General features: G+C 72.5%; 105 protein-coding genes and 2 tRNA genes (1 of these 107 running past the window's edge). 60 read left to right on the forward strand and 47 right to left on the reverse strand.

What is annotated here, in order from left to right; genetic code table 11:
• On the reverse strand, nt 1–1316 hold a 1316-nt coding region (locus AB0L33_RS11805), incomplete at its 3' end, for a coagulation factor 5/8 type domain-containing protein (RefSeq protein WP_365680162.1).
• A gap of 298 nt (nt 1317–1614) precedes the next feature.
• Between AB0L33_RS11805 and AB0L33_RS11810 the strand changes: the two genes are divergently transcribed.
• The gene (locus AB0L33_RS11810) at nt 1615–2247 is read left to right on the forward strand and encodes a class I SAM-dependent methyltransferase (protein ID WP_365680165.1); all 633 of its coding nucleotides are present in this window, start codon (nt 1615–1617) and stop codon (nt 2245–2247) included.
• Between the two features lie 58 nt (nt 2248–2305).
• Here the strand turns inward: AB0L33_RS11810 and AB0L33_RS11815 are convergent, their stop codons facing one another.
• On the reverse strand, nt 2306–2848 hold the full coding sequence (locus AB0L33_RS11815; protein WP_365680168.1) for a TetR family transcriptional regulator: 543 nt from the start codon (nt 2846–2848) through the stop codon (nt 2306–2308).
• Between the two features lie 19 nt (nt 2849–2867).
• Nucleotides 2868–3446, reverse strand: a complete 579-nt coding sequence (locus AB0L33_RS11820; protein ID WP_365680170.1) for a sugar O-acetyltransferase — start codon at nt 3444–3446, stop codon at nt 2868–2870.
• 53 nt (nt 3447–3499) lie between these two features.
• Here AB0L33_RS11820 and AB0L33_RS11825 point away from each other — a divergent pair, with 53 nt between their 5' ends.
• Nucleotides 3500–4777, forward strand: coding sequence for an MFS transporter (locus AB0L33_RS11825; RefSeq protein WP_365680795.1), 1278 nt, complete (start codon nt 3500–3502; stop codon nt 4775–4777).
• On the opposite strand, the gene thrS is transcribed toward AB0L33_RS11825, so the two are convergent.
• The 5 genes from thrS to AB0L33_RS11850 all read right to left on the reverse strand — a co-directional run bounded on the left by thrS (nt 4774) and on the right by AB0L33_RS11850 (nt 9747).
• Complete coding sequence (gene thrS, locus AB0L33_RS11830; protein ID WP_365680797.1) at nt 4774–6096, reverse strand: threonine--tRNA ligase; 1323 nt, start codon at nt 6094–6096, stop codon at nt 4774–4776. The two genes, AB0L33_RS11825 and thrS, sit on opposite strands and share 4 nt — an antisense overlap.
• A gap of 124 nt (nt 6097–6220) precedes the next feature.
• Nucleotides 6221–6925 carry a class F sortase gene (locus AB0L33_RS11835; protein ID WP_365680172.1) on the reverse strand — a complete coding sequence of 235 codons (705 nt, stop codon included), beginning with the start codon at nt 6923–6925 and terminating at the stop codon, nt 6221–6223.
• Between the two features lie 120 nt (nt 6926–7045).
• Nucleotides 7046–7675, reverse strand: coding sequence for a hypothetical protein (locus AB0L33_RS11840; RefSeq protein ID WP_365680174.1), 630 nt, complete (start codon nt 7673–7675; stop codon nt 7046–7048).
• A 230-nt stretch (nt 7676–7905) separates the two neighbouring features.
• A complete protein-coding gene (locus AB0L33_RS11845; RefSeq protein WP_365680176.1) occupies nt 7906–8745 on the reverse strand; it encodes a transglutaminase-like domain-containing protein in 840 nt (279 codons plus the stop codon).
• Nucleotides 8746–8748: 3 nt separating this feature from the next.
• Nucleotides 8749–9747, reverse strand: coding sequence for a GNAT family N-acetyltransferase (locus AB0L33_RS11850; protein WP_365680177.1), 999 nt, complete (start codon nt 9745–9747; stop codon nt 8749–8751).
• Between the two features lie 117 nt (nt 9748–9864).
• On the opposite strand from AB0L33_RS11850, the gene fdxA reads away from it, so the two are divergent.
• A complete protein-coding gene (fdxA, locus tag AB0L33_RS11855; protein WP_018105475.1) occupies nt 9865–10185 on the forward strand; it encodes a ferredoxin in 321 nt (106 codons plus the stop codon).
• 118 nt (nt 10186–10303) lie between these two features.
• Complete coding sequence (locus tag AB0L33_RS11860; RefSeq protein ID WP_365680180.1) at nt 10304–11398, forward strand: bifunctional succinyldiaminopimelate transaminase/glutamate-prephenate aminotransferase; 1095 nt, start codon at nt 10304–10306, stop codon at nt 11396–11398.
• 65 nt (nt 11399–11463) lie between these two features.
• Here the strand turns inward: AB0L33_RS11860 and AB0L33_RS11865 are convergent, their stop codons facing one another.
• Entirely contained in the window at nt 11464–11862 is a 399-nt protein-coding gene (locus tag AB0L33_RS11865) for an ATP-binding protein (protein WP_365680182.1), read from the reverse strand.
• 315 nt (nt 11863–12177) lie between these two features.
• Nucleotides 12178–13041 (reverse strand): hypothetical protein, encoded by an 864-nt coding sequence (locus tag AB0L33_RS11870; RefSeq protein ID WP_365680799.1) that lies wholly within the window; start codon nt 13039–13041, stop codon nt 12178–12180.
• 137 nt (nt 13042–13178) lie between these two features.
• Between AB0L33_RS11870 and dapE the strand changes: the two genes are divergently transcribed.
• A complete protein-coding gene (gene dapE, locus AB0L33_RS11875; protein WP_365680184.1) occupies nt 13179–14258 on the forward strand; it encodes a succinyl-diaminopimelate desuccinylase in 1080 nt (359 codons plus the stop codon).
• 108 nt (nt 14259–14366) lie between these two features.
• Nucleotides 14367–15152, forward strand: a complete 786-nt coding sequence (locus tag AB0L33_RS11880; RefSeq protein ID WP_365680186.1) for a TIGR00730 family Rossman fold protein — start codon at nt 14367–14369, stop codon at nt 15150–15152.
• A 184-nt stretch (nt 15153–15336) separates the two neighbouring features.
• Here AB0L33_RS11880 and folP read toward each other — a convergent pair whose 3' ends face one another.
• Entirely contained in the window at nt 15337–16197 is an 861-nt protein-coding gene (gene folP, locus AB0L33_RS11885; RefSeq protein ID WP_365680801.1) for a dihydropteroate synthase, read from the reverse strand.
• 131 nt (nt 16198–16328) lie between these two features.
• Between folP and AB0L33_RS11890 the strand changes: the two genes are divergently transcribed.
• Both AB0L33_RS11890 and AB0L33_RS11895 read left to right on the forward strand, forming a co-directional pair.
• Nucleotides 16329–16754, forward strand: a complete 426-nt coding sequence (locus tag AB0L33_RS11890) for a DivIVA domain-containing protein (RefSeq protein ID WP_365680188.1) — start codon at nt 16329–16331, stop codon at nt 16752–16754.
• Nucleotides 16751–17338 carry a DNA-3-methyladenine glycosylase I gene (locus AB0L33_RS11895; RefSeq protein ID WP_365680190.1) on the forward strand — a complete coding sequence of 196 codons (588 nt, stop codon included), beginning with the start codon at nt 16751–16753 and terminating at the stop codon, nt 17336–17338. Before AB0L33_RS11890 ends, AB0L33_RS11895 begins: the two co-directional genes overlap by 4 nt.
• A gap of 3 nt (nt 17339–17341) precedes the next feature.
• Here AB0L33_RS11895 and AB0L33_RS11900 read toward each other — a convergent pair whose 3' ends face one another.
• Nucleotides 17342–18154, reverse strand: coding sequence for an enoyl-CoA hydratase-related protein (locus tag AB0L33_RS11900; RefSeq protein ID WP_365680192.1), 813 nt, complete (start codon nt 18152–18154; stop codon nt 17342–17344).
• Nucleotides 18155–18467: 313 nt separating this feature from the next.
• Here AB0L33_RS11900 and AB0L33_RS11905 point away from each other — a divergent pair, with 313 nt between their 5' ends.
• Nucleotides 18468–18635, forward strand: coding sequence for a DUF3117 domain-containing protein (locus AB0L33_RS11905; protein WP_018105485.1), 168 nt, complete (start codon nt 18468–18470; stop codon nt 18633–18635).
• A 106-nt stretch (nt 18636–18741) separates the two neighbouring features.
• On the opposite strand, the gene AB0L33_RS11910 is transcribed toward AB0L33_RS11905, so the two are convergent.
• Nucleotides 18742–19407 (reverse strand): O-methyltransferase, encoded by a 666-nt coding sequence (locus tag AB0L33_RS11910; RefSeq protein ID WP_018105486.1) that lies wholly within the window; start codon nt 19405–19407, stop codon nt 18742–18744.
• Between the two features lie 177 nt (nt 19408–19584).
• On the opposite strand from AB0L33_RS11910, the gene sigE reads away from it, so the two are divergent.
• The 5 genes from sigE to AB0L33_RS11935 all read left to right on the forward strand — a co-directional run bounded on the left by sigE (nt 19585) and on the right by AB0L33_RS11935 (nt 24481).
• Nucleotides 19585–20352 carry an RNA polymerase sigma factor SigE gene (sigE, locus tag AB0L33_RS11915; RefSeq protein WP_185993001.1) on the forward strand — a complete coding sequence of 256 codons (768 nt, stop codon included), beginning with the start codon at nt 19585–19587 and terminating at the stop codon, nt 20350–20352.
• Nucleotides 20349–21332, forward strand: a complete 984-nt coding sequence (locus AB0L33_RS11920; protein WP_365680195.1) for a zf-HC2 domain-containing protein — start codon at nt 20349–20351, stop codon at nt 21330–21332. Before sigE ends, AB0L33_RS11920 begins: the two co-directional genes overlap by 4 nt.
• Nucleotides 21333–21455: 123 nt before the next feature.
• Nucleotides 21456–23132 (forward strand): trypsin-like peptidase domain-containing protein, encoded by a 1677-nt coding sequence (locus tag AB0L33_RS11925; protein ID WP_365680197.1) that lies wholly within the window; start codon nt 21456–21458, stop codon nt 23130–23132.
• Nucleotides 23133–23231: 99 nt separating this feature from the next.
• Nucleotides 23232–23708 carry a sec-independent translocase gene (locus AB0L33_RS11930; protein ID WP_365680199.1) on the forward strand — a complete coding sequence of 159 codons (477 nt, stop codon included), beginning with the start codon at nt 23232–23234 and terminating at the stop codon, nt 23706–23708.
• 116 nt (nt 23709–23824) lie between these two features.
• A complete protein-coding gene (locus tag AB0L33_RS11935) occupies nt 23825–24481 on the forward strand; it encodes a hypothetical protein (RefSeq protein ID WP_365680201.1) in 657 nt (218 codons plus the stop codon).
• Nucleotides 24482–24545: 64 nt separating this feature from the next.
• On the opposite strand, the gene AB0L33_RS11940 is transcribed toward AB0L33_RS11935, so the two are convergent.
• The 3 genes from AB0L33_RS11940 to AB0L33_RS11950 are packed head-to-tail and all read right to left on the reverse strand — an operon-like array spanning nt 24546 to nt 27542.
• The gene (locus tag AB0L33_RS11940) at nt 24546–25679 is read right to left on the reverse strand and encodes an Mrp/NBP35 family ATP-binding protein (RefSeq protein WP_365680203.1); all 1134 of its coding nucleotides are present in this window, start codon (nt 25677–25679) and stop codon (nt 24546–24548) included.
• A gap of 44 nt (nt 25680–25723) precedes the next feature.
• Nucleotides 25724–26278 carry a DUF1003 domain-containing protein gene (locus AB0L33_RS11945; RefSeq protein WP_365680206.1) on the reverse strand — a complete coding sequence of 185 codons (555 nt, stop codon included), beginning with the start codon at nt 26276–26278 and terminating at the stop codon, nt 25724–25726.
• Nucleotides 26268–27542, reverse strand: coding sequence for a CBS domain-containing protein (locus AB0L33_RS11950; RefSeq protein WP_365680208.1), 1275 nt, complete (start codon nt 27540–27542; stop codon nt 26268–26270). The genes AB0L33_RS11945 and AB0L33_RS11950 overlap by 11 nt, the downstream gene beginning before the upstream one ends.
• Nucleotides 27543–27745: 203 nt before the next feature.
• On the opposite strand from AB0L33_RS11950, the gene AB0L33_RS11955 reads away from it, so the two are divergent.
• The gene (locus tag AB0L33_RS11955) at nt 27746–28516 is read left to right on the forward strand and encodes a hypothetical protein (RefSeq protein ID WP_365680211.1); all 771 of its coding nucleotides are present in this window, start codon (nt 27746–27748) and stop codon (nt 28514–28516) included.
• Nucleotides 28517–28532: 16 nt separating this feature from the next.
• Here the strand turns inward: AB0L33_RS11955 and AB0L33_RS11960 are convergent, their stop codons facing one another.
• Nucleotides 28533–29048, reverse strand: a complete 516-nt coding sequence (locus AB0L33_RS11960; RefSeq protein WP_365680213.1) for a hypothetical protein — start codon at nt 29046–29048, stop codon at nt 28533–28535.
• A 24-nt stretch (nt 29049–29072) separates the two neighbouring features.
• Complete coding sequence (locus tag AB0L33_RS11965; RefSeq protein WP_365680215.1) at nt 29073–30194, reverse strand: magnesium and cobalt transport protein CorA; 1122 nt, start codon at nt 30192–30194, stop codon at nt 29073–29075.
• 403 nt (nt 30195–30597) lie between these two features.
• Here AB0L33_RS11965 and AB0L33_RS11970 point away from each other — a divergent pair, with 403 nt between their 5' ends.
• Complete coding sequence (locus tag AB0L33_RS11970; RefSeq protein ID WP_365680217.1) at nt 30598–31182, forward strand: suppressor of fused domain protein; 585 nt, start codon at nt 30598–30600, stop codon at nt 31180–31182.
• A gap of 5 nt (nt 31183–31187) precedes the next feature.
• Here the strand turns inward: AB0L33_RS11970 and AB0L33_RS11975 are convergent, their stop codons facing one another.
• The gene (locus AB0L33_RS11975; RefSeq protein ID WP_365680219.1) at nt 31188–32435 is read right to left on the reverse strand and encodes an MFS transporter; all 1248 of its coding nucleotides are present in this window, start codon (nt 32433–32435) and stop codon (nt 31188–31190) included.
• Between the two features lie 205 nt (nt 32436–32640).
• On the opposite strand from AB0L33_RS11975, the gene AB0L33_RS11980 reads away from it, so the two are divergent.
• The 3 genes from AB0L33_RS11980 (at nt 32641) to AB0L33_RS11990 (ending at nt 34977) form a co-directional block, all read left to right on the forward strand.
• The gene (locus tag AB0L33_RS11980; RefSeq protein WP_365680221.1) at nt 32641–33285 is read left to right on the forward strand and encodes a DUF6758 family protein; all 645 of its coding nucleotides are present in this window, start codon (nt 32641–32643) and stop codon (nt 33283–33285) included.
• Between the two features lie 89 nt (nt 33286–33374).
• Nucleotides 33375–34241: a PHP domain-containing protein gene (locus AB0L33_RS11985; protein WP_365680223.1), complete on the forward strand. Its 867-nt coding sequence runs from the start codon at nt 33375–33377 to the stop codon at nt 34239–34241.
• Nucleotides 34242–34371: 130 nt separating this feature from the next.
• Nucleotides 34372–34977 carry a MarC family protein gene (locus AB0L33_RS11990; RefSeq protein WP_365680225.1) on the forward strand — a complete coding sequence of 202 codons (606 nt, stop codon included), beginning with the start codon at nt 34372–34374 and terminating at the stop codon, nt 34975–34977.
• A gap of 90 nt (nt 34978–35067) precedes the next feature.
• Here the strand turns inward: AB0L33_RS11990 and AB0L33_RS11995 are convergent, their stop codons facing one another.
• Nucleotides 35068–35220, reverse strand: a complete 153-nt coding sequence (locus AB0L33_RS11995; RefSeq protein WP_018105503.1) for a hypothetical protein — start codon at nt 35218–35220, stop codon at nt 35068–35070.
• 209 nt (nt 35221–35429) lie between these two features.
• Between AB0L33_RS11995 and AB0L33_RS12000 the strand changes: the two genes are divergently transcribed.
• A complete protein-coding gene (locus tag AB0L33_RS12000; RefSeq protein ID WP_365680227.1) occupies nt 35430–36317 on the forward strand; it encodes an NYN domain-containing protein in 888 nt (295 codons plus the stop codon).
• Nucleotides 36318–36354: 37 nt separating this feature from the next.
• On the opposite strand, the gene AB0L33_RS12005 is transcribed toward AB0L33_RS12000, so the two are convergent.
• Together AB0L33_RS12005 and AB0L33_RS12010 are read right to left on the reverse strand one after the other, a co-directional pair.
• Nucleotides 36355–37200 (reverse strand): alpha/beta fold hydrolase, encoded by an 846-nt coding sequence (locus tag AB0L33_RS12005; RefSeq protein WP_365680229.1) that lies wholly within the window; start codon nt 37198–37200, stop codon nt 36355–36357.
• Nucleotides 37201–37294: 94 nt separating this feature from the next.
• Nucleotides 37295–39196, reverse strand: a complete 1902-nt coding sequence (locus AB0L33_RS12010) for a DEAD/DEAH box helicase (protein ID WP_365680803.1) — start codon at nt 39194–39196, stop codon at nt 37295–37297.
• Between the two features lie 471 nt (nt 39197–39667).
• Between AB0L33_RS12010 and AB0L33_RS12015 the strand changes: the two genes are divergently transcribed.
• Nucleotides 39668–40402 carry a ferritin-like fold-containing protein gene (locus tag AB0L33_RS12015; RefSeq protein WP_365680231.1) on the forward strand — a complete coding sequence of 245 codons (735 nt, stop codon included), beginning with the start codon at nt 39668–39670 and terminating at the stop codon, nt 40400–40402.
• Nucleotides 40403–40428: 26 nt separating this feature from the next.
• Here the strand turns inward: AB0L33_RS12015 and AB0L33_RS12020 are convergent, their stop codons facing one another.
• From AB0L33_RS12020 to AB0L33_RS12035, 4 genes are all read right to left on the reverse strand, one after another.
• Nucleotides 40429–40698, reverse strand: coding sequence for a hypothetical protein (locus AB0L33_RS12020; RefSeq protein WP_365680233.1), 270 nt, complete (start codon nt 40696–40698; stop codon nt 40429–40431).
• A gap of 182 nt (nt 40699–40880) precedes the next feature.
• Nucleotides 40881–41108, reverse strand: a complete 228-nt coding sequence (locus tag AB0L33_RS12025; protein ID WP_185993000.1) for a DUF3107 domain-containing protein — start codon at nt 41106–41108, stop codon at nt 40881–40883.
• Between the two features lie 128 nt (nt 41109–41236).
• Complete coding sequence (locus AB0L33_RS12030; protein ID WP_030915445.1) at nt 41237–41878, reverse strand: TetR/AcrR family transcriptional regulator; 642 nt, start codon at nt 41876–41878, stop codon at nt 41237–41239.
• 168 nt (nt 41879–42046) lie between these two features.
• Entirely contained in the window at nt 42047–42262 is a 216-nt protein-coding gene (locus AB0L33_RS12035; protein WP_073964092.1) for a hypothetical protein, read from the reverse strand.
• Between the two features lie 110 nt (nt 42263–42372).
• Here AB0L33_RS12035 and AB0L33_RS12040 point away from each other — a divergent pair, with 110 nt between their 5' ends.
• From AB0L33_RS12040 to moeZ, 7 genes are all read left to right on the forward strand, one after another.
• Nucleotides 42373–43338 (forward strand): alpha/beta hydrolase, encoded by a 966-nt coding sequence (locus AB0L33_RS12040; protein ID WP_365680236.1) that lies wholly within the window; start codon nt 42373–42375, stop codon nt 43336–43338.
• Nucleotides 43323–44651 carry a DUF3152 domain-containing protein gene (locus AB0L33_RS12045; protein ID WP_365680238.1) on the forward strand — a complete coding sequence of 443 codons (1329 nt, stop codon included), beginning with the start codon at nt 43323–43325 and terminating at the stop codon, nt 44649–44651. The genes AB0L33_RS12040 and AB0L33_RS12045 overlap by 16 nt, the downstream gene beginning before the upstream one ends.
• A 180-nt stretch (nt 44652–44831) precedes the next feature.
• Nucleotides 44832–46577: a glycosyltransferase gene (locus tag AB0L33_RS12050; RefSeq protein WP_365680240.1), complete on the forward strand. Its 1746-nt coding sequence runs from the start codon at nt 44832–44834 to the stop codon at nt 46575–46577.
• A 52-nt stretch (nt 46578–46629) separates the two neighbouring features.
• Nucleotides 46630–47832 carry a hypothetical protein gene (locus AB0L33_RS12055; RefSeq protein WP_365680242.1) on the forward strand — a complete coding sequence of 401 codons (1203 nt, stop codon included), beginning with the start codon at nt 46630–46632 and terminating at the stop codon, nt 47830–47832.
• A gap of 159 nt (nt 47833–47991) precedes the next feature.
• On the forward strand, nt 47992–48957 hold the full coding sequence (locus AB0L33_RS12060; protein ID WP_365680244.1) for an NAD-dependent epimerase/dehydratase family protein: 966 nt from the start codon (nt 47992–47994) through the stop codon (nt 48955–48957).
• Complete coding sequence (locus AB0L33_RS12065; protein ID WP_365680246.1) at nt 48945–49781, forward strand: spherulation-specific family 4 protein; 837 nt, start codon at nt 48945–48947, stop codon at nt 49779–49781. The genes AB0L33_RS12060 and AB0L33_RS12065 overlap by 13 nt, the downstream gene beginning before the upstream one ends.
• Before the next feature lie 85 nt (nt 49782–49866).
• Nucleotides 49867–51045 carry an adenylyltransferase/sulfurtransferase MoeZ gene (gene moeZ, locus AB0L33_RS12070; protein WP_365680248.1) on the forward strand — a complete coding sequence of 393 codons (1179 nt, stop codon included), beginning with the start codon at nt 49867–49869 and terminating at the stop codon, nt 51043–51045.
• Nucleotides 51046–51107: 62 nt separating this feature from the next.
• Here moeZ and AB0L33_RS12075 read toward each other — a convergent pair whose 3' ends face one another.
• From AB0L33_RS12075 to AB0L33_RS12085, 3 genes are all read right to left on the reverse strand, one after another.
• Nucleotides 51108–52625 (reverse strand): alpha/beta hydrolase, encoded by a 1518-nt coding sequence (locus tag AB0L33_RS12075; protein WP_365680250.1) that lies wholly within the window; start codon nt 52623–52625, stop codon nt 51108–51110.
• A 71-nt stretch (nt 52626–52696) separates the two neighbouring features.
• Entirely contained in the window at nt 52697–54298 is a 1602-nt protein-coding gene (locus AB0L33_RS12080) for an alpha/beta hydrolase (RefSeq protein WP_365680252.1), read from the reverse strand.
• A gap of 95 nt (nt 54299–54393) precedes the next feature.
• Nucleotides 54394–57111 (reverse strand): lysylphosphatidylglycerol synthase domain-containing protein, encoded by a 2718-nt coding sequence (locus tag AB0L33_RS12085; protein WP_365680254.1) that lies wholly within the window; start codon nt 57109–57111, stop codon nt 54394–54396.
• Nucleotides 57112–57332: 221 nt separating this feature from the next.
• Here AB0L33_RS12085 and AB0L33_RS12090 point away from each other — a divergent pair, with 221 nt between their 5' ends.
• Both AB0L33_RS12090 and AB0L33_RS12095 read left to right on the forward strand, forming a co-directional pair.
• Nucleotides 57333–57701, forward strand: a complete 369-nt coding sequence (locus AB0L33_RS12090; protein ID WP_365680255.1) for an MGMT family protein — start codon at nt 57333–57335, stop codon at nt 57699–57701.
• Nucleotides 57702–57965: 264 nt separating this feature from the next.
• The gene (locus AB0L33_RS12095; RefSeq protein ID WP_365680258.1) at nt 57966–61292 is read left to right on the forward strand and encodes an ATP-dependent DNA helicase; all 3327 of its coding nucleotides are present in this window, start codon (nt 57966–57968) and stop codon (nt 61290–61292) included.
• Here AB0L33_RS12095 and AB0L33_RS12100 read toward each other — a convergent pair whose 3' ends face one another.
• The gene (locus tag AB0L33_RS12100; RefSeq protein WP_365680260.1) at nt 61293–62198 is read right to left on the reverse strand and encodes an SAM-dependent methyltransferase; all 906 of its coding nucleotides are present in this window, start codon (nt 62196–62198) and stop codon (nt 61293–61295) included. It lies immediately after the preceding gene.
• 142 nt (nt 62199–62340) lie between these two features.
• On the opposite strand from AB0L33_RS12100, the gene AB0L33_RS12105 reads away from it, so the two are divergent.
• Genes AB0L33_RS12105 through nudC form a run of 3 tightly spaced genes read left to right on the forward strand, consistent with a single transcriptional unit; the run spans nt 62341 to nt 68001 of the window.
• Nucleotides 62341–65604: an ATP-dependent DNA helicase gene (locus AB0L33_RS12105; protein ID WP_365680262.1), complete on the forward strand. Its 3264-nt coding sequence runs from the start codon at nt 62341–62343 to the stop codon at nt 65602–65604.
• Nucleotides 65605–65614: 10 nt separating this feature from the next.
• Nucleotides 65615–67009: a dipeptidase gene (locus AB0L33_RS12110; protein WP_365680264.1), complete on the forward strand. Its 1395-nt coding sequence runs from the start codon at nt 65615–65617 to the stop codon at nt 67007–67009.
• Nucleotides 67010–67053: 44 nt separating this feature from the next.
• On the forward strand, nt 67054–68001 hold the full coding sequence (gene nudC / locus AB0L33_RS12115) for an NAD(+) diphosphatase (protein WP_365680266.1): 948 nt from the start codon (nt 67054–67056) through the stop codon (nt 67999–68001).
• Between the two features lie 65 nt (nt 68002–68066).
• Here the strand turns inward: nudC and AB0L33_RS12120 are convergent, their stop codons facing one another.
• A complete protein-coding gene (locus AB0L33_RS12120; RefSeq protein WP_365680268.1) occupies nt 68067–68324 on the reverse strand; it encodes a glutaredoxin domain-containing protein in 258 nt (85 codons plus the stop codon).
• Between the two features lie 269 nt (nt 68325–68593).
• On the opposite strand from AB0L33_RS12120, the gene AB0L33_RS12125 reads away from it, so the two are divergent.
• From AB0L33_RS12125 to AB0L33_RS12140, 4 genes are all read left to right on the forward strand, one after another.
• Nucleotides 68594–70834, forward strand: a complete 2241-nt coding sequence (locus tag AB0L33_RS12125; protein ID WP_365680270.1) for an ATP-dependent DNA helicase UvrD2 — start codon at nt 68594–68596, stop codon at nt 70832–70834.
• Nucleotides 70835–70999: 165 nt separating this feature from the next.
• Complete coding sequence (locus AB0L33_RS12130) at nt 71000–71338, forward strand: hypothetical protein (protein WP_365680272.1); 339 nt, start codon at nt 71000–71002, stop codon at nt 71336–71338.
• A gap of 173 nt (nt 71339–71511) precedes the next feature.
• The gene (locus tag AB0L33_RS12135; RefSeq protein WP_018105532.1) at nt 71512–71880 is read left to right on the forward strand and encodes a WhiB family transcriptional regulator; all 369 of its coding nucleotides are present in this window, start codon (nt 71512–71514) and stop codon (nt 71878–71880) included.
• A gap of 29 nt (nt 71881–71909) precedes the next feature.
• Nucleotides 71910–72239, forward strand: coding sequence for a hypothetical protein (locus AB0L33_RS12140; protein ID WP_365680805.1), 330 nt, complete (start codon nt 71910–71912; stop codon nt 72237–72239).
• Between the two features lie 203 nt (nt 72240–72442).
• Here AB0L33_RS12140 and AB0L33_RS12145 read toward each other — a convergent pair whose 3' ends face one another.
• Both AB0L33_RS12145 and AB0L33_RS12150 read right to left on the reverse strand, forming a co-directional pair.
• The gene (locus AB0L33_RS12145) at nt 72443–73942 is read right to left on the reverse strand and encodes an AarF/ABC1/UbiB kinase family protein (protein WP_365680274.1); all 1500 of its coding nucleotides are present in this window, start codon (nt 73940–73942) and stop codon (nt 72443–72445) included.
• A gap of 41 nt (nt 73943–73983) precedes the next feature.
• Complete coding sequence (locus tag AB0L33_RS12150; protein WP_365680277.1) at nt 73984–75132, reverse strand: ThiF family adenylyltransferase; 1149 nt, start codon at nt 75130–75132, stop codon at nt 73984–73986.
• A gap of 210 nt (nt 75133–75342) precedes the next feature.
• Here AB0L33_RS12150 and AB0L33_RS12155 point away from each other — a divergent pair, with 210 nt between their 5' ends.
• The 4 genes from AB0L33_RS12155 to AB0L33_RS12170 all read left to right on the forward strand — a co-directional run bounded on the left by AB0L33_RS12155 (nt 75343) and on the right by AB0L33_RS12170 (nt 79207).
• Nucleotides 75343–75963, forward strand: coding sequence for a M48 family metallopeptidase (locus AB0L33_RS12155; protein WP_365680279.1), 621 nt, complete (start codon nt 75343–75345; stop codon nt 75961–75963).
• A 131-nt stretch (nt 75964–76094) separates the two neighbouring features.
• Nucleotides 76095–77741: a TerD family protein gene (locus AB0L33_RS12160; protein WP_365680281.1), complete on the forward strand. Its 1647-nt coding sequence runs from the start codon at nt 76095–76097 to the stop codon at nt 77739–77741.
• An 11-nt stretch (nt 77742–77752) separates the two neighbouring features.
• Nucleotides 77753–78433: an AIM24 family protein gene (locus AB0L33_RS12165; RefSeq protein ID WP_164402472.1), complete on the forward strand. Its 681-nt coding sequence runs from the start codon at nt 77753–77755 to the stop codon at nt 78431–78433.
• 18 nt (nt 78434–78451) lie between these two features.
• A complete protein-coding gene (locus AB0L33_RS12170; RefSeq protein ID WP_365680283.1) occupies nt 78452–79207 on the forward strand; it encodes an AIM24 family protein in 756 nt (251 codons plus the stop codon).
• 69 nt (nt 79208–79276) lie between these two features.
• Here the strand turns inward: AB0L33_RS12170 and AB0L33_RS12175 are convergent, their stop codons facing one another.
• Both AB0L33_RS12175 and AB0L33_RS12180 read right to left on the reverse strand, forming a co-directional pair.
• Nucleotides 79277–79825: an NUDIX hydrolase gene (locus AB0L33_RS12175; protein ID WP_365680285.1), complete on the reverse strand. Its 549-nt coding sequence runs from the start codon at nt 79823–79825 to the stop codon at nt 79277–79279.
• Entirely contained in the window at nt 79822–81270 is a 1449-nt protein-coding gene (locus AB0L33_RS12180; protein ID WP_365680286.1) for a zinc-dependent metalloprotease, read from the reverse strand. Before AB0L33_RS12180 ends, AB0L33_RS12175 begins: the two co-directional genes overlap by 4 nt.
• A gap of 189 nt (nt 81271–81459) precedes the next feature.
• Between AB0L33_RS12180 and AB0L33_RS12185 the strand changes: the two genes are divergently transcribed.
• The 4 genes from AB0L33_RS12185 (at nt 81460) to AB0L33_RS12200 (ending at nt 84651) form a co-directional block, all read left to right on the forward strand.
• On the forward strand, nt 81460–82602 hold the full coding sequence (locus AB0L33_RS12185; protein ID WP_365680289.1) for an SDR family oxidoreductase: 1143 nt from the start codon (nt 81460–81462) through the stop codon (nt 82600–82602).
• A gap of 89 nt (nt 82603–82691) precedes the next feature.
• The gene (locus AB0L33_RS12190) at nt 82692–83153 is read left to right on the forward strand and encodes a molybdenum cofactor biosynthesis protein MoaE (RefSeq protein WP_365680291.1); all 462 of its coding nucleotides are present in this window, start codon (nt 82692–82694) and stop codon (nt 83151–83153) included.
• Between the two features lie 127 nt (nt 83154–83280).
• Nucleotides 83281–83469, forward strand: a complete 189-nt coding sequence (locus AB0L33_RS12195) for a hypothetical protein (RefSeq protein WP_365680293.1) — start codon at nt 83281–83283, stop codon at nt 83467–83469.
• A gap of 93 nt (nt 83470–83562) precedes the next feature.
• The gene (locus AB0L33_RS12200) at nt 83563–84651 is read left to right on the forward strand and encodes a PDZ domain-containing protein (protein WP_365680295.1); all 1089 of its coding nucleotides are present in this window, start codon (nt 83563–83565) and stop codon (nt 84649–84651) included.
• Nucleotides 84652–84678: 27 nt separating this feature from the next.
• Here the strand turns inward: AB0L33_RS12200 and AB0L33_RS12205 are convergent, their stop codons facing one another.
• On the reverse strand, nt 84679–85239 hold the full coding sequence (locus AB0L33_RS12205) for a PPA1309 family protein (RefSeq protein WP_365680296.1): 561 nt from the start codon (nt 85237–85239) through the stop codon (nt 84679–84681).
• 137 nt (nt 85240–85376) lie between these two features.
• Here AB0L33_RS12205 and AB0L33_RS12210 point away from each other — a divergent pair, with 137 nt between their 5' ends.
• The 4 genes from AB0L33_RS12210 (at nt 85377) to AB0L33_RS12225 (ending at nt 90938) form a co-directional block, all read left to right on the forward strand.
• Nucleotides 85377–88352 carry a UPF0182 family protein gene (locus AB0L33_RS12210; RefSeq protein ID WP_365680807.1) on the forward strand — a complete coding sequence of 992 codons (2976 nt, stop codon included), beginning with the start codon at nt 85377–85379 and terminating at the stop codon, nt 88350–88352.
• Nucleotides 88353–88404: 52 nt separating this feature from the next.
• Nucleotides 88405–88478 (forward strand) — tRNA-Met (locus AB0L33_RS12215).
• 214 nt (nt 88479–88692) lie between these two features.
• Nucleotides 88693–90774 (forward strand): sel1 repeat family protein, encoded by a 2082-nt coding sequence (locus AB0L33_RS12220; protein ID WP_365680298.1) that lies wholly within the window; start codon nt 88693–88695, stop codon nt 90772–90774.
• Nucleotides 90775–90864: 90 nt separating this feature from the next.
• Nucleotides 90865–90938 (forward strand) — tRNA-Met (locus AB0L33_RS12225).
• Nucleotides 90939–91036: 98 nt separating this feature from the next.
• On the opposite strand, the gene AB0L33_RS12230 is transcribed toward AB0L33_RS12225, so the two are convergent.
• On the reverse strand, nt 91037–91456 hold the full coding sequence (locus AB0L33_RS12230; protein ID WP_026171852.1) for a Fur family transcriptional regulator: 420 nt from the start codon (nt 91454–91456) through the stop codon (nt 91037–91039).
• A gap of 174 nt (nt 91457–91630) precedes the next feature.
• Between AB0L33_RS12230 and AB0L33_RS12235 the strand changes: the two genes are divergently transcribed.
• Nucleotides 91631–93082: a catalase gene (locus tag AB0L33_RS12235; protein ID WP_365680299.1), complete on the forward strand. Its 1452-nt coding sequence runs from the start codon at nt 91631–91633 to the stop codon at nt 93080–93082.
• Between the two features lie 78 nt (nt 93083–93160).
• On the opposite strand, the gene AB0L33_RS12240 is transcribed toward AB0L33_RS12235, so the two are convergent.
• From AB0L33_RS12240 to AB0L33_RS12265, 6 genes are all read right to left on the reverse strand, one after another.
• Nucleotides 93161–93562, reverse strand: coding sequence for a CBS domain-containing protein (locus AB0L33_RS12240; RefSeq protein ID WP_365680301.1), 402 nt, complete (start codon nt 93560–93562; stop codon nt 93161–93163).
• Between the two features lie 186 nt (nt 93563–93748).
• Nucleotides 93749–94549, reverse strand: coding sequence for a histidinol-phosphatase (gene hisN, locus AB0L33_RS12245; RefSeq protein WP_365680304.1), 801 nt, complete (start codon nt 94547–94549; stop codon nt 93749–93751).
• 53 nt (nt 94550–94602) lie between these two features.
• Nucleotides 94603–94926 (reverse strand): multidrug efflux SMR transporter, encoded by a 324-nt coding sequence (locus AB0L33_RS12250; protein ID WP_164398555.1) that lies wholly within the window; start codon nt 94924–94926, stop codon nt 94603–94605.
• Nucleotides 94927–95036: 110 nt separating this feature from the next.
• Nucleotides 95037–96053 (reverse strand): ribosome small subunit-dependent GTPase A, encoded by a 1017-nt coding sequence (gene rsgA / locus AB0L33_RS12255; RefSeq protein ID WP_365680306.1) that lies wholly within the window; start codon nt 96051–96053, stop codon nt 95037–95039.
• A gap of 3 nt (nt 96054–96056) precedes the next feature.
• Nucleotides 96057–97406, reverse strand: coding sequence for a 3-phosphoshikimate 1-carboxyvinyltransferase (gene aroA, locus AB0L33_RS12260; protein WP_365680308.1), 1350 nt, complete (start codon nt 97404–97406; stop codon nt 96057–96059).
• Nucleotides 97407–97453: 47 nt separating this feature from the next.
• Nucleotides 97454–98167, reverse strand: a complete 714-nt coding sequence (locus AB0L33_RS12265) for a M50 family metallopeptidase (protein WP_018105556.1) — start codon at nt 98165–98167, stop codon at nt 97454–97456.
• A 65-nt stretch (nt 98168–98232) separates the two neighbouring features.
• On the opposite strand from AB0L33_RS12265, the gene AB0L33_RS12270 reads away from it, so the two are divergent.
• The 9 genes from AB0L33_RS12270 (at nt 98233) to AB0L33_RS12310 (ending at nt 106457) form a co-directional block, all read left to right on the forward strand.
• A complete protein-coding gene (locus AB0L33_RS12270; protein ID WP_365680310.1) occupies nt 98233–99048 on the forward strand; it encodes an SOS response-associated peptidase in 816 nt (271 codons plus the stop codon).
• A 55-nt stretch (nt 99049–99103) separates the two neighbouring features.
• On the forward strand, nt 99104–99763 hold the full coding sequence (locus tag AB0L33_RS12275; protein ID WP_365680312.1) for an alpha/beta family hydrolase: 660 nt from the start codon (nt 99104–99106) through the stop codon (nt 99761–99763).
• 276 nt (nt 99764–100039) lie between these two features.
• Nucleotides 100040–100696 carry a sigma-70 family RNA polymerase sigma factor gene (locus tag AB0L33_RS12280; RefSeq protein ID WP_018105559.1) on the forward strand — a complete coding sequence of 219 codons (657 nt, stop codon included), beginning with the start codon at nt 100040–100042 and terminating at the stop codon, nt 100694–100696.
• On the forward strand, nt 100693–101013 hold the full coding sequence (gene rsrA / locus AB0L33_RS12285) for a mycothiol system anti-sigma-R factor (RefSeq protein ID WP_164401170.1): 321 nt from the start codon (nt 100693–100695) through the stop codon (nt 101011–101013). The genes AB0L33_RS12280 and rsrA overlap by 4 nt, the downstream gene beginning before the upstream one ends.
• A gap of 109 nt (nt 101014–101122) precedes the next feature.
• On the forward strand, nt 101123–102529 hold the full coding sequence (locus tag AB0L33_RS12290; protein ID WP_365680314.1) for an HD-GYP domain-containing protein: 1407 nt from the start codon (nt 101123–101125) through the stop codon (nt 102527–102529).
• On the forward strand, nt 102526–103800 hold the full coding sequence (locus AB0L33_RS12295) for an HD domain-containing protein (protein WP_365680316.1): 1275 nt from the start codon (nt 102526–102528) through the stop codon (nt 103798–103800). The genes AB0L33_RS12290 and AB0L33_RS12295 overlap by 4 nt, the downstream gene beginning before the upstream one ends.
• A 91-nt stretch (nt 103801–103891) precedes the next feature.
• A complete protein-coding gene (locus AB0L33_RS12300; RefSeq protein WP_147970808.1) occupies nt 103892–104884 on the forward strand; it encodes a hypothetical protein in 993 nt (330 codons plus the stop codon).
• Between the two features lie 59 nt (nt 104885–104943).
• Nucleotides 104944–105582, forward strand: a complete 639-nt coding sequence (gene def, locus AB0L33_RS12305) for a peptide deformylase (RefSeq protein WP_365680318.1) — start codon at nt 104944–104946, stop codon at nt 105580–105582.
• Nucleotides 105583–105725: 143 nt separating this feature from the next.
• Nucleotides 105726–106457, forward strand: coding sequence for a D-Ala-D-Ala carboxypeptidase family metallohydrolase (locus AB0L33_RS12310; protein WP_365680320.1), 732 nt, complete (start codon nt 105726–105728; stop codon nt 106455–106457).
• A gap of 47 nt (nt 106458–106504) precedes the next feature.
• On the opposite strand, the gene AB0L33_RS12315 is transcribed toward AB0L33_RS12310, so the two are convergent.
• Nucleotides 106505–108415, reverse strand: coding sequence for a family 20 glycosylhydrolase (locus tag AB0L33_RS12315; protein ID WP_365680322.1), 1911 nt, complete (start codon nt 108413–108415; stop codon nt 106505–106507).
• An 88-nt stretch (nt 108416–108503) separates the two neighbouring features.
• Nucleotides 108504–109478, reverse strand: a complete 975-nt coding sequence (locus tag AB0L33_RS12320; RefSeq protein WP_365680324.1) for a helix-turn-helix domain-containing protein — start codon at nt 109476–109478, stop codon at nt 108504–108506.
• Nucleotides 109479–109559: 81 nt separating this feature from the next.
• On the opposite strand from AB0L33_RS12320, the gene AB0L33_RS12325 reads away from it, so the two are divergent.
• On the forward strand, nt 109560–109772 hold the full coding sequence (locus AB0L33_RS12325; RefSeq protein WP_365680326.1) for a hypothetical protein: 213 nt from the start codon (nt 109560–109562) through the stop codon (nt 109770–109772).
• 11 nt (nt 109773–109783) lie between these two features.
• Here AB0L33_RS12325 and AB0L33_RS12330 read toward each other — a convergent pair whose 3' ends face one another.
• Together AB0L33_RS12330 and AB0L33_RS12335 are read right to left on the reverse strand one after the other, a co-directional pair.
• A complete protein-coding gene (locus AB0L33_RS12330; protein ID WP_365680328.1) occupies nt 109784–110803 on the reverse strand; it encodes a ribonucleotide-diphosphate reductase subunit beta in 1020 nt (339 codons plus the stop codon).
• Nucleotides 110803–113069 carry the 3' portion of a ribonucleoside-diphosphate reductase subunit alpha gene (locus tag AB0L33_RS12335; protein WP_365680330.1) on the reverse strand. 130 nt of this gene lie beyond the right edge of the window, so the window shows 2267 of its 2397 coding nt (coding positions 131–2397); the start codon falls outside the window, past its right edge; the stop codon is at nt 110803–110805. Before AB0L33_RS12335 ends, AB0L33_RS12330 begins: the two co-directional genes overlap by 1 nt.

A 113069-nucleotide genomic window follows, 5' to 3' on the forward strand; every position in this document is an offset into this window, starting at 1 on the left:
ATGATCGTGTCGTTGCTGTTGATCACCATGCCCGTGGTCGCCTTGCCGGCGCCCGCGCCGCCGACCCGGACGAACACGTCCTGGACGCTGGTCGGATTGTCCGCGTGGCTCGCGGACGCGCCCTCGGGGCCGACCTCGACCAGCGTGTCGCTGTTGGTGGTGCCCGCGTCGACGAGCAGTCCGGCCAGCTTCACGCCGTCCACGTCACCGACCTTGAGGGCGGTGACCCCGTTGTCCGGGACGATCGTCGCCAGGCCGAGGCCCAGCACCACGGTGTTGGCGCGGTCGATGTCGATCGGCCGGTCGACGTGGTAGATCCCGGGCGTGAACAGCAGGTGCAGCCCCTGGTCCACCGCCGCATTGATCGTCTCCGCGCTCGCGCCCGGCTTCACCACGTAGAACTGGTCGAGCGGGATGGACTCGCCCTGCGGGGTGCCGTTGCCCCAGGAGACGCCGCGCGCGTTGGTGCGCTTGGCCGGGACGAACACCTTGTAGGCGTCGCCGTCCAGGTAGAGGAACGGCTTCTCGCGGGAGACCGGGGTGTTGTCGAGGGTGGTGTAGGGAGGGTTGGGGAAGCTCTGTGCCGGGGCGCCCTCGACGCCGGAGAACGTCATGTTCCAGACGCCGTTGCCCCAGCTGCCGATGGAGCTGTCGCGGGTGTACCACTGCTGCTGCGAGTACGGACCGACCTGGCCGTCGATCTTGCTGTCGGCGATGTACCCGCCGCTCGCCCAGCCGTAGCCGTTCGGGGCGAGGTTGAGGCCGCCCTTGACGTGCATCCGGCGGAACGGCGCGGCCTGGGACACGGCCCAGCGGTCGGTGCCGTTCACCGGGTTCAGCGCCAGGTTCTCCGCCGAACGCCAGAAGTTCTGCGTGGCGTTGCCGTTGAACCAGCCCGCGTCCACGGTGACATCACCGTTGAACGTGGTGTCATCGGGGTTCAGGCCGAGACCGGCGATCGACGTGTAGAAACCGATCTGCGCGTTGATGTTGTTGTACGTGCCCGGCTTGAACAACAGCGCGTAACGGCCGTCACCGAACTGCGCCGACTCCTGCTTCTTGAACACCTCGTCGACCTTGGCCTGGATGTCCGGTGTCGACGGGTCGAACACCATGACGTTCGGACCGAGGTCGCCACCGCCCTCGACGGCCTGCGCGTCCTGCCCGAAGGCGGTCTGCGCCGTGGGGACGGCCATGAGCAGCGACACGGCGAACGCGGCGAACCCGAAGGCCCTGCCCCGGCGCCTGCGGCGGGAGGGTGCGGTGGAGGTGGGTGTGGGGGGTGTGGTGGGGGCTTCCGTGGGGGGAAGGTGCATGGACGTACGTCTCCTGGGTGTTGGTGCGGGTGACGCGACGAACGAACCGGCGGAATGCTCAGAGAGCGCTCTCCGGTGGGTGTTGATGGTTCCGCTGTTACCAGGGACACGTCAAGAGGTGTGCGTCGGAAGCCTTGGCCGGACCCGGCCGTGCGCAACAAATAATGTCTGTGGCACGGCAATTGACCCGCTCTGTGGCCAGTTCGACGTGCTCCTGCGTTCAGGAGCTGACGGTGACCGCCCCCGAGCGCGGGGTACCCGGCCCCGGCCGGCGCCACCACCCCTTAGGGTCGTACGGATGACCGAACTCGACGCGACCCGCGCCTATTACGACACCGTCGCCGAGGACTACGCCGCCCGCGTCCCCGGCCTCTTCACCGAGGACATCCCGGGGCGCGCGCTGATCGGCGCGTTCGCGGAGGAGGTTCGCGCGGACGGCGGACTCCCCGTCGCCGATCTCGGCTGCGGTCCGGGCCATGTGACGGCCCATCTGGCCGGCCTCGGGCTGGACGTCCACGGTGTCGACGTGTCGCCGCGCATGGTGGACATCGCCCGGCGCCGCCACCCGGAGCTGCGCTTCGAGACCGGAGCGATGGACGCGCTCGCGCTGCCGGACGGCGGCCTCGGCGGGATCGTCGCCTGGTGGTCCATCCTGCACACGCCGCCGGACCGGCTCCCGGCCCTCTTCGCGGAGTTCCGCCGCGTCCTGATCCCCGGTGGCCGGCTGCTCCTGGGGTTCCACGCCGGGAACGGGGAGCCCTACACCTCGGAGAAGCGGGCCGGTGGATGCGCGTACGCCATCCACCTGCTGTCCGCCGACGGGGTTGTCGGACAACTGGAGGAGGCCGGGTTCGCCCTCACCGCCCGGCTGACCACCCCCGGCGCGAGGTGGCCCCAGGTCTGCCTGCTCGCCCGGGCGGCCGGCGCGTGAGAGGTGACCTGGCCGGCACCTTGGTCAGGTGGGGTGCCGGCCAGGGGCTGTGGGCCCGTCAGGCGCGCGTGATGCGGGCGATGGCCTCGACGGTCAGGGCGCGGTCGTGCGGTTCGGTCTCCAGCGCGCGATGGATGGAAAGGCCCTCGATCAGCGCGTCGAGCTGACGGGCCGTCGCCGGGTCGAAGTGCCACTCCAGGGCGACCCGGCTGCGGCGCATCCACTCACGGGTCAGCTCGCGGTAGGCGGGCTTGCGGGCGGCGAGGGTGTACAGCTCGTGCGTGAGGACCAGTTCGCGCTGATTGCCGCCGGACAGATGGTGGACCAGATCGGCGACCGCCTCGCGCGCCTCGTCCCGTGTGGTGGCGGCGCCCAGGCGCTCCTCGAAGACGGCGACGATGCCGCTGGAGAACCGCGTGAACGCCTCCCGCAGCAGCTCGTCCATGCCGGCGAAGTGGTACGTCATCGAGCCGAGCGGCACCCCGGCCCGGGCGGCGACCTTGCGGTGCGAGGTCCCGGCGACCCCCTCGGCCGCGATCAGGTCGAGCGCCGCGGTGATGATGCGCTCCCGCCGCTCGGGGTCGTTCTGTCCGGTCGCCACCTGGGTCCCTGTCTCTCGTCTAGATCGAACGGATCACCCGGGCCGGATTGCCCACGGCGACCACGTTGGCGGGGACGTCCTTGGTGACGACGGCTCCCGCGCCGATGACGCTGTTGTCCCCGATGGTCACCCCGGCCAGCACGATCGCCCCGCCGCCGAGCCAGACATTGTCGCCGATCGTGATGGGCCGCGCCGCCTCCAGCTTGTCGCGGCGGGGCTCCGGCTCCACCGGATGCGTCGGCGTGAGCAACTGGACGTTCGGCCCGATCTGGCAGTCGCGGCCGATGGTGATCGGCGCGACGTCCAGCGCGGTCAGGTTGTAGTTGATGAACGTGTCCTCGCCGACCGTGATGTACGAGCCGTAGTCCACGTACAGCGGCGGCCGGATGTGCGCCCCCGCGCCGAGCCCGCCGAGGAGTTCGGCGACGACCGGCTGCGCGGCGTCCGGGTCCTCGGCGTAGGCGGCGAGATAGCGGGCGGCCAGCCGCACGGCCCGCTTCTGGGCCTCGACGATCTGCGGGTCGTCCGCGATGTACAGGTCTCCGGCGAGCATCCGCTCGTGGTTCGTACGCGGATCGCCCGCGAAGTAGTCCGTCATGGGTACGAGCGTACACTCCAGGCGTACGATCGTACGCTCGTGGCGTCCGGGAAATTTCCGGCCGCCGCTCTCCCACCGTCACCTCCTCCCACCGTCTGACGAGGCCCCGCTGTATGGATGCCGCCACACGCCGCTGGCGTGCCGCACTCTTCCTCTTCATGCTCGCCGCCGGCACCGGCATGGCCTCCTGGGTCGCGCGCACCCCCGCCGTCCGGGACGGGCTCGACGTGTCCACCGGCGCGATGGGTCTGGTGCTGTTCGGGCTGTCCACCGGTTCGATGGCCGGTGTGATGGCGTCCGGGCCGCTGGTGCGGCGCCACGGGGGCCGGACGACGATCCTCGGCGGGGTCACCCTGATCGTCGCCGGGCTGCTGGTCGTCGCGGCCGGGACCGCCCTCTCGCTCGCCGCCGTGGTCTTCGCGGGACTGGCCCTGTTCGGCGGCGGGATGGGGATGAGCGAGGTGGCGTTCAACATCGAGGGCGCCGCAGTCGAGAGCGCCATCGGGCGGCCCGTCCTGCCGGTGCTGCACGGCTGCTTCAGCCTGGGGACCGTCGTCGGGGCCCTCCTCGGCATGGCGCTGACGGCGGCCGCGTTCCCCGTCGGCCAGCATCTGACGCTCGTCGCGGGGCTGATAGCCGCGGCCGGTACGCGGGCGGTCCTCGCCATTCCGCCCGGCACCGGCAAGGACGACGCTCCCGCCGCCGGCTCCGGGCAGGGCGGCCTGCGCGGACAGCTGCACGTCTGGCGCGACCGGCAGCTCGTCCTCATCGGCGTGATCGTGCTGGCGATGGCCTTCGCGGAGGGCGCCGCCAACGACTGGCTGCCGCTGCTCATGGTCGACGGGTACGACGTGAGCCCCACGGCTGGCTCGCTGACCTTTCTGGTCTTCGCCGCCTCCATGACCCTGGGCCGGCTCGCCGGCGGCCCCTTCCTGGAGCGCTTCGGCCGGGCGCTGGTCGTCCGGATCAGCGGCCTGACCGCCGCGCTGGGCCTGGCGGTCGTCATCGTCGCCCCGAGCCCCCTGATGGCGGGCGTCGCCACGGTGCTCTGGGGGCTCGGCGCCTCGCTCGGCTTCCCGGTCACGGTGTCCGCCGCGGGCGACCACCCGACGGACGCCGCCGCACGGGTGGCCGCCGTCTCCACGGCGGGCTACGGCGCCTTCCTGGTCGGCCCGCCCGCCCTCGGCTTCCTCGCCGACCACATCGGCCTGCGCCTCACGATGACCGTGGTGCTCGCGCTGGTCGCCGTGGCGGCCCTGCTGGCCGGGGCGCTGGGGCCGGGCCCGGAGGACGACAGGCCGAGGGTGGAGGCGGCGCCGGACGCGGCCTAGAGGTCCGCCTCCTCGTCCCACAGCGCGGTGCTGTGCGCGGCGGTCAGCGCGGCGATCCGGGACAGCGCCTCCCCGGCCGGCAGGGGATCGAGCCGCCGGCCGTCGCGCAGGCGGAGTGCGACGAGCCCTTCGGCCGCCTCCGCCGCGCCGATCACCACCTGGTACGGCACCAGCCTGGCCTCGCGGACGCGGGCGCCCAGGCTGCCGCGCTCCCGGCCGCTGATCTCCGCCCGCAGCCCCAGCTCCGCGCACCGCCCGGCCAGCGCCTCCGCCGCCGGGAGTTCGGCGTCGGACACCGGAAGGACCGCCAGCTGCTTCGGGGCGAGCCAGGCCGGGAAGGCGCCGCCGTGCTGCTCGATGAGATGGGCCACGGCCCGCTCGACGCTGCCGATGACGGAGCGGTGCACCATGACCGGGCGGTGCTTCGCCCCGTCGGCCCCGATGTAGTGGAGGTCGAAGCGCTCCGGCTGGTGGAAGTCGACCTGGACGGTGGACAGGGTGAACTCGCGGCCCGCCGCGTCCTCGACCTGCACGTCGATCTTCGGCCCGTAGAACGCGGCCTCGCCCTCCGCCGCCTCGTAGGGCAGCCCCGACGCCTCCAGCACCTCGGTCAGCAGCGCGGTCGCGCGCCGCCACAGCTCCGGGGCGGCGACGTACTTGCCGCCGGGCCCGGGCAGCGAGAGCCGGAAGCGGGCCGCGCGGACGCCCAGTGCCTCGTACACCCGGAGGATCATGTCGAGCGCCCCGCGCGCCTCGTCGGCGACCTGCTCGACGGTGCAGAAGATGTGCGCGTCGTTCAGCTGGATGGAGCGCACCCGGGTCAGCCCGCCGAGGACCCCGGACAGCTCCGCGCGGTACATCCCGCCCAGCTCCGCCATCCGCAGCGGCAGTTCGCGGTAGCTGTGCGCCCGGGACCGGTAGATCACCGCGTGGTGCGGGCACAGGCTCGGCCGCAGCACCAGGCGCTGTCCCTCGCCCAGGTCCATCGGCGGGAACATGTCGTCGCTGTAGTGCGCCCAGTGCCCCGAGCGTTCGTACAGCTCCTGTTTGCCGAGCACCGGCGAGTACACATGGCGGTAGCCCGCCCGCCGCTCGGCGTCCCGGATGTACTCCTCCAGGGTGTGCCGCAGCTCCGCCCCGTCCGGCAGCCAGTAGGGGAGTCCCGCGCCGATCAGCGGATCGGTGTCGAACAGTTCGAGCTCGCGGCCGAGTTTGCGGTGGTCGTGCATGGCGGTCTCCTCGCGTGGGAAGAGGCGAGCGACCCCATGCGAAAGCCCCGGGGCACTCGCCCCGGGGCTTGTCGGCTGGTCAGCAGTCAGCGCGCCGGGACACTCTCCGGCGTCGTCGTGTTCATGGCGGCACGCTGCATGGTTCCGACGTTAGCAGCGGCCCGCGCCCGCCCGCATCCGGTTTCCGCGCCCGTTGGCGGGGGAAGGCCGCCGCTCATCCCTCCTTGACCGAGTCGAGGTGCGCGAAGACCACGACGTTGTCCTCGTAGTCCTTGGCCTTCCGGTCGTAGTTGCCGCCGCAGGTGATCAGCCGCAGCTGCGCGTCCGGGGTGTCGGCGTACACCTTGTCGTCCGGGAAGTCCGCCTTGCTGAACGTCTCCACGGTGTCGACGGAGAACGTGGCCACCGTGCCGTCGGCGCGGGTGATGTCGACGGTCGCCCCGGGTTTCAGGAAGCGCAGCTGGAGGAAGACGGCCGGACCGGTCGTCGTGTCCACGTGGCCCGCCACGATCGACGCCCCCTTCTCGCCGGGCGTCGCACCGTCCTTGAACCAGCCGACCAGGTTCTTGTCGTTCGGCGGCGGCGCGTCGAGCCGCCCCGAGGGGCCGATGGAGAGCGGGGTGAACGGCGCGTCCACCGCGATCGCCGGAATGCGCAGCCGCGTCGGCACCGAGCGCGGCAGCGAGGGCGAATCGCTCGGGTCCGCCTTCGCCGATGCCGCGGCCGACGGGGACGCGGCGGAAGCGGCGGCCGGGGGCGGGGCGGGTGCCTTGTCGTCGGCCGGCGAACCGAGGGAGTGATAGATCAGGGTCATGCCGAGACCGGCCGTCGCGAGGGGCCAGAACAGGGCCCGGCCGAGCGAGCCGGCGCGGGACGCGGCCCCGGGGGAGGGGGTTTCGGTGGTCTGCGGGGCGGCCATGGAGAACGTGCCTTTCGTCCGTACGGGGGCGGTACGAGTGGGGAGGACCGGGAAACGCGGGCGCCGCGGCCGCCGGCCCCGGAGGGACGGCGACCGCGACGACAGAGGCCCGCGGGCCGGTCAGGCCATCGCACCGCCGGACGCCTGACGGCGGCGGAGCCGGTAGGCGGCCACGCCGGCGCCACCGAGCAGCAGCAGCGAACCGGCGGCCAGACCGCTGCCGGTCATCGCCATCGCGCCGCCACCGGTGTGCATGCCGCCGCTCGGCTTCTCCTCGTCCTTGTACTTGCCGCCCTCGTCGCCGGGCTGCCACTCCGTGACGGTCTGCGCGAGGGCGCCGCCGCCGGTGTGGACGCCGCCGTGGGGCTTGTCCTCGTCGTCCTTGCTGTACTTGCCGCCTTCGTCGCCGGGCTGCCACTCCTTGGCGAGGGTGTTGGCGAGGGCGCCGCCGCCGGTGTGGACGCCCCCGTGGGGCTTGTCCTCGTCGTCCTTGCTGTACTTGCCGCCCTCGTCGCCCGGCTGCCACTCCTTCGTGACGGTCTTCGACAGCGCGCCGCCGCCGGTGTGGACGCCGCCGTGCGGCTTGTCCTTCTTCCACTCGCCGTCGGAGTTGTCGTGCTCGTGGTCGGAGGCGGACGAGCCGCCCTGGTGCTGGTCGGCGGCGAAGGTCATCGCGTAGGCCGAGGGAGCGGTGATGGTGAGGACCGCCGTGACGGCGGCCGAAGCGAACAGCGTGCGGGCAGAGCGCATCTGTACACATTTCCTTTCGTCGCCCCTGCGAGGAGTGACGGCGTGTCGACTCCTGGTGACGCAGCGGCTACGTGATCCACCGTCAGTCCGAACCCGGGAGCGCGCCATCGGAGAGCGCCGCATTGGGGCTACGGCATGGGCCCATCGAGTGGTGAAGAACGGATAATCACCCGTTGGACGGCATGCCGTGCCCCCTGAGGTTTGGGCGCCGTGCCGCGCCTCCCGCTCCGTCAGTTCAGGAGCGCCCGCGCCGCCCGCGCACTGTTGCGCACCGCCTCCGCCACGGCCGGCTCCACGTCCTCGACGACCCGCGCGTACTCCTCCATCTCGGCCGCCCCGCGCAGGAACTCGCCCGCGCGCACCAGCAGCTGGGCGTGCTCGTAGCGCAGCCTGGCCGGGTGCGACGGCAGCAGCAGCGACAGCTCGGCCGCCCACAGCGCCACGGCCGTCTGCTCCGGGCGGGCCGCGGCCCAGGCCCGGATGTTGTTCAGCACGCGCAGCACGACCTCCAGCGGCCGTGCGGGCTCCAGCGACGACGGCTCCCACCGCTCCCCGGTCGCGCTCGTCACCATCAGCTCCGCGTCCTGGTCCGACAGCGGCCGCCCCCCGGCGAACGGATCGGCGAGGACCCGCTCGGCCGGGTCGCCGAAGCCGACCACGAAATGACCCGGCAGAGCCACGCCGTACACCGGCGCGCCCGCCCGCCGGGCGACCTCGATCCACACCACCGACAGCAGGATCGGCAGCCCGCGCCGCCGCCGCAGCACCTCGTGCAGCAGGGACGACTCCAGCCGCTGGTAGTCCGCCGCCGACCCCTCGAACCCGTATCGCTCACCGAGCAGTTCGGCCAGCGCCGACGCCCAGGCATGGGCGCCGCGCAGCCCGTACGGGAGCTGCCCGGCGAGCCGGTCCAGCTCGATCTGGGCCTCGTCGATGCCGTGCGCGTCCAGCGCCGGATCCGCCTCCGCCGCCACCAGCAGGCACAGCAGCGCCAGGTCGGGCCGCTCGGCCCGGGCCTCCTCCGCGAACCTGCGGCGCAGCTCCTCGCGGTCGTTCCTCTCGTCCGCCACCGGTCACACCGGCCGGAAGTGGTGGTAGCGGTGGTGCGTCGCGAAGCCCATCCCGTCGTACAGCGCGCGGGCGCCCTCGTTGTCCGCCTCCACCTGGAGCCAGGCGGCGGACGCGCCCTCGTCCATCGCCTGCCGGGCCAGCGCGGTCATCACGGCGGTCGCCAGGCCCCGGCGGCGGTGCTCGGGGGCCACCTCGACGGCCATGAAGCCGGCCCACCGCCCGTCCACCACGCACCGCCCGATCGCGGCGGGCGCCCCGCCGTCCTCGCCGGGCACGGTCGCGAACCACACCGAGGGGCCGCTGTGCAGCACCGCGGTCACCTCCGGCCCCGGCGTCCCGACGCGCTGGTAGCGGGCGAGCCACCCGGCACCGGCCGTACGGTCCAGCCGGACCCGGGACACCTCGGCCGGCAGGTCACCGACCGGGGCGAGCGCCGCGATCCGCACCTCCGCCGTCACCTCGCGCCGCCAGCCGTGCTCCTCCAGCGCCGCGCACAGCTCCTCCTGCGCGCCCTCGGCGCCGGTCGCGGTCTGTACGTACGCGGGCAGCCCCCGCTGCGTGTACCACGCGCGGACGCGGCCGAGCGCCGCGTCGAGCGGCATGCCCGGATCGCCGAGCGGCAGCGCCGAGTTGGCGCGGCGGGTGAATCCGGCAGAGGCACGCAGCAGCCAGTCGCCCAGCGGTTCGCTCTCCACGGGCTGCCAGGCGCGCGCGGTCGCCCGGGCGAGTTCGTCGAAGGAGGCGGCCGGGCCGCGCCGCCGGGCCGGGGCGGAGGGAACGACCTTTCCCGCCACGAGAGAGGACTCCGCGATGCGCACCGACACGCCGCTCTTGGGTGTGATGCACAGCACACCGTCGTTCCATGATGTGAGAACGCCGACCGTGTCGGTGAATTCCGACCCGTTCGGGCCGTCTCCGCTCAGACGCCGGACTGATACCCGTTTGCCCACGTCAGCTGGTGCAATTCGGACCTCCAGCCGTCCGCCGATGGTGAATTCCACAGCTCTGTCCGCCCCTCCTGTTCGGATCGTGCCCGCGAACGGAGATACTAGGTGCGGGCATCGACGACGCCGCGCTCCCGCGCGAGAGCCAACGCCCTACCGAGGAGGAACGACAGCGTGACCTACGTCATCGCGCAGCCTTGTGTCGACGTCAAGGACAAGGCCTGCATCGAAGAGTGCCCCGTCGACTGCATCTACGAGGGCCAGCGGTCCTTGTACATCCACCCGGACGAGTGCGTCGACTGTGGAGCCTGCGAGCCGGTCTGCCCGGTGGAAGCGATCTTCTACGAGGACGACACCCCGGACGAGTGGAAGGACTACTACAAGGCGAACGTCGAGTTCTTCGACGACCTCGGTTCGCCGGGTGGGGCCTCCAAGCTTGGTCTGATCGAGCGCGACCACGCGTTCATCGCCGCGCTGCCGCCGCAGAACCAGTAACAGCGCCCCGGCACGTGCGCCACCCCGGTCCCGTACGGCTCGCCGCCGTGCGGGACCGCGGTGTTTCCCGCGCCCGCCGGGCCGCCCGCGTGAACTCCGTACGAGAAAGCAGAGAGCCGTGTCCGCAGTCTCCTCCCGCCTCCCGGTCTTCCCCTGGGACAAGCTGGCGCCCTACAAGTCGACGGCCGAGGCCCACCCGGACGGGATCGTGGACCTGTCCGTCGGCACCCCCGTCGACCCGGTGCCCGAGCTGATCCGGCAGGCGCTCGTCGCGGCCGCGGACAGCCCTGGCTATCCGACGGTGTGGGGGACCGCCGCACTGCGCGACGCGCTCACCGGGTGGGTGGAGCGGCGGCTCGGCGCCGTGGCGGTCGCCCATGAGAACGTGCTGCCCGTCGTCGGCTCCAAGGAGCTGGTGGCCTGGCTGCCGACCCAGCTCGGCCTGGGCCCCGGCGACAAGGTCGCCTACCCGCGGCTCGCCTACCCGACGTACGAGGTCGGTGCGCGGCTCTGCGGCGCGGAGCCGGTGGTCTACGACGACCCGACCGAGCTCGACCCGGCCGGCCTGAAGCTCCTCTGGCTCAACTCCCCGTCCAATCCGACCGGCCGCGTCCTCGCCAAGGACGAGCTGGTCCGCATCGTCGCCTGGGCCCGCGAGCACGGCGTACTCGTCTTCAGTGACGAGTGCTACTTGGAGCTGGGCTGGGAGGCGGAGCCGGTCTCCGTGCTCCACCCGGACGTCTGCGGTGGCACGTACGAGGGCATCGTCGCCGTCCACTCCCTGTCGAAGAGGTCCAACCTCGCGGGCTACCGCGCGGCGTTCATCGCGGGCGACGCGGCCGTGCTGGGCGAGCTGCTGCTGATCCGCAAGCACGGCGGCATGATGACGCCCGCGCCCGTCCAGGCCGCGACGGTCGCCGCGCTGGGCGACGACGCCCACGTCGCCGAACAGCGCGCCCGGTACGCGGACCGGCGCACCGCCCTGCGCACGGCCCTGGAGGCCCACGGCTTCCGCATCGAGCACAGCGAGGCGAGCCTCTACCTCTGGGCCACCCGCGACGAACCCTGCTGGGAGACCGTGGCGTACCTGGCGGAGCTGGGCATCCTGGTCGCGCCCGGCGACTTCTACGGACCGGCCGGCGACCGCTTCGTCCGGGTGGCGTTCACGGCCACGGACGAGCGCGTGGCGGCGGCGGTCAAGCGCCTCGGCTGACCACCGGCGTACGAGAGGGCCCCCGGAAGCGTGTGCTCCGGGGGCCCTCTCGCGTCGGGCGGGCGTCAGCCGAGCGGCAGGCCCTGGGTGAGCGCGTCGGTGGGCAGGCCGCCCTTGGCCGCCTTGGAGACGGTGCCGGTGGCGTCGCCCTCGGTGGCGCCGGAGACCTTCTTCGCGACGGGGGCGGCCTTGCCGCCGACGTCGGTGAGCGTCTTGCCCGCGACCGGCAGCGCGGTGCCGACGAGCTTGCCGCCGGCCTCGTTCGCCGCGCCCGAGGCCGGCTTGGCGGCGCCTTCGACCGTCTTGCCGAGACCGGAACCCTCGACGCTGGTGAGACCGCCGAGGTCCGGGGCCTGCGAGAGCTCAGCGGCACCCGCGGCACCGGCCGCACCGACCACGGGGGCCGCACCCGCCGCGATCAGCAGCGCGGTACGGGCGATCCGACGGGTCAGGGGGAGGGACATGATGCTCCTTCGACGGGAGAGGAATTCGGGCTGTCCGTGAGCCGGACGCCATGACAACCGTCGTGGGGGCGGGTGAGGTTGCGGTGCGGTGACGTAAAGACTGAGCAATGCGTCGGATAATCCTCAGCGGAGGAACCCGGGCAAACCGTGCGCTCCATGATGGTTCGGCGAACCGTCACTCCCCTTGCGCCGCAAGGCTCGCGGGAGGGGCGCGACGGGTCCCCGAGGGGCCTTCCGGGGGGCGCCGGGGGGCGCACGACGGTACGCCCGCACGGGCGATGACCCGCACGTCTGCGCGGGCACCCCCGGGCGCTCTCAGCCCACCAGCCGGAGCCGTACCGCGTCCGTGTCGGACGTCTCGCGCTCCGACGCCTCGCGTTCCGTGCGCCAGCCCGAGCCGGCCGCCCAGACCCGGCCCCCGTACGCGACCTCGTCGATGCCCAGCGCCTCCGACTGCGCCACCGCCCAGTGCGCCAGCTCCCAGCCGCGCTGCGGTGCCCCGTCCCGGTCGGCGCGGCGGTCCGCCCGCACCGGGACCGTGAGGGCGCCCGAGGCCGAGGGGCCCGCCGTGCCGGTGCCGGCCGGGAGGACACCCTTGCCGAAGGCGCTCACCAGGGCGGCCCGCACCTTCGTCGCGTCGCCCGTCCCGGCGGTGGTCCGGGGCGGCTCGCAGTCCAGCGCGGCGGGGGTGCGGCCGGTCAGCGCGGCGGCCAGCAGCGCCGCGTCCGGCTCGTGCTTCGCGTACGCCTGCGGGAAACCGCTGCGCTGGACGCGCTGCGCGGCCTCGGTCAGCGGCAGCCGCGAATAGCCCCGCACCTTCGCCAGGTGCTGGTAGAACTTCCCCGCCGCGTACACCGGGTCCATGATCTGCCGCGCGGTGCCCCAGCCCTGCGAGGGCCGCTGCTGGAACAGCCCGAGCGAATCCCGGTCGCCGTGGTCGAGGTTGTGCAGCGCGGACTCCTGCAGCGCCGTGGCCAGTGCGATGGTGACCGCGCGCTCCGGCATCCCGCGCCGCGTGCCGACGGCCGAGATCGTCGCGGCGTTCGCGGCCTGCTCGGGCGTCAGCCGGTACGAACCGTCCGCCGACCGCACCGTGCACTGATCGGACCCGCGCCCGCCCGAAACGTACTGAACCATCAGATAACCGGCCACCGCGGCGAGCACACCGACGGCCGCCACGATCCGCAGCCGACGGCTGCGGCCGGGACGCCGGGGAGCAGCGGAATCGGTCCTGGTCACGGGGCCACCGTACGACAGGCGCAGCGCCTCTCCGGGGCCCGGGCGGGGGGCTCCGGAGAGGCGCTAGGGTCGTAGCCATGGCCGAAAGCACGCTTGACCTCACCCTTGACGGGCCCGCCCTCACCGCCGCACTCGTCGACTTCCCCTCGGTCAGCGGGGACGAGAAAGACCTCGCCGACGCCATCGAGACGGCGCTGCGCGCACTGCCGCACCTCACCGTCGAGCGGTACGGGAACAACGTCGTGGCCAGGACGGAACTCGGCCGTTCCGAACGCGTCATCCTGGCCGGGCACATCGACACCGTGCCGATCGCCGACAACGTGCCCTCCCGGCTGGACGCGGACGGCCTCCTCTGGGGCTGCGGCACCTCCGACATGAAGTCCGGCGTCGCCGTCCAGCTGCGCATCGCCGCCACCGTGCCCGAGCCCAACCGCGACCTCACCTTCGTCTTCTACGACCAGGAGGAGGTCGCCGCCCACCTCAACGGCCTCGGCCGCATCGCCGACGCCCACCCGGAGTGGCTGAAGGGCGACTTCGCCATCCTGCTGGAGGGTTCGAACGGCGAGGTCGAGGGCGGCTGCCAGGGCACCCTGCGCGTCTTCCTCCGGCTGGAGGGCGAGCGGGCGCACTCCGCGCGCAGCTGGATGGGGTCCAACGCCATCCACGCCGCCGCCCCGGTCCTCGCCCGCCTCGCCGCGTACGAGCCCCGGCGGCCGGTGATCGACGGGCTGGAGTACCACGAGGGCCTGAACGCCGTACGCATCGAGGGCGGCGTCGCCAACAACGTGATCCCCGACGCCTGCACCGTCGTCGTCAACTACCGCTACGCCCCCGACCTCGGCCAGGAAGAGGCCCTGGCCCACGTCCGCGAGGTCTTCGCGGACTGCGGCGTCGCGGAGTTCACGGTGGACGACCACTCCGGCGCGGCGATGCCCGGCCTCTCGCATCCGGCGGCCAAGGCGTTCATGGAGGCGGTCGGCGGCGTCGCCCGGCCCAAGTTCGGCTGGACGGACGTGGCCCGCTTCGGCCCCCTGGGCGTCCCCGCGGTCAACTACGGACCCGGCGACCCGGTCCTCGCCCACAAGCGCGACGAGCACGTCAGGACCGAGCGCATCACCCACTGCGAGGAGCGCCTGCGGTCCTGGCTCACGTCCTGACCCACGTCCGACCCTCCGCCTTCCCCTGTCCGTAACCCGTGGCGATCTACGCTGGCGGGAGACGGAGGCGTCGCGGAGCGCCCCCGGAGTCGGCGGAGGGAGCAGGTCATGGGCAACCGCGAGGACGCGCGCATTCCCGAGGGTGCGGAGATCCCCGAGGGCGCGGTACGGCCCGAGGAACAGCGCCTCGGCCCCGTACTGCGCCGCAGGGACCAGGTGCAGCCCGGCACGACCGATCAGCGGCTGCTGGACTCCGAGGACGACTCCGAGTGGGTGCACACCGACCCGTGGCGGGTGATGCGCATCCAGTCGGAGTTCGTCGAGGGCTTCGGCGCGCTCGCCGAACTGCCGAGCGCCATCAGCGTCTTCGGCTCGGCCCGCACGCCCGCCGGTGCGCCGGAGTACGAGGCGGGTGTACGGATCGGCAGGGCGCTGGTCGACGCGGGCTTCGCGGTCATCACCGGGGGCGGCCCGGGTGCGATGGAGGCGGCGAACCGGGGGGCGCGCGAGGCGAGCGGCATCTCGGTCGGCCTCGGCATCGAGCTGCCCTTCGAGTCCGGGCTGAACCCGCACGTCGACATCGGCGTCAACTTCCGCTACTTCTTCGTCCGCAAGACGATGTTCGTCAAGTACGCCCAGGGCTTCGTCGTCCTGCCCGGCGGCCTGGGCACCCTGGACGAACTCTTCGAGGCGCTGACCCTGGTCCAGACGGGCAAGGTCACCCGCTTCCCGATCGTCCTCTTCGGCACGGCCTACTGGGGCGGCCTGGTGGACTGGCTCCGCGACACGGTGGTGGCGCAGGGCAAGGCGTCGGAGCGGGATCTGCTGCTGTTCCACGTCACGGACGACGTGGACGAGGCGGTGGCACTGGTGACGAAGGAAGTGGGCCGCTGAGCGTTGCGGGGGCCACCGTGAAACCAAGCCCCTCCGGCGTTTGAGGAGCGGGGTCCGGGCAGCACCCCGCACCCCCAGCCCCTCCGGCGTTTGAGGAGCGGGGTCCGGGGCGGAGCCCCGGTTACGGGAAGGGGCGGGGAGGGGAACAGGCCCGCCGCAGGCGCACCGCAGGCGCACCCTCCCCCTACGCCAGCCCCCTCCGCGCGACCGCCGGCGCCCGCCACCCCGCGAGGGACGCCACCATGTCCAGGACGTCCCGCGTCTCGGCCACCTCATGCACCCGGTACACCCGCGCCCCCAGCCACGCGGACACCGCCGTCGTCGCCAGCGTCCCCAGCAGCCGTTCCTTCACCGGCCGGTCCAGCGTCTCGCCCACGAAGTCCTTGTTGGAGAGCGAGACCAGCACCGGCCACCCCGTCTCCGCCATCTCGCCGAGCCGGCGGGTCGCCTCCAGCGAGTGCCGGGTGTTCTTCCCGAAGTCGTGACCGGGGTCGATCATGATCCCGTCGGGCCGGACCCCCAGGGAGACGGCCCGCTCGGCCAGCCCCACGGTCACCCGCAGGATGTCGGCCATCACGTCCTCGTACCCCACCCGGTGCGGCCGGGTCCGGGGCTCCGCCCCGCCCGCGTGGGTGCACACGAGCCCCGCCCCGTGCCGCGCGGCCACCTCGGCGAGCTTCGGGTCCACCCCGCCCCACGCGTCGTTCAGCAGATCCGCCCCCGCCTCGCAGACCGCCTCGCCGACCTCGTGGCGCCAGGTGTCGACGCTGATCACCACGTCCGGGTGGCGGCGGCGCACCTCGGCGACGAAGCCGACGGTGCGGCGGGCCTCCTCCTCGGCGGTGACCTCCTCACCGGGCCCGGCCTTGACGCCGCCGATGTCGATGATCGCCGCGCCCTCGGCCACGGCCTGCTCGACCCGGGCGAGCGCGGGCTCGTCCAGGAAGGTGGCGCCCCGGTCGTAGAAGGAGTCCGGGGTGCGGTTCACGATCGCCATGATCACCTGCTCGTGCGGCCCGAATTCACGCCGCCCCAGCCGGAGCACACCGCTTGCCATCCGTGTCCCTTCCTGTGAATCCACCCGCGGAAACCGTCGCAGGCCAACAGCCGACACTAACGGTCAGTGCCGCATGGCACGATCGGACCCGGACGAATTCCGCTCCCGGGGAGATACGCGTGTTCTTGTTCTTGCTGCTGGCGATGGTGGTGGTGGTTGCCGCGGTCACCCTCGCGGTGGTCGGTGGAGGCAGAAGCGCCGTCCTGCAGGACGTGGCGCCCGAGCAGCTGACGGACCCGCTGCCCGCCTCGCGCCCGGTCGGCCGGGAGGACGTCGAGGCACTGCGACTGCCCGTCGGTCTCCGGGGCTACCGGATGGCGGAGGTGGACGACGCGCTCGGCCGGCTCGGCGCCGAGCTCGCCGAGCGGGACGCGCGGATCGCGGAGCTGGAGTCGGCGCTCGCCGGTGCGCAGGCGACCAGGACGGGCGGCCCCGACCTGCTCAAGGAGGGGCCCGGCACGCAGCCCCGCCCCTGGCAGCCGCCCGAGACCGCCGCCCCGGCGGACGAACGCCCGGCCCCCGACGACGAGGAGCCCGGCCGATGACCGGCGGAGCCGTGGCGGCGGCGGACGGCGGACTGCGCTGCCCCTGGGGCCTGTCCACCGAGGACTACCTCTGGTACCACGACACGGAGTGGGGCCGTCCGGTCCACGGCGACGACGCGCTGTTCGAGCGGCTGTGCCTGGAGGCGTTCCAGTCGGGGCTGTCCTGGCTGACGATCCTGCGCCGCCGCGAGGGCTTCCGCAGCGCGTTCGCCGGGTTCAGCATTGCGGCGGTCGCGGAGTTCACGGAGGGGGACCGGGAACGCCTGCTGGCCGACGAGGGGATCATCCGCAACCGCGCGAAGGTCGACGCCACCATGGCCAACGCCCGGGTGCTCGCCGGCTGGGGCCCCGGCGAGCTGGACGAGCTGATCTGGTCGTACGCCCCCGACCCGCTGAGCCGCCCGGCCCCGAAGACCCTCGGGGACGTGCCGGCGGTCACCCCCGAGTCCACGGCCCTGGCCAAGGAGCTGAAGAAGCGGGGGCTGCGCTTCATCGGACCGACCACGGCCTACGCCCTGATGCAGGCGTGCGGCCTGGTGGACGACCACCTCGCCGACTGCGTCTCCCGCCCCACCCCGGCGTAGCGCCTACCGCCCGAGGTACTTCGGCTTCTCCTTCGCGAGGAACGCCCGCACCGCGATCCCGTGGTCCTCGGACACCCCCGCCCGGGTCTGGAGCTCGTCCTCCTTCTCCAGGGCCTCGGCCAGGCCGTGACCCGCGCCGAAGGCGAGCGACTCCTTGAGCGCCGCGTAGGCGACGGTCGGCCCGTCGGCCAGCGCGCGGGCCACGGCGGCCGCCTCGGCGGCCAGCTCGGCCGCGGGCACCAGCCTGTTGACGATGCCCAGCTCATGGGCGTCCCGCGCGGAGATGGAGCGCGGGAAGAGCAGCAGGTCGGCGGCGCGGCTCTGGCCGATCAGCCGGGGCAGCGTCCAGGAGACGCCCGAGTCGGCGGTGAGGGCGACCCCGGCGAACGAGGTGTTGAAGGAGGCGGTGTCGGCGGCCACCCGGTAGTCGCAGGCGAGCGCGAAGCCGAAGCCCGCGCCCGCGGCGGCGCCGTTGATCCCGGCCACGACCGGCTTCGGCATCTCCGTGAGCGCCCGCACGATGGGGTTGTAGTGCTCCCGCACGGTGCTCAGCGGATTGCCCCCGCCCGCCGCCTCGGTCTCCGCCAGCTTGGACAGGTGCTCCTTGAGGTCCTGCCCGACACAGAAGGCGCGCTCCCCGGCCGCCGTGAGCAGCACCGCCCGGACGCCGGTGTCGGCGGCGGCGGACCGCAGCGCGTCACGGAGCGCGACCTTGGCGGCGGTGTTCATGGCGTTCATCGCGTCGGGGCGGTTGATCGTGATCGTCGCGAGCCCGTCGCTGATGTCGTACCGCACCACGTCGTCGTGATCGGCCATGAGGGGTCCCCTTTGCGTGTCGTTGACCTGCGTGTCCAGGCAAGCATGGCCGACTTCGACGGAGCCGGACATGTGACCTGCGTCAAACATTTACGCGCCACGGAGGGGTCCAAGGGGCCGGAGTATCCCAGTGAGGTCCCCGAATTGGGTGGTTTTGACTGAGCGCGTTGCCCAAGAGATGCAGAGCGATGTTGGTCATCGGGGCCGGTGATGCGGGATAATGGCGTGGAAGCATTGTGTTCGATGCCGGTGAGGCAGCGCCTGTCATGGGGCCGCCGGTTGCGATGAGCTGGTTTCAGGAAGGGGAACGAGCATGGCGGCCATGAAGCCGCGGACGGGCGACGGCCCGCTCGAGGTGACAAAGGAGGGGCGGGGCATCGTCATGCGAGTTCCGCTCGAAGGCGGCGGTCGGCTTGTCGTGGAGCTGACGCCGGACGAGGCCGATGCCCTCGGCGACGCCCTCAAGCAGGTCGTCGGCTGAGCAGACGCTCATAACTTCACCGCTGCCCCGGCATGGTTCCCGTGCCGGGGCAGCGGCGCGTCCGGAGCCGGCCGCCCGCGTACGGCGGGGCGGCCGCGCGTACGCCTCAGCCGCGCCGCACCGCGCAGAGCAGACCGTCGCCCACCGGCAGCAGCGTCGCCATCAGCTCCTGGCTCTCGCGGACCGCCCGCAGCAGCTCCCGTACGCGCAGCACCTCGGCCGGCTGGGCGGCCGAGTCGACCGTACGGCCGTCCGCGAAGACGCCCTCGAAGCAGACGAGGCCCCCAGGTCGCAGCAGGCGCAACGATTCAGCGAGACAGTCCAGGCTCTCCATCCGGTCGCCGTCGCAGAACACGAGGTCGTAGCCGCCGTCCGCGAGCCGGGGGAGCACATCGAGCGCGCGTCCCGGGATGAAGCGGGACCGGTTGGCCGCGAAGCCCGCGGCGCGGAACGCCTCCCGGGCGAACTGCTGGCGCTCGGGCTCCGGGTCGACCGTGGTCAGCACCCCGTCCGGCCGCATCCCGTGCAGCAGATAGATGCCGGACACGCCGGTGCCGGTGCCGATTTCCGCCACGGCCTTGGCGTCCGTGGTGGCAGCGAGCAGGCGCAGGGCGGCCCCGGTGCCTGGCGACACCGAGCGGAGCCCTGCCTCGCGGGCCCGGTCCCGGGCCCAGCGCAGTGCTTCGTCCTCGGCGACAAAGGCGTCGGCGAACGCCCAGCTCGTCTGCCGGTTGGCGGTAATGACCCTCTCCTGTCCCCTTAGTTGGCGCAACGGTGACTGTATCCGCTGGACCCGGGAACCCGCAGATGGGACCGGGCGTTGTCCAAAGGTGGGGAGAAGCCCGGTGACGAGGCCCGCCGGTCGGGTCCGTGGCACGGGTGAGCTTCCGGGGATTTCCCCGGCCCCAGCTGGAAAAAGGCTTATCCGGAGCTAACGGGCGAGGTGGTTATGGTAGGGGCTCCACTGGACACCACCAGAGCCGATAGGGGAGGTGCGGCTGCGCCTGTGGATCGGGGAGGAGTGCTTCGGCGCTTTCTCAGGTCGGCGGGTGAGCCGAAATCCGTGACCGACATTGCTGACCGTTCTTCCAAAGACTCCGCACCGACCGCGACCTTCGCCTCCGATGCGGAATCCCAGGCGTGGACCCCGCCCACATGGGAAGAGATCGTCAGCACGCACAGCGGCCGTGTCTACCGCCTCGCCTACCGCCTGACGGGAAACCAGCACGACGCGGAGGACCTCACCCAGGAGGTCTTCGTCCGTGTCTTCCGTTCGCTGTCGACCTACACGCCCGGCACCTTCGAGGGCTGGCTGCACCGCATCACGACCAACCTCTTCCTGGACATGGTCCGCCGCAAGCAGCGCATCCGCTTCGACTCCCTCGGGGACGACGCCGCCGAGCGGCTGCCCAGCCGTGAGCCCTCGCCCCAGCAGGTCTTCAACGACACCCACTTCGACGCCGACGTCCAGCAGGCGCTGGACACCCTCGCGCCCGAATTCCGGGCCGCCGTCGTCCTCTGCGACATCGAGGGCCTTTCGTACGAGGAGATCGCGGCGACGCTCGGCGTGAAGCTGGGCACGGTGCGCAGCCGTATTCACCGCGGGCGCTCCCACCTGCGCAAGGCGCTGCGGCACCGCTCTCCCGAGGCGCGCGCCGAGCAGCGCTCCCTCGCGGGCGCCGGCGTCCTCCTGGCAGGGGAGGGCGGCACGGCGTGAGCCCAACGGATCCGACCCCCGCGGAACAACACCTGGGGGACCGCCTCGCCGCGCTCGTCGACGGCGAGCTGAAACACGACGCCCGCGACCGGGTGCTCGCCCATCTCGCGACCTGCGCCAAGTGCGCGGCCGAGGCGGCAGCCCAGCGCCGCCTGAAGAACGTGTTCGCGCAGGCCGCCCCGCCCTCGCCCTCCGAAGGCTTCCTGGCCCGCCTCCAAGGGCTTCCGGGTGGACCGCCCGGGGGTGACGACGACCGGCAGGGAAGACCCGAGGGCGCCTCCGGGCGGTTCGGTGACGGACTCTTCCCCGGGACGCGCCCCCCGGGCGGCCGGGCGGACCTCACCACCGCCCCCGGCCCCCTGGACCGCTTCGGCTACGTCCCCGCGGCCCACGGCGGGGCCGCTGTGCTGCCCCCGGCCGACACCGGCTTCCGCATCCACGAGGTGGGACGCGAGGGCGACCGCTCGCCGTGGCGGGGCCGCAGGTTCGCCTTCGCCGCCGCCAGCGCCGTCTCGCTGGCGGCCATCGCGCTCGGCGGCGCCCTCCCGACGACCACCGGTGAGACCCCGACCCGCGCCTCCGGCTCGGGCAACAGCGTCACCCCGGCGGGCACCGACGCCCGGACCGGCGGCGGCCTCCCGGCCGGCCGGCGGAACGGGACGGGCCAGGGCACGCGCGCCATGTCCGGCCAGGCGGACCGCTCGGTCTCCCTCGCGGTGAACACCGTGTCCGCCGGATTCGCGACCCCCTCGCTGCTGGGCACCGGCCGCCTCTCCGGCAATCCGTACGGGCTGGGCCTCCGCTCCGGCATCTCCGCGATACGCCCCGGCGGGGCCGGTTCGCTGCTGGGCCGCGCCCTGGGTGCCGGGCTCGACCCGGCCCCGACCTCCTCCACCCCGCAGCCCTCCCTGCCGCCCACCTCCGCCGCCGCGAAGCCGGCCTCCGCCGACCACGGACTGCCCCTCTCGCCCCGTCGCTGATCCCGCACCCCGTACGGGCTGCGCAGCCCCGGCCCAAACCTGGTTGAATTCCGGCAGGATTTTCGGGAGGGACGCCCCTGCGGGGGCGTGCGGAGGGCCGGTTGCGGCAGTTGCGGGGAGAACATGGACGACGGGAAGCCGACCGAGCCCAAGGCGAAGTGGTGGAGCCGGCCCTCACCGGGGCCGGCCACGGCCGACGAGGCCCCGGCCACCGCGCCTGCCCAGCCGGCCGGGTCGGCCCAGGCGCCCGCGTCGGCTGAGGCGCCCACGACGACGCTGCCCCCGGCAGCCCACGGGGCACCCGAGGCCCACGGGCCGGGTGGCACATCAGTCGCCCCCGAAGCCCACGCGCCCCATGACGCCCCCGAGGCGCCCGCGGTGCCCGACGCACCCCACGACGCCCCCGCGCCCCAGCCGCTGCACGAGCCGGACCCGTACGGCACCCCGCCCTACGGGGGCCCCGGCCCCTGGGCGCCCGCGCCGCCCGTACAGCGGCCGACGCCCGCGCACGGCACGCCCGTGCCCCCGCCGTACGCGGGGACGAACGGCGCGGGGATGTCCGTCGCACCCCCGCCGCCGGCTCCGCAGGACTCGCACCCGCCCGCTCCGCAGTGGCAGAGCTACGACCCCTGGGGCGCGCCCCGGCAGCCGCTCGTCACCCAGCCGGGCCCGCCGCTCCCGGACGGCCGGCGGAAGAACCGGCGCGGCGCGATGCTGATCGGCGCGCTGCTCCTCGCCCTGGTCGCGGGCGGCATCGGCGGCGGCATAGGCGCGTACATAGAACGCAACGGCGGTCTCACCAGCGTCGAGCTGCCCCAGGACGAGCGGGACGGCGGCGGCCGCGCCCCGGACAGCGTGGCGGGCATCGCGGCCAGCGCCCTGCCCAGCGTGGTCACCCTGCACGTCAGCGGCGCCACCGAGTCCGGCACCGGCACCGGCTTCGTCCTCGACGACCGGGGCCACATCCTCACCAACAACCACGTGGTCGCCCCCGCCGGTTCGTCCGGCGAGATCACCGTCACCTTCAGCGGTGGCGAGACCGCGACCGCCGAGGTCGTCGGCAAGGACAGCGGCTACGACCTGGCCGTCGTGAAGGTCAGCGGTGTCTCGGGCCTCAAGCCGCTCCCGCTGGGCAACTCCGACAACGTCCAGGTCGGCGACCCGGTCGTGGCCATCGGCGCCCCGTTCGACCTGTCCAACACCGTCACCTCCGGGATCATCAGCGCCAAGGACCGCCCGATCACCGCGGGCGGCGAGAAGGGCGACGGCAGCGACGTCAGCTACGTCAACGCGCTCCAGACCGACGCCCCCATCAACCCGGGCAACTCCGGCGGCCCGCTGGTGGACACCGACGCCCATGTCATCGGCATCAACAGCGCCATCCGCGCCGCGGACAGCGGCTCGGCCGGCGAGGGCGGGCAGGCCGGGTCCATCGGCCTCGGCTTCGCCATCCCGATCAACCAGGGCAAGCGCGTCGCCGAGCAGCTGATCAACAACGGCAAGGCGACGCACCCGGTGATCGGCGTCACCCTCGACATGAAGTACACCGGCGACGGCGCCAAGGTCGGCGGGAGCGCGCAGGGGTCCTCGCCCGTCACGGCGGGCGGTCCGGCCGACAAGGCCGGCATCGAGGCGGACGACGTCGTCACCGAGGTGGACGGGGAGCGGGTGCACAGCGGCGAGGAGCTCATCGTCAAGATCCGCTCGCACCGGCCCGGGGACCGTCTGGAGCTGACCGTTACGCGCGGTGGTAAAGACCTGTCCATAACTTTGACGCTGGGCTCGGCAACCGGCACGTGACCGCCACGGGAAGCTACCGTCCGGACAGATTCGCCGGGTACCGTGTTCGATGTCCGGACCTCATCCGAGCTGGTCGCGGAGAATACGAGGAGCCGCAAGGTGTTCAACGACATAGGCGCACTGGAGCTGCTGACGCTCGCGATTCTCGGCGTGCTCATCTTCGGTCCGGAAAAGCTGCCCAAGGTCATCCAGGACGCCTCCCGCTTCATCCGCAAGATCCGTGAGTTCTCGGAGAGCGCCAAGGAGGACATCCGCACGGAGCTGGGCCCGGAGTTCAAGGACTTCGAGTTCGAGGACCTCAATCCCAAGACGTTCGTCCGCAAGCAGCTCATGGACGGCAACGACGACCTGGGGCTGAAGGAGATCCGCGAGAGCTTCGACCTGCGCAAGGAGATCACCGAGGTCACCGACGCGGTGAACGGACGCTCCACCGCGTCCGTCGAGGCGAAGTCCGGCGTGTCGGGCGGTGCCTCGGTCACGGCCGCGAACGGCTCGAAGGGCGCTCCGGACCTGCTCAAGAAGGGCGAGGAGCCGCCGAAGAACACCCCGCCGCCGTTCGACGCGGACGCCACCTGAGGGCTGCCAATCCCGGGTCGCGCGGACGGTATGGCTATTCTCCATCTGTCCGGTTGTGAGACGCCCGCGGGGGGCGGGCCGCTCCGGACCCACGGATCGAGGAGGCGGCCGGGCTGATGGAGACGACGAGTCGGGTGGGCGCACAGGACGCGCCGGACGCGGTGGAGGCGGTCCGGGCGGCCCGGCTCATGGTGGTCGACGGCTATCTGAACGCCCCGTTCCCCTGGTACGCGCTGGACGAGGCGTTCACCGGTCCGCGCCGGCTGATGCCGCTCGGCACCGCCGCCGACGGCGAGGTGCAGCACGGCTCCATCGGGCACGGCGACGAGCCGTTGGTCCGGGGCGACTCGGGCGCCGACAAGCAGCGGTTCGCGGTCGTGGTGACCGTCGCCAGCAGCCCCGTACGGCGCAGTGGTGACGGCACCGGGGTGCTGGAGGCGACGACGGTGTCCTCCGCGGCCTGGCTGGCCGGTTCCGGGCTGCTGTCCTGCACCTGGCCCCCGCAGCTCGACCACACCCTGCGCGACGACTGGCTGGACCAGCAGACGGAGACCGCGTTCGAGCTCGCCGACGATCTGGACGGCCCCGCCTGGTCGGCGCTGTCCCTGCCGGTCGACGGCGTTCCGGTCCCCTTCCACTACCGCGAGTCCGAGTTCGGCTGGGTGCTCGCCGGCTCCGCGCCCGGCGGGGTGCACATCGGCGCCTACGGGCGCGGGATGAGCGCGTACGGGCTGGGCTTCTCCATGGTCAAGGACATCGAGGCGTACGCGTAACGCACGCGACAACGGCGAAGGCCGGGGCCCGAGGGCCCCGGCCTTCGCCATGTCCGTACGCGGGTCAGAACTTGTTGCGCGGGGTGATGCCCAGCGACATGCCGGACAGGCCGCGCTGACGGCCGCTCAGCTTGCCCGCGATGGTGCGCAGCGCCTTGCCGGCGGGGGAGTCGGGGTCGGAGAGCACGACGGGCTTGCCCTCGTCGCCGCCCTCGCGCAGCCGCACGTCGATCGGGATCGCGCCCAGCACCGGCACCTCGGCGCCGACGGTCTTCGTCAGCCCCTCGGCGACCTTCGCGCCGCCGCCCGAGCCGAAGACGTCGACCATCTCGTCGCAGTGCGGGCACGGCATGCCGGACATGTTCTCGACGACGCCGACGATCTTCTGGTGGGTCTGCACGGCGATCGAACCGGCCCGCTCGGCCACCTCGGCGGCGGCCTGCTGCGGGGTCGTGACGACCAGGATCTCCGCGTTCGGCACGAGCTGCGCCACCGAGATCGCGATGTCACCGGTGCCCGGCGGCAGGTCGAGCAGCAGGACGTCCAGGTCGCCCCAGAAGACGTCGGCCAGGAACTGCTGGAGCGCGCGGTGCAGCATGGGGCCGCGCCAGACCACCGGGGCGTTGCCCGGGGTGAACATGCCGATCGAGATGACCTTCACGCCGTGCGAGGACGGCGGCATGATCATGTTCTCGACCTGGGTGGGCTTCCCGTCCACGCCGAGCATCCGGGGCACGCTGTGACCGTAGATGTCCGCGTCCACGACACCGACCTTGAGCCCGTCCGCCGCCATCGCCGCGGCCAGGTTGACCGTCACCGAGGACTTGCCGACGCCGCCCTTGCCGGAGGCGACCGCGTACACCCGGGTCAGGGAGCCGGGCTTCGCGAAGGGAACCTCGCGCTCCGCCGTGCCGCCGCGCAGCGCCGCCGCGAGGTCCTTGCGCTGCTCGTCGCTCATCACGTCGAGGGTGACGTCGACCCGCGAGACGCCCTCGACGCGGGCCACCGCGTCGGTCACGTTCGACGTGATCGTCTCGCGCATCGGACAGCCGGAGACGGTGAGGTACACCGTGACAGCGACCACACCGTCAGGATCGATGTCGACCGATTTCACCATGCCCAGCTCGGTGATCGGACGGTGGATCTCGGGGTCGTTCACTGTCGCCAGTGCCTCAAGCACCGCGTCTTCCGTAGCCATACGGACGATGGTACGGCGCGTGTAGCTACACGCGGGTAACCTTCTCAGCGGTCTTCGTCACTCTCGGCGGAGAACAGTGCCCGCCGGTCGTCCAGGTCCTTCACCAGGTCCTCCAGCTCGGACCGGATCCAGTCCCGGGTGGCGACCTCGCCGAGGCCCATCCGCAGCGCCGCGATCTCCCTGGTCAGGTACTCGGTGTCGGCGATGGAGCGCTCGTTCTGCTTGCGGTCCTGCTCGTGCGTGACCCGGTCCCGGTCGTCCTGCCTGTTCTGCGCGAGCAGGATCAGCGGAGCCGCGTACGACGCCTGGAGCGACAGCATCAGGGTCAGGAAGATGAACGGGTACTGGTCGAATCTCAGGTGGTCGGGCGCGAAGACGTTCCACGCCACCCACACGATGATGATCAGCGTCATCCAGACGATGAACCGGCCGGTGCCGAGGAAGCGCGCGATGCGCTCCGAGAACCGGCCGAACGCCTCGGGGTCGTACTCCGGAAGCAGCCGCCGGCGCGGAGCCTTCGGCTGGTCGAGCCGGTTCCGCGGCGTACGGGTCAGCGCCGTCGAGCCGTTCGACGCGCGGGCGCGGTCGTCACCGGCCACGGAGCACCCCCTCGCCGCCGTGGAAGTCCGTCTCCCGCCAGTCGTCCGGCAGCAGGTGGTCCAGCACGTCGTCGACGGTCACCGCGCCCAGCAGCGAACCGCTCTCGTCCACTACCGGCACCGACACCAGGTTGTACGCCGCCAGATAGCTGGTCACCACCGACAGCGGGGTGTCCGGCGGCAGCGGCACCAGATCGCTGTCCAGGAGCGAGCTGACCAGGGTGAACGGCGGGTCCCGCAGCAGCCGCTGGAAGTGCACGGTGCCCAGGTACTTGCCCGTCGGCGTCTCGTCCGGCGACCGGCACACGTACACCTGCGCGGCGAGCGCCGGTGACAGGTCCGACTGGCGCACCCGGGCGAGCGCGTCGGCCACCGTGGCGTCCGGGCGCAGGATGACGGGCTCCGTGGTCATGAGGCCGCCCGCGGTGCGCTCCTCGTAGGACATCAGCCGCCGCACGTCGGCCGCGTCGCCCGGGCGCATCAGCGTCAGCAGCCGCTCCTTGTCCTCCTCGGGCAGCTCGGAGAGCAGGTCGGCCGCGTCGTCCGGGTCCATCGCCTCCAGGACGTCCGCCGCGCGCTCCTCCTGGAGCTTGCCGATGATCTCCACCTGGTCGTCCTCGGGCAGCTCCTCCAGGACGTCGGCCAGCCGGTCGTCGTCCAGCGCCGCCGCGACCTCCGCCCGGCGCTTCGGGGTCAGGTGGTGCAGCGCGTTGGCGACGTCGGCGGGGCGCAGCTTCTCGAAGGTGGCCACCAGGGACTCGGCGCCCTGCCCGTGCTCCTCCAGCGAGAAGCCCTTCACCGCCGACCACTCGACGGTCAGCGTCTCGCCCTTGCGGCGCAACGCCCCGCCCCGGCCCTTGCGGACGAAGTACTTGTCGATCTCCCAGTCCCGGCGGGCGGGCAGCTGCTGGATGGCCACGTCCAGGATGGTGACCTCCTCGTCCGTCTCCACCAGGCGCACCCGGCGGTCGAGGAACTCGCCGAGCACCAGGCGTTCGGTGGGCCGCTGTTCGAAGCGCCGCATGTTGACCACGCCCGTGGTGATCACCTGCCCCGACTCCACGCCGGTCACCCGGGTCATCGGCAGGAAGATCCGCCGCCGGCTCACCACCTCGACCACCATGCCGAGCAGCCGGGGCGGGCGGCCGCCGACGCGGAGCATCGCGACCAGGTCGCGCACGCGTCCCACCTGGTCGCCGTTGGGGTCGAAGACCGGCACACCGGACAGGTGCGAGACGAACACCCGGGGCGTCACCGGTGTCATCCCGCACCTCCTCGCTCGCCTCCGGACGGCCGCGGCCGGCCGCTTCCGACAGTTATCGGGCTGTTATGACGTGATCAGGCTAGCCCGTCCCCACGCGGACCGCCCCGGCTGACCGTCCGTACGGCTCCGGGTCCGATGGCGTAGGCCACCCGGGTACGCTGCGGTCTGCCACCCCCACCATGGATACGAGAGGCAGTGCGCCTGTGACCTCTTCCGCCCCGGCCGTACGGGCCCGCCGCCGGAACGCATCCCTCGCCGTCGCGCTGTGCGCGGGGCTGACCGCGGCGCTCACCGCGTGCGGGGGCGAGGACCCGGACGAGGGGACCAACGGCGTCGGCAAGCTCTCCGCGCCGGAGATCGAGAAGAAGGCACGGGGCGCGGCGGACTCCGCCGACGCGGTGCGGCTCGCCGGGACGCTGGTCAGCAAGGGCGGCACTTACAAGATCGACATGCGGCTCAAGGACCGGGGCGGGGCGGGCTCCGTCACCTCGAAGAGCAGCACGTTCACACTGCTGCGGATCGGTGACGAGCTCTATCTCAAGGCCGACGCGGGCTTCTGGAGCCACGACGACGGGGGCGAGGCGGACACCGGCAAGGACGGCGCGGCGGCGGCCGGCAAGCTGGAGGGCAAGTACGTCAAGGTCCCGGAGGGCGACCCCACGTACAAGCAGCTGAGCGGGTTCACCGACAAGAAGGTGCTGCTCGACGGCATGCTCACGCTGCACGGCGAGCTCACCAAGGGCGACCGCGACAAGGTCGCCGGGGTGCGCACGGTGCGGATCATGGGCGGCGAGGGCGCGGGCGGCGCGCTCGACGTGGCGCTGGAGGGCACGCCGTATCCGCTGCGCTTCGCCCGGGGCGGCGGCGGAGGCGTGATCACGCTCGCCGACTGGGGCAAGGACTTCACGCTGAAGGCGCCCGCCAAGGACGAGACTGTCGACTACGGCAAGCAGCTCCCGAAGACCACGTCCTAGACGCGGCCCGGCGAGGCTACTTGCGCAGGGAGCGCTTCAGCAGGCGCGGCAGGCCCGCCGGGACCGGCAGCCGGGTGGTCGCCGTCGTCGGCAGCGGTGCCGCCGCGCCGGAGGTCTCGGGCAGTTCGGTGCGTGCGTCGAGGGGCGTGAGCCGGACGACCCGGCACTCGCGCGCCCAGCGGTCCGTCATCCGCTCCGCGTCCGGCGCGTTCAGCCGCTTGCCCTTCAGCTCGGCGACGGCGGCCTCCCACTCCTCGGAGCGCGGGGCGAGGACGGTGACCGAGGCGGTCCAGGCGACGAGGCGGCCGCCCTTGTCCTTGCTGCGGACGGTGACCTCGGCGGTGGCGCCCTCGGTGAGCCCGGCCGGGAACGGCTGCTCGCCGGGGCCGTCGCCGACGAGGTGGGCGGCGCCCTCGTGCCATACGTGCCACAGCGCCCGCGCCGCCCCGGTGCAGCGCACCCAGACGAGGCCCGATTTCTTCGTGGCCTCCTCGACGAGGGCGGGCCCGAGCAGCGTGTCAGCAGCAGTCATGGGGCAGAGCTTAGTGGCGGACGCTCAGAGCCAGCCGTTGCGCTTGAGCATGCGGTGGATGGAGAAGCAGACCACGCCGATGAAGCCCATCACCATCGGGTAGCCGTACGTCCAGCCCAGCTCCGGCATGTGCTTGAAGTTCATGCCGTAGACCCCGCAGATCATCGTCGGCACGGCGACGATGGCCGCCCAGGACGTGATCTTGCGCATGTCCTCGTTCTGGGCGACGGTCGCCTGCGCCAGGTTGGCCTGGAGGATGGAGTTCAGCAGCTCGTCGAAGCCGATGACCTCTTCCTGGACGCGCACCAGGTGGTCGGCGACGTCCCGGAAGTACTTCTGGATGTCCGGGTCGATCAGCCGCATGGGCCGCTCGCTCAGCAGCTGCATCGGGCGCAGCAGCGGGGAGACGGCCCGCTTGAACTCCAGCACCTCGCGCTTGAGCTGGTAGATCCGCCCGGCGTCCGAGCCCCGCGCGCTTCCCTTGTCCGGGGTGGAGAAGACCTCGATCTCCACCTCGTCGATGTCGTCCTGCACCGCGCCCGCCACCGCGATGTAGCCGTCGACCACGTGGTCGGCGATGGAGTGCAGCACGGCGGAGGGGCCCTTGGCCAGCAGCTCGGGGTCGTCCTCCAGGCGGTGGCGCAGCGCGCGCAGCGAGCCGTGGCCGCCGTGCCGCACGGTGATGACGAAGTCCCGGCCGGTGAAGCACATGACCTCGCCGGTCTCCACGACCTCGCTGGTCGCGGTCAGTTCGGCGTGGTCGACGTAGTGGATGGTCTTGAAGACGGTGAACAGCGTGTCGTCGTACCGCTCCAGCTTCGGGCGCTGGTGGGCGTGGACCGCGTCCTCCACGGCCAGCGGGTGCAGCCCGAACTCCCGGGCGATGCCCGCGAATTCCTCCTCGGTCGGCTCGTGCAGCCCGATCCAGGCGAAGCCGCCCTTCTCCCGGACCCGGAGCATCGCCTCGCGGGCGGTGCGGCAGGTGCCGTCGGTCTCGGCGAGCCGGCGGCCGTCGCGGTAGACCGCGCAGTCGACCACCGCGCTGGACGCCGACGGGTCGCGGGTGGCGTCGTAGCTGTTGTGCAGGGGTGCGCTCTTGCGCAGGGAGGGGCGCACGACGGCGCGCAGGTCACGGATCATCGACATGGCTGGCTCCTTCACGGAGGGCCGTCGTCGGGGGGCGTGGAACAGCCCGGAATGGGGACGTGGACTCACATCCGCAAAGCGGGCGGCACCGCGGCGGCACGATGACGGCGTTCGCTACAGACAGGCAAAAAGACGTGCTCTTCCGTCATGCGACATGCCAGGGCCCGACCGGGTATCAGATCACACGGAGGGGCGTCCGGTGGAAGAGCGGTTGGTACTGCACGATCGACTCGGATCCACCGCAGCCCCACCTCCTCCTGCCGGTCCCCCGTGGGGGATGACGTGGCGCCGGGACTTGAGAGCGACGCTTCAGCGTGCTGTCCCGGCCGACACCCCAGGCTAGCAGCCGGCACAGGGCCAATCCCTTACTTTGCCCGTTCCATACGCGACCTATGCTCGCGGCATGGCAGAAATTCTTGCTCTGGTCGAGGCGCGTCTGCGGACGGCCCTGGGTGAACCGGACGCACGTGCGGCGGTGACGTTTCTCGGGACGGACCGGATCGAGGTGCTCCGGTTCCTCGACGGCGACCTCGTGCGGTACGCCACGCTCGGCATGTCCGCCCAGCCGATGTCCGACCCGACGGCCGTCGTGGCCGACCCGCTGAAGGGCCCGCGTGCCGAACTGGTCCTGTCGGTACGGGGCGGCCTGGCCGACACCGACCAGGTGCTGCGCAAGCTCGCGGTGCTCGCGGCCTCGCCCCAGGTGGAGGGCCTGGTCGTGGCGCCCGGCGCCTCGCTGGACGTCGGCGAACCGCTGTGGCCGGGCGCGCCGTTCACCTCGGTGCTGGTCGCGGAGAGCGGGGGGCTGGTGGAGGATCTGGAACTGGATGCCCCGTTGGAGCCGGTGCGCTTTCTGCCGCTGCTGCCGATGACGCCCAACGAGGCCGCCTGGAAGCGGGTCCGGGGTGCGCAGGAGCTCCAGGAGAAATGGCTGTCGCAGGGGACCGACCTGCGCGATCCCCTGCGGCATTCCGTGGCCCTGGACTGACGTCCTCAGTTGGCGAAGACCGTGACACCGTCCTCCGTGGCGTGCTTCGGCTCCAGCTCCTCCGCCTCGTGGGTGAGCGCGGAGCGCCGTGCCCAGACAACGATCGCGCCGATCAGCGCGGCGACGGCGGCGACCACGAACGGGATGTGGATGTTGCTCCACTCCTCGATCTTCGGGGCGAGGTAGGGCGCCGCGGCGGCGGCGAACCAACGGACGAAGTTGTAGCCGGCGCTGGCCACCGGGCGCGGCGCGTCCGAGACGCCGAGCGCCAGCTCCGTGTACACCGTGTTGTTCATGCCGATCAGCGCGCCGGACACGATGGTGCAGACGATGGCTGTGGTGTGGCTTCCGTAACCGAGGACCACCAGGTCGGCGGCGAGCAGCACCAGCGAGGCGCCGAGCACCTTGAGCGAGCCGAACCGCTGCTGGAGCCGGGGCGCGACGAGCACCGAGAAGACCGCGAGCAGCAGACCCCAGGCGAAGAAGACGGCACCGGACTTGTACGGCGTCATGTTCAGCACGAACGGCGTGAACGCGAGGATCGTGAAGAACGCGTAGTTGTAGAAGAACGCGGACGCCGCGACCGAGGCGAGCCCGCCGTGGCCGAGCGCCTTGACCGGGTCGAGCAGCGAGGTCTTGCGGGCGGGCTTGGGCTGCTCCTTCAGGAACGCCGTGATGCAGACGAAGCCGATCGCCATCAGCGCGGCCGTCCCGAAGAACGGATAGCGCCAGCTGGCGTCCCCGAGCAGGGCGCCGAGCAGCGGCCCGCACGCCATGCCGAGCCCGAGCGCCGACTCGTACAGCAGGATCGCCGCCGAGCTGCCGCCCGCCGCGGCGCCGACGATCACCGCGAGGGCGGTCGAGACGAACAGCGCGTTGCCCAGGCCCCAGCCCGCCCGGAAGCCGACCAGCTCGGCGACGGACGAGGAGGTGCCGGAGAGCGCCGCGAAGACCACCACGAGCGCCAGCCCGGCCAGCAGCGTCTTGCGGCCGCCGATGCGGCTGGAGACGAAGCCGGTCACGAGCATCGCGACGGCGGTGATCAGGAAGTACGAGGTGAAGAGCAGCGACACCTGGCTCGGCGTCGCCTCCAGGCCCTTGGCGATCGACGGCAGGATCGGGTCCACCAGGCCGATGCCCATGAACGCGACGACGGAAGCACCTGCCGTGGCCCAGACGGCCTTGGGCTGGCGCAGGATGCTGACCGGCTCCTGGTTGAACGGATCCTCTCCCGGTACTGCCTCTGACGGCATGGGTCTCTCCCTCTCCACTGGCTCCATCGGATCGATGCGTTATGCACAGAATAAGTTAGAGAAGCTAATGAATGCAAGTTACATCTAAATTCTCCGGTGGCGGCCCGGTGACCGGACGGCGCGCGGGGTAGAGGGCTCTGGGTGTGCGGCGCGCAGGGGTGATCGTCCTTGACGCGGCGGCGGCCGGAGAGGACCGTGGGAAGGTATGAGGGGCGAACCAAGTTGCCCGAAGTGCGGAGGCCGGGTCAGGGCGCCCGGGCTCTTCGCCGACACCTGGCAGTGCGACGACCACGGCAGCGTGCACCCGCTCCAGCCGGTCGTCCCGCCGAGCGTCGAGGCGCTCGGCGTGGTGGTGCACCGGGCGCAGGTCCCCGTATGGATGCCCTGGCCGCTCCCCGTCGGCTGGCTGTTCACCGGCGTCGCCAGTGCCGGGGACGACCGCACCGGCGGACGCGCCACCGCCGTGGCCTGCTCCGGACCCGGACCGCTCGGCGGCATGGGCGAGCTGCTGCTCGTCGCCGAGGAGCTGGGCGTCGGGCTCGGCGCGCGGTACGCGGGCATCGACGGACCGGACCCCGGGCCCCTGCTGCGCGTGGACGGCCCCCCGGACTCCAAGGTGCTCGCCGCCGGACGCCCCACCCCCCTCTGGCACGTCAGGCACGCCCCCGCCGACCGCGCCGTCTTCGCGGGCGAGGCGCGCGGCCTGTGGCTGTGGGCCATCGTCTGGCCCGAGCAGTCCGGGCTGCTCATGTACGACGAGCTGGTGCTCACCGACCTCCGCGACGCCGGGGGAGAGGTGGACCTGGTGCCCTGCGGCGCCCTCACCCCCCGCCTGCTGACGGGCCCCTGACGGCGTCCTTCGCACCGTCCGGATCAAGCTCGCGCGCCGGTTATCCTGGGGTGTCCCCCCGTCCCGCCGCGAGCCCTGGAGTACGAGTCGTGCGCATCGATCTGCACACCCACTCCACCGCATCGGACGGCACGGACACCCCCGCCGAGCTGGTGCGCAATGCCGCCGCCGCGGGCCTGGACGTCGTCGCCCTCACCGACCACGACACCGTGCGCGGCCACGCCGAGGCCGCCGCCGCGCTCCCCGAAGGGCTCACCCTCGTCCCGGGCGCCGAGCTGTCCTGCCGCATCGACGGCGTGGGTCTGCACATGCTGGCGTACCTCTTCGACCCGGACGAGCCGGAGTTCGCCCGCGAGCGCGAGCTGGTGCGCGACGACCGCGTGCCGCGCGCCCGGACCATGGTCCGCAAGCTCCAGGAGCTGGGCGTGCCCCTCACCTGGGAGCAGGTCGCCCGGATCGCCGGAGACGGCTCCGTCGGCCGCCCGCACGTCGCCACCGCCCTCGTGGAGCTCGGCGTCGTCCCGACCGTGTCCGACGCCTTCACGCCCGACTGGCTCGGCGACGGCGGGCGCGCGTACGCGGAGAAGCACGAGCTGGACCCCTTCGACGCCATCCGGCTCGTCAAGGCCGCGGGCGGCGTCACCGTCTTCGCCCACCCGGCCGCCGCCAAGCGGGGTCGTACGGTGCCCGAGGCGCGGATCGCCGAGCTGGCCGCCGCCGGGCTCGACGGCATCGAGGTCGACCACATGGACCACGACGAGCCCACCAGGGCCCGGCTGCGCGCACTCGCCCGCGAGCTGGGGCTGCTGACGACCGGCTCCAGCGACTACCACGGCAGCCGCAAGACCGTGGAGCTCGGCGCGTACACCACGGACCCCGAGATCTACGGCGAGATCACCCGGCGCGCCACGGGGGCCTTCCCGGTGCCGGGCGCCGGCGGACCCGTCACCGCGTAACGGCCCCGGGTCCCACCCGCTCGTTCCTCCTTGTGCCCCACCGCCGTCCGGCATGTCCGGGCGGCGGTGCGGTGCGCCTCCTTCCCGCGGTCACCGCCGCACACCCGCTCACTCCCCACAAGGCTCACCCGTGTTCGACGTCGCTGTCTTCGGATCCCTTTTTCTCACGCTTTTTGTGATTATGGATCCGCCCGGAATCACCCCGATCTTCCTCGCCCTCACCGCCGGCCGGCCCGCCAAGGTGCAGCGCCGCATGGCCCTCCAGGCCGTCGCCGTCGCCTTCGGCGTCATCGCCGTGTTCGGCGTGCTCGGCCAGCAGATCCTGGATTACCTGCACGTCTCCGTACCGGCGCTGATGATCGCCGGCGGGCTGCTCCTGCTGCTCATCGCGCTCGACCTGCTGACCGGCAAGACCGACGAGCCGACGCAGACCAAGGACGTCAACGTCGCCCTCGTACCCCTCGGCATGCCGCTGCTCGCCGGGCCCGGTGCGATCGTCTCGGTGATCCTCGCCGTGCAGCACGCCGACAGCGTGGCGAGCCAGGTCTCCGTCTGGACGGCGATCCTCGCCATGCACATCGTGCTCTGGCTGACCATGCGCTACTCGCTGCTGATCATCCGCGTCATCAAGGACGGCGGCGTCGTGCTCGTCACCAGGCTGGCCGGCATGATGCTGTCCGCCATCGCCGTGCAGCAGATCATCAACGGCGTCACCCAGGTCATCCGGGGCGGCTGACCCGGATCCGGACGCAACGGCGCCCCCGCACGATCTTCCGTGCGGGGGCGCTTCGTCTTCGTTACGACAGCAACTCACATCGGCAAGGTGTTACGAAGCCGGACTTTCGGCCGGGCGGATGTAGATGCGCTGGCCCGTGGCCGCGGCCTGCTGCACGATCCGCTTGACGGAGGCGGCGTCCACGACGGTGCTGTCCACGGCGGTACCGTCGACGTCGTCGAGTCGCATGATCTCGAAGCGCATGGGGCTTCCCTTCGTCTGATCCTCCTGCTGGAGAACTACTGGGAGGACGGTGTCCCGTCCGCAAGGATGAGGGGCGCCAGGCATGTCTGTCGTGCGCCCCACGGTGGGTACAACGGCTTGTCCCCTGCAATCATTCCCTACGCTAAGGAAATTTTTCGGATGTCTAAGTACCGGCCGGTAATCAGGCGCGCGGGCGCGACGGGACGCGCATGAGCGACGTGGAGATCGGCGAGCGGCTGGACCGCACCAACGCCCTGCTGGAACGCGTGCTCGCCGAGGTCTCGAAGACCCCCTCGACCCACGCGATCTTCGTGGACGCGGGCTATGTGTACGCCGCCGCCGGGCTGCTCGTCACCGGCACCGAGGACCGGCGCTCCTTCGACCTCGACGCCGAAGGGCTGATCGAGGCGTTCATCGACAAGGCCCGCACCATCTTCGCGGACAGCAGGCTGCTGCGCGTGTACTGGTACGACGGGGCCAGGCGCCGCATCCACACCACCGAGCAGCAGACCATCGCCGAACTCCCCGACGTCAAGGTCAGACTCGGCAACCTCAACGCCAACAACCAGCAGAAGGGCGTCGACTCACTCATCCGCAGCGACCTGGAATCGCTCGCCCGCCACCGGGCCATCAGCGACGCCGCGCTCGTCGGCGGCGACGAGGACCTGGTCTCCGCCGTCGAGGCGGCCCAGGGCTACGGAGCCCGCGTCCACCTCTGGGGCATCGAGGCGGGGGAGGGGCGCAACCAGGCGGAGCCGCTGCTCTGGGAGGTGGACAGCCAGCGCACCTTCGACCTGGACTTCTGCCGCCCCTATGTGACCAGACGCCCCGTCACCACCTACGAGGAGGACGCCCCGGCGCCCTCCCGCGAGGACGTCCACTTCGTCGGCGCGCAGATCGCGGCGGCCTGGCTCGCCGCGCGCGGCCGGGAGTCCCTGGCCGACCTGCTGCCGGGCCACCCCTTCCTGCCGGGCTCCGTCGACCAGGACCTGCTGCACGAGGCCGAACGCATCCTCCAGCGCTCCCTGCGCGGCCACCCCCCGCTGCGCCGGGCGCTGCGCGACGGCTTCTGGCAGCACCTCCAGTCCCAGTACTGACAGCCGCCGCACCGGGGCGGGCCGGTACGGGGAAGAGCTACAGGCCGTCCCAGAAGGACGCGAGGGCGGCGGCGGTCGCCTGCGGCCGGGCCGTGTTGGGGGAGTGCTCGGCGCCCTCGATCCGGGTCCGGCGCGCCCCGAGCCGGACCGCCATCTCGTCCAGCAACGGCACCGGCCAGACGTCGTCCACCTCGCCGGAGACGACATGGACCGGCAGGCCGGTCGCGGCGAGCCCGGCCACCCGGTCCGGCTCGGTGGCCAGCTGACGGCCCGTCGCGATCAGCTGGGCCGGCCGGTGGAGCAGCCAGCGCCGTCGCAGGTCCTCGCCGCCCGTCTCCGCCTCGGCCGGCGGGTCGAAGGCCCGCATCGCGTCCCAGACGGCACTCATGGTCATCGTGGCCAGCGCGTCACCGAGGATCTTCAGCTTGACCTGCTGCGCCTCGACCACCTCGGCGGGCCCCGAGGACATCAGGGTCAGCGAGCGGAACGGCGACGCGTCCAGCAGGACCGCGGCCCGGCAGAGCTGTCCGCCGAGCGAGTGCCCCAGCAGGTGGACCCCGCCCTCGCCGACGCCGAGCGCGGCCGTCTGGGCGAGCACGTCGCGGGCCAGCTCCTCCTGCGCGTACTCCTGGAGGTCGTCCGTCCCCGGGCTCTCGAACTGCCCGCGCCCGTCCACGGCGACGGCCCGGTAGCCGGCCTCCGCGAGCGGTTCGAGCAGTGCGATGAAGTCCTCCTTGCTGCCGGTGTACCCGGGCACCAGCAGGGCGGTGCCGCGCGGGCTCCCGGAGGGGGCCGCGTCCAGCACGGCGAAGTCGCCGCGCGCGGTGGACAGGGCACGGGCACGGGCGCAGGAGGGCGGGACGAAGGTGGGTGGGCGGCTCATGGCACGAGGTTAATGCGGCGCGCGCGACCGCGAACGACGGGCGGCCCCGGGGAATGAACCCCGGGGCCGCCCGTCGGATGCCGCGTCGGTCCGCTCAGCCCTCGGCCTTCGCGGTGGCGCGCGGTGCCCGGCGCCGGCGCGGCTTGGCCTCGCCGTCGGCGGCAGCGGTCTCCGCGACGGCCTCGGTCTTCGGCTTGGACGCCGTACGCGTACGACGACGGACCGGCTCGGGCTCGGAGATCGGCGCGATCTGGAAGTCGACCTCGTCCTCGACGGGCTTGATCACCCGGCGACGGCGCGGCCGCGTGACGGCGGGCGCCTCCGGCTCGGCCACCGGCGAGGCCTGGGCCACGGTCTCCTCGGCCACCGGCTTGGCGGCGCGGGCCCGGCGGCGACGCGGCTTGGCCTCCTCCTCGGCGGTCGCGGTCTCCGCCACGGCCTCGGCGGCGACGGTCTCCGTCTTCGGCTTGGCGGTCCGGGTCCGGGTGCGCTTCTTCGGCGCGGCCTCGGCCTCCGGCTCGGCCACCACGGCCGCGGGGGCCTCGGCCACGGCGACCGCGGCCTTGGCGGCGACGGCCTCCGCCGCGATGGCCTCCGCCGCACCGGCGCGGGTGCGGCGACGACGGCGCGGGGTGCGCGGGGCGTCGGTCGCGGCCTCCGCGTCGGCCTCGGCGGCCGGTGCGGGCACGGTCGCGGCGCCCTCGGCGAGCGACGCGCCACCACGGGTGCGACGGCGCTGACGCGGGGTGCGCGGGGCCCGCTCCTCGCGGGCGGCCGGCGCGGCGGACTTGCGGCCGCGGCCGCCCGTCTCGCCCAGGTCCTCGATCTCCTCGGCCCCGAGACCGGCGCGGGTGCGCTCGGCACGCGGCAGGACACCCTTGGTGCCGGCCGGGATGTCCAGGTCCTCGTACAGGTGCGGGGAGGTGGAGTACGTCTCGACCGGGTCCGGGAAGGACAGGTCAAGGGCCTTGTTGATCAGCTGCCAGCGCGGGATGTCGTCCCAGTCGACCAGCGTGATCGCGATGCCCTTGGCGCCCGCGCGGCCGGTGCGGCCGATGCGGTGCAGATAGGTCTTCTCGTCCTCGGGGGACTGGTAGTTGATGACGTGCGTCACGCCCTCGACGTCGATGCCGCGGGCGGCCACGTCGGTGCAGACCAGCACGTCGACCTTGCCGTTGCGGAAGGCGCGCAGGGCCTGCTCGCGGGCGCCCTGGCCGAGGTCGCCGTGGACCGCGCCGGAGGCGAAGCCGCGCCGCTCCAGCTGCTCGGCGATGTCCGCGGCGGTGCGCTTGGTGCGGCAGAAGATCATCGCGAGCCCGCGGCCCTCGGCCTGCAGGATGCGCGCGACCATCTCGGGCTTGTCCATCGAGTGGGCGCGGTAGACGTACTGCGCCGTGTTCTTGACGGTCGTGCCCTCGTCGTCGGGCGAGGTGGCGTTGATGTGCGTCGGCTGCGACATGTAGCGGCGGGCGAGCGAGATGACCGCGCCCGGCATGGTGGCCGAGAACAGCATGGTCTGGCGCTTCGCCGGCAGCATCGTGATGATGCGCTCGACGTCGGGCAGGAAGCCCAGGTCCAGCATCTCGTCGGCCTCGTCGAGAACGAGCGCGCGGACCTTGGACAGGTCCAGCTTGCGCTGGCCCGCGAGGTCGAGCAGCCGGCCGGGGGTGCCGACGATCACGTCGACGCCCTTCTTCAGGGCCTCGACCTGCGGCTCGTAGGCGCGGCCGCCGTAGATCGCGAGGACCCGCACGTTGCGCACCTTGCCGGCGGTGAGCAGGTCGTTGGTGACCTGCTGGCACAGCTCGCGGGTGGGCACGACGATGAGGGCCTGCGGGGAGTCGGTCAGCTCCTCCGGCTTCGCGCGGCCCGCCTCGACGTCGGCGAGGACGGTGACGCGCTCGAGGAGCGGGAGGCCGAAGCCGAGCGTCTTGCCGGTGCCGGTCTTGGCCTGGCCGATGACGTCGGAGCCGGAGAGGGCGACCGGGAGCGTCAGCTCCTGGATGGGAAAGGGGGACGTGATGCCGACGGCCTCAAGGGCCTCGGCCGTCTCGGAAAGAATCCCGAGGTCTCGGAACGTAGTCAGGGTGCTGCCTCTTCTGTGAGACGCGGTCCGAGGCGAACGAAGGGGGTCGTACCGTGCCGGGGTTGGTCATCCGGCGGAAATGCCGGGTGGCGCGGGACCACTGCCGTCGCTCGAGCGCTCGTGCCGCTGAGGGGGCCCCTCATCTGCGGTCGTACGTGTGCACGCACCGCGTGGAGGGCTGTCGGGTCGGAGCCGATCGGGCCACCGACCGGGCATCCTCATTCAATTTCGCGCCACGAGCAGATGCAAAGTGCTCAGTAAGCGCATTACCACTGTACCCCGGATCCGCGCATCTGTGTTGGGCGAATTCGTCGGAACGGTGTGACGTCGGTCGTCGGGCGGGACCTTCCGCCGCCGTCCGGGCGGGCTATTCTGCGCTGCATGGAGACGCCTGACAACGCCAACGAAGCCACCGCGACGACCCGAATCGCCGACCAGGACTGGGCCACCGCGTCCGCGCAGCCGCAGTACCGGGCCGCCGTCGTGGATCTGCTGGGCGCCCTCGCCTACGGGGAGCTCGCGGCCTTCGAACGGCTGGCCGAGGACGCCAAGCTGGCGCCGACGCTGGCCGACAAGGCGGAGCTGGCGAAGATGGCGTCCGCCGAGTTCCACCACTTCGAGCAGCTGACCCAGCGGCTGACCGCCATCGAGGTCGAGCCGACCGCCGCCATGGAGCCCTTCGCCCGCGCGCTGGACGACTTCCACCGCCAGACCGCACCGTCGGACTGGCTGGAGGGCCTGGTCAAGGCGTACGTCGGCGACTCGATCGCCAGCGACTTCTACCGGGAGGTCGCGGTCCGCCTGGACTCCGACACCCGCTCGCTCGTCCTGGCCGTGCTGGACGACACGGGCCACGGCAACTTCGCCGTCGAGAAGGTGCGCGCGGCGATCGAGGCGGACCCGCGGGTCGGCGGCCGGCTGGCGCTGTGGGCGCGACGGCTGATGGGCGAGGCGCTGTCGCAGGCGCAGCGCGTGGTCGCGGACCGCGACGCGCTGTCGACGATGCTGGTCGGCGGGGTCGCCGACGGCTTCGACCTGGCGGAGGTGGGCCGGATGTTCTCCCGGATCACCGAGGCGCACACCAAGCGCATGGCCGCGCTGGGGCTGGCCGCGTAGGAGCCGGGGCCGGCCGCGTGAACGGGTCAGGCGGCGGCCGACCGGCTCAGCCGGCGGCTGCGGGGCCGGATCAGCAGGGACACCGTCACGGCGGCGATCAGCACGGCGCCCACCACGACGGCCGCCGCGTGGCCCGGGCCGAGCACCGAGTGCATCAGGGACGCGCCGAACAGGCCGCCGAGCGCTCCCGTGCCGAACACGGTCCGGCGGGCCGGGAGCCGGCCGGGGAGCGAGCGCAGCGCCGCCCAGGAGAGGGCCACTCCGAGCACGACGGCGCTCAAGGTCTCCAGGATCACGGACGATCACCTCGCAGATATGCGGAACGGGTGCTTCGGTCCTGCTGGTACTACCCGTGAGCGACCGCTCACAACCCTCCCGCGCACAGGCTTCGCCCAGCCGACGCACAGCCGGCCCCGGCACCGAATGAGGAGCGGCCCGGCGGAGAACTCCGCCGGGCCGCTCCTCGCGTTCGTACGCTCTACAGCGCGCCGAACCCCACCCGTCGGGTGCTGGGCTCGCCGATCTCCACGTAGGCGATCCGGTCGGCCGGCACCAGGACCTTGCGGCCCTTCTCGTCCGTGAGGCTGAGCAGCTGCGCCTTGCCGGCGAGAGCCTCGGACACCGTGCTCTCGACCTCTTCGGCGGAAAGCCCGCTCTCCAGAACGATCTCCCGGGGCGTGTGCTGCACCCCGATCTTGACCTCCACGGCTATGTCCCTCCGACGGTCAGTCCCTGCGCACTACGCGCCGTACGCAGCACACATTAGCCCGCTGAGGGGACTCGTCAGGGCTCCCCGGGGCACGCCCGCAGCGAACACGGGACGCCGCCGGGCGGTCAGTGCTGGTCGATGCCGTGCAGGGGGAAGCCGGCGATGCCGCGCCAGGCCAGCGAGGTGAGCAGCTGGACCGCGGTGTCGCGCGGGATGGCCGACTGGCTCGACAGCCAGTAGCGGGCGACCACCTGGGACACCCCGCCGAGGCCCACCGCGAGGAGCATGGACTCGTCCTTGGACAGGCCCGTGTCGCCCGCGATCACGTCGGAGATCGCCTCGGCGCACTGGAGCGAGACCCGGTCCACGCGCTCGCGCACGGCGGGCTCGTTGGTCAGGTCGGACTCGAAGACCAGCCGGAAGGCGCCGCCCTCGTCCTCCACGTACGCGAAGTACGCGTCCATCGTCGCGGCGACGCGCAGCTTGTTGTCCGTGGTCGACGCCAGCGCCGTGCGCACCGCCTGGAGCAGCGACTCGCAGTGCTGGTCGAGAAGGGCCAGGTAGAGCTCCAGCTTGCCCGGGAAGTGCTGGTAGAGCACCGGCTTGCTGACCCCGGCGCGCTCCGCGATGTCGTCCATCGCCGCGGAGTGGTAGCCCTGCGCGACGAAGACCTCCTGCGCGGCTCCCAGCAGCTGGTTGCGTCGGGCGCGGCGGGGCAGGCGAGTGCCCCGCGGGCGCGCCGCCTCGGTCTGCTCGATGGCTGTCACGCCGCCTCCCAAATTCGTGGTCCGACACAGCCGTTCCGTACGTGCCGCGCCATACCGACATCGTACTTTTGGGTAACCCCGGTATGCGCGGCGCGGACGCAGAATTTCACGGACCGGACGGCTGCGGTAGCCGCAGATCGCCCCTCCTCGTGCGCAGAGCGGGACGTATCAGCGGTAATCGTCCTCGTCCTGCGGAACCACGCGGGCCTGATCCGCCGCGTCCGCCTCGCTGGCGCCGCTGCGGTCGAGGTCCGTGAGCGGTTCGTCGCTCTCCGGACGGAGGTCGGTGTGCTGCTCGGCGGCGTCCGCCTCGGGCGTCTCCTGGTCGGGCTCGTCCGGCTGGACGTCCTCGAAGGTCTCCGGATCCCTCGGGTCGACCGTCATGGTGACTCCCTTCCTCGGTTCGAGCCTAGGAGGTACCCCGTAAAGCCGCTATGCGATCGTGTGACGGCGAACACATGAACCCCGGTGTGATCATCTCGTAACATTGCCGCATGTCTTCGACCGAGCTGCCGGGAGTCCGCGCCGCCGCCGCGGCGGTGTCACCCACGGTGAGCGCCGTCAGGGTCGCGGAGGGGGAGCGGCTGCGCTCCGTCGAGCTGCCCGGGCTGACGCTCACCGTCCGTTCCCGGCCGTCCCGGGGCCCCGGGCTGCCGCCCGCCCTCTTCGTGCACGGCCTCGGCGGCTCCTCGCAGAACTGGTCGGCCCTGATGCCGCTGGTCGAGGACCTGACCGACTGCGAGGCGGTCGACCTGCCGGGCTTCGGCGACTCGCCGCCCCCGGACGACGGCAACTACTCGGTCACCGGGCACGCCCGCGCGGTCATCCGTCTCCTGGACGCCCAGGAGCGCGGCCCGGTCCATCTGTTCGGCAACTCGATGGGCGGCGCGGTCGCCACCCGGGTCGCCGCGGTCCGCCCCGACCTGGTGCGCACGCTCACGCTGATCTCGCCCGCGCTCCCGGAGATCCGGGTGCAGCGCACGGCCGCCCCGACCGCCCTGCTCGCACTGCCGGGCGTCGCATCCCTGTTCGCCCGGCTCTCCAGGGACTGGACCGCGGAGGACCGCACCCGCGGAGTCATGGCACTCTGTTACGGCGATCCGGCACGGGTCTCCGAGGCGGGCTTCCGCGACGCGGTGGCCGAAATGGAGCGCCGGCTGGAACTGCCGTACTTCTGGGACGCCATGGCGCGTTCCGCCCGTGGCATCGTCGACGCGTACACGCTGGGCGGACAGCACGGGCTGTGGCGCCAGGCCGAGCGGGTGCTCGCGCCGACCCAGCTGGTGTACGGCGGACGGGACCGGCTCGTCTCGTTCCGGATGGCCCGCAGGGCGTCCGCGGCCTTCCGCGACGCGCGCCTGCTGACACTGCCCGATGCCGGGCACGTGGCGATGATGGAGTACCCGGAGGCAGTCGCCCAGGCGTTCCGGGAATTGCTCGACGAATGCGGCGGGAGCTGATCCAGGGCGTGGGACGACACAGCCGGAGGGGCCCCGGGCCCAGCGCGCCCGCGACCGGGCAGGCGGAGCCGGACGAGGCGGGGCGCGAGGCCACCCGGCCCGTCGCCGGCACCGGACGGCGCAGACGGCAAACGGGACCGGCACCCTTCGGGGGAACGCCCGAGGTGCGCGGCGGCCACCCCGAACAGCGGGAACCCGGCGGCGGCTGGGGCGCGGGCCCCATGCGCGCCCCTTCCCGCCCCGGCCTCCAGGGGACCGCGCCCGGCGTACGCCCCGGCGCTCCGCGCCCCCCGCACCACCAGCAGCCCGCCGCCACCCGGCCGCCGATACCGGGCCCGCGGCGCGAGTTCGTCGAAGCCTTCGACAACCCGCCCGCCCCGCCCGCCCCGCACCTGCGCGATCCGGTGGCCGAGGACCCGTACCGCTCCGTCACCGACTGGGACACCCGTGGGCCGGAGACCCGGCAGGACGAGGAAGCGGTCCCGGCCAGGGCGAACAAGGGCGGCAAGGGCCGTACGTTCACCGGTGTCGCGGCCGCCGCGGTGACCACCGTCCTCGCGGTCGTCGTGGCCGGGCAGGTCGCCCACGACAGCACCTCGGGGAACGGTGCCGCGCAGGCCGCGGGGATCGACCGGGACGACGCGGACGACGCCTCCCGTTCGGACAGCCGTACGACCCCCTCGCCCGAGGCGGCGGCCGTCAAGCCCCCTACGTATGAACAGAAAATGGCCAAGCCCTATCCGCTCTCGCCGGCGCTGACGGGCTCGGGGAAGTTCGAGACCGTGCCCGGCTCCGCCGAGGCGCCCGGCAAGGGGACGGTCCACCGCTACCGGATCGACGTGGAGAAGGGCCTCGGGCTGGACGCCCAGCTGTTCGCCCAGGCCGTCCAGAAGACCCTCAACGACGACCGGAGCTGGGCGCACGACGGCGACATGACCTTCGAACGGATCTCCCAGGGCGATCCGGACTTCGTCATCACGCTGGCCAGCCCCGGCACCACCGGCACGTGGTGCGCCAAGTCCGGCCTGGACACCATGGAGGACAACGTCTCCTGCGACTCGGCCGCCACCGAGCGCGTGATGATCAACGCCTACCGCTGGGCCCAGGGTTCGGCCACCTTCGGACCGGACAAGCTGTACGCGTACCGGCAGATGCTCATCAACCACGAGGTCGGCCACCGGCTCGGCCACAACCACGTGAGCTGCCGGACGGAGGGCGCGCTCGCGCCGGTCATGCAGCAGCAGACCAAGACGCTGGATCTCGACGGCATCAAATGCCGCCCCAACCCGTGGGTGTACCCCACCACTGAGTAACCCTCAGTTGCCTTAGCGCGACAGAACGCTATTCCGCCGGGAAAGTTACGCCGGTTCACCCCTTTCGGTGGCGCGACGGACAACCGTCCGTCGCGCCACCGGCGTATCCGCTTACGGTCGTCCCGCCGCGAGTCGCCGAAGGAACGGCGGCCGCTCACAAGGGAGATCGGGGGTGCGCTCGTGCGGATCGGACTGCTCACCGACGGTGGTTATCCGTACGCGACCGGTGAGTCCAGGCTCTGGTGCGACCGGCTCGTACGCGGGCTCGCACAGCACGAGTTCGACCTCTTCGCGCTCAGCCGCTCCGCCGAACAGGAGGCGGCCGGCTGGGTCCGGCTCCCTCCCCAGGTCGCCGGCGTGCGCACCGCACCCCGGTGGACCGCCGACGAGGAAGCCCTTGGTCTCCACGCCCCCCGGGGACCGCTCGCCCGGCTGCTGACCGGCGGGGGCGCGCGCATGTACGCCCGGCGCGAACGGCGGCGCTTCGCCGCGCACTTCGCTGACCTCGCGGCCTCCGTCTGCACCGCCGCGGGTCCGGAGCGCGGCCGTAAGGGCACGGGCCACGCGGAAGAGGGTGCCGAAACCCGCCTCATGGACGAGCGGTTCACCCGCGGCCTCTACGGCCTCGCCGAACTCGCCTGGGAATACGGCGGGCTGCCCGCCGCCCTGCGCTCCGAGACGGCCGTGCGCATCCTGGAGGCCGCCTGCCGCGCACCCGGCACCGGACGCACCGTGCAGAACGCCACCGTCACCGACCTGCTCGCCTTCACCGCCGAGCTGGACCGGGTGCTGCGCCCCCTCTCCCTCGACTGGTACGAGGAGGACGGCCTCGGCGCCGTGGACCTCTGCCACGCGACGGCGGGCGGTGCCGCCGCGCTCCCGGGTCTGCTGGCCAAACGCTTCTTCGGGGTGCCGCTGCTGGTCACCGAGCACTCCGTCCGGGTGCGGGCCCACTACCTGGCGTCGGGCGGCGCGCCGGCCGGCGCACCGGTGCGCGCCCTCCTCGCCAACCTGCACGGACGGCTCGCCACAGAGGTGTACCGGCAGGCCGCGCTCATCACCCCCGGCAACACCCACGCCCGCCGCTGGCAGGAGCGCTGCGGCGCCGACCCCGCGAAGCTGCAAACCGTGTACCCGGGCATGGAGGCGGCCCGGTTCGCCGCGCTCGGCGAGCGCGAGGACGACGGCGGGCCCGACACGCTCGTCTGGGTCGGCCGCATCGAGCCCGCCAAGGACCTGACCGGCCTCCTGCACGCCTTCGCCGAGGTGCGCCTGGCCGAGCCGGACGCCCGGCTGCGGATCATCGGCGCCCCGGCCCCGGGCCCGGCGGGCGCCGCCTACCTGGCCCGCTGCCGCGACCTGGCCGCCCAGCTCTTCCCCGAGGAGGACGCGGTCGGCTTCGAGGAGATCGGCGGGCCCGAGGTCCCGGAGCTCGCCCAGGCCTACGCGGCGGGCGGGGTGGTGGTGCTCTCCAGCGTGGTCGAGGGCTTCCCGATCAGCCTGGTCGAGGCGATGTTCTGCGGCCGGGCCACGGTGTCGACGGACGTCGGCGCGGTCGTCGAGGTCATCGGCGGTACGGGGCTCGTGGTCCCGCCGCGCAACCCACGGGCGCTCGCGGACGCCTGCGTCGCCCTCCTGCGCGACCCCGAGCGCCGTGCCCGCCTGGGCGCGGCGGCGCGCGCCCGGGCGCTCGAACTCTTCACCGTCGAACAGAATCTCGCCGCCTTCCACGGGATCTACCTGGAGCTGATCGCGCGGGCCCCGGTGCGCGAGAGGCCCCAGCCCGCCCCGCACGACGGCCCGCGCCCCTTCGCCACCCCGCCGGAGGCCCACGTCCTGGACCACTGGCCGGAGCCGGCGGGAGCGGAGCGCGCCGACCGCGACCGCACCCCCAGCTGGGCGGGCGCCGGGAGCGGCGATGCGTAGCCACGAGACGGCCGGCCCCGTACCGGGCGGACAGCACCACGGAGGAATGACGATGAGCCGCGAGGGCCACCAGGGGGACGCCGCATCCGCGCCGGAGCTCGCGTCCGCGGACGCGCCCGCGCGCGCCCCCGAAGTGGCGCACGCGCACCCCGCCTCCGCCCTGCGCAAGGCGGCCCTCGGCCGGCGGGGGACCGCCGACCCGGTGCGGGCGCTCATGCACCGTCACCGGGAGCTGTGCGAACGGGCCGTCGACCCGCTGGAGATCGCAGCGGGACTGGAGGCCCACGGGGTCACCGACCGCACCGCCGCCCGCTACCGGCACCGCGACGTGTTCTCGCTCGCCGAGGAGCTCTTCGCGCGGGTCCCCGCGGTCGCGGGGGAGCCCGTCGCGACCGGCCCCGCTCCGGCGCGCGACGTCACCACGCGCGCCGCCTGGTCCCTGCGCGCCCTGCTGCCCGGCGCCGCCTGCCTCGCGACCCTGGTCGCGCTCGGGCTGACCGACGGGGTCCTCGGCGGCGACGCCCGCCTCGCCATCGGCTCCGCCGGGGCGATCCTCGCGCTCGTCGGCCTCGCCCTCGCCCTGCGCACCGGCCCGCTCAGCGCCCGGAAGGGGAGGGGGTCGTCCGGCGCCGTCGCGCTCGGCGCCGGCTGGCTGCTCGGCTACGTCCTGTACGGCGACGACCTGCTCCACCAGGTCCTCAGCGGCGGCCCCGAGGGCCCCTGGACGATGACCCCGGCCCCCCTGCTGGGGCTCGCCGTCGCGGTGGCACCGGCCGCCTGGTGCGCCCACCTCTTCGCCCTGGCCGCACACCGCCGCCTGCACGGCAGCCACGCGCTGGAGGAGTTCGGGGCGGGCGCGCGCCCCCTGCTCTTCGGCGTCGTCGCGCTCTTCGCCGGTGCCCTCGCCGTACTGCTGTATCTGGCCCGCCTCGGCTTCGGCACCGGCGGCTCGCCGGCCGGGGCCGCCGCCCTCGGGATGCTGCTCCTGCTGGCCCGCCTGCTGACCGTCCACGGCTTCCCGGAACCCGCCGCCACCGGAATCGCCGCCGCCTGCGCGATGGAGGCGGCGGCTCCCGCCCTGATCCTGGCCGGGCGGCTGCCCGGGCTCGACGCGGTCGCCCGCCCCGTCGACGCCCTCATCGGGGCGGCGGGCCCCGGGGCCGTGCCCGTACTGGCCTGCGGCACCGCCGCGTTCGGCCTGCTGATCACCGCCGTCCTGGCCCTCTCCCGGGCATCCGCCCACGCCGCCCCCTGAGGCGGCCCCCCTTCCCCGCGGAGCCGACGCCGCGGACCGTCACCACCCGAACCGTACGCAGCGACGCGTACGGGACAGCCCTCAAGGAGACACCGACATGACCCGCCAATCCCCCGCACCGGCAGCCCGCCGTCGGCCCTCAGGCCGGGGCGGTGCGCGATGAGGGTGCTGCTGCTCGGAGCCAACGGATTCATCGGCCGGTTCGTGGCCGACCGGCTGCTCGCCGACCCCGCCGTCCACCTCACGGCCCTCGGCCGCGGCGACGACGCCGACGTCCGGTTCGACCTCGCGACCGGAAGCCCCGGAGCGCTCACCCGCTTCCTGGACGCCGTCCACCCCGGGGTCGTCGTCAACTGCGCCGGCGCGACCCGGGGTGGCGCGCGCGACCTCACCCGGCACAACACCGTCGCCGTCGCCACCGTCTGCGAGGCGATGCGGCGCAGCCGCTGCACCGCCCGCCTGGTCCAGGTCGGCTGCGCGTCGGAGTACGGGCCGTCCCAGCCCGGGTCCTCCACCGCCGAGGACGCCATCCCGCGCCCCGGCGGCCCCTACGGCGTCAGCAAGCTCGCCGCCACCGAGCTCGTCCTCGGCTCCGGCCTCGACGCGGTCGTCCTGCGGGTCTTCTCACCGGTCGGCCCCGGCACCCCGGCCGGTTCCCCGCTCGGCCGGCTCGCCGAGGCGATGCGCCGCACCATGCAGGCGGGGGACGGCGAGCTCAAGCTCAGCGGCCTCGGCGTGCAGCGGGACTTCGTGGACGTGCGCGATGTGGCGCGGGCCGTCCACGCCGCCTCGCTCTCCGCCGCGCAGGGCGTCGTCAACATCGGCACCGGCCGGGCCGTCCGGCTGCGCGACGCGGCGGCCGTCCTCGCCAAGGTCGCCGGATACGCCGGAGTGCTCCACGAGCTGGACACGCCCCCCGCCCGCCTCCCCATCGGCGCGCCCCGCACCTCCACCGAGTCGGTCATCGAACACCTCTCGGCCACCCCGTCCCCGTACCCGGACGGCTGCGGCGCCTGGCAGCAGGCCGACGTCCGCACCGCGCGGGACCGGCTCGGCTGGCGCCCCCGGATCAACCTGGAGGAATCGCTCGCCGACATCTGGATGGAGGCGGCGTGCCGTATCTGACCAGTACCGGCACCGCCCGGCGCGGCAGCGGCGCCGACCGGCTCGGAGTCGGGGTCCCCGGATACGCCCACCCGCTGCTCGCCCCCGCCGAGTGGGCCGAGCTGACCCGCCCCGGCACCCCGCTGCACTGGGCCGTCCTCAACATCGACAACGGCCCCGGCAGCCGGCCCGACCCGCACTGTCTGGAGGCGGCCGGACGGCTGCGCAACGCCCGCGCCCGCGCACTGCGCGAGGGCGACCCGCTCGACGCGGTACGGGCGTCCGGCGGCCGGCTGCTCGGACAGCTCGACCTCGCCCACGGCACCCGGCCGTTCGGAGAACTGCTCGCCGACGCCCGGTCCTATCTGGACTGGTACCGGGTGGACGGCTTCTACCTGGACCGCTGTCCGGCCGGACGCGCCGAGCTGCCGGCCGTCCGACGGCTCACCGGCACCCTGCGGGCCTTCCTCGGGAAGGACCACGGGCACCTCGTGCTGGGGCACGACACCCATCCGTATCCCGGTTACGCGGAGACGGGGGACCAGCTCGTCACGTTCCGGGGTGCGTGGAGCGACTACCGCTGGTCGCAGGTGGCGGAGTGGACCGCGGCCTATCCGCCCGGCCGCTTCGCGCACTTCGTGCACGGCGTTCCGCGGACGCATCTGGAGGAGGCGATGCGCATCGCCCGCTGGCAGGGCGCCGGGACGATCTTCTTCACCGACCGCGGCGGCCGGTCCGGTCCGGGGAACGGCCGGAACGGCGACGGACAAAGCGACCCATTCGCGGCACTGCCCAGGTACTGGGACGAAATCGTCTCGCGGATCGGACCCGGTATCTCGGAATGAGAGGGGGCGTGGCAGTGTTACGGGAAGAACAACCGTACGTAGTCGAAGTACGTAGAAACCGACCACCTGCATTGTTGAGGTTCCTGTGTCGCTGCCACCCCTGGTCGAGCCAGCTGCTGAGCTCACCGTCGACGAGGTCCGCAGGTACTCCCGCCACCTGATCATCCCGGATGTCGGGATGGACGGGCAGAAGCGGCTGAAGAACGCGAAGGTGCTCTGTGTCGGCGCCGGCGGCCTCGGTTCGCCGGCCCTGATGTACATGGCCGCCGCCGGTGTCGGCACGCTCGGCATCGTGGAGTTCGACGAGGTCGACGAGTCGAACCTGCAGCGCCAGGTCATCCACAGCCAGGGCGACATCGGCAAGTCCAAGGCCCAGTCGGCCAAGGAGACCGTCCAGGGCATCAACCCCCTGGTCAAGGTGGTCCTTCACGAGGAACGGCTCGAAGCCGAGAACGTGATGGACATCTTCTCCCAGTACGACCTGATCGTGGACGGCACGGACAACTTCGCCACCCGCTACCTGGTCAACGACGCCGCGGTCCTGCTGAACAAGCCCTACGTGTGGGGCTCGATCTACCGCTTCGACGGCCAGGCGTCCGTGTTCTGGTCCGAGCACGGTCCCTGCTACCGCTGCCTCTACCCGGAGCCGCCCCCGCCGGGCATGGTTCCGTCCTGCGCCGAGGGCGGCGTCCTCGGTGTGCTCTGCGCCTCCATCGGCTCGATCCAGGTCAACGAGGCCATCAAGCTGCTCGCCGGCATCGGCGACCCGCTGGTCGGCCGGCTGATGATCTACGACGCCCTGGAGATGCAGTACCGCCAGGTCAAGGTGCGCAAGGACCCCGACTGCGCGGTCTGCGGCGAGAACCCCACCGTCACCGAGCTCATCGACTACGAGGCGTTCTGCGGCGTCGTGTCGGAGGAGGCCCAGGAGGCGGCGGCCGGTTCGACCATCACTCCGAAGCAGCTCAAGGAGTGGATCGACGCCGACGAGAAGATCGAGATCATCGACGTCCGCGAGCCGAACGAGTACGAGATCGTCGCGATCCCGGGCTCCCGGCTGATCCCGAAGAACGAGTTCCTGATGGGCAACGCCCTCCAGGACCTCCCGCAGGACAGGCGCATCGTCCTGAACTGCAAGACGGGTGTCCGCAGTGCGGAAGTCCTCGCGGTCCTCAAGTCGGCGGGCTTCGCCGACGCGGTCCACGTGGGCGGCGGCGTGATCGGCTGGGTCAACCAGATCGAGCCCGAGAAGCCGGTCTACTAGAGCGTCCCGAAGGGGCCGGTCCGCATCACGCGGGCCGGCCCCTTCGGCGTTCCGGGGCGCCGCTACGAGCAGGTCGTGCCGTCCGCCGGGACCTTCCCGTCCAGGAAGTACGCGTCCACGGCCGACGTCACACAGCGGTTGCCGCCGTACGCGCCGTGCCCCTCGCCCTTGTTGGAGAGCAGCACACCGACGCCCTCGCCCAGCTCGTCCGCCATCCGGCGGGCGCCCTCGTAGGGCGTGGCAGGGTCGCCCGTCGTGCCCACGACCAGGACCGGACCGGCGCCCGGAGCGCTCGCCTCCGGGTCGTCGTGCTCGCCCGCCACCGGCCAGCCGGAGCACCAGCCGGCCGTGTCCCAGGCCAGGAACGGCCCGAAGACCGGGGACAGCTTCTCGAACTCTGGCAGCAGCGCCTTCGCCTCGGCCGCCGTGGGGCGCGCCTTGCTGTCCGCGCAGGAGATGGCCCGCTGCGAGTGGTTCTGGGTGTCGTAGTGGCCGTTCTCGTCCCGGCCGTTGTACGAGTCGGCGAGCTGGAGCAGCAGGGCGCCGCTGCCGGCCTCGGCCTCGTCCAGGGCGCGGGTGAGGGTGGGCCAGCTGTCCTCGGAGTAGAGGGGGGTCACGATGCCGGTGATCGCCAGCGACTCGTTGAGCTCGCGGTCCGTGCCGGTCGGCAGCGGCTCGGCGTCGATCCGCTTCAGCAGCGCCGCGATCCTCCGGGTGCCCGCCTTCGGGTCCTGTCCGCGGTCCTCGAGGTAGTTCTCCAGGGCCCGCTGGAAACCGGTCGCCTGGTTGCGCGCGTGCCCGGTGGAGTCCGCGGTCGGGTCGACGACCGCGTCCAGGACCGTACGCCCCACCCGCTTGGGGAAGAGGTGGGCGTACGTGCCGCCCAGCTCGGTGCCGTACGACATGCCGAAGTACGTCAGCTTCTCGTCCCCCAGGGCCTGGCGGATCAGGTCCATGTCGCGGGCGGCGTTCGTCGTGCCGACGTACGGGAGGACCTTGCCGGACAGGCGTGCGCAGCCGGCCCCGAAGTCGGCGCCGTCCGCCATGAACGCCGCCTCCTCGGCCGCGGTGTCCGGGGTCATGTCCACATTCTGGTACGCCTTCTCCTGCGCCTTGTCGTCGCGGCACCGCACCCCGGCGCTCTGCGCCACCCCGCGCGGGTCGAAGCCCACCAGGTCGTAACGGGAGTTGAGGGTGGTGTACCCGGCCGCCGCGCGCGGCAGGATCGAGACGCCGGAGCCGCCGGGCCCGCCGAAGTTGAAGAGCATCGAGCCCAGGCGCTTGGACTTGTCCGTGGCCTCCTTGCGGATCAGGGCGATGCCGATGGTGTCGCCCTTCGGCTTCGCGTAGTCCAGCGGCACCCGCACCGTCGCGCAGCGCCACTCGGAGCCCGGTGCCTCGCCGCCCTCGGGGGCCTCGCAGCCGGTCCAGTCCAGGCGCTGCGAGGCGGGCGACGAGGCGGCGCCGTCGTCCGCCCGCCCGCCCGGCTTGTCGTCCGTACCGTCCTCGCAGCCCGCGAGCACCCCTGTCAGCAGCAGTGCGGCGGCGGCCAGTGCCCCGGCCCGTGCGTGTGCGACCACGTGTGCGTTCCCTCCCCGTCGAGCGCTGCCCGTACGGCAGTTCGCCCATCGTAGGGGGGCCGCGCGCGGGCTCAGCCGCAGACGGTCCCGGCCTCCGGGGTCCGGCCGTCGAGCAGATAGCCGCCGACCGCCTTCTGCACGCAGGCGTCCCCGCTGTTGTACGCGCCGTGGCCCTGGCCCTTGTACGTCATCTGCACGCCGACGTCCTCGCCCAGCTCGTCGGCCATCGCCTTGGCGCCCTCGTACGGGGTCGCCGGGTCGCCGGTGTTGCCGATGACGAGGATGGGGGCGGAGCCCGGCGCGCTGACGTCGGGGGTCTTCCAGGTGCCCTTGACCGGCCAGTCGGTGCAGCCCATCAGGCCCCAGCCCAGGTAGTTCCCGAAGACCGCCGAGGCGTCGCGGAACTCGGGGAGCTTCGCCTTCGTCTGCTCCAGCGTGAACCGCTCGCGCGAGTCGGCGCAGCTGATCGCGGAGTAGGCGGCGGCGGAGTTGTCGTAGCGCCCGTTCGCGGAGCGGCCGTTGAGGGAGTCGGCGAGCGCCAGGAGCAGGGAGCCGTTTCCGCCGTCGGCCTCGTCCACCCCCTGTTCCAGGAGCGGCCAGGTCTCCTTGGAGTAGAGGGCCGCCGCGATGCCGGTGGTGGCCTGGGTCTCGGTCAGCTTGCGGGCGCCGATGCCCTTGATGGGCTTCTTCTCCAGCTCGTCCAGCAGGGAGGCGATGCCCTGCTCGATCTCCTTCGCGTCGGAGCCGGGCAGCTTGCAGGCGTCGCCCCGGTCCGCGCAGTCCTCGGTGAAGTTGTCCAGCGCGAGCTGGAAGCCCTTGGCCTGGCTCAGCGAGGACTGCTCGGCGTCCTCGGTGGGATCGACCACCGCGTCCAGGACCGCCCGGCCGACCTTCTTCGGGAAGAGGTGCGCGTAGACGCCGCCCAGCTCGGTGCCGTACGAGATGCCGAAGTAGTACAGCTTCTCGTCGCCGAGCACCTGGCGCATCAGGTCCATGTCGCGGGCTGCGTTGGTGGTGCCGACGTACGGAAGCTGCTCGCCGGACCGCTTCTCGCAGGCGGCGGCGAACCGCTTGGTGTCCTGGACGAACGCCTTCTCCTCCGCCGCGTCGTCCGGGGTGCCGTCCTCCTGGTAGCGGGCGTCCAACTGCTTGTCGGTCTCGCACTCGACGCCGTCGCTGTTCCCCACGCCGCGCGGGTCGAAGCTCACCAGGTCGTACCGGGCGCGCAGTTTGTCGTACGCCGTGCCGAACGCGGGCAGGGTCGCGACGCCCGAGCCGCCGGGGCCGCCGAAGTTGAAGATGAGCGAGCCGATCCGCTTCTCCGTGCTGACCGCCTTCGCGCGGATCAGGGCCAGCTCGATGGTGTCGCCGTCCGGCTTCGCGTAATCGAGGGGGGCCTTCATGGAGGCGCACTCCCAGTTCGCCCCGCCGGGCAGCGGGGACGGCGGGTTTCCGCCGCCCTGGGCCTGGGAGGGCGCGGGGCACTTCTTCCACGTCAGCTTCTGGGAGGCGAGGCCGGACGACGGGCTGCCGGTGGTGGCGTTCGCGGCGCGGGCCTGGCTCGTCGGGCCGGTGGCTTCCTTGTCACCCCCGTCCGCGCAGCCGGCGAGGGGGAGCAGCACGGTCACGGTGGCGGCGAGGGCAGCGGCGCGCAGGGCGGGGGAGGTCCTCATCGCTCCATGCTGCGGTGGCGCCGGGGCACGCGCACGGGGTGCCGGTCCAAGTGGGTGGCCCGTGCACGCAGGCTCTCCCGGTCAGCGCCCGGGGTTCAGAGCTGCCCCTTGCGGGTGAGGTGGTTGAAGCACAGCCAGCCGGGAAGGACGGGCAGCCACAGGGTCATCAGCCGGAACAGCAGCACCGCCGGGGCGGCGACCTCCTTCGGCAGCCCGACCGCGATCAGACCCAGCGTCAGCGCGCCCTCGACGGCGCCCATGCCGCCGGGCGTCGGCGCGGCCGAGCCGAGCGCGTTGCCGGCGAGGAAGACCACCGCGATGCTCGCGTAGCTGAGGTGCGGGGTGTCCGGTCCGCTGAACGCCCGGACCGAGGCGTCCAGGCACATCACGAAGACACCGGTCAGCAGCAGCATCCCGCCGATCCCGGTGAGCAGCTTCTGCGGGCGCTGCACCACGTCGAGCATGCGGGGCACGACCCCGGCGAACAGCGACCGCACCCGGGTCACCACGAACTTCCGCAGGAACGGGATGGCGGTGACCACGAGGACCAGCACGGCGACCGTCAGCAGCCCGGCGATCACGGTCCTGGACGGGGTGAGCGAGGACGGCGTCTTCTCGGTGCCGGTCAGATAGCCGAAGGCGCCCAGCAGCAGGATGTGGCAGCCCAGCCCGAACAGCTGGGACGCGCCCACACTCGCCACCGCGAGACCGGGGCGGACCCCGGACCGCTGGAGGAACCGGGTGTTCAGCGCCACCCCGCCGACCGCCGCCGGGGCCACGATCTTCACGAACGACCCGGCCACCTGCGCGAGGACGGTCCGGCCGAAGGACACCCGCTCGGGCACGAAGCCGAGCAGGCTCATCGCGGCGGCCACGTAACTCAGCGCCGAGAAGCCGAGCGCGGCGGCCACCCAGCCCCACTCCGCCTGCTCCACGACCGCCCCGAAGTCGGCCTCGGTGACCTGTGAGATCAGGAAGTACGCGGCGATGGCACCGGCGATGAAGCTGATCAGGGTGCGCGGCTTGATGCGTTCCAGGCGGACCGGCTCGACCGGCGCCTGCGGGCGGATCAGCAGGACCTCCCGGCGGATCTGGGAGAGCAGATCCTCCTCGCGCGCCTCTTCGAGGGCGTCGTCCATGGCCCGCTTCTCGGCCTGCTTCTCGGTGCGCAGCGACTTGCGCGCGTTCTTGCGGTCGCCCTTCCTGGACAGCTCCGCGCCCTCGGCCCGGGCGCGCTTGGCCGCGTCCGACGCTTCGAGGACGGCCTCGCGTTCGCGCTGCGAGCGTTCCCGGGCGAGCCTCCGCAGCTGCGCCCGGGTGGAGCGGCTGAGCGCGATCGGCTGGAGGAGGGGCAGACAGTCGGCGACCGCGTCGGGGCCGAGCACGGCGAGCGCGGCGGACACGGCCCGTTCGGGGCCCACCCGCAGCCCGGTGGTGGTCAGCAGCTGCGCGACGTCCATCCGCAGGACCAGGTCACCGGCCGCGATCTCGCCGCCGCGCAGGTCGGTCACGAACACCGTGCCGAAACGATCCACCAGTATGGCGTCGCCCGTGAGCCTGCGGTGCGCGATCCGGCGCGACTGGAGGGCCTTGACCTGCTCCCACGCCCCGCGCACCAGATCGTCGGTGATCTCGGCGTCCTCCAGGGCGTCCAGCGTCCGGCCGCCGATGTGCTCGTAGACCAGCATCACGGCGTCCGGGCCGAGCTCGGAGGTGGCGATGAGCTTGGGCGCGTTGGCCCCGGCGGCGATGGCCGCGTACGCGAGCAGCGCCTCCTGCTCCAGGGCCTGGCGCAGCGACTGGATGGACCGCCGCTGGGTGATGCCGCGCAGGGTGAGCCTGCGCCACACCCGGTAGAAGAACCCCTGGGCCTGTTGTTCGCGGTCCACGACGGTCACGTCCAGCGGTGGCCCGTCCTCCAGGGAGACCAGATAGCGGCGCCCCCGGTCGCTCTGGTCGCCGGCGTCGGGCGCGTCGTCCGCCCGCATCGCGGTCACCGGCCGGAAGCCGACGTGCCGCAGACCGGCCATCAGGTGCTGGCCGGTCGGGCGGACGTTCGGCGAGCCGACCGCGTACAGCGTGCCGTACGCCACCGTCCAGCCGATGAGCACCGTGAGCACGATGGAGAACGGGGTCGTGTAGCCGCCGACCAGCATCGCGAAGGCGTCCAGCAGCAGCACCACCCACAGCACGACCCGCCAGCGCGGCCGTCTCGCCATGCCGACCGCGGTCATGTACGCGATCACGGGCGCGAGGTAGCCGTGCACCGGATCGGTGACCACGTCGCCGGGCTGCGGCTGGGTCAGCGCGTCCCGGATGGTGCCGGAGGCGGACTTGGCGACCCACAGGTCCGCGGCGAGCGTCACCCCGTGCGCCAGCACCGCGGCCAGCACCCCGTCGGCGATCCGGAGCCCGTCGCGTTTGATCAGCCGCTCGATGGCGAAGGCGACCGGGACGAGCAGTACGGCGATGCTGGAGACCAGCCCGGCGAGCTTGATCACCAGGTCGGGGGCCTGGCCCGTGCCCTTGTTGATGTCCTCTTCGAGACCGGTGGTGGTGCCGTGGGCGAAGGCGGCGACGGAGAACAGCACGACGACCGCCAGCACCCCGATGAGCAGGCGCAGCAGGTCGGAGGGGCGGTGCACCCGGGCGGGCAGCAGCGGTTCGTCACCGGAGACGCGCTCGGCCTGCGACGTCCCGGAGCCGGCGAGGGTCGATCCGGCCAGGGTCTCCGCGTCCGTGCCCGGCTCCCGCCGGGGGCTGTCCGGACGCGGCTCGGCATCGGAGGCGTCGGCCGCCTTCGGTGGCTGCACGCCCTGCTCCTTCGTCGCCTCTGATTGGTCTTCGTGTTCTCGTATCACCGGTCACCGCCCGCATGATGGTGGCACGGCCGATGGGCGCAAGGGGGCATCAGGGTGCGATGCGGGGGCGTGCGATGCGCAACATACGCTCCTTTCCCGCCGTGCGCACGCTCCGTGTGCGCGCGAACACGGCGCGGCCGGGACTGTCGGTGGGGTGAGGCAGGATGGGGCGGATGAGCGAACACCCGACGGGCGACGCGCTGCCGGAGTACGCGGAGCGCGTGCTCGACGTCGCCGACCTGATCCCGCCCGGCCGCGTCATGACGTACGGCGACGTCGCGGAGTGGCTGGACGAGGGCGGCCCGCGCCAGGTCGGCCGGGTCATGGCGCTGTACGGCAGCGCGGTGCCGTGGTGGCGTGTGGTACGGGCCGACGGCAGGCTGCTGCCCGGCCACGAGCTGCGCGCCCTGGACCACTACCGCGCGGAGAACACCCCGCTGCGCGAGGCCCCCGCGAGCGCGGAGGGCCACCTCCCGCGCCTGGACATGCGGCGCGCGCGATGGGACGGCGTGACGGGCGGCGGTGGGGGAGCTCACACCTGACAGCTTCGGCCATGGGGAGGCGGAACGGGCGGATCCGGCTCCGTACGGTGCGCGGCGCGCGGCCCGGTGCCGGGCGGGCGGCGGTCCGGCCGCGCCCCGGGCCCCCGGGCGCCGACGGCCGTCCGGGACCGTGCGGCCGGAAGAACGTGACGATCCCCGCAGCCGTCCCGCCGCATTCGGCGGGCGCGCCGGAGTAGCGTCTTCAGTTCGCGGCGGACGCCGCGCCCTCACCACCCGTACACCCACCAGGACCGGCGAACCCACGTGAGCACCTCCTCCACCACCCGGCACAGTCCTCACCGTCGCGCACGGCCGGGGACCACGGGCCCGTACCGGCTGGTGCGCACCCTGCCGGGTTCGGTGGAGCCCCCTCTCCTGGACGCGGCGCAGCGCGCGGTGGTTGACCACCCGGGCGGCCCGCTCCTGGTTCTCGCCGGACCCGGTACGGGCAAGACGACGACGCTGGTCGAAGCCGTCGCCGCGCGCGTCGCCCGGGGCGCCGACCCGGCCCGCCTGCTGGTCCTCACCTTCAGCCGCAAGGCCGCCGTCGAACTCCGCGACCGGATGGCCGCCCGGCTCGGCGCCGCCCGGGGACCGCAGGCCACCACCTTCCACTCCTTCTGTTACGCCCTCGTCCGCGCCCACCAGGACGCCGACCTCTTCGCGGACCCGCTGCGGCTGCTCTCCGGCCCGGAGCAGGACGTGACCGTCCGCGACCTCCTGGCCGGCCAGCTCGAACTGGAGAAGGAGGGCCGCCCGCACATCAGCTGGCCCGACGAGCTGCGCGCCTGCCTGACCACGCGCGGCTTCGCCGACGAGGTGCGCGCGGTGCTCGCCCGCAGCCGTGAGCTGGGCCTCGGCCCGGACGCCCTCGCCGCCTTCGCCCGGCGCACCGGCCGCCCCGACTGGGGCGCAGCCGCCCGCTTCCTCGCCGAATACCTCGACGTGCTGGACGCCCAGGGCGTACTGGACTACGCGGAGCTGGTGCACCGCGCGGTGCTGCTCGCGGAGCGCCCCGAGGTGTCGGCGCGGCTGGCGGGGGCGTACGACGCGGTCTTCGTGGACGAGTACCAGGACACGGACCCCGCCCAGGTGCGGCTCCTGCACGCGCTGGCCGGCAACCGGGGCAGCAACCCGGGGGGCGGCGGCGGGCGGGACCTGATCGCCTTCGGTGACCCGGACCAGTCGATCTACGCGTTCCGGGGCGCCGACGTCAACGGCATCCTCGACTTCCCGGAGACGTTCCGGCGCGCGGACGGCGCGCCCGCCCCGGTCGGCGTCCTCACCACCTCGCGCCGCTCCGGCGACCGGCTGCTCGCCGCCACCCGGCTGCTCACCCGTCGCATGCCGCTCACCCGGCTGCCGTCGGCGAAGGTCCGCGCCCACCGCGAGCTGCGCGCGGTCCGCGAGGGCGGCGACGTCGAGGCGTACACCTATCCGACCGCCTCCACGGAGCTGGACAACATCGCGGACCTGCTGCGCCGGGCGCACCTGGAGGACGGGGTGCCGTGGTCCGAGATGGCGGTGCTCGTCCGCGCCGGAGGCCGCACGCTGCCCTCCCTGCGCCGGGCCCTGACCTCGGCGGGCGTCCCGCTGGAGGTCGACGGCGACGACCTGGCCCTGCGCCACGAACCGGCGGTCGGCCCGCTCCTGACGGCGCTGCGCGCGGTGGCGGAGGCGGCGGTGCGCGGCACGGCTTCCGACGAGGCGGGGGCCCCCTGGCTCGACACCGAGACCGCGCTGACCCTGCTCGCCTCGCCCCTCGGCGCGATGGACGCCGCCGATCTGCGCCGCCTCGGCCGTGCCCTGCGGGACGAGGAGCGCGCCGCCGGGAACAAGGTCCCCGCGCCCTCCGGCGCACTGCTGGCCCGGGCGCTCGCCGAACCGGAGCGCCTGGTCACGCACGATCCGGCGTACGCCCGGGGCGCCCAGCGCCTCGGCGCGCTCCTGCGTACCGCCCGCGAGCTCCTGGAGGCGGGCGGCACCGCCGAGGAGGCCCTGTGGGAGCTGTGGTCCGGCACCCCGTGGCCGGGCAGGCTGGAGCGGGCGGCCCTGCGCGGGGGCACCGCGGGGCGCAACGCGGACCGCGACCTCGACGCGGTGTGCGCGCTGTTCGAGACCGCCGCCCGCGCCGAGGAACGCACCGGCGGCCGGGGCGCCCTCAACTTCCTGGAAGAGGTCGACGCCCAGGACATCGCGGCCGACACCCTCTCCCGCCGCGCGGTCCGCCCGGACGCCGTCCGGCTGATGACCGCCCACCGCTCCAAGGGCCTGGAGTGGCGCCTCGTCGTCGTCACGGGCGTCCAGGAAGGGCTCTGGCCGGACCTGCGCCGCCGGGGCTCGCTCCTCGAAGCGGACCGGATCGGCCGCGACGGGCTCGCCGAGCCGCTGACGCCGGGCGCCCTTCTCGCGGAGGAGCGGCGGCTGTTCTACGTGGCGGCGACCCGGGCCCGCGAGCGCCTGGTCGTCACGGCGGTCAAGGCCCCCGCCGACGACGGCGACCAGCCCTCCCGCTTCCTCGCCGAGCTGGGCGTCGAACCCCGTGACGTCACCGGCCGCCCGCGCCGCCCGCTGTCCGTCGCCGCGCTCGTCGCCGAGTTGCGCGCCACCACGGTCGACCCGGCCGCGTCGGACGCGTTGCGCGGGGAGGCCGCCCGCCGCCTCGCCCGGCTCGCGGCGCTCACCGACGACGACGGCCAGCCGCTCGTACCGTCCGCGCACCCGTACCGCTGGTGGGGCCTGTACGAACCGACCCGCTCGGCCGTGCCGCTGCGCGACCGGGACCAGCCGGTCACCCTCTCCGGCAGTGCGCTCGACCAGCTCGCCAACACCTGCGCGCTCCAGTGGTTCCTGGGCCGCGAGGTGAAGGCCGACGCGCCCGCGAGCGCCGCCCAGGGCTTCGGGAACGTCGTCCACGTCCTGGCCGACGAGGTGGCCTCCGGCCGTACGCCCGCCGATCTGGCCGTCCTCATGGAACGGCTCGACTCGGTCTGGGACGGGCTCGTCTTCGACGCCCCCTGGAAGTCGCGCCAGGAGAAGGAGCAGGCCCGCGCCGCCCTCGAACGCTTCCTGCGCTGGCACGTCATGGACCGGGCGGGGCGCACCCCCGTCGCCAGCGAGCACGACTTCGACGTGACGCTGGCGGCCGGGGAGTACGAGGTGCGCATCCGGGGCTCCATGGACCGCGTCGAACGGGACGCCGAGGGCCGGGCCTACGTGGTCGACTTCAAGACCGGCAAGCAGTCCCCGACGAGGGACGAGGTCCACCGGCACCCCCAGCTCGCCGTCTACCAGCTGGCGGTACGGGAGGGCGCGGTCGACGACGCCTTCGGCGGTACGCGGCCGGAGCCCGGCGGCGCCGAACTCGTACAGCTGCGCCAGGCCGCGCCCAAGAAGGAGGGCGGCGATGCCGCGCCCAAGGTGCAGGCGCAGGCGCCGCCGGACGGCGAGTGGGTCTCCGACCTGCTGGCGACCGCGGCGGGGCGGGTCCTGGACGAACGCTTCACGCCGACGACCGGCCAGCACTGCGGCCACTGCTCCTTCAAGGCGTCGTGCAGCGCGCAGCCCGAGGGCCGGCACGTCGTCGAGTGATCAGTGCTTGCGGGCCACCAGGCCGTACACACTGACGTCGGCGTCGGTGACGTCGTTGATGTCCTGGTAGCGCGTGCGGTCCAGCTCGTCCAGGCCCGCCACGAACTCCGGGTCCGGGTTCTCGGCCTCCGGCAGGTCCACCACGTGCTCGGGGCGCCAGCGGTGCACGGGGACGATGCCGGGTTCGAGGAGTTCCAGGCCGTTGTCGGTGACGAACCGTTCCATCTGGGCGTACGAGCGCCGCACCATGGCGAAGCCGCGCTCCCTGAAGCCCTTGGTGATGCTGCCGACCTGCTCCGGGTTGAGGTCCGAGCTGACATTGCTCAGGACGAGGACGCTGCCGGGGGCCAGCGCGTCGACCAGCCGCTTCACGACCGGGTAGGCCGTCTCGTCCTCGATGAAGTGGGTCACGGCGGCGAGGACCAGGGCGACCGGCCGGCCGAAGTCGAGCGTCCGGCGGGCGGCCGCCAGAATCCGGTCCGGCTCCCGCAGATCCGCCTCGATGTAGTCGGTGCGGCCCTCGGGGCCGCTGGTGAGCAGGGCCTGCGCGTGCACGAGGACCACCGGGTCGTTGTCCACGTAGACCACGCGCGACTCGGGCGCGATGCCCTGCGCGATCTGGTGCACGTTCGCCTGCGTCGGCAGCCCGGTGCCGACGTCCAGGAACTGCCGGATGCCGTCGCTCGTGGCGAGCGTCACCGCCCGCCGCATGAAGTCCCGGTTGTGCCGCACGGTGAGGTAGCCGCGCGGATTGGCGGCCAGCGCCATGGCAGCGGCCTCGCGGTCGGCCGGATAGTTGTCCTTGCCGCCGAGGAAGACGTCGTAGACCCGCGCGGGATGCGCCTTCGTCGTGTCGATGCGCTTCCTGAGCTCGCTGGCGTCAGGGGCGGGTGCGTCGGCGCTCATATGACCGTCCTCGTAAGGCTGTTGGTGCGACAAGCCGACAATCTAGACCCGTCCGGGTGTGACGGATGCCACCGGGAGGCGGCGGTGTGAGCCGCTTCCACGGCTTCACCCGTTGTCGGTGGTGCCGGTTAGCCTCTGTGGAGTGTCCCCGCGCCTCACCGATCCCGAGCAGCTCAAGGAGCTGCTGGGCATCCCCTTCACCCCGGAGCAGACGGCCTGCATCACCGCGCCGCCCGCCCCGCAGGTGATCGTGGCCGGAGCCGGGTCGGGGAAGACCACGGTGATGGCCGCCCGCGTGGTCTGGCTGGTCGGCACCGGCCAGGTCGCCCCCGAGCAGGTCCTCGGGCTCACCTTCACCAACAAGGCGGCCGGTGAGCTCGCCGAGCGCGTACGCAAGGCACTCGGCGCCGCCGGGATCACCGACCCGGACGTGATCGATCCGGACAACCCCCCGGGCGAGCCCGGCATCTCCACGTACCACGCCTTCGCCGGACGGCTGCTGACCGAGCACGGACTGCGCATCGGGCTCGAACCGGGCACCCGCCTCCTCGCCGACGCCACCCGCTACCAGCTCGCCGCCCGCGTGCTGCGCGAGGCGCCCGGCCCCTACCCGGCCCTCACCAGGTCCTTCCCCACCCTCGTCAGCGACCTCCTGGCCCTCGACGCCGAGCTGGCCGAGCACCTCGTACGCCCCGAACAGCTCGACGCGTACGACACCGAACTGCTGAGCGCGCTGGAGACCGCGAAGCTCAGCAACGAAGAGCTGCGCAGGATCCCCGCGACCGCCGAGGCCCGCCGCGAACTGCTCGCGCTGACCCGGCGCTACCGCGAGGCGAAGCGGAGCCGCGACCTCCTCGACTTCGGCGACCAGATCGCCCTCTCCGCCGAACTGGCCCTCACCCGCCCCGAGGTCGGCGCGATCCTCCGCGACACCTACCGGGTCGTCCTGCTCGACGAATACCAGGACACCTCCGTCGCCCAGCGCCTCCTGCTCTCCGCCCTCTTCGGCAGCGGCCCCGGCACCGGCGAACCGACCGGGCACGCCGTCACCGCCGTCGGCGACCCCTGCCAGGCCATCTATGGCTGGCGCGGCGCCTCCGTCGCCAACCTGGACGACTTCCCGAGCCACTTCCCGCACGCCGACGGCACCCCCGCGACCCGCTACGCGCTCAGCGAGAACCGCCGCAGCGGCGGCCGCCTCCTCCACCTCGCCAACGGACTCGCCGCCCCCCTGCGCGCCATGCACGAGGGCGTCGAGGCCCTGCGCCCCGCCCCCGGCGCCGAGCGCGACGGCCTCGTCCGCTGCGCCCTGCTGCCCACCCACACCGAGGAGATCGGCTGGCTCGCGGACTCGATCGCCCACCTCGTGCGCACCGGCAAGGCGCCCGGCGAGATCGCCGTCCTGTGCCGCACCGCCGGTGACTTCCCGGAGATCCAGGCCGCGCTGGTCGCCCGCGACATCCCGGTCGAGGTCGTCGGCCTCTCCGGGCTGCTCCACCTCCCCGAGGTCGCGGACCTCGTCGCCGTCTGCGAAGTCCTCCAGGACCCGGGGGCCAACGCCGCCCTGGTCCGGCTGCTCACCGGCCCCCGCTGGCGGATCGGCCCCCGCGACCTGGCCCTGCTCGGCCGCCGGGCCCGCCTCCTGGTGCACCGCGCCGCCCACGGCGACGACGAGGACGACCCCGACCGCAGGCTCGCCGAGGCCGTCGAGGGCATCGACCCGGCCGAGGTGATCTCCCTCGCCGACGCCCTGGACACCTTCCTGGACGGCGGCGGCGAGGAGGACGACCGGCTTCCGTTCTCCGCCGAGGCCCGCGTCCGCTTCGCTCGCCTCGCCGCCGAACTGCGCGACCTGCGCCGCTCGCTCGCCGACCCCCTGATGGACGTCCTGCACCGCGTCCTCGCCACCACCGGCCTGGAGGTCGAGCTCTCCGCGTCCCCGCAGGCCCTGGCCGCCCGCCGCCGCGAGACCCTCGGCAACTTCCTCGACGTCGCCGCCCGCTTCGCAGCCGTCGACAACGAGGCCACGCTCCTCGCCTTCCTCGGCTTCCTGCGCACCGCCGTCCAGTACGAGAAGGGCCTCGACAACGCGCTGCCCGGCGGCGAGAACACCGTCAAGGTCCTCACCGCCCACAAGTCCAAGGGCCTGGAGTGGGACGTCGTCGCCGTGCCCGGACTGGTCACCGGCCAGTTCCCCAGCGGCCAGTCCCGGGACGCCTGGACCTCCCAGGCCAAGGTCCTCCCGCACGCCCTGCGCGGCGACACCGCCACCCTGCCCGCCCTCCACAGCTACGACGCCAAGGGCCTCAAGGGCTTCAAGGCGGAGATGAAGGAGCACCAGCACACGGAGGAGCTGCGCCTCGGCTACGTCACCTTCACGCGCCCCCGCACCCTGTTGCTCGGCTCCGGCCACTGGTGGGGCCCCACCCAGAAGAAGCCGCGCGGCCCGTCCCCCTTCCTGCACGCGCTGTACGAGCACTGCGCCGCGGGGTACGGCGAGATCGAGGTGTGGGCGGACGCCCCGGCGGAGACCGACGAGAACCCGGCCCTGGCCGAGGCGTCCGCCGACCACGCCTGGCCGCTCCCGCTGGACGGCACCGCACTGGCCCGCCGCAGGGCCGCCGCGGACACGGTCATGGAGCTGCTGGCCCGGCCCGAGACCCCGGACGGCGACGCCGGTGTGCCGGACGTCCCGGCCCCCCGCCTCACCCCCGAGGAGACGCGCACCCTCGCCTCCTGGGACCGGGACCTCGACGCGCTGGCTGGGGAGCTGCGCCGGGCCCGCGCCACCGTGCGCGACGTCCTCGTCCCCGCCTCGCTCTCCGCCACCCAGCTGCTGCGCCTCGCCGACGACCCCGACGCCTTCGCCCGGGAGCTGGCCCGGCCCATGCCCCGCCCGCCGCAGCCCGCCGCCCGCCGGGGCACCCGCTTCCACGCCTGGGTGGAGTCCCGGTTCGAGGAGCTGCCGCTGCCCATGCTCGGTCCCGACGAGCTGCCCGGGGGCGAGGAGGGCGACGCCGACATCCGCGACGAGCGCGATCTCGCCGCCCTGAAGGAAGCCTTCGAGCGCACCCCGTACGCCCGCCGCACCCCGTACCGCGTGGAGACGCCGTTCCAGATCACCCTGGCGGGCCGGGTCGTCCGGGGCCGCATCGACGCCGTGTACCGCACGGGGGACACGTACGAGATCGTGGACTGGAAGACCGGCCGCACCCACACCGCCGACCCGCTCCAGCTCGCCGTCTACCGGCTGGCCTGGGCCGAGCTGCACGGACTCCCGCTCAGCGACGTCACGGCCACCTTCCTCTTCGTCCGCACCGGCGAGGCCGTCCGCCCGGCCTCCCTGCCGGGCCGCCCCGAGCTGGAGCGCATCCTTCTGGACGAGCCACTTCCGTCGGACGGATAAGCTGAAGGTCATGAGCGACACCCCGGACAGCGCCGTCCGCACGTACACCGAGCAGCACCGCGCGGCTTTCCTCGACGACCTCGCCGAGTGGCTGCGCATCCCCTCCGTATCCGCTCAGCCGGAGCACGAGGGCGACGTACGGCGCAGCGCCGAGTGGCTGTCGGCCAAGCTGAAGGAGACCGGATTCCCGGTCACCGAGGTCTGGGAGACCGACGGCGCACCCGCCGTCTTCGCCGAATGGCCCTCCGACGACCCGTCCGCCCCCACCGTCCTGGTGTACGGACACCACGACGTGCAGCCCGCCGCCCGCGAGGATGGCTGGAGCAGCGAACCGTTCGAGCCGGTGATCCGCGACGGCCGGATGTACGGGCGCGGCGCGGCCGACGACAAGGGGCAGGTGTTCTTCCACACCCTCGGCGTCCGGGCCCACCTCGCCGCCACCGGCCGCACCGCCCCCGCCGTGCACCTCAAGCTGATCGTGGAGGGCGAGGAGGAGTCCGGCTCCCCGCACTTCCGAGACCTGGTCGAGCGCCACGCCGGCCGCCTCGCCGCCGACGCGGTGATCGTCTCGGACACCGGCATGTGGGACGAGACCACGCCGACCGTCTGCACCGGGATGCGCGGCCTCGCCGAGTGCGAGATCGAGTTCCACGGCCCCGGGCAGGACATCCACTCCGGCTCGTTCGGCGGCGCCGTCCCCAACCCGGCCACCGAGATCGCCCGCCTCGTCGCCGCGCTCCACGACGCGGACGGGAAGGTCGCGGTCCCCGGCTTCTACGACGGCGTGGCCGAGCTCACCGCCACCGAACGCGCGCTCTTCGCCGAGCTGCCCTTCGACGAGGCCGAGTGGCTGCACACCGCCAAGTCCCGGGCCGCCTCCGGAGAGACCGGGTATTCGACGCTGGAGCGGATCTGGGCCCGCCCGACCGCCGAGGTCAACGGCATCGGCGGCGGCTACCAGGGCGCCGGGAGCAAGACGATCATCCCTTCCGCCGCCCGCGCGAAGATCAGCTTCCGCCTGGTCGCGGGCCAGGACCCGGACCACATCGAGAAGGCCGTACGGGCCTGGGCCGAGGCCCGCGTCCCCGCCGGGATCAGCCACCGGATCACCTTCCTCCCCGCCACCCGGCCCTGCCTGACGCCCCTGGACCACCCGGCGCTCCGGGCCGTGGCCCGCGCCATGGGCCGGGCGTTCGACAAGAAGGTCCTCTTCACCCGGGAAGGGGGCTCGGGACCCGCCGCCGACCTCCAGGACGTGCTCGGCGCGCCCGTCCTCTTCCTCGGCATCTCCGTACCGTCCGACGGCTGGCACGCCCCCGACGAGAAGGTCGAACTGGACCTCCTGTTCAAGGGCGTCGAGACGGCCGCCCACCTCTGGAGCGACCTGGCGGCCGCCCTCCGCTGAATTCTCTGAACGCCCGATCCATCCCGGGGGAGTAGGAAGCACCTGTGAGCACCTTCGACAACGCCACCACGGACCGGCCCATCGGTCTGACCGCGCCGAGCGGCATCGACCGAGCGGCGCACCACCGCCTTGACGAGGCGTGGCTGTCCGCCGCGTGGAGCCACCCGACGACCCGGGTCTTCGTCGTCTCCGGGGGCCAGGTGCTGATCGACGACACCGACGACGGCACCGAGCTCGTGATGACGCCCGCCTTCGAGGCACCCGTCACCGAGACCCACCGCTACTTCCTCGGCACCGACGCGGACGGCGTCAGCTACTTCGCCCTCCAGAAGGACACCCTGCCCGGCCGCATGGACCAGTCGGCCCGCCCGGCCGGGCTGCGCGAGGCGGGGATGTTGCTCGGCCCGCGCGACGCCGCCCTGATGGTGCACGCGGTGGCCCTGGAGAACTGGCAGCGGCTGCACCGCTTCTGCTCCCGCTGCGGCGAGCGCACGGTGATCGCCGCGGCCGGACACATCCGCCGCTGCCCGGCGTGCGGCGCCGAGCACTACCCGCGCACCGACCCGGCGGTCATCATGCTCGTCACGGACGACCAGGACCGGGCGCTGCTCGGCCGCCAGGTGCACTGGCCCGAGGGCCGCTTCTCCACGCTCGCCGGATTCGTGGAGCCGGGCGAGTCGATCGAGCAGTCCGTGGCCCGCGAGGTCTTCGAGGAGGCCGGCATCACGGTCGGCGCGGTCGAGTACGTCGCCAGCCAGCCCTGGCCCTTCCCGTCCAGCCTGATGCTGGGCTTCATGGCCCGCGCCTCGACGTTCGACATCAACGTGGACGGCGAGGAGATCGAGGAGGCGCGCTGGTTCTCCCGCGAGGAGCTGACCGCCGCCTTCGAGTCGGGCGAGATGCTGCCCCCGTTCGGCATCTCGATCGCCTCCCGGCTGATCGAGCTCTGGTACGGCAAGCCGCTCCCGAAGCCGGTGCGCGCGGGGGCCTGACCCGGGCCCGGACATGCCACCGCCCCCACCGGTACGCGGACCGGAGGGGGCGGAGTGCCGAGGGGTCAGGCCCCGAGGGCCTGCTTCACCTGCGCGAGGCTCGGGTTCGTCATCACGACGTCCTTGCCGCCGTTCTCAGGGACCACGAGGACGGTCGGGACCGTCTGGTTCCCGCCATTGGCCTTCTCGACGAAGGCGGCCGACTCCGGGTCCTGCTCGATGTTGATCTCGGTGTAGGCGATGCCCTCGCGGTCCATCTGCCCCTTCAGCCGACGGCAGTAGCCGCACCAGGTGGTGCTGTACATCGTCACAGTGCCCGGCATGTCTTCGCACTCCTCTGTCTCTTCGGTCCCGGCAAATCCCGTCACGCCCGGACGGGCGTTCACGCGTCTGCTGCGTCACACGGGGCCGGGGCGTGCGTTGCCGCACGCCAGGTGAACGTATGCGACCCGGCCGCCATTCCCGCCCCCGGGGCCCTTGCGAGGGCGGGCACCGGACCTGCGCGCGGACCGCCCCCGCATTAGTACGACGGATACCTCACCCCTGTGGACAACCACCGCACGCGCCCCGGGTGACCTGGCAGCATGGCGGGGTGACATCAGCAACGCACTCCACCCTCTTCCCCCGGGTCCCGGACTCCGCGGACGCCGTCCTCGACGGGCTCGACCCCGAGCAGCGCGAGGTGGCCACGGCCCTGCGGGGCCCGGTGTGCGTGCTGGCCGGCGCCGGTACGGGCAAGACGCGCGCCATCACGCACCGCATCGCCTACGGGGTGCGCGCGGGGATACTCCAGCCGGCGAGCGTCCTGGCCGTCACCTTCACCAACCGGGCGGCGGGCGAGATGCGCGGCCGGCTGCGCCAGCTCGGCGCGGGCGGGGTGCAGGCGCGCACGTTCCACTCCGCGGCCCTGCGCCAGCTCCAGTACTTCTGGCCGAAAGCGGTCGGTGGCGAGCTGCCCCGGCTCCTGGAGCGCAAGGTCCAGCTGGTGGCCGAGGCAGCTGCCCGCAGCGGCCTCCGGCTCGACCGCAACGAGCTGCGCGACGTCACGAGCGAGATCGAGTGGGCCAAGGTCACCCAGACCGTCCCCGCCGACTACCCGGCGGTGGTGGCCAAGGCCCAGCGGGACGCCCCGCGCGACCCGGCGGAGGTCGCCAAGGTCTACGAGACCTACGAGGAGCTGAAGCGCGAGCGCACCGTGATCGACTTCGAGGACGTGCTGCTCCTCACCGTCGGCATCCTCCAGGACCGGCACGACATCGCCGCCCACGTCCGCCGCCAGTACCAGCACTTCGTCGTGGACGAGTACCAGGACGTGAGCCCGCTCCAACAGCGGCTGCTCGACCTCTGGCTCGGCGACCGGGACAGCCTCTGCGTCGTCGGCGACGCGGGGCAGACGATCTACTCGTTCACCGGGGCCACCCCGGACCACCTGCTCAACTTCCGCACCCGCCACCCCGGCGCGACCGTCGTCAAGCTGGTCCGGGACTACCGCTCCACCCCGCAGGTGGTCCACTTGGCCAACGGGCTGCTCTCCCAGGCCACCGGCCGGGCCGCCGAGCACCGCCTCGACCTGATCTCGCAGCGGGAGCCCGGGCCCGAACCCGCCTTCGTGGAGTACGCGGACGAGCCCGCCGAGGCCGAGGGCACCGCCCGCCGCATCCGCGACCTGATCGCGGCGGGCGTCCCGGCCGGCGAGATCGCGGTGCTCTACCGGGTCAACGCGCAGTCCGAGGTCTACGAGCAGGCCCTCGCGGACGCGGGCGTGCCCTACCAGCTCCGGGGCGCCGAGCGGTTCTTCGAGCGCGCGGAGGTCCGCGAGGCGGGCGTGGCCCTGCGCGGCGCCGCCCGTGCCGGGGGCAACGACTCCCTCCTGGACCACGCGGACGACCTCCCCGCCGAGGTGCGCGCGGTGCTCTCCACCAAGGGCTGGCGCAGCGAGCCGCCCGCCGGGTCCGGCGCGGTGCGCGACCGCTGGGAGTCCCTGGCCGCTCTCGTCAGGCTCGCCGAGGACTTCGAGCGGGCCCACCCGGGGGCGACGCTCTCCGACCTGGTCGCCGAACTGGACGAGCGGGCCGCCGCCCAGCACGCCCCCACGGTCCAGGGCGTCACTCTGGCCTCGCTGCACTCGGCGAAGGGCCTGGAGTGGGACGCGGTGTTCCTGGTCGGGCTGACCGAGGGCATGATGCCGATCACCTACGCCAAGACGCCGGAGCAGATCGAGGAGGAACGCCGCCTGCTCTACGTCGGCGTGACCCGGGCCCGCTTCCACCTCGCCCTGTCCTGGTCGCTCTCCCGGTCGCCCGGCGGCCGCCCCGGACGCCGTCCGACCCGCTTCCTGAACGGGCTCCGCCCCGGCTCGACGGGCCCTGGCGACCGGAGCACGGCGGCCGGCCCGGGCGGCGTCTGGGGCGGCGAGGGCTTCCGTAGCGGCGAGGGCGGTGTCGGCCGCGGCGGCGCGGAGCGTCCGGCGGCCAGGCGCAAGCCCCGGACACCGGCCCGGTGCCGGGTCTGCGGCAAGACGCTGACGGACGCCGGCGAGATGAAGCTGATGCGCTGCGACGACTGCCCGTCCGACATGGACGAGGCGCTGTACGAGCGGCTGCACGACTGGCGGGCCGTCCGGGCCCGGGAGATCGGTCAGCCCGCCTACTGCGTGTTCACCGACCGGACGCTGATGGCCATCGCGGAGGCGGTGCCCGGCAGCGAGGGCGAGCTGGCCGGGATCCCGGGGGTCGGCGCACGGAAGCTGGGCCGCTTCGGAGCCGCCGTTCTGGACATCTGCGCAGGCGGGGACGGGTGCGAGGGCGAGGCGGATGCCGCCGGGGAGATGTGAGAAAAACTCGTCGCAAAAATAGTTTGCGCCCGCCCCAGTCATCACCATAGGTTCTTAACCACGGAAACAGCGGCTTCTCTGAAGCCCTGGATCCGTGCTGTACTTATCCGAATACGCAGGACCGGCCCGCCGGTCCCCCCGAGACGCCGAGAGGAGGCGATTGAAGTGATCAGCATCATCGAGACCAACAAAATGACCGATCTCTCGGTCGTCTCCGCCTGCTCGCTCGGCCTTCTCGCCCGTGCCCCGAAGTCCTCCCTGCGCGCCACCGGTGTGTCCGGCGTCTCCGCCGTCATTCCGATGTCCCTGGCCGGTCTTCCCGTGCGGGAGCGCAATGAGCGACCGACCCAGGCACCGGCAGCAGCAGTAGCGAAGGGACAGGCCCCGGCCTATGCCTTTGCGGCCGTCGGTGCGGGAGCGGAAGCCGGCGTCACCGAGCAGACGAAGCAGCACCACACGATGTGGGCCTTCCGTGGGCCTGAACCCTGGAGTGATCCAGCCTGATCCAGCATCAGGCCGGCGCCTTCAGGGCCGCGGAACCCCACTCGGGATCCGCGGCCCTTTTGTTTTGCCCCAACGGGCGGGACAGCGAGAAGGAGCCTCGGGACAAGCAGGACCTGGTACCAGCCGCCCCCCGGCCAACAGGCCGGAAACGACCAGACGAGGACACCACCACCGTGCAACTCGAAGCGCACGCCCCGTCCGTACCGCCTTCCGACACGATCTCCCCGCCCGGCCTCACGGAGGACTCCACCTTGACCCCCCTCACCGCGCTCACCGCGCTCGACGACGCCATCGAGAACCTCGGTGTACCCGTCCCCTGCCGCGCCTACGACCCGGAGGTCTTCTTCGCCGAGTCGCCGGCGGACGTCGAGTACGCCAAGTCCCTGTGCCGCACCTGCCCGCTTGTCGAGGCGTGTCTCGCGGGCGCCAAGGAGCGTCGCGAGCCGTGGGGCGTCTGGGGTGGCGAGCTCTTCATCCAGGGCGTCGTCGTCGCCCGGAAGCGGCCGCGTGGCCGCCCGCGCAAGAACCCGGTCGCGGCGTGACCACCGTGGGGTTCCCGGCCCCCAAGCCCATGAAGCGCATCGGAACCATCGACCGTCCCCTGACCCACGATCCCCGAAACCAGGCTCCAATGACCATCCCCGCCCCCACGTCCGAGCCCGCCGGCTCCGCGACCCCAGACGTCACCATCATCGGCGCGAACGACTCGCGTCAGAACAGGACCCGCGAAATGCAACTCATCCCAGAAGCCTTGGCCCGTGCGCATATGCACGACCGCATGCGCGAAGCCGACGCGGACCGTCAGGCCGTGCGCCTGATCTCCGCCCGGCGGATGCAGCGCCGCGCCGAGCGCGCCTCGATGCGCGCCCGCCGCGCGCTGGCCATGGCCGTCATGCACTGACCCGGCCCGGCCGGCCACGGAGGCCCCGCCCGGACGCAGCCGCTCTCTGCGCCCGGCGGGCCCGCGCCTCCCGGAGCCACCCGCGCAGCACCCCACCCCGGGGCCGATCCGTCCAACGGACCGGCCCCGGGGCCGTTTCGCCCGGCCCGGCGCGGCCCGGCCCGGCAGGTCCGGCGCGGCTCCGGTCGGCGGGCCCGGCTCCGCTAGCCGGCGTCCACTGTCTCGGCGGACCTCGGCGCGGGCGGAGCGTGCTCCGGGCCCTGGCCTCCCTCCGAACCCAGGTCCTCCCGGCCCAGGTCCTCCGGGCTCTCGTCGTCCACCAGGGCTTCCGTGACCTCGGCGTCCTCCGCGTCCTCCGGCGGCAGGAACCCCGGGAGCCAGGATTCGAGTTCGTCGCGGAGCCGGACCGTGGCACCGAGCTGGCACAGCACCCCGATCGTGCTCAGAGTGACCCGGTGTATCAGCAGATAGGACGGCGGCAGGTTCAGCTGCTTGCCCAACTGATGGGCCGGGGAGCGCGGATCCGCTATCCGGGCCGCCTGATGCCGCATCCAGCTCCGGCTGAACGTGAACTCCTCCACGTCGGCCGGCTCGATGATCGGCAGCAGGTAGTCCAGCACCGCGTCCGGATCCAGGTCGATCGAGTCCTTGACGAACCCCTCCGCCCGCAGCATTTCGTAGACCGCGTCCGCGTCGCCCCCCAGTGCCAGCCGCAGCGCGTCCCCGATGGTCTGCGGCAGTCCGCCCGGCAGCCGGTCCACCGTCCCGAAGTCCAGCACGCCCAGCCGCCATCGGGCCTCGTCGGCCCCCTCTTCGCTCTCCGGGTCCGGGGGCAGCAGCCGGAAGTTGCCCGGGTGCGGGTCGGCGTGGAGCAGGCCCGTGCGCGCGGGGCCCGAGAAGAGGAACCGGGCGAGGAGCTGGCCGGCCCGGTCGCGCTGCCCGGTCGACCCATCGGCGATCACATCGGACAGCGGGACACCGTCCATCCACTCGGTGACCAGCACCTGGGCCGACTGGTGGACCACCTCAGGGACCACGACATCGGGATCGTCCGCGAACTCTTCGGCATGCGCCTGCTGGGACCGCGCCTCCTGTTCGTAGTCCAGCTCCTCGGAGACCCGGTCGCGCATCTCCGTGATCAGCGGCTTGATGTCCATGCCCGGAATCAGCGGGCCCAACAGCCGCGCGAACCGGCTGAGCTGGGTCAGGTCCGAGAGCAGCGCCTCACCCGCCCCCGGATACTGGACCTTCACGGCCACGTCCCGCCCGTCGTGCCACACCGCCCGGTGCACCTGGCCGATCGACGCCGCGGCCGACGGCTTGTCCTCGAATTCTAGGAACAGCTCCCGCCAGTCCTCGCCGAGGCGCTCCGCCAGGACCGCGTGCACCGTGCCGCTGGGCATGGGCGGAGCGGCCTCCTGGAGCTTGGTGAGCGCCGCGCGGTACGGCCCCGCGACCTCCTCGGGCAGCGCGGACTCGAAGACCGACAGGGCCTGGCCGAGTTTCATCGCCCCGCCCTTCAGCTCCCCGAGGACCTTGAACAGCTGGTCCGCGGTGCGCTGCTGCACCTCGCGGGCCACCAGCTCCGCCGACTTCCCGCCGATGCGCTTGCCCAGCCCCCACGTGGCGCGGCCGGCGAAACCCAACGGCAGCGCGGCCAGCTTGGCGGTACGGGTGACCGCCTTCCGGGGAAGATCAGACATGTGCCCCTCCAATTCCCAGACTGCCGCGCTGCGTGCGGCGGTTACCCGGCCATTGTGTCGTGCGCCGTGCCGGCTCCGGAGGCGCGGACCCCTTCAGTGTGACCGGCGGCGCCACAGGAACAGTCGAGGTGCGCACCGATCCGTTCCGACCTCCAGTCCAACAGCGGCAGCGCCGCCTCCCACCGCGCACCGGCGCTCACCGGCAGCTCGCCGTCCAGGAAGGAGAGCGCGTGTGCCGCCGCCAGCCCCGCCACGGCCGTCGCCAGGCCCAGGTCGCACGCCTGGGCGGCGCCGCGCCGCCCGGACTGCCACTGCGCCAGCATGCGCGGCCACTGCGGATCCCGGTCCCGTCGGTTCGACTGGAGGCAACCCGCGCAGGCCGTGCCGCCCGGCAGCACCAGGGGCCCGACGAACCCGGTGGCCTCCATCACACCCGCGTACAGATGGGGTGTGCCCGAGGAGATCCACGGCTCGGCGGTGCCCGGATCGGGCACGTACGCCGAAAGTCCGTCGCGCGGGGCGACCACGATGAGGGACAGCCCCGGCTCGTGCCCGGCCGGACCGCAGCCCGCGGCCCCGGGCGCCCTGGGCCCCGGGCCGGGGGCGGAGCGACGCACCAACTGCCGGGCCGCCTGGTCCCGGCGCTCCCCGACGGCGGAGGCGGGCAGCCCGCCGGGGGACACGTCCCCCGGCTCCGTACACCCGCCGTCCATGACCTCGACCTGGCCGACACCCGCTCCGGAGAGCACCGCCGCGACGGCCGCGCCGACCCTGCCCGCGCCTCTGACCTGCACGCGCATCGAGCGGCGGGCCGCGAGTCTGCGCATCCCTCCGCCGGGCTCGGGATGCACGACGGAGAGCGAGGCCAGGTCGGGGCGGTGACGCTCCAGGACGTCGGACCTGGTTCGCAGCGCCTCCGCCGCCGGGCCGCCCGCCCGTACGTCGTCCACGAGTCCGGCATCCACCAACCGCGACACCAGGGTGTCCACATGACGCTCGGTCAAGTCCATCGCCCGGGCCTGTTCGCGGAGCAGCGGCATGCCTCTGGTGCCGTCCAGCAGTTCCATGAAACAGCCCGTCGCGATATCCATCGGGCCGACCTTCACCGCGTGCGCGGGTGTCACCCCGAATTGCACGGTGTCCCCGCCCCGCCAAGCGCGGCGCAGTGCGGGCTTCAACATCGGATGCACGGCTTCCCCCGGTCTGTGTGTCTGTGACTCCGCTGTGCGTGACTTGCTGTGCGTGTTCCTTTGCCAGAATGCAGCGGGGCGCCGAGGCGTGCGGAAAGTTATCCACAGGCGTGGGTATTAGTCGTTCAAATGGTGCAAGGCGTGGAGCCGATCATGGAGAACCGTCCCGGAGGCGGGACTTCCCCCGCATACAGCGGGTAACGTCGAGGCGTGCCCGCCGATCCGTCGCCCGGCTCTGCCGGGAAGCCTGCCGCGCCCGCCGCCGGACCCCGCCGACGCCGTGCGGACCCTGCCCGCCGCGCCCCCGTGACGAGCGCGGTCGAGGTCCGCAGGAGCGCCCGCCGCAGCAGGACGGTCTCGGCCTACCGCGAGGGCGACCGCACGATCGTGCTCATCCCCGCCCGGATGTCCGAGGCCGAGGAGCGGCGCTGGGTGGACGTGATGCTCGACAAGCTCGCCGCCCAGGAGAGCAGGCGGGTCCTCGGTGACACCGAGCTCGCCGAACGGGCGGAGCACCTGTCCGCCCAGTACTTCGAGGGCCGGGCCAGGCCGGCGTCCGTGCGGTGGGTCACCAACCAGAACACCCGGTGGGGCTCGTGCACCCCTTCCGAGGGCAGCATCCGGCTGTCGCACCGGCTGCAGGGCATGCCGGAGTACGTCGTGGACTACGTGCTCGTCCACGAGCTCGCCCACCTCCTGGTGCCCGGGCACGGGCCCCGGTTCTGGCGGCTGCTGGACGCCTACCCCCGCACCGAGCGGGCCCGTGGCTACCTGGAGGGTGTGGTGGCCGCCGACCGGCTGCCGCACCTGCCGGCCGCACGCGGCGAGTGACTGGTGGTGGCGCCGGGTGAGCGGTGTCGGGTGTTTCTGTACCGGGTCTGTACCGGCTTCGCCCAATGCAGGAGTTTGCGGATAGCCTGACGCGACGCATTCACCTTCCGGATGGGGGACGGTCGTTACGCATGGCCAGGGAATTCCAACGCGGCCACAAGGCCAAGATCAGCGATCTCACGCCGGGGACGGACCTGTACGTAGGGGTGCAGATCGCCGGCCCGGGGCTGAGCTTTGACATCAGCTGCTTCGGGCTCGATGCCAATGAGCAGCTCTCCGACGACCGGTATTTCATCTTCTTCAACCAGCCGAAATCTCCCGAGGAGTCCATTCAGCTCCTCGGCGCCCAGGCCGGGGACACCGAGTCGTTCCGCGTCACCCTGGACCGCATTCCGGCGAACATCCACAAGCTCTCCTTCACCGCGACCGTGGACGGCGCCGGGCAGATGTCGCAGGTCGGTCCCGGATACATCCGGATCGTCGCGGGCGGCGAGGAAGTCGTCAGGTACGCCTTCAACGGCTCGGAGTTCAGCACCGAGCGCGCCGTCATGCTGGGCGACTTCTACCTCAAGGACGTCTGGCGCTTCGCCGCGGTCGGACAGGGCTTCGACGGTGGCCTCGAGGCGCTGCTGAAGAACTTCGGCGGCGAGGTCGCCGAGGAGGAACCGGCCGCCGCCGCACCGTCGCAGGGTGCCGCCCCGTCCTTCGCTCCGCCCGCCCAGGCGGCCCCGGCCCCGTCCTTCGGTGCCCCGGCAGCCCCGCAGGCACCCCAGGCCCCACAGCCCGCGCCGTCCTTCGGGGCCCCGGCGCCCGCTCCCGGCCCGGCGCCGACCCCGCAGCAGCAGATGCACGCCGCGCCGACGATCGTCGCGCCGATGACGCCGCCCGGCGGTACGGTGCCCCCGCCGCCCGCGCCGGCCCCGTACGGGCAGCCCGGCCAGCAGCCGCAGCAGCACTTCGGGCAACAGCCCCACCAGCCCCAGCAGCAGTTCGGCCAGGTCCCCGGCCAGGCGCCCGCGCCCTACGGACAGCAGGCCCCGGCCCCGTACGGCCAGCAGCCTCCCGGCATGCCGCCGGGCGGGCAGGGCATGCCCGGCGGCATGCCGCAGGCCGCCGGTGGCGGTCTGCAGGCGGCGCTCCAGCCGTACAAGGAGACCGCGACCGGACAGCGCTGGACCCCGCAGAACAAGCAGCTCATGCGGGTCGACCTGACCATGGGCGGCACGGGAGTGCTCGCCCGGCAGGGCAGCATGGTGATGTACCAGGGCAAGGTCGACTTCAGCTACAAGGGCGCGGGTTTCGCAGGCCGCATGGTGGGCAACGCCACCGGCCAGGAGATGCAGCTCATGCGCTGTACCGGCCGGGGCCAGGTCTTCCTCGCCGAGCAGGGCGCCCATCTGCACACCATCGAACTCCAGGGCGACGGGGTCTGCGTCTCCGCCGAGAACGTGCTCGCGTTCGACGAGTCGCTCCAGTACGAGGTCCGCCGGATCGAGGGCCACGGCATCCCCGGCGGCGCCCTGTTCACCATGCAGTTCCAGGGCACCGGCACGCTCGTCGTCAAGACCCACGGCACCCCTGTGGTCCTGCCGGTCACCCCGACCACCTTCGCCGACTGCAACGCGGTCGTGGCGTGGTCGTCCGCCTCCCAGGTGATCATCTCCAGCCAGGTCCGGCTGCGCCGCAACGCCTACCCCGGACACAGCGGGGAGACCGTGAACCTCCAGTTCCGGGGCGCGCCCGGCAACTTCATCGTCGTCCAGCCCTACGAGGTCTGAGGGAGCCCGTCATGAACCAGCAACTCGCGGGCTACGCCCCGACCCCCGTCACGGCACGGATGGAGAACCACGGCCATTCCATGCTGAAGGTCGCCATGGCGACCGGCCAGGACCTCTACGCGCGCACCGGATCGATGGTCGCGTACGAGGGCTTCATCCAGTACGAGCCCAACCCGCCCGCCGTCCGCCAGATCGCCTCGCAGTGGATCACCGGCGAGGGCGCGCCCCTCATGAAGTGCACCGGCGACGGGCTGCTCTACCTCGCCGACTACGGCGCCGACGTCGTCGTCATCAACCTCAACAACGACTCCCTCTCGGTCAACGGCACCAACGTCCTCGCCTTCGACGGCCACCTCACCTGGGGCGTCGAGCGGGTCAAGGGTCTCGCCAAGTTCGCCGGCCAGGGCCTGTGGAACGTCTGCATCTCGGGGACCGGCTGGGTCGCGATCACCTCGCGCGGCACGCCGATCGTCGTCGACTGCGGACGCGGTGAGGACGAGACGTACGTCGACCCGGACGCACTGGTCGCCTGGTCCCCGAATCTCAAGGTGAAGGGCAAGCGCAGCTTCAAGGCGTCCTCGCTCATCGGGCGGGGCAGCGGCGAGGCGTTCCAGATGGCCTTCTCCGGCCAGGGGATCGTCGTCGTCCAGCCGAGCGAGGACAGCACCGACCGGCTGCGCGTCCGGCACTGACGGGGAGGGAGACACACCATGCAGAGTTCGCTTTTCGGCCTCACGGAACAGCAGTCCCAGGAGCGCTACACGATCCAGAACCCGCAGCTTCTGCGGGTCGCGCTGACCGGCCACGACGACGTCCTCGCCCGCAAGGGCGCCATGGTCGCCTACCAGGGGCTGATGGAGTTCGACGGCGAGTACCAGTCGAACAGCCAGCGCCGTTCCCGCGCCCACACCGGTGAGGGCCTGGACCTGATGCGCTGCTCCGGGCAGGGCACCGTCTACTTCGCCAACCTGGCGCAGTACATCCACGTCGTGGACGTCGACCACGACGGCCTGACCGTGGACAGCTCCTACGTCCTGGCGCTCGACTCCTCGCTGCACACCGAGGTCATCGCGGTGGACAGCCAGTACGGCATCTCGGGCACCGGCAAGTACCAGCTCAACATCTCCGGCACCGGCAAGGTCGCCCTGATGACCTCGGGCCAGCCCTTGATGATGCAGGTCACGCCCGACAAGTACGTCAGCGCGGACGCCGACGCGATCGTCGCCTGGTCGACCTCGCTGCGGGTGCAGATGCAGGCGCAGACGCACTCCTCGGGCGTCTTCCGCCGGCGCGGCAACACCGGTGAGGGCTGGGAGCTGAGCTTCCTCGGGCAGGGCTTCGCCCTGGTCCAGCCGAGCGAGCTGATGCCGCCGCAGAACGCCCAGATCGGACAGGGTCTCGCCGCCCAGTACGGCATGGGCCAGCACGGCGCGCACGCCCAGAACCAGAACAACGCCTGGAACTGAGCCGCACAGCGAAGTAAGGGGCGGCCTCCCCGGAGGCCGCCCCTTACCGTTGTCCTCTCGTACGGGCCGTTACCGGCCGCCCTCCAGCACCGCGCGCGTACGCTCCACCAGCCGGACCACCGAGGCGTCGCCGACTCCGGCCACCTCGTCGTACGCGAACCAGCGCAGGTCCAGGGATTCGTCGCTGATGCTCTCCGTCGCGCCCGCCGGCGCCACCGCCGCGTACTGCACGTCCAGGTGCCAGTGGCACGGCCCGGGGATCGGATGCCGGTCCAGGACCACGGGCCCGCCCGGCAGCAGCGTCAGCCCGGCGATCCCGGACTCCTCCGTCGCCTCCCGTAGCGCGGCCGCCGCGAGCGTGGCGTCACCGGGCTCGCAGTGGCCGCCCATCTGCAGCCACATCCGCAGCTTCCGGTGCAGTGTGAGCAGAACGCGGCCGTGCTCCGGGTCCACGACCAGGGCGCTGGCCGTCAGATGCCCGGCCCCGCAGGACTTCCACATCCCGTCCGGATGGCGCGCGAGGTGCTCCAGATAGGCGTCGCGCAACTCCTCCTGGGCGGCGCCGGCCCCCGCCCCGTATCCCTTGAGTACGAGGACGGCGTCGTCGTGCAGGCTCACTTGTCGGTGTCGTCCTTGCGGTCGCCGTCGCCCTCGTCCGTGGCGTCGTCCGGGGCGTCCGCCTCCGGCGCGGGCTTCTTCGGGCCGTTCGCCGCCTCGCCGAGCATCTTGTCCAGCTCCGAGAAGTCCAGCTGCTCGTGGTGGACGAAGCCGTCCGGATCGTCCAGGTCGTGAGCGGTCGGGAGCATGTCGGGGTGCTCCCACAGCGCGTCGCGCCCCTCAAGACCGCGGGCGTCCGTGAGCGAGGCCCACAGCCGCGAGGCGTCCCGCAGCCGGCGCGGACGCAGCTGGAGGCCGATCAGCGTGGCGAAGGTCTGCTCGGCGGGACCGCCGGACGCACGGCGCCGGCGCATCGTCTCGCGCAGCGCGTCGGCCGAGGTCAGCCGGGACTTCGCGGCCGCGTGCACCACCGCGTCCACCCAGCCCTCGACCAGCGCGAGGGCCGTCTCCAGGCGAGCCAGGGCCGCCTTCTGCTCCGGGGTCTCCTCCGGCTGGAACATGCCCTGCTGAAGGGCCTCCTGCAGCTGCTCGGGCTGCGAGGGGTCGAACTGGCCGACCACGTCCTCCAGCTTGCTGGTGTCGACCTTGATGCCGCGCGCGTAACCCTCGACGGCGCCGAACAGATGCGAGCGGAGCCACGGCACATGGGCGAAGAGCCGCTGGTGGGCGGCCTCGCGCAGCGCCAGATACAGCCGCACCTCGTCCTGCGGGACGGACAGGTCCTTGCCGAACCGCTCCACGTTCAGCGGGAGGAGCGCGGCCCGGCCCGCCGGGCCGAGCGGCAGACCGATGTCGGTCGAGCCGACCACCTCGCCCGCCAGCACGCCGACGGCCTGCCCGATCTGCTGGCCGAACATCGCGCCGCCCATCGACCGCATCATGCCGATCAGCGGGCCCGCCATCGCCTGCATCTCCTCGGGCAGCACATCGCCCATGGCGAGGCCGACCCGCTCGGCGACCGGGTCGACCAGCTGCTGCCAGGCCGGCAGAGTCGCCTCGACCCACTCCGCGCGGCTCCACGCCACGCTGGAGATGGCCCCGGACGGCATCGACGTCACGCCGTCCAGCCACAGGTCGGCCAGGCGCAGCGCCTCGTCGACCGCCGAGCGCTCGGCGGGGCCCACGCTCGCGTCCTTGGAGCCGTCCGGCGTGCCCTGCGAGACCGTCTGGCGGGCGATCTGCTTGGCCATGTCCCAGTTGACCGGCCCGCCCTCGTAGCTCAGCATCTGGCCGAGCTGCTGGAAGGCCGCGCCCAGGTCGTTCGGGTTCATCGAGCCGAACATGGCGGCGAAGGGGTTGTCACCGCCCGCGCCGGGGCCGAAGCCGAACGGGTTCGCCGGACCGCCCGAACCCTGCCCACCTCCGGTGGGGTCGTTCTTCTTGCCCTTGTCGCCGTCGTCCGGCTCCTCCGGCGGAAGGCCGAATCCGAATGGGGTGTCACTCACGGGTTTCCTCGGCTCGTAGGGCCGCCGGGGGAACCGACGGCGACTGCCCGACATCACCATCCAGCGTAGACACCAAGTCCGCTCAGGGCCTCAGTGCTCCGCCCGGTCCGGCCCTGCGGCAGGATGGACGCCACCTGGTACGTACGTGTCACGCGGGTACGTACTGAAGACAACCGCTGGAGACGCCCGGTGAGTTCCCCAGATCCGCAGGTTCGCGCAGCGCGAAACCTGGCCGACCCGTCGCCCGAGAAGAAAACCGTCCCCGGAGCCCCCAGAGGCCGCGGCCCGGTCGTGGCCGTCACCGGGGCCGCGACGGGCGTCGGTGAGCTGCTCACCGCGCGGCTCGCCGCCTCCGAGGAGATCAAGCAGGTCATCGCCATCGACGAGCGCCGGGGCGAGGTCTCCGACGCGACCTGGCACCTCCTCGACGTCCGTGACCCCGCCATCGCCGACAAGCTGCGCGGCGCGGACGTCGTCGTCCACCTGGCGCTCGACCTCGACCTGGAGACCGACCCCGCCGCGCGCACCGCCTACAACGTGCGCGGCACCCAGACCGTGCTGACCGCCGCCGCGGCCGCCGGCGTCCACCGCGTCGTCCTGTGCACCTCCGCCATGGTCTACGGGGCGCTGCCCGACAACGACCTCCCGCTCGCCGAGGACGCCGAGCTGCGGGCCACCGCCGAGGCCACCGGGGTCGGCGACCTGCTGGAGATCGAACGGCTCGGCCGCCGCGCCCCGCGCGCCCACCCCGGGCTGCACGTCACCGTCGTACGCCCCGCCGTGCTCGTCGGCGGCACGGACACCGCGCTGACCCGCTACTTCGAGTCGCCCAGGCTGCTCGTCGTCGCCGGTTCCCGGCCCGCCTGGCAGTTCTGCCACGTGGAGGACCTGGTGACGGCGCTGGAGTACGCCGCCCTGGAGAAGATCGACGGGGAGTTCGCGGTCGGCTGCGACGGCTGGCTGGAGCAGGAGGAGGTCGAGGAGCTGAGCGGGGTGCGCCGGATGGAGCTCCCCTCCGCCGTCGCGCTGGGCGCCGCCGCCCGGCTGCACCGGATCGGCCTCACGCCCTCGCCCGCGGGCGACCTGGCGTACACCATGCACCCCTGGGTGGTCAGCGTGAGCCGGCTGCACGATGCGGGCTGGCGCCCGGCCTGGACCAACGAGGAGGTGCTCGCCGCGCTCCTGGAAGAGGTGGAGGGGCGCCACACCGTCGCCGGGCGCCGCCTCGGCCGCAAGGACGCCACCGCCGCCGGAGCCGCCGGGGCGACTGTCGCGCTGCTCGGCACCGCGGCCCTGGTGCGCCGCGCCCGCAAGGCCCGCCGCCGTATCTGAGCACTCTGTAGAAGGCTCCAAGACGGGGCGCGGCCCGCCGGGTGAACCGGCAATACCGTCCTGTCGGTGCGGTGCGGCACGATGGGGTCATGGCACTCACGTACGACCACCCCGGCGAGCAGACCGCGCAGGACCCGATCCGGCTGCTGGACATCCGGGACACGCCGCTGTCGGTGGACGAGGTCTTCCGGGCGGTCGGTGACGACGCCGCGGGCGGCACCACCCTCTTCGTCGGCACCGTGCGTGACCACGACGGCGGACAGGACGTCGACGGCCTGGGCTATTCGTGCCACCCGTCGGCCGCCGATGAGCTGCGCCGGGTGGCGGAGAAGGTCGTCGCCGACTTCCCGGTCCGGGCCCTGGCCGCCGTCCACCGAGTGGGTGAACTGCGGGTCGGTGACATCGCGGTCGTCGTGGCGGTCTCCTGCCCCCACCGCGCGGAGGCGTTCGCGGCGTCCCGCAAGCTCATCGACGACCTCAAGCACGAGGTTCCGATCTGGAAGCACCAGCGCTTCTCGGACGGCACGGAGGAGTGGGTCGGCGCCTGCTGAGCGCAAACCGGAACGGCGTCCATCCGCCCCGATTTGCGTAACCGCACCCCTGCCACGAGCGTTGGTTTTCCAGACGGTTAATCTGCTGATCGGCCAGTCGGCCGCGTCAGAGGGTAGGGAGGTCGGCATGGCAGCGCTCGCCTGGTTGTTGATTCCGGTTCTCGCCGCGTTCGGCGCGGCGATATGGGGAGGCTGGGCCGCCCGCAACCGCACCACCGGTGATGTCACCGAGCTCGCCGGGTACGCGCGCTTCCGCGAAGCCATGGAGAAGTCCCACTCCGGTTCCGAACCGGTGGAGCAGATATCGAACGTCTGAGGCCGCGTCCGGCGCCCTCACCCGACCCGCCCCCGGCCCCGTACGGACCGGCCCCGGCGGTGCACTGACAGAGCCTTCCCGTACTGTCGTTCCATGCCACGCCGCACCGCGACGATGCTCGCCTCCACGCTGATCCTGATCGCGCTGCTCTGCGCGGGCGTGCTGATCAAAGTGCCGTACTCGGAGATGTCTCCCGGCCCGACGGTGAACACGCTCGGCGACGTCGAGGGCGACCCGGTCCTGCGGATCACCGGCCACAAGACGTACAAGACTTCCGGCAACCTCAACATGACGACGGTCCGCGTCACCGGCGCCGACTACAGCATGAATCTGGTCGAGGCCGTCTCCGGATGGCTGGGCCACGACAGCGTCGTCGTCCCGCACGACACCCTCTACCCGGACGGCAAGACCGAGGAGGAGTCGACGCAGGAGAACGCGGAGGAGTTCAGCCAGTCCCAGGAGAGCGCCAAGGTCGCCGCCCTCAAGGAGCTGAACATCCCGGTCACCTCGCACGTCGTGGTCTCCAGCGTCGTCAAGGACAGCCCCTCGCAGGGCAAGCTGCACGCGGGCGACATCATCAAGAAGGTCGACGGCACCGCGGTCGAGAAGCCCGAGGACGTCGCCAAGCTGGTCACCAAGCGCAAGCCGGGCCAGGACGTCACCTTCACCGTGATCCCGGCCAAGACCGCGGCGGCGGCCGAGAAGGCCGGCAAGCAGCCCGAGGGCACCGAGAAGATCACCCTCACCACCGAGAAGGCCCCCGAGGGGGACCGCGCGATCGTCGGCATCCAGGCGGGGACCGACCACACCTTCCCCTTCGAGATCGACATCAAGCTCGCCGACGTGGGCGGTCCGAGCGCGGGGCTGATGTTCTCGCTGGGCATCCTCGACAAGCTGACCCCGGGGCAGCTGACGGGCGGCAAGTTCATCGCCGGCACCGGCACCATCGACGACGACGGCAAGGTCGGCCCGATCGGCGGGATCACCATGAAGCTGGTCGGCGCCCGCGAGGCGGGCGCACGCTACTTCCTGACCCCCGACGACAACTGCGCGGCCGCCGCGGCGGACACCCCCGACGGGCTCACCCTGATCCGGGTCAAGAACATCGACGACGCCAAGAAGTCGCTGGACAAGCTTCGTGCGGGGGACACGGCCGGGCTGCCGAGCTGCTCGGCGGGCTGACCGCGCCCCCGCGGCACCAGGCGGTGGTCAGGACTCGAAGGTGGCCGCCAGCGCCTCGGCCAGCCCCGGCACCAGACCGGCACCGGTCAGCACCTCGCTCGCCGAGTCCTTCTCCCGCAGGCGTACGGCGGACTCGCGCGCGCCGTCCCGCAGGACGGCCACGGTCATCCGGACCTCCTGCCGGTCGGGGTGCTCGGCGACCCACTTGGTCAGCCGCTCGTCGTCCAGCCCGTCCGGCACGGACGCCTCGGCGGACGGCGGCAGCATCAGGCGCTCCACCGTCATGGCGCAACCGGCGACCGCGTCGGGCCAGGCGATCGTGGCGAGGAACTCGTCCAGCGCCGTTCCCGCGGGCAGCTCCTCCTGCTCGACGGGGGTCAGCGCGGCGGCCTTCGCACCGTCGTCGTCAAGGCCGAGCTGGGCGGCGAGGCCCGGTTCCTGGGCCCGCAGCCGCGCGGTGTCGACCAGGGCGAAGAGGCGGGCCGGCTGGTCCCAGCCGAGGGTGGAGACGTACTCGTCGATTTCGAGCACCGCGACGGTGAGCGGGCTCGCGGCCATCGGGGGGCCTGAGGGGGAAACGTTGGACATGGGCAACATCCTGCCTCCTTCCGACCCCGGAACGGGAACTAGGTAAAGCATCAGTAAGTTGAAGGGATGGGCTCTACGATCGCTGGGCCCGCTCCACACGACCCGCGAACTTCGAGGTGCGCACGTTGGCTTTCCAGATGCCGGACCGCGGCGGAGGCCCGACCGGGCCACGGATCAGAGTCGGCCGCCCGTCCCGGCGCGCCCGAACCCTGCTCATGACTCTGGGCGTCCTGGCGATTCTCGCCATGGCGTTCGTCATGTTCGCCGGGTTCTGGACGGACTGGCTCTGGTACCGGTCGGTCGCGTATTCGTCCGTCTTCACCACCACCCTGTGGACCAAGATCGGGCTGTTCCTCGTCTTCGGACTGCTGATGGCCCTGGCCGTCGGGCTGAACATCTGGCTCGCGCACCGGCTCCGGCCGCCGCTCAGCGCGATGTCACTGGAGCAGCAGAGCCTGGACCGCTACCGGATGAGCCTCGCCCCGTACAAGAAGTGGGTGCTGCTCGCGGTCACCGCGCTGGTCGGTCTGATCGCCGGGGCCTCCGCCTCGGGTCAGTGGCGGACGTGGCTGATGTACGTGAACGGCGTGTCGTTCGGCCAGAAGGACCCGCAGTTCCATCTGGACGTGTCGTTCTACGCCTTCGACCTGCCCTGGTACCGCTTCATGCTGGGCTTCGGCTTCGCGGCCACGGTGCTCTCGCTGATCGCCGCCGCGCTGACCCACTACCTGTACGGCGGGCTGCGTGTCACCAGCCCCGGCGCGCGGGCGACGGGCGCGGCCACCGGTCACCTGTCCGTGCTGCTCGGGGTCTTCGTCGCGCTGAAGGCCGTGGCGTACTGGCTGGACCGGTACGGCCTGGCGGTGAAGTCCAGTGACTTCAAGGCCACGGACAACTGGACGGGCCTGCGCTACGTCGACGCCAACGCCTACCTTCCGGCGAAGACGATCCTGTTCTGCATCGCCGCGATCTGCGCCGTGCTGTTCTTCGCGACGCTCTGGCGGCGCACCTGGCAGCTGCCGGTGATCGGCTTCGGTCTCATGGTCCTCTCGGCCATCCTGATCGGCGGCCTCTACCCGGCGATCGTGCAGAAGTTCCAGGTCCAGCCGAACGAGCAGGCCAAGGAAGCCCCGTTCATCCAGAAGAACATCGAGGCCACGCGCAACGCGTACGACATCGACGACGCCCAGGTCTCGGACTATACGGGCAAGTCCACCGAGGACGACGACGCCAAGCTCCGGGCCGCGGCGAACGACGCCGCCAGCTACCGGGTGATGGACCCCAACGTCGTCTCGCCGGCCTTCCAGCAGCTCCAGCAGAAGAGGAACTACTACCAGTTCCCCAAGACGCTGGACGTCGACCGGTACAAGGACGCCTCCGGCAAGGAGCAGGACACGGTCATCGGTCTGCGCGAGCTCAACATCGAGGGCATCCCCAAGCGCAACTGGATCAACGACCACTTCACCTACACCCACGGCTACGGCGCCATCGCCGCCCGGGGGACCACGACCGGTAAGAACCCGAAGGGATCTCCCGACTTCACGGAGTCCGGACTGCCGACCACCGGCGACCTGGGCACGTATCAGCAGGAGATCTACTACGGCGAGAAGACCGAGCAGTACTCCATCGTCGGCGGGCCCCAGAAGGAGCTCGACTACGAGGAGGACGGCGAGAAGACCACCAGCTACAAGGGCGACAGCGGGGTCAGCCTCTCCAACACGTTCAACCGCGCCGCGTACGCCGTGGCGTTCAGCGAGCCGCAGATCCTGTACTCGGGCGCCATCGGCGACGGTTCGCGCATCCTCTACAACCGCACGCCCAAGGAGCGCGTCGAGGCGGTGGCCCCCTGGCTCACCATCGACGGCGACGCCTATCCGGCCGTGGTCAACAAGCGCATCCAGTGGGTGGTCGACGCCTACACGACGACCAACGGCTACCCGTACGCCTCGCGCACCACGCTCGGTGACACCACGGCCGACTCGCTGACCACCAACCAGCGCGCGGTCGTCGCCCAGCAGAACCAGGTCAACTACATCCGCAACTCGGTCAAGGCCACCGTCGACGCGTACGACGGCACGGTCACGCTGTACGAGTGGGACACCAAGGACCCGGTCCTGAAGACCTGGCGCAAGGCGTTTCCCGGGACCGTGAAGCCCCGGGCGGACATCCCGCAGGACCTGATGGACCACCTGCGCTACCCGCAGGACCTGTTCAAGGTGCAGCGCGAGCTGCTGACCCGCTACCACGTCACCAGCCCCGCCCAGTTCTACAGCGGCAGTGACGCCTGGCAGGTCCCGGACGACCCGACCAACAAGGAGTCCGGCTCCGTCCCGCCGTACTACCTGAGCATAAAGATGCCGGGTCAGACGGCTCAGAAGTTCTCGCTCACCACGACGTTCACCCCGAAGGGGCGGCCCGACCTCGGGGCGTTCATGGCGGTGGACGCCGATGCGGCCAGCAAGGACTACGGCACCATAAGGCTCCTGAGAGTCACCGGTGCGGTGAAGGGCCCCGGGCAGGTACAGAGTGAGCTCAACGGCAACGACGACGTTGCCGAGTTCGTGAGAAACCTCAAGGGCACCGACTCCGACATCGAGTACGGCAACCTGCTGACGGTCCCGCTCGAAGGCGGCTTCCTCTACATCGAGCCGGTCTACACGCGCGGTGGTACGCAGAACTACCCGCTGCTGCGCAAGGTCGCCGCCTCGTACGGCTCGAAGATCGTCTTCGAGAACAGTCTCGGCGAGGCCCTGAACGCCGTGTTCGGCGCCGAGGGCTCCGATACGAGCGAGCCACCGGGCGACACCACCGAGCCGCCGGACACCAGCCAGCCGCCGGCCACCGGTGACGCCGCGCTCAAGAAGGCCATCGCCGACGCCCAGAAGGCGTACACGGAGGGCGAGGCGGCCCTGAAGAAGCAGGACTGGGCGGCCTACGGCAAGGCGCAGACCGATCTCCAGGACGCTCTGGAGCGGGCGGCCGCGGCCCAGTCCAAGGCGGACGGCGACGGCAAGGCCGACAAGTCCGATGACGGCAAGGCGTCCCCCGACAAGGGGGACAAGGCCAGTCGAGCCGGCGCTTCGGACAAAGCGGGCGATGAGGGCGGGGGCTGAGTAACCCGGTAAAGCTCCACCTCCGCGTCGTGGTACGGTTTGAACACAACGACGCGGGGTGGAGCAGCTCGGTAGCTCGCTGGGCTCATAACCCAGAGGTCGCAGGTTCAAATCCTGTCCCCGCTACTGAAAGACGAAGGCCCGGATCCTCCAGGGGATCCGGGCCTTCGTCGTGTCATGACGGCTTGTTTCGCAAGGTGGGCGTGAAGTGCGGTTCGAGGGGCACCAGTTGGCCGGGGACGTGTTTGACTTGTCTCTCTGTGGGCATGTCGACAAAACGCTGAAGTGACGTCACTGACCGCGATATACCAGGTGTACGCGGGTTACAGGTGGTGCGACGATGGTATTTATGGGGGACAGGTCAACTCTGTTGAAGACAGGGCGGTTTGTGCGGGGTCACGTCCATCCGGCGGAAAAGTTGGCGGATGTGGTGTTTGTCGCTGCCGCCGAGCAGTACAAAGACACCATCGAGAGCGCCGAGACTTCCGAGACCACCGCCGAGAGCGCCGAGACCGCGGAGAGTGCCGCGACCACCGAGCCCGCAGAGACCATCGAGACCGCCGACGGCGTGGAGAACGCCGAGCGGGCGGAGACCGAGGCGAGCGCGGACGGCGCTGAGACCGAGGCGCGCCACCGCCGCGCGGCCGACGCCGGTGACACCGCCTCGATGAGCGTGCTCGGCGCGCTGCTCCTGCGCCGGGGCGACCTCGCCGGCGCCGAGCCCTATCTGCGCGGCGCCACCGCCGACGGAGACCGGGCCGCCGCCAACAACCTGGGCGTCCTGCTGCACCAGCGCGGCTACCCGGACGAGGCGGCCGGCTGGTGGCGCACCGCCGCCGTGGCCGGCTCCGCCGCGGCCGCGCACGCCCTGGGCCGGCACTTCCGCGAGCGCGGGGACGAGCCCGCCGCCGAATACTGGCTGCGCCAGTCCGCCGAGCAGGGCCACGCGCTCGGCGCCTACGCCCTCGCCGACCTCCTGGAGCACCGCAGCGACGTCGGCGCCGAGCGCTGGCTGCGCGCCGCCGCCGAGCAGGGCCACCGCGAGGCGGCCTACCGCCTCGCGCGCCTCCTGGAGCGCAACGCGGCCGACGCCCCGCACGAGGTGTTCGGCCGCCCCGGCCTGGGCCCCCACACCGGCGCGGAGGCCGGGGAATCCGTCGCGCCCCGCCGCACCGCCGAGGGCGACGGCCCCGTCGCCGGCCCCGGCCACGCGCGCCCCGGCGAGGCCGAGCAGTGGTACCGGCAGGCCGCCGCGCGCGGTCACCGGCGCGCCGCCCTGCACCTCGGCGCGATCCTCGAACAGCGCGGCGAGCTCAAGGAGGCCGGGCGCTGGTACCTCATGTCGGCCAAGGCGGGCGAGGCCCGGGCCGCCTGCGCGCTCGGCTTCCTGCTGCGCGACGCGGGCGACCGGGAGAGCGCCGCCGTGTGGTGGCTGCGCGCCGCCCAGGACGGCGACGGCAACGCCGCGAACGCCCTCGGCGCGCTGCACGCGGCCCGGGGCGAGCAGCAGACCGCCGAGCGCTGGTACCGCGCGGCGATGGACGCGGGCGACGTCAACGGCGCGTACAACCTTGGGCTGCTCTGCGCCGCCCAGGACCGGACCGCCCAGGCCGAGCAGTGGTACCGCCGCGCCGCCTACGCGGGCCACCGCGAGGCCGCCAACGCGCTCGCCGTCCTGCTGCTCCAGGCCGGGGACCCGGCCGGCGCCGAGCCCTGGTTCTCCAAGGCGGCCGAAGCGGGCAGCGTCGACGCGGCCTTCAACCTCGGCATCCTCTACGCCGGGCGCGACGAGGACCGCACCGCCCTGCTCTGGTACGAGCGGGCCGCCGCGGCCGGGCACACCGAGGCGGCGCTCCAGGTCGGCATGGCGCTCCTGCACCACGGCGAGGAGCAGGAGGCCGAGCGCCACCTGCGCTGCGCGGCCGGTGGCGGCAGCGCGGAGGCGGCGTTCCGGCTGGCCGGTCTGCTGGACGCGCGTCAGCCGCCGCCCGGGCCGCCCGCGCTGGGCGAGCCGCTGCCCGAGAAGACCGAGTGCGAGGAGTGGTACGAGCGGGCCGCCGAGCAGGGGCACCGCCGCGCCCAGGTCCGCGTCGGCATGCTCGCCGCCTCCCGGGGCGACGTGGAGAGCGCCGGACACTGGTACCGGCAGGCGGCCGAGTCCGGCAGCCGCAACGGTGCGTTCAACCTCGGCCTGCTCCTGGCCCGCGAGGGCAGTGAGCGCGAGGCCGCCCTGTGGTGGACCCGCGCCGCCGCCGACGGGCACGGGCGGGCGGCGCTGCGGCTTGCCCTGCTCGCCGCGCGCCGCGGTGAGCTGGCGGAGGGGCAGCGCTGGTGCGCCCGGGCGGTCGAGCTGGGCCCGGCGGAGGTCGCGGAACGCGCGGCCCGCCTGCGCGAGGCCCTGCACCAGGAGCTGACGGCTTAGGGGCTGTCGCCCGAACGAAAGCCCCCGGGGCCGTCGCCCGAACGAATTTGCACTGGTCCGAGCCGTCCCGTAGGGTTGTGAACACAACGACGCGGGGTGGAGCAGCTCGGTAGCTCGCTGGGCTCATAACCCAGAGGTCGCAGGTTCAAATCCTGTCCCCGCTACTGAAGGCCGAGGGCCGGATCTTTTCGGAGATCCGGCCCTCGGCCGTATGCGCGCACAAAAGGACCGCCCCCGGCGGGGGCGGTCCGACGTCCCGTCCTCAGGCCGCCGCGGCGCAGTCCGGGCAGATGCCCCGGTAGGTCAGCTCGACGCCCGAGATCGTGAAGCCGAAGCGCTCACCGGCCGGCAGGTCCGCCAGCGGGTCGCCCGACGGGTGCACGTCGCGGATGGCCCCGCACTGCGCGCACACCAGGTGGTGGTGGGCGCGGTGCGCGTTGGGGTCGTAGCGCTTGGCGCGGCGGTCGGTGGAGACCTCGATGACCTCGCCGAGGCTCACCATCTCGCCCAGCGTGTTGTAGACGGTGGCGCGGGAGATCTCGGGCAGCTTGGCCACCGCGCGGGCATGGACCTCGTCGGCGGTCAGGTGCACATGGTCCCCGTCGAGGACCTCGGCCACGACGCGCCGCTGCGCGGTCATGCGCCAGCCGCGTCCTCGAAGTCGTTCCAGCAGGTCACTCATGGCGCCATTCTAGCAGCGCAGGGGCCAGGTCTTGAATAGGTGCGACTTTGGATGCTCAGTTGACTTGGACTTTGTCCAATGTAGGATCGCTTTTGGCGTCGGTCGAAGGACAGGAAGGCCGGACGCGGGCACGGCATGAAGGCATGACGTGCGGAAACGACGCAGGAGGCGCACGTGACGCAGGGACCGCTCACCACGGAGGCAGGCGCACCGGTCGCCGACAACCAGAACAGCGAGACCGCCGGGATCGGCGGCCCGGTCCTGGTGCAGGACCAGTCGCTGATGGAGAAGCTGGCGCACTTCAACCGCGAGCGCATCCCGGAGCGCGTGGTGCACGCCCGGGGCGCCGGGGCGTACGGCACGTTCACGCTGACCCGTGACGTGTCGCGGTGGACGCGGGCGAGGTTCCTCTCGGAGGTGGGCAAGCAGACCGAGACGTTCCTTCGCTTCTCCACCGTCGCGGGCAACCTCGGCGCCGCCGACGCGGTGCGCGACCCGCGCGGCTTCGCGCTGAAGTTCTACACCGAGGACGGCAACTACGACCTCGTCGGCAACAACACCCCGGTGTTCTTCATCCGGGACGCCATCAAGTTCCCCGACTTCATCCACACCCAGAAGCGCGACCCGTACACCGGCTCCCAGGAGGCGGACAACGTGTGGGACTTCTGGGGGCTCTCGCCCGAGTCCACCCACCAGGTGACCTGGCTCTTCGGCGACCGGGGCATTCCGGCCTCGTACCGGCACATGGACGGCTTCGGCTCGCACACCTACCAGTGGCAGAACGAGGCGGGCGAGGTCTTCTGGGTCAAGTACCACTTCAAGACCGATCAGGGCATCAAGAACCTCACCACCGAGGAGGCCGTCCGCCTCTCCGGCGTGGACCCGGACAGCCACCAGCGGGACCTGCGCGAGTCCATCGAGCGCGGCGACTTCCCGTCCTGGACGGTCCAGGTGCAGATCATGCCCGCGGCCGAGGCGGCGACGTACCGCTTCAACCCGTTCGACCTGACCAAGGTGTGGCCGCACGCGGATTACCCGCCGGTCGAGATCGGCAAGCTGGAGCTCAACCGGAACCCGGAGAACATCTTCGCCGAGGTCGAGCAGTCCGTCTTCAGCCCGGCGCACTTCGTTCCCGGCATCGGTCCGTCCCCGGACAAGATGCTCCAGGGCCGTCTCTTCGCGTACGGCGACGCGCACCGCTACCGCGTCGGCATCAACGCCGACCACCTCCCGGTGAACCGCCCGCACGCCACCGAGGCGCGGACCAACAGCCGGGACGGCTATCTGTACGACGGCCGCCACAAGGGCGCGAAGAACTACGAGCCCAACAGCTTCGGCGGCCCCGCCGAGACGGGCCGGCCGCTCTCGGGCGCCACCCCCGTCGCGGGCGTCACGGGCAACCACCCCACGCCGCTGCACGCCGAGGACGACGACTTCGTGCAGGCCGGGAACCTCTACCGGCTCATGTCCGAGGACGAGAAGGTCCGGCTGGTCGACAACCTGTCCGGCTTCATCGCGAAGGTCTCGCGCGACGACATCGCCGAGCGCGCGATCGGCAACTTCCGCCGCGCCGACGAGGACTTCGGCAAGCGGCTGGAGGCGGCCGTGCAGGCGCTGCGCGCCTGAGTCCCCACGGCCCGTACGGCCGACCGGCCCGGCCCCGCACCCGGGGGCCGGGCCGGTCGCGGGCGTGGGGGCGGGGCGTCAGCCGACCAGCGCGGCCGGGCGGCGGGGCGCGGGCGTCCAGCAGCGGATGATGTCGCGGACCGAGACGACCCCGACCGGGCCGCCCTCGTCGAGGACGATCAGGTGACGGAAGCCGCCGTGCGTCATGGCCGCCGCGGCCTCGTCGAGCGTCCAGCCGGGGGCGGCGAAGACCACGTCGGTGGTGGTGTGGGCGGAGGCCGTCTCGGTGTCGGGGTCCTGGCCCGAGCCGACGGCGTTGAGGATGTCGCGCTCGGTGAGGATGCCGAGCCCGCAGGTATCGGGGTCGTGGACGACGGCCGCCCCGATCCGGCGGGCCGACATCAGCCGGGCGGCCTGGCGCAGCGTATGGGCCGGGCCGATGGTGAGGACCATCGTGCTCATGGCGTCACGGACGAGCATGAAGGGTGCCACCTCCTCGGTGAAGCGACCACGTGAGTCGATTCACAAGTTCACAAGTGGGGGAATGCTCAGAGTCGCACCGATGCGGGAGGGCGACAAGGGGTCGCGGAGATCACGAAAGGGGCGCGCGGACCCGCCGCGCGCCCCTCGAAACGCCCGTTACGCCGCCCTGCGGGCGGAACGCGCTCAGTAACGCTGGTTCAGGTAACCCAGCAGCTCGCGGTGGAGCGCCCCGTTCGACGCCGCGCCGTTCCCGCCGCCCGGCCCGTCCACACCGTCCAGACTGGTGAACCGGCCGCCCGCCTCCTGGACGACGATCGCGTTCGCCGCCATGTCCCACAGCGAGAGCTCGGGCTCCGCGCACATGTCCACGGACCCCTCGGCGACCATCATGTACGGCCAGAAGTCCCCGTAACCCCGGGTGCGCCAGCAGGCCCGGGTCAGGTCCAGGAAGCCGTCGAGCCGCCCCTGCTCCTCCCAGCCGGTCAGCGAGGAGTACGCGAACGAGGCGTCCGCGATCCGCTCCACGCTGGAGACCTGGAGCCGGGTCGCGGAGGTCAGGCTGCGGCCGGTGTACGCCCCCGAGCCCTTCGCCGCCCACCAGCGCCGGTTCAGCGCGGGCGCGGAGACCACCCCCACGACCGGCTGGAAGCCGTTCTCGCCCGCCTCCATCAACGAGATCAGCGTCGCCCACACCGGCACGCCCCGTACGTAGTTCTTGGTGCCGTCGATCGGATCGATCACCCAGCGCCGCGGCCCCGTGCCCTCGACGCCGAACTCCTCGCCCAGGATCGCGTCGCGCGGACGGGCCCGGTGCAGATGCCCCCGGATCAACTCCTCGGCGGCCTTGTCGGCCTCGCTCACCGGCGTCATGTCCGGCTTGGTCTCGACCTTGAGGTCCAGAGCCTTGAACCGGTCCATCGTCACCGCGTCGGCGGCGTCCGCCAGTACGTGGGCCAGGCGCAGATCATCGTGGTAATCGGGCATGCCGTCACAGTATCGACCCGCCGGTGAGCCGGGCCACACGGGCCCCGGGGCGGTCAGTGCGCGGAGCCGGAGAGCTGGAGCCCGATCACGCCGAGGATCACCAGCGAGATCGACACCAGCTTGAGCGTGGAGACCACGTCACCGAGGAAGACCATGCCGTAGATGGCCGTCCCCGCCGCGCCGATGCCGGTCCACACCGCATACGCGGGCCCGACGTCGAGCTTCTTCAGCGAGAGGGTCAGCAGACCGAAGCTGCCCAGTGCGAAGACGCAGAACGCGATGGTCGGCCACAGCCGGGTGAAGCCGTGCGAGAGCTTCAGGCAGACCGCGAACCCGGTCTCCAGAAGTCCCGCGACCACGACCAGCAGCCATGCCATCGTCCGCACCCTCCCGCATCGCCCACCGCCCGCACCGGCCGGTGCCGCTGGGCGTGATTATGCACTTACCGGAAGCGAGTGATCGCAAACGTGCCCGGCCCGGTCGCCGGTCAGTCGCCCTCGCGCCGGTTGCGGGTGGAGAGCAGCCGGCGCAGCGAGTCCAGCCGCGCCGGGTCCGCGTGCCCGTCCGCCACCCAGGCGTCCAGCGCGCATTCCGGTTCGTGGCTGTCGTGGGTGCAGCCGCGCGGGCACTCCTCCGTACCGGGCTGGAGGTCCGGGAATGCGTTGATGACCCGCGACGGGTCGATGTGGTTCAGCCCGAACGAGCGCACCCCGGGGGTGTCGATCACCCAGCCCCGGTACCCCGGCAGCGGCAGCGCCAGGGCGGAGGTGGTGGTGTGCCGGCCGCGGCCCGTCACCGCGTTCACGACCCCCGTGGTGCGCCGCTTCTCCTTCGGCACGAGCGCGTTGACCAGCGTGGTCTTGCCGACGCCCGAGTGCCCGACGAAGGCCGTCACCCGGCCGTCGAGCTGTTCGCGGACCCGGTCGGCCGCGTCCCCGTTCTCCAGCTCCTCGCGGCTGGTGACGACGAACGGCACGCCCAGCGGCGTGTACGCGCTCAGCAGCTGGTCCGGGGAGGCCAGGTCGGACTTGGTCAGCACCAGGAGCGGGGAGAGCCCCCCGTCGTACGCGGCGACCAGGCAGCGGTCGATCATGCGCGGACGCGGTTCCGGATCGGCCAGTGCGGTCACGATCGCCAGCTGGTCCGCGTTGGCCACGACCACCCGCTCGAACGGGTCGTCGTCGTCCGCCGTCCTGCGCAGCACCGAGCGGCGCTCACCGATGCGGACGATCCGGGCGAGGGTGTCCTTGTCGCCGGACAGGTCACCGACGAGCGAGACGGTGTCGCCCACCACCGCGGCCTTGCGGCCCAGCTCGCGGGCCTTCATCGCGACGATCGTGCGGTCGCCGACCAGGACGGTGAGGCGGCCCCGGTCCACGGTGAGGACCATGCCGTCCTCGGCGTCCTCGTGCTTGGGCCGGATGTGGGTGCGCGGGCGGTTGCCCTTGCGGTTGGGGCGGACGCGGATGTCGTCCTCGTCGGGGTTCTTGCCGTAGCGGCGCATGTCTCAGGCCCCGAGCATTCCGGTCCACATCTGCGGGAAGTCCGGCAGGGTCTTGGCGGTCGTCGCCACGTTCTCGATCTCCACTCCGGGGACGGCAAGGCCGATGACCGACCCCGCGGTGGCCATCCGGTGGTCGTCGTACGTATGGAAGATTCCGCCGTGCAGCGGGCGCGGGCGGATGTGCAGGCCGTCGGCCGTCTCGGTGACGTCGCCGCCCAGCTCGTTGATCTCCTTGGTGAGCGCGGCCAGCCGGTCCGTCTCGTGCAGCCGCAGATGGGCGACACCGCTCAGCGTGGAGGGGGAGTCGGCCAGGGCGGCGACGGCGGCGATGCCCGGGGTGAGCTCGCCGACCTCGGAGAGGTCCACGTCGATGCCGTGGACGCGGCCGGAGCCGGTGAAGACCAGCCCCTGCTCGGTCAGCTCGCAGCTGCCGCCCATCGCGGTGAAGATGTCGCGCAGCGCGTCACCGGGCTGCGTGGTTCGCACCGGCCAGTCCGGGATGGTCACCCGGCCGCCCGTGACCAGCGCCGCCGCCAGGAACGGCTGGGCGTTGGACAGGTCCGGCTCGATGGTCAGGTCGCGGCCGAGGAGCGCCGAGGGGGAGACCCGCCAGACGTTCGGCTCGCCGCCGGTCTCCGGCTCGTCCACCTGCGCGCCGACGGCCCGGAGCATGTCCACGGTCATCCGGATGTGCGGCATCGAGGGCAGCCGGTCGCCGGTGTGCCGGACCTCCACGCCCTGGTTGAAGCGCGGCGCGGACAGCAGCAGCGCCGAGACGAACTGGGAGGACGAGGAGGCGTCGATCGCGACCGGACCGCCGTCCAGCGCCCCGCCGCCGTGCACGGTCATCGGCAGCGAGCCCCGGGAGTCGTCGTCGATCCGGGCACCGAGGACCCGCAGGGCCTCGATCACCCCGGTCAGCGGGCGCTCGTAGGAGCGGGGATCGCCGTCGAAGCGGACCGGGCCCTCGGCGAGCGTGGCCACCGGCGGCAGGAAGCGCATGACCGTACCGGCGTTGCCGACGTCCACGGTGACCGGGCCGTGCAGCGGGGCCGGGATGACCCGCCAGGCCTCGCCCGCGCCCTCCGGACCACCGGCCGCGCCGGTCGCCGACGAGCTGGAGGACACCGTCTCCTCGATGCGTACGCCCATCGCGCGCAGCGCGTCCGCCATCAGCAGGGTGTCCCGGGAACGCAGCGGCCGGCGCAGCCAGCCCGGCTCCGAGGAGAGCGCGGCGAGCACCAGCGCGCGGTTGGTGACCGACTTGGAACCGGGCACCGTGACGGTCGCGTCGACGGCCCCGCTCGCGAAGGGGGCGGGCCAGAGGGCGGGGTGCACGGAGCTTTCGGTCATGCGCTCACTTTAGAGGCTGGGACCGGGGTGAGCCCGGTCACGCCCGGTCACAGCCCCAGGAGCCAGCGTCCGCCGCCGATCAGGGAGCACAGCGACACCGCGTGGAAGAGGAACAGCCACAGCGCCGCCGGGACGTCGGTCAGGCGGGACAGCTGGTCCGCGTCCGAGTCCGGCGCCCCGCCGTGCCGTCGCTTCGACTGGAGCTCGAACACCGGGCGCACGCCGCCCAGCAGCAGGAACCACACCACGCTGTACGCGAACAGCGACTGCCAGGCGGGCGAGGCCAGCCACGACACCAGCAGGAACACCGAACCGGTGAGGATCACCGTCAGCGCCCCGTACACATTGCGGATCATCACCAGCATCACCGCGAGCAGCGCGGTCGCCAGCCACAGCAGCAGCGTGATCCGGCCGTCCACCAGCAGCCAGGCGCCGCCGAGCCCGAGCAGCGAGGGCGCGGTGTAGCCCGCCGCCGCGGTCAGCACCATCCCGATCCCGGTCGGCTTGCCCCGGCTCACCGTCAGGCCGCTGGTGTCCGAGTGCAGCCGGATGCCCGAGAGCTGCCGGCCGGAGAGCAGGGCGACCAGTCCGTGGCCGCCCTCGTGCGCGATGGTGATCGCGTTCCTGGACATCCGCCACAGGATGTTCGGCACGACCGCGATGAGCGCCGCGGTCGCCGTCACCACCACCAGCCACTGCTCCGGGGCGGGCTGGGTGCCGGTGACGCGGTCCCACAGGTTGCCGAGATCGGTGCTGTCCATGGGGTGGGCGGCTCCTTGCCGGATCGGGGTCCGTTCGGGTGGGCGGTCGTGGCAGTCTGGCACTTATGTGCGGACGGTATGCAGCGAGTCGGCGGCCCGAGGACCTGACCGGACTCTTCCAGGTGGAGAAGTGGGAACCGGCCGAGACGCTGGAACCCGACTACAACGTGGCGCCGACCAAGGAGGTCTACGCCGTACTGGAACGTCCTGTGAAAGACGCGGACGACCAGCGCCCGGTTCGCCAGATGCGGGCACTGAAATGGGGGCTCGTCCCGTCCTGGGCCAAGAACCCGGAGGGCGCCGCCCGGATGATCAACGCCAGGGCCGAGACCGTCCACGAGAAGCCGTCCTTCCGCCGCCCCTTCGTCTCCCGGCGCTGCATCCTGCCCGCCGACGGCTATTACGAGTGGGTGACCGGCGCCGAGGAACGGCAGCTGGAGGAGAAGGGGCGCCGCAAGCGCCCTCGCAAGCAGCCCTACTTCGTGACTCCGGCCGACGGCTCGGTCTTCGCGATGGCCGGTCTGTACGAGTTCTGGCGCGACCGCACCCTGCCCGACGACCACCCGCAGGCGTGGTGGGTCACCTGCTCGGTGATCACGACCGAGGCGGAGACGAGCCCGCTCGCCGTCGCCCCCGCCGACGGACCGGCCTCGCTCTCCGAGATCCACCCCCGGATGCCGCTGATGCTCACCCCGGACCGCTGGGACGACTGGCTGGACCCCTCGCACACCGACATCGAGGAGCTGCGCGCCCTGCTCGCACCGCCGCCGCCCGGCCTGATGCGCGCCTACCCGGTCGCGACCGCCGTCAGCAACGTCCGCAACAACGGCCCCGAGCTGAAGGACGAGCTGGCCGAGCCCGAGGTGAGCACCCTCTTCTGAGCCGTACGCGACGGGGTTCGCGCCCTCCCCGTACCGGTCACCCGGTGTTGGTTGGATGGACCCCGTGAACACCGACGACGTGACCCCCCGTGCCGAGACCGTCGAGACCGGGGCAGGCACCGCCCGCGTCACCTGGCTGGACGCCCCCGCCCCGCGCCTCGTGCTCGCCCTCGGCCACGGCGCCGGCGGCGGCATCGAGGCCCGGGACCTCAGGGCCCTCGGCGCCGCCCTGCCCGCGCACGGCGTGAGCGTCGCCCTCGTGGAGCAGCCCTGGCGGGTGGCCGGCAAGAAGCTCGCGCCCGCCCCGAAGACCCTGGACACCGGCTGGCGCGGGATCTGGCCGGCCCTCGCCGCCCCCGGGCTGCCGGTCGTCGCCGGGGGACGCAGCGCCGGGGCCCGCGTGGCCTGCCGGACCGCCGCCGGGCTCGGCGCCCGGGCGGTCCTCGCGCTCAGCTTCCCGCTGCACCCGCCGGGCCGCCCCGAGAGGACCCGCGCCGACGAGCTGCTGGACTGCGGGGTGGACGCCCTCGTGGTCCAGGGCGGCAACGACCCGTTCGGGAAGCCCGCCGAATTCCCGCCCGGCGACTACCGGATCACCGAAGTGCCGTACGGCGACCACGGCTTCTCCGTACCGAAGAAATCCGGGCTCACCGAGGAGCGGGCGATGGAGATCCTGACCGCGTCCGTCACCGACTGGCTGGCGGACCTGACGTGAGGTCCGGGCTCCCGGGAATGCCCCGTGGGGGGCCGCTGTTGTTCCGGACATCGGTACGCCAACGTCGTAAGTGGAGAGGGAGTCCGTCGCATGGGTTCGACCATCTGCCCACGTCGCTCGAACACTGCTGACCTGGAGTGGACGGTCCTGCACGCGGCCAAGAACACTCCCGCGCGGTCACTCGGCGGAACGGAACGACAGCCCGCGCCGGACCAAGGTCGACTATTCTCCGATTCGAGCGGGTCCGGTTTCGGCTCCGCCCCAGCGTTGGAGGAGGTGGGTCCGGTCACAGGGACCGACACAGGGACCGACGACGGCCGCCCGCAGGAGACGACGGCCGAGCGAAACGCGCGTTTCGAGCGCGACGCCCTCGGTTTCCTCGACCAGATGTACTCGGCAGCCCTGCGCATGACGCGCAATCCCGCGGACGCCGAGGACCTGGTCCAGGAGACGTATGCCAAGGCGTACGGCTCCTTCCACCAGTTCCGTGAGGGCACCAACCTCAAGGCGTGGATGTACCGCATCCTCACCAACACCTTCATCAACTCGTACCGCAAGAAGCAGCGCGAACCCCAGCGCAGCGCCGCCGAGGAGATCGAGGACTGGCAGCTGGCCCGCGCCGAGTCGCACATGTCGACCGGGCTGCGCTCCGCGGAGTCGCAGGCGCTCGACCACCTGCCCGACTCGGACGTGAAGTCCGCGCTGCAGGCGATCCCGGAGGAGTTCCGCATCGCGGTCTATCTCGCCGATGTCGAGGGCTTTGCCTACAAGGAGATCGCGGACATCATGGGGACTCCCATCGGTACGGTGATGTCCCGACTGCACCGGGGCCGCCGTCAACTGCGCGGCATGCTGGAGGACTACGCCCGTGACCGCGGGCTCGTCCCGGCCGGCGCCGGAGAGTCGGACGATCGGAAAGGCTCGGGCTCATGAGCTGCGGAGAGCCGCACGAGACGGAGTGCGCAGAGGTCCTCGATCACCTCTACGAGTTTCTTGACCGGGAAATGCCCGACAGCGACTGCACCAAGTTCGAGGAGCATTTCGTCGAGTGCTCCCCGTGCCTGGAGAAGTACGGCCTGGAGCAGGCCGTCAAGAAGCTGGTGAAGCGCTGCTGCGGCCAGGACGACGTCCCGGCCGACCTGCGCTCCAAGGTGATGGGCCGCATCGACCTCATCCGCTCGGGACAGGCGGTGCCGGAACAGGACGTCGCCGTCTCCGGCCCCGAGGTACCGAGCGCGGCCAAGGAGTAGCCGTTCCTCGCTTCACCCGAACGTGCTAATCGCCCCCAACGGCACCCGCCGGGACCAGCCCGCTCGTTAGCGTGGCCCCTTCACGAGCGGAGCTGGGGGGCGAGCGAGGGTGAGAGCTACACGCGGGGCGGCGCGGGCCCATATCGGCGCCGTCGCCCTCGGCGCGGCCCTGTGCGCCGCGCCCGCCCTGCGCCCGGGCACCCCGTGGACCACCGTCGCCCTGCTCGCCGGGCTCCACCTCGCCTGCGAACTCCTGGGCCGCGTCCGCGAAGTCCCGCCCGGCCCGCGCCGCGCCCCCGGCCGCCGCGCCTCCCCGGCCGGCTCCGTCGGGGCGGGCACCTCCTTCCCGCTGCTGCTCGCCGCCGCCTTCCTGCTCCCGCCCCCGGCGGCGGCCCTCGTCGCCGTCCCCGGCTCCCTCGCGGGCGGGACCGGCAAACCACCCGCCGCCGCCCGGCGGATCTGGCGCGCCGCCGAGTCGGCCGTCGCCGTCTGGGCGGCCGCCCGCGTCCACACGCTGCTCGGCGGGCCCGCCGCGCTCGGCAGCCCGCCCGACCTGCCCTACGCGCTGCTGCCCGTCTGTGCGGCGGCCCTCGCCTTCAGCGTCGTGCTCGCCGCCCTGGAGGGCTCGATCCTGCTCGTCGCGGAGCAGTTGCCGGCCCGACGCGCCTGGCGCGGCATCCTGCCGCGCTCACTCGCCCCCCACCTGGTGCACGGCCTCGCCGGGCTGCTGATGGCCGTCCTCTGGAACAGCTCGTACGGGCCGCTCGCCGCCCTCTTCGTGCTGCTGCCCATGTACATCTCCGGCTGGGTCTACGCCCAGTACCACCGCGAGCACGCCGCGCACCGGGCCACCATCAGGGCGCTCGTCCAGGCCGTTGACATCAAGGACACCTACACCCGGGGCCACAGCGAACGGGTCGGCCGCGCCTCCGTCCTCATCGCGCACGAACTGGGCCTCGACCGGGAACGCGTCGAGGTCCTCCGGTTCGCCGGCATCCTCCACGACGTCGGCAAGCTGGGCGTCCCCACCCGCGTCCTGCGCAAGGACGGCCCCCTCACCCCGGAGGAGCGGCGCGTCATCGAGCTGCACCCGGAGTACGGGCACGAGATCGTCCGGGGCATCGGCTTCCTCGGCGAGGCCAGGGCCGCGATCCTGCACCACCACGAACGCCTCGACGGCAGCGGCTACCCGTACGGGCTCTCCGGCCGGGGCATCCCCGAGTGCGCCCGCATCGTCGCCGTCGCCGACGCCTTCGACGCCATGACCTCGACCCGCTCCTACCGGCGGGGCCGGCCGGTCCCGGCCGCCGTGGAGGAGCTCAAGCGGTGCGCGGGCACGCAGTTCGACCCGCAGATGGTGCGGGCCCTGGCACGCGGCCTGGAGCGGTACGGCTGGTCCGGGGCCGTCACGGCGGACGACGCGCAGCTGCCGCCGCCGCGCAAGGAGCCCGCCGGGCCCGTCCCCGCGCCGCTGAGCCCCCGGCCGGACGGTCCCGACGGGCAGGGGCGCCGGTGACCGCCGGGCCCGCGACCCTGGGACTGCGCGGCGCCGCCCTCCTGCTCGCCGCCGCCGGACTCGGTTACACGCTGTGGCGCGGGGTCCACGATCCGGGGCACGCCCTCGCCTTCGGTGCCCTCATCACCATTGGGGAGCTGACCCGCTGGGGCGCCCTGCCCGGGGAGCGGGAACCCGCGCCCCTCGGGGCCGCCGGAGCCCTCGCCTACGCCCTGCTCGGGCGCAGCGGCGGGCAGCCCACCAGCCACGGAGTCCTCCAGGTCGTCGCGGTCGTCGTCGCCGCCCAGCTCGTCGCCTCGGTGCCGCAGCTGGCCCGGGGCGCCGGGCCGGGCGCCGACCAGGTGGCCCGGCGGATGCTCACCGTGGCGTTCGCGGCGGTCTGCTTCCAGCCGCTGTACAACGCGGGCCGCAGCGAGAAGTGGTTCGGCGACGGTCCGTACTACGCGGCCTTCCTGCTCCTGCTGCTCGGCCTGACCGCCCTCTGCGACGCCGTCCTCGCCGCGCTCCTGCTGCGCGCCCGCACCCGGCCGCGCGGCTCCCGCGCCGGGCAGGCCCCCGCCCCGTACGGGCCGCTGCTCCGCGACGAGCTGCGGGCGCTCACCGGGATCGGCTCGGCCGTCTGCGCGACCGGCGCGGTCATGGCGCTCGGGGTGGCCGCCGCCGGACTGTGGGCGCTGCCCGTGCTCTGCGTACCGCTGCTGCTCACCCAGCTCTCGTACCGCAGGTTCGCCGCCGTGCGCACCACCTACCGGCAGACCATCGCCTCGCTCGCCCGGTCCACCGAGATCGCCGGTTACACCCCGCATGGCCACGCCCGCCGGGTGGCCGAGCTGTGCACGGCCGTCGGGCGCGAGATGGGCCTGTCCGGGCCGGAGCTCACGGTGCTGGAGTACGCGGCGCTGATGCACGACATCGGCCAGCTCTCCCTGGTCGACCCGGTGCCGGACGGGGCGACGGCCCTGCTGCCGGCCGCCGAGCAGCGCCGGATCGCGCTGCTCGGCGGTGCGGTGGTCCGGCAGACCGGGGTGGACGCGAAGGTGGCCGTCGTGGTGGAGCGGCAGGCCGACCCCTACCGGGAGCAGCCGCTGTCCGCCAGGATCGTCCGGGCGGTGAACGCATACGACGACCTCAGCGGGGAAAGTCTCTCCGGGCCACTGGGTGCGCTGGAACAGCTCAGGCTCGGCACCGGGCACGACTACCAGCCGCAGGTGGTGGAGTCGCTGGCCCGGGTGCTGGCCCGGGGAGGTCTGACCCCCGTCCCGCCCGGGTAACCGATGGGTAATGAGCGGGCCCCGGGCCCGGCATGGTTGGATGCGAAGAGAGCGGTAGAACGAGGGTGTCCAGTCGGGACAGGCGGGAATCGTGAGGATCTTCGGGAAGGTACGGCATCGGCCGTCCGCCTCTTGGCGGCAGGCCACGGACCGCGCGTTCACGCTGATCGGCGACGGCCGGTACGAGGACGCGGGGGCGCTGCTGACACGCGCGGCGGACCTGGAGCCCTGGCTCTCCGAGTCGTGGTTCAACCTGGCGCTGCTGCACAAGTTCCGGCACGACTGGGAACAGGCGAGGGCCGCCGGGCTGCGGGCCGTCGCCCTGCTCGACAAGGAGTCCGGAGCGCCGGACTGGTGGAACGTGGGCATCGCCGCGACCGCCCTCCAGGACTGGCCGCTGGCGCGCCGCGCCTGGCAGGCGTACGGCCTGAAGGTCCCCGGTGGCGGGCAGCAGACCCCGGCCGCGGGCAACGAGCCGGTCGGCATGGAGCTGGGCAGCGCGGCGGTACGGCTGTCGCCGGAGGGCGAGGCCGAGGTCGTGTGGGGCCGCCGTCTCGACCCGGCCCGGATAGAGGTGCTGTCGATCCCGCTGCCCTCGTCCGGGCGGCGCTGGGGCGAGGTCGTGCTGCACGACGGGGTGCCGAACGGCGAACGGATCACCGCGGCGGGCCCGTCCTACCCGGTGTTCGACGAGATCGAGCTGTGGGCCCCGTCGCCCGTGCCGACCTGGGTGGTGCTGCTGGAGGCGGCCACGGAGGCGGACCGGGACGCGCTGGAGCAGCTGGCCTCGGACGCGGGCTTCGCCGCCGAGGACTGGTCCTCGTCGGTGCGGCTGCTGTGCCGGTCCTGCTCGGAGAGCCGGATGGAGAGCGACGAGGGCGACGGCGAGCACCTGGACCCGCACGACCACAGCGAGCCGGGACATCCGGGCCCGCTGGGCCACCGCACGGCCGGTGAGCTGTGGGTGCCGGAGCGTGAATGCGGCCTCGCGGCCCCGGCCGGTCTGGTGCGCGGGCTGCTGGACGGCTGGGTGGCGGACAGCCCGGACAGCCGCGAGTGGCGCGATCTCGAAGAAGTCTGCTGAGCGCTGCCCGTAGTCTGTGTACGCACCGATTCGGGTTTTGAGGAAGGCGTACTGCGGACATGGCGCAGCAGGAGACGGACGAGCAGGTCAACGTCGACGAGGAGGGTTTCCTCATCGACACCGAGGACTGTGAGGCGCGCGAGACGGCACACCGCGAGCGCGGTACCTCCCGCCCGATCACGGTCGTGGGCAACCCGGTCCTGCACAAGGAGTGCAAGGACGTCACGGAGTTCGGCGACGAGCTGGCCGCGCTGATCGACGACATGTTCGCGAGCCAGCGCACGGCCGAGGGCGTGGGCCTGGCCGCCAACCAGATCGGCGTCGACCTCAAGGTCTTCGTCTACGACTGCCCCGACGACGAGGGCGTGCGCCACGTCGGCGCCATCTGCAACCCGGTCCTGGAGGAGCTGCCGCCCGAGGCGCGGGTCCTGGACGACTCGGGCGAGGGCTGCCTCTCCGTGCCGACGGCGTACGCCAAGCTGGCCCGCCCGGACTACGCGGTGGTGCGCGGGCAGGACGCCCAGGGCAATCCGGTCCGGGTGCGTGGCACGGGTTACTTCGCGCGCTGCCTCCAGCACGAGACGGACCACCTGTACGGCTACCTGTACATCGACCGGCTCTCCAAGCGCGAGCGCAAGGACGCGCTGCGGCAGATGGCGGAGAACACCCCGCGCTACGAGGTCGTCCCGAACGACTGACCCCGGGAGGCGAACGCGGCGCGGGCCCGTCCGGCACCGCGTTCGCCTTTCCGTCAACCGCCGTTTCTACACGCGTAGTTGACGGGCTCCGTCTCATCCGCCAGGCTCGTGCACCACACCTTCGACAGTGGTTGGGAGCCCCCGTGATCAGACGTTCCGCACGACTCCTGCTCAGCCTTGTCATGACCATGGCTTTCGCCTTGGGTGGTGCCGTGGTCACCGCCGGCACCGCGCAGGCCGACGACTGCTACACCTGGACCCGCACCCTGAGTCCCGGCGCCACCGGCAATGACGTCGCCCAGCTCCAGATCAGGGTCGCCGGTTACCCCGGATACAACTCCGTCCTGGCCATCGACGGCTCCTACGGGCCCGCCACCACCGCCGCCGTCAAGCGCTTCCAGGCCGCCTACGGACTGGCCGCCGACGGGATCGCGGGCCCTGCCACCCAGGCCAAGATCTATGCCCTCCAGGACAGCGACTGCACCCCGGCGCACTTCACGTACGCCGAGATGAACCGCTGCAACAGCACCTGGTCGGGCGGCGCGGTCTCGGCGGCCACGGCGAAGGCCAACGCGCTGAGCACCATGTGGAAGCTGGAGGCCCTGCGCCACGCGCTCGGTGACCGGCCGATCAACATCAACAGCGGATTCCGCTCGACGTCCTGCAACAGCGCGGTCGGCGGCGCGTCGAACAGCCGCCATCTGTACGGGGACGCGGCCGACCTCGGCGGGATCGCCTTCTGCACCCTCGCCAAGGAGGCCCGCTACCACGGGTTCAACGGGATTCTCGGCCCGGGCTACCCGGACCACAACGACCACGTCCACGTGAACCAGGGCCCCAGCCACTACTGGTCGGCGCCCAACTGCGGTATCTGACCCGCTCGGTGGGGCCCGCCGGTCGTCGGCGGGCCCCACCCGTGCGGTTACGCCCAGGCCCGCAGCGGCGTGCCGCCCGTCGTCTGCACCGCCGCTCCGTCGGGTGAGCGCTCGGCCAGGCGCAGCTGGGAGATCGCGTTGCGCAGGACGAACGCCCCGTGGCCGGCGTCCAGCTGCCAGCGCTGGGTGCGCGCCCCCGCCGAGCAGGCCCCGAGCGACAGTTCGGCGCCCACCTCCAGCGGGGCGCCCAGGTACTTCCTGCCGCGCACCGCGTCCAGGCAGAGCCCGTCCGTCGAGCGGACCGTGTAGTAGCCGTCGGCGGTCGCGGCGAGCGTCCAGGCCGCCTCGGAGCCCTTGACCAGGGCGACCCCGGAGTCCGCGGCCGGGGCCAGCGCCTTCGCGCCGGAGGTCAGCCGGTAGGTGCCGTCGGGCAGCGGGGCGCGGTCGGTGTTCGCCCAGCCCGGGGCGTGCCCGATGCGGCGGGCCATGGCCTCGAAACCGGCGTACGTCGGGCTGGGCCTGGGGCCGCCCCAGGTGGCCTGGGCGAGGAAGCGCAGCGGCATGAACACCTTCGCCTCGACCTCGTTCTCGGTCTCGGCCGCCGCGCTGTCCGGCCACAGGCTGATCTTCGCGCCGGTCAGGTTCGCCGCCGCGGCGGGCAGCGTCTCGCCCTCGAAGCGCAGGGGCGTCCAGTCGCTCTCGTACAGCTGCCGGGTGTTGCTGGTGAAGCCGCCGCGCACCAGGTACAGCGCGTAGGCGGAGTTCATCACCGGGCGGCCCTCGGCGAGCAGGGCGGACGCCTTCTGGATGGCGCCGCCGCCGAGCCAGTGCTCGACGGTGATGTCACGGTCCAGCGGGACGAGCGTGTTGCGGCCCAGCAGCCCGTCGTTCCAGATGCGCAGCGAGCGGCCCCGCGCCTTCACGTGGGCGTTGACCTGGTTGACGAAGTCCACGAACAGGTCGTCCGGGGTGGCCGACGCGCCGAACTTCGCGACGGCCGCCGCCTGGAGCTGCGGATAGTCCGGGTAGGAGGAGCCGAGCATGTACTCGTCGGCGCCCATGTGCCAGGTGTCGGCGCCCCAGACGTCCAGGGCCTCGTCGACCAGCGAGGTGTAGTACGTCAGCGCCTCGGGCCGCGAGATGTCCAGGCGGGGCGGGGAGGCCACGCCGTCCTTGTCCTTGAGCTGGAGCTCCGGGTGTTTCTCCAGGTAGGGGTCCATGTGGCCGGGGGAGTTGATCTCCGGGACCAGTGCGATGTGGTACTTCTTCGCCATCGCGGCCAGCGCGCGGATCTGCGGCTTGCTGTAGTAGCCCCAGAACGCCGACTCCGGGTCGGTGTCGCTGCGGACCTTCGCCTCGATCCAGAGCTGGTTGAGCTTCTGGGACGCCATGTCCTTCATCAGCCGCTCGAACCAGGGCAGCGACACGTTGATGTAGCAGGCGCAGACCCCGACGCCGCGCTCCCGGTACGCGGGCACGTCGGATGCCGAGCCGCGGGCGGCCCGCCCGTCGTCGTTCAGCAGCTGGAGCACCGTGCGCGAGCCGTAGAACACGCCCGCCGAGGTGGCCGCCGTGACCGTGACCCGGTCGCCGACCTCCAGCCGGTAGCCCTCCGCCCCGAGCGAGCCCTTCAGCGAGGCGTCCTGGCGCAGCACGATGTCACCGGCGCGCGCCGGGCCCCGGGACACCTGCTGTCTGCCCGCCAGCTCACCGGCGAACCGGGCCGCGTCGTCCGCCGTACGCCGTTCGCGCACCCCGTCCAGCACGATCCTGGCCCGGTCGGTGAGGACGAACTCCCCGCTGCCCGGCTGCCACTGGCGCAGCGAGGGCAGCACCTCCGGCGGCGGAGCCGTCGCCCCGGCCTCCTCGGCCGAGGCGGTCTGCCAGGGGAGCAGGGTGGCGGCGAGCGCGGCCACCACGGCCCCGATGGTCCTTCGTCTTGCCTTCCGCATCTCCATGCGCCCGACCCTGGCGCGCGGGCGTGACCCCGGTCCATGGACATGTCACGCGACCGGTTGGACGAACGGTCCGGTGACGGTTCCGGGCTCAGGCCGCCGCGCCGACCGCCGACGGCCCCCGGAACGTGCGCCGGTACGCCTGTGGCGTAGTGTCCAGTGCCCGTACGAACTGGTGGCGCAGTGCCGCCGCCGTCCCGAATCCGGTGCGGTCGGCGATGGTGTCGATGGTCTCGTCGGACGTCTCCAGCAGGTGCTGGGCCAGCAGGACGCGCTGGCGCAGCAGCCAGCGGTACGGAGTGGTCCCGGTCTCCTGCTGGAAGCGGCGGGCGAAGGTGCGCGGCGACATGTGCGCCCGGTCCGCGAGCTGTTCGACGGTCATCTCGCGGTCGAGGTGGCGCTCCATCCAGGCCAGCGTGTCGCCCACCGTGTCGCAGCGGGTGCGCGGCAGCGGCCGCTGGATGTACTGCGCCTGCCCGCCGTCCCGATGCGGCGGCACCACCATCCGCCGGGCGATGGTGTTGGCGGCGGCCGGTCCGTACGCCTGCCGGACCAGGTGCAGGCAGGCGTCGATCCCCGCCGCCGTCCCCGCCGACGTGGTGACCGGCCCGTCCTCCACGTACAGCACGTCCGGCTCGACGGCGGCCTCGGGGAAGCGGCGGGCCAGGTCGTCGGCGTGCCGCCAGTGCGTGGTGCAGCGGCGGCCGTCCAGCAGCCCGGCCGCGCCCAGCAGGTAGGCCCCCGAGCAGACGCTGAGCACCCGGGCGCCCCGCTCCACGGCGCGGCGCAGGGCGGTCAGGACCTCCTCGGGGAACTCGCGCTCCCCGAAGCGGCTGCCGGCCGGCACGGCGACGAGGTCGGCCTCCTCCAGCCGGTCGAGGCCGTAGGGGGTGCTGATCGTGAAGCCGGCGTGGGTCCGCAGCTGTGGCCCCTCGCCGGAGACCACCGCGAAATCGTGCACCGGCAGGCCCTCGTCGCTCCGGTCGAGGCCGAAGACCTCGCAGAGCACACCGAGTTCGAAGGGATGGACGTCATCGAGCAGCAGGGCGGCGACGTTGTTCAGCATGGACCCAGTGTGGCAGTAATTCGATGTCCTATGACAGTCCTGCCACTGCCGCTTCTGCGCCGGAACGAGGACAGTAGAGGCATGAACACATTCCTGAACTTCCTCGGCATTTCCGCACTTTTTACCCTCGTCCTGCTGCCCGCACTGGTCGGCATGGCCCGCGAGCGCCGCATCGACCGCGAGCTGCGCGAAGCGGAACAGGACCGGAGCACCCGCCCACCGCAGAGCGCGGACGCCGCGCGGCCGGCGGGGGCCGCACGGCGTCCGTACGTCAGGAGCTGGGCGAGGATCTAGGGGCTGTCCGCCTAGAAGTCGTCGTCGAAGGCGACCGTGCCCTCCACGGCCACCTGGTACGCCGACGGGCGCCGCTCGAAGAAGTTCGTGAGCTCCTGGACCCCCTGGAGCTCCATGAACGAGAACGGGTTCTGCGATCCGTACACGGCCGGGAAGCCCAGCCGGGCGAGCCGCTGGTCGGCGACGCACTCCAGGTACGCGCGCATCGACTCGGTGTTCATGCCGGGCAGCCCGTCACCGCACAGGTCGCGGCCGAACTGCAGCTCCGCCTCGACGGCCTCCTTCAGCATGTCGGTGACCTGCTGCCGGAGGGCGTCGTCGAAGAGGTCCGGCTCCTCCTTGCGGACCGTGTCCACGACCTCGAACGCGAAGTTCATGTGCATGGTCTCGTCGCGGAAGACCCAGTTGGTCCCGGTGGCGAGGCCGTGCAGCAGCCCGCGCGAGCGGAACCAGTACACGTACGCGAAGGCGCCGTAGAAGAACAGCCCCTCGATGCACGCCGCGAAGCAGATCAGGTTCAGCAGGAAGCGGCGGCGGTCCGCCTTCGACTCCAGCCGGTCGATCTTCTCCACCGAGTCCATCCAGCGGAAGCAGAACTGCGCCTTCTCGCGGATCGAGGGGATGTTCTTGACCGCCGCGAACGCCGCCGCGCGGTCGTCCGGGTCGGGCAGATAGGTGTCGAGCAGCGTCAGATAGAACTGGACGTGCACGGCCTCCTCGAACAGCTGCCGCGACAGATAGAGCCGGGCCTCGGGGGAGTTGATGTGCTTGTACAGCGTCAGCACCAGGTTGTTGGCGACGATCGAGTCACCGGTCGCGAAGAACGCGACCAGCCGCCCGATCAGGTGCTGCTCGGCGGGCGTCATCCTCGCGAGGTCCGGCACGTCCGAGTGGAGGTCGACCTCCTCCACGTGCCAGGTGTTCTTGATCGCGTCCCGGTAGCGCTCGTAGAAGTCCGGGTAGCGCATGGGCCGCAGGGTCAGCTCGAAGCCCGGGTCGAGCAGGTTCTGATCGGTGGTCGTGGTGGTCATTACTGGCACGCCTCGCAGGACTCGGGGTTTTCCAGGGAGCAGGCGATGGCATCCGCGTCGGGCGCCTGCGCCTGCTGTACGGGGACGGGCGCGGCGGCCGGCGCCGACCCGGAAGCGGCCCGGGCGATCCGGGTCGCCGGACGCGACCGCAGGTAGTACGTCGTCTTCAGGCCCTGCTTCCAGGCGTACGCGTACATCGAGGAGAGCTTGCCGATCGTCGGCGTCTCCAGGAACAGGTTGAGCGACTGGCTCTGGTCGAGGAACGGTGTACGGGCCGCCGCCATGTCGATCAGGCCGCGCTGCGGGATCTCCCACGCGGTGCGGTACAGCGCCCGCACGTCCGCCGGAATCCACCCGAAGCCCTGCACCGAGCCGTTCGACTCGCGCAGCGCCTCACGCGTCCGCGCGTCCCACACGCCGAGTCGCTTCAGCTCGTCCACCAGATAGCCGTTGACCTGGAGGAACTCCCCGCTCAGGGTCTCCCGCTTGAAGAGGTTGGAGACCTGGGGCTCGATGCACTCGTAGACCCCGGCGATCGACGCGATCGTCGCGGTCGGGGCGATGGCCAGGAGCAGCGAGTTGCGCATCCCGGTCCGCGCGATCCGGGCCCGCAGCGCCTCCCAGCGCTCCGGCCAGTTCAGCTCCACGTCGTAGTGGTCCGGGTGCAGCACCCCGCGCGCGGCCCGGGTCCTGGACCAGGCGGGCAGCGGACCGGACCGCTCCGCGAGGTCGCAGGACGCCTCGTAGGCCGCGAGCATGACGCGCTCGGCGATCTTCGTGGAGAGCGCCCGGGCCTCGAGGGAGTCGAAGGGCAGCCGCAGTCGGAAGAAGACGTCCTGGAGACCCATCGCGCCCAGGCCCACCGGCCGCCAGCGGGCGTTGGACCGGCCGGCCTGCTCGGTCGGGTAGAAGTTGATGTCCACGACCCGGTCGAGGAAGGTCACCGCGGTCCGCACGGTGGCGTCCAGCCGCTCCCAGTCGATCGAGCCGTCGGCCACGAACGCGCCGAGGTTGACCGAGCCGAGGTTGCAGACGGCCGTCTCGCCGTCGTCGGTGACCTCCAGGATCTCGGTGCACAGGTTCGATGAATGCACGACCCGGCCCGGCTCGGCGGTCTGGTTCGCGGTGCGGTTGGAGGCGTCCTTGAACGTCATCCAGCCCTGCCCGGTCTGCGCCAGGGTCCGCATCATCCGGCCGTACAGCTCGCGGGCCGGCATGGTCTTGCGGGCCAGTCCCTTCGCCTCGGCCGCCCGGTACGCGGCGTCGAAGGCGTCGCCCCACAGGTCGGTCAGCTCGGGCACGTCCGCCGGGGAGAACAGCGACCAGGTCCCGTCCGCGTCGACGCGGCGCATGAACTCGTCCGGAATCCAGTGCGCCAGGTTCAGGTTGTGCGTGCGGCGCTGGTCCTCGCCCGTGTTGTCGCGGAGCTCCAGGAACTCCTCGATGTCCGCGTGCCAGGTCTCCAGGTAGACCGCGGCGGCACCCTTGCGGCGCCCGCCCTGGTTCACGGCCGCCACCGAGGCGTCCAGCGTCTTGAGGAACGGCACGATGCCGTTGGAGTGCCCGTTGGTGCCCCGGATCAGCGAGCCCCGGGCGCGGACGCGGGAGTACGAGAGGCCGATGCCGCCCGCGTGCTTCGACAGCCGGGCCACCTGGTGGTAGCGGTCGTAGATCGAGTCCAGCTCGTCCAGCGGCGAGTCCAGCAGGTAGCAGGACGACATCTGCGGGTGGCGGGTCCCGGAGTTGAAGAGCGTCGGCGAGGACGGCAGGTAGTCCAGCCGGCTCATCAGCCCGTACAGCGCCGCGACCTCGTCCAGCGCCCGCTCGGAGGTGTCCTCGGCGAGCCCGGCGGCGACCCGGAGCATGAAGTGCTGGGGGGTCTCGATGACCTGGCGGGTGATCGGGTGGCGCAGCAGGTAGCGGCTGTACAGGGTGCGCAGCCCGAAATACCCGAAGCGGTCGTCGGCCCCGTCCGCGAGGGACCGCTCGACCAGGGCGTCCAGGGCGGCCGCGTGCAGCGTGACGAACTCGGCGGTCCGGTCCGCGATCAGGCCCTCGCGGTGGCCCACGGCGACCGAGGCGGCGAACGAGGTGGCACCCTGCCCGGCGGCCTCGTCCGCGATGGTCCGGGTGAGCAGCCGGGCGGCGAGGCGGGAGTAGGCCGGGTCCTCGGAGATGAGGCCCGCCGCGGCCTCGGTGGCCAGCGAGCGCAGCTCCGCCTCGTCCGACCGGGCGTTGCGGCCGCGCAGGGCGGCGGCGGCGACGC

The organism is Streptomyces sp. NPDC052299, assembly GCF_040679335.1.
Taxonomy (GTDB): domain Bacteria; phylum Actinomycetota; class Actinomycetes; order Streptomycetales; family Streptomycetaceae; genus Streptomyces.

Bases quoted from the DNA above. Each gene is read 5' to 3' on its own strand.
- AB0L33_RS11810 (WP_365680165.1), top strand. From the start codon at position 1,615: ATGACCGAACTCGACGCGACCCGCGCCTATTACGACACCGTCGCCGAG.
- AB0L33_RS11820 (WP_365680170.1), bottom strand. From the start codon at position 3,446: ATGACGGACTACTTCGCGGGCGATCCGCGTACGAACCACGAGCGGATG.
- AB0L33_RS11835 (WP_365680172.1), bottom strand. From the start codon at position 6,925: ATGGCCGCCCCGCAGACCACCGAAACCCCCTCCCCCGGGGCCGCGTCC.
- AB0L33_RS11840 (WP_365680174.1), bottom strand. From the start codon at position 7,675: ATGCGCTCTGCCCGCACGCTGTTCGCTTCGGCCGCCGTCACGGCGGTC.
- AB0L33_RS11865 (WP_365680182.1), bottom strand. From the start codon at position 11,862: ATGTCCCTCCCCCTGACCCGTCGGATCGCCCGTACCGCGCTGCTGATC.
- dapE (WP_365680184.1), top strand. From the start codon at position 13,179: ATGGCCGAAAGCACGCTTGACCTCACCCTTGACGGGCCCGCCCTCACC.
- AB0L33_RS11880 (WP_365680186.1), top strand. From the start codon at position 14,367: ATGGGCAACCGCGAGGACGCGCGCATTCCCGAGGGTGCGGAGATCCCC.
- AB0L33_RS11895 (WP_365680190.1), top strand. From the start codon at position 16,751: ATGACCGGCGGAGCCGTGGCGGCGGCGGACGGCGGACTGCGCTGCCCC.
- AB0L33_RS11900 (WP_365680192.1), bottom strand. From the start codon at position 18,154: ATGGCCGATCACGACGACGTGGTGCGGTACGACATCAGCGACGGGCTC.
- AB0L33_RS11905 (WP_018105485.1), top strand. From the start codon at position 18,468: ATGGCGGCCATGAAGCCGCGGACGGGCGACGGCCCGCTCGAGGTGACA.
- sigE (WP_185993001.1), top strand. From the start codon at position 19,585: ATGGTAGGGGCTCCACTGGACACCACCAGAGCCGATAGGGGAGGTGCG.
- AB0L33_RS11925 (WP_365680197.1), top strand. From the start codon at position 21,456: ATGGACGACGGGAAGCCGACCGAGCCCAAGGCGAAGTGGTGGAGCCGG.
- AB0L33_RS11935 (WP_365680201.1), top strand. From the start codon at position 23,825: ATGGAGACGACGAGTCGGGTGGGCGCACAGGACGCGCCGGACGCGGTG.
- AB0L33_RS11940 (WP_365680203.1), bottom strand. From the start codon at position 25,679: ATGGCTACGGAAGACGCGGTGCTTGAGGCACTGGCGACAGTGAACGAC.
- AB0L33_RS11950 (WP_365680208.1), bottom strand. From the start codon at position 27,542: ATGACACCGGTGACGCCCCGGGTGTTCGTCTCGCACCTGTCCGGTGTG.
- AB0L33_RS11960 (WP_365680213.1), bottom strand. From the start codon at position 29,048: ATGACTGCTGCTGACACGCTGCTCGGGCCCGCCCTCGTCGAGGAGGCC.
- AB0L33_RS11965 (WP_365680215.1), bottom strand. From the start codon at position 30,194: ATGTCGATGATCCGTGACCTGCGCGCCGTCGTGCGCCCCTCCCTGCGC.
- AB0L33_RS11970 (WP_365680217.1), top strand. From the start codon at position 30,598: ATGGCAGAAATTCTTGCTCTGGTCGAGGCGCGTCTGCGGACGGCCCTG.
- AB0L33_RS11975 (WP_365680219.1), bottom strand. From the start codon at position 32,435: ATGCCGTCAGAGGCAGTACCGGGAGAGGATCCGTTCAACCAGGAGCCG.
- AB0L33_RS11980 (WP_365680221.1), top strand. From the start codon at position 32,641: ATGAGGGGCGAACCAAGTTGCCCGAAGTGCGGAGGCCGGGTCAGGGCG.
- AB0L33_RS11995 (WP_018105503.1), bottom strand. From the start codon at position 35,220: ATGCGCTTCGAGATCATGCGACTCGACGACGTCGACGGTACCGCCGTG.
- AB0L33_RS12000 (WP_365680227.1), top strand. From the start codon at position 35,430: ATGAGCGACGTGGAGATCGGCGAGCGGCTGGACCGCACCAACGCCCTG.
- AB0L33_RS12005 (WP_365680229.1), bottom strand. From the start codon at position 37,200: ATGAGCCGCCCACCCACCTTCGTCCCGCCCTCCTGCGCCCGTGCCCGT.
- AB0L33_RS12015 (WP_365680231.1), top strand. From the start codon at position 39,668: ATGGAGACGCCTGACAACGCCAACGAAGCCACCGCGACGACCCGAATC.
- AB0L33_RS12035 (WP_073964092.1), bottom strand. From the start codon at position 42,262: ATGACGGTCGACCCGAGGGATCCGGAGACCTTCGAGGACGTCCAGCCG.
- AB0L33_RS12040 (WP_365680236.1), top strand. From the start codon at position 42,373: ATGTCTTCGACCGAGCTGCCGGGAGTCCGCGCCGCCGCCGCGGCGGTG.
- AB0L33_RS12045 (WP_365680238.1), top strand. From the start codon at position 43,323: ATGCGGCGGGAGCTGATCCAGGGCGTGGGACGACACAGCCGGAGGGGC.
- AB0L33_RS12055 (WP_365680242.1), top strand. From the start codon at position 46,630: ATGAGCCGCGAGGGCCACCAGGGGGACGCCGCATCCGCGCCGGAGCTC.
- AB0L33_RS12060 (WP_365680244.1), top strand. From the start codon at position 47,992: ATGAGGGTGCTGCTGCTCGGAGCCAACGGATTCATCGGCCGGTTCGTG.
- AB0L33_RS12080 (WP_365680252.1), bottom strand. From the start codon at position 54,298: ATGAGGACCTCCCCCGCCCTGCGCGCCGCTGCCCTCGCCGCCACCGTG.
- AB0L33_RS12090 (WP_365680255.1), top strand. From the start codon at position 57,333: ATGAGCGAACACCCGACGGGCGACGCGCTGCCGGAGTACGCGGAGCGC.
- AB0L33_RS12100 (WP_365680260.1), bottom strand. From the start codon at position 62,198: ATGAGCGCCGACGCACCCGCCCCTGACGCCAGCGAGCTCAGGAAGCGC.
- AB0L33_RS12110 (WP_365680264.1), top strand. From the start codon at position 65,615: ATGAGCGACACCCCGGACAGCGCCGTCCGCACGTACACCGAGCAGCAC.
- AB0L33_RS12120 (WP_365680268.1), bottom strand. From the start codon at position 68,324: ATGCCGGGCACTGTGACGATGTACAGCACCACCTGGTGCGGCTACTGC.
- AB0L33_RS12140 (WP_365680805.1), top strand. From the start codon at position 71,910: ATGAAGCGCATCGGAACCATCGACCGTCCCCTGACCCACGATCCCCGA.
- AB0L33_RS12145 (WP_365680274.1), bottom strand. From the start codon at position 73,942: ATGTCTGATCTTCCCCGGAAGGCGGTCACCCGTACCGCCAAGCTGGCC.
- AB0L33_RS12160 (WP_365680281.1), top strand. From the start codon at position 76,095: ATGGCCAGGGAATTCCAACGCGGCCACAAGGCCAAGATCAGCGATCTC.
- AB0L33_RS12165 (WP_164402472.1), top strand. From the start codon at position 77,753: ATGAACCAGCAACTCGCGGGCTACGCCCCGACCCCCGTCACGGCACGG.
- AB0L33_RS12170 (WP_365680283.1), top strand. From the start codon at position 78,452: ATGCAGAGTTCGCTTTTCGGCCTCACGGAACAGCAGTCCCAGGAGCGC.
- AB0L33_RS12190 (WP_365680291.1), top strand. From the start codon at position 82,692: ATGGCACTCACGTACGACCACCCCGGCGAGCAGACCGCGCAGGACCCG.
- AB0L33_RS12195 (WP_365680293.1), top strand. From the start codon at position 83,281: ATGGCAGCGCTCGCCTGGTTGTTGATTCCGGTTCTCGCCGCGTTCGGC.
- AB0L33_RS12200 (WP_365680295.1), top strand. From the start codon at position 83,563: ATGCCACGCCGCACCGCGACGATGCTCGCCTCCACGCTGATCCTGATC.
- AB0L33_RS12205 (WP_365680296.1), bottom strand. From the start codon at position 85,239: ATGTCCAACGTTTCCCCCTCAGGCCCCCCGATGGCCGCGAGCCCGCTC.
- AB0L33_RS12210 (WP_365680807.1), top strand. From the start codon at position 85,377: ATGCCGGACCGCGGCGGAGGCCCGACCGGGCCACGGATCAGAGTCGGC.
- AB0L33_RS12220 (WP_365680298.1), top strand. From the start codon at position 88,693: ATGGTATTTATGGGGGACAGGTCAACTCTGTTGAAGACAGGGCGGTTT.
- AB0L33_RS12230 (WP_026171852.1), bottom strand. From the start codon at position 91,456: ATGAGTGACCTGCTGGAACGACTTCGAGGACGCGGCTGGCGCATGACC.
- AB0L33_RS12240 (WP_365680301.1), bottom strand. From the start codon at position 93,562: ATGCTCGTCCGTGACGCCATGAGCACGATGGTCCTCACCATCGGCCCG.
- hisN (WP_365680304.1), bottom strand. From the start codon at position 94,549: ATGCCCGATTACCACGATGATCTGCGCCTGGCCCACGTACTGGCGGAC.
- AB0L33_RS12250 (WP_164398555.1), bottom strand. From the start codon at position 94,926: ATGGCATGGCTGCTGGTCGTGGTCGCGGGACTTCTGGAGACCGGGTTC.
- rsgA (WP_365680306.1), bottom strand. From the start codon at position 96,053: ATGCGCCGCTACGGCAAGAACCCCGACGAGGACGACATCCGCGTCCGC.
- aroA (WP_365680308.1), bottom strand. From the start codon at position 97,406: ATGACCGAAAGCTCCGTGCACCCCGCCCTCTGGCCCGCCCCCTTCGCG.
- AB0L33_RS12265 (WP_018105556.1), bottom strand. From the start codon at position 98,167: ATGGACAGCACCGATCTCGGCAACCTGTGGGACCGCGTCACCGGCACC.
- AB0L33_RS12270 (WP_365680310.1), top strand. From the start codon at position 98,233: ATGTGCGGACGGTATGCAGCGAGTCGGCGGCCCGAGGACCTGACCGGA.
- AB0L33_RS12275 (WP_365680312.1), top strand. From the start codon at position 99,104: ATGGACCCCGTGAACACCGACGACGTGACCCCCCGTGCCGAGACCGTC.
- rsrA (WP_164401170.1), top strand. From the start codon at position 100,693: ATGAGCTGCGGAGAGCCGCACGAGACGGAGTGCGCAGAGGTCCTCGAT.
- def (WP_365680318.1), top strand. From the start codon at position 104,944: ATGGCGCAGCAGGAGACGGACGAGCAGGTCAACGTCGACGAGGAGGGT.
- AB0L33_RS12315 (WP_365680322.1), bottom strand. From the start codon at position 108,415: ATGGAGATGCGGAAGGCAAGACGAAGGACCATCGGGGCCGTGGTGGCC.
- AB0L33_RS12320 (WP_365680324.1), bottom strand. From the start codon at position 109,478: ATGCTGAACAACGTCGCCGCCCTGCTGCTCGATGACGTCCATCCCTTC.
- AB0L33_RS12325 (WP_365680326.1), top strand. From the start codon at position 109,560: ATGAACACATTCCTGAACTTCCTCGGCATTTCCGCACTTTTTACCCTC.
- AB0L33_RS12330 (WP_365680328.1), bottom strand. From the start codon at position 110,803: ATGACCACCACGACCACCGATCAGAACCTGCTCGACCCGGGCTTCGAG.